The 83,029-nt window shown below is 39.9% G+C and carries 72 protein-coding genes (1 of these 72 running past the window's edge); 26 read left to right on the top strand and 46 right to left on the bottom strand.

Going from position 1 to position 83,029, the window contains the following annotated elements; genetic code table 11:
• Positions 1–705 precede the first annotated feature (705 nt).
• The 11 genes from KXJ59_RS01485 to KXJ59_RS01435 all read right to left on the bottom strand — a co-directional run bounded on the left by KXJ59_RS01485 (position 706) and on the right by KXJ59_RS01435 (position 13,423).
• A complete protein-coding gene (locus KXJ59_RS01485; RefSeq protein ID WP_295200349.1) occupies positions 706–1,110 on the bottom strand; it encodes a hypothetical protein in 405 nt (134 codons plus the stop codon).
• Positions 1,111–1,660: 550 nt separating this feature from the next.
• Positions 1,661–2,800 carry an efflux RND transporter periplasmic adaptor subunit gene (locus tag KXJ59_RS01480; protein WP_295200347.1) on the bottom strand — a complete coding sequence of 380 codons (1,140 nt, stop codon included), beginning with the start codon at positions 2,798–2,800 and terminating at the stop codon, positions 1,661–1,663.
• A gap of 7 nt (positions 2,801–2,807) precedes the next feature.
• Entirely contained in the window at positions 2,808–7,163 is a 4,356-nt protein-coding gene (locus KXJ59_RS01475; protein ID WP_295200346.1) for a CusA/CzcA family heavy metal efflux RND transporter, read from the bottom strand.
• 111 nt (positions 7,164–7,274) lie between these two features.
• On the bottom strand, positions 7,275–7,688 hold the full coding sequence (locus KXJ59_RS01470; RefSeq protein ID WP_295200344.1) for a hypothetical protein: 414 nt from the start codon (positions 7,686–7,688) through the stop codon (positions 7,275–7,277).
• Between the two features lie 18 nt (positions 7,689–7,706).
• Complete coding sequence (locus KXJ59_RS01465) at positions 7,707–8,519, bottom strand: hypothetical protein (RefSeq protein WP_295200342.1); 813 nt, start codon at positions 8,517–8,519, stop codon at positions 7,707–7,709.
• Positions 8,520–8,563: 44 nt separating this feature from the next.
• The gene (locus KXJ59_RS01460) at positions 8,564–9,073 is read right to left on the bottom strand and encodes a heavy metal-associated domain-containing protein (RefSeq protein WP_295200341.1); all 510 of its coding nucleotides are present in this window, start codon (positions 9,071–9,073) and stop codon (positions 8,564–8,566) included.
• A gap of 71 nt (positions 9,074–9,144) precedes the next feature.
• Positions 9,145–9,609, bottom strand: a complete 465-nt coding sequence (locus KXJ59_RS01455) for a hypothetical protein (protein WP_295200339.1) — start codon at positions 9,607–9,609, stop codon at positions 9,145–9,147.
• A gap of 107 nt (positions 9,610–9,716) precedes the next feature.
• On the bottom strand, positions 9,717–10,109 hold the full coding sequence (locus KXJ59_RS01450) for a hypothetical protein (protein WP_295200337.1): 393 nt from the start codon (positions 10,107–10,109) through the stop codon (positions 9,717–9,719).
• A gap of 56 nt (positions 10,110–10,165) precedes the next feature.
• A complete protein-coding gene (locus KXJ59_RS01445) occupies positions 10,166–12,199 on the bottom strand; it encodes a putative porin (RefSeq protein ID WP_295200334.1) in 2,034 nt (677 codons plus the stop codon).
• Between the two features lie 68 nt (positions 12,200–12,267).
• Positions 12,268–13,077 carry a purine-nucleoside phosphorylase gene (locus KXJ59_RS01440; RefSeq protein ID WP_295200331.1) on the bottom strand — a complete coding sequence of 270 codons (810 nt, stop codon included), beginning with the start codon at positions 13,075–13,077 and terminating at the stop codon, positions 12,268–12,270.
• A 142-nt stretch (positions 13,078–13,219) separates the two neighbouring features.
• Positions 13,220–13,423: a cold shock domain-containing protein gene (locus KXJ59_RS01435; protein WP_133474974.1), complete on the bottom strand. Its 204-nt coding sequence runs from the start codon at positions 13,421–13,423 to the stop codon at positions 13,220–13,222.
• A gap of 229 nt (positions 13,424–13,652) precedes the next feature.
• On the opposite strand from KXJ59_RS01435, the gene KXJ59_RS01430 reads away from it, so the two are divergent.
• Positions 13,653–15,476: a PDZ domain-containing protein gene (locus KXJ59_RS01430; protein ID WP_295200328.1), complete on the top strand. Its 1,824-nt coding sequence runs from the start codon at positions 13,653–13,655 to the stop codon at positions 15,474–15,476.
• A gap of 34 nt (positions 15,477–15,510) precedes the next feature.
• Positions 15,511–16,026: a RidA family protein gene (locus tag KXJ59_RS01425; protein WP_295200325.1), complete on the top strand. Its 516-nt coding sequence runs from the start codon at positions 15,511–15,513 to the stop codon at positions 16,024–16,026.
• Position 16,027: 1 nt separating this feature from the next.
• On the opposite strand, the gene KXJ59_RS01420 is transcribed toward KXJ59_RS01425, so the two are convergent.
• Positions 16,028–17,245, bottom strand: coding sequence for a TCR/Tet family MFS transporter (locus tag KXJ59_RS01420; RefSeq protein ID WP_295200323.1), 1,218 nt, complete (start codon positions 17,243–17,245; stop codon positions 16,028–16,030).
• A gap of 147 nt (positions 17,246–17,392) precedes the next feature.
• A complete protein-coding gene (locus KXJ59_RS01415; RefSeq protein ID WP_295200321.1) occupies positions 17,393–18,277 on the bottom strand; it encodes a DUF4382 domain-containing protein in 885 nt (294 codons plus the stop codon).
• 367 nt (positions 18,278–18,644) lie between these two features.
• Here KXJ59_RS01415 and KXJ59_RS01410 point away from each other — a divergent pair, with 367 nt between their 5' ends.
• Together KXJ59_RS01410 and KXJ59_RS01405 are read left to right on the top strand one after the other, a co-directional pair.
• A complete protein-coding gene (locus KXJ59_RS01410; protein WP_295200319.1) occupies positions 18,645–19,943 on the top strand; it encodes a M20/M25/M40 family metallo-hydrolase in 1,299 nt (432 codons plus the stop codon).
• 11 nt (positions 19,944–19,954) lie between these two features.
• The gene (locus KXJ59_RS01405; protein ID WP_295200317.1) at positions 19,955–20,722 is read left to right on the top strand and encodes an NIPSNAP family protein; all 768 of its coding nucleotides are present in this window, start codon (positions 19,955–19,957) and stop codon (positions 20,720–20,722) included.
• Between the two features lie 42 nt (positions 20,723–20,764).
• Here KXJ59_RS01405 and KXJ59_RS01400 read toward each other — a convergent pair whose 3' ends face one another.
• The 4 genes from KXJ59_RS01400 to clpB all read right to left on the bottom strand — a co-directional run bounded on the left by KXJ59_RS01400 (position 20,765) and on the right by clpB (position 25,217).
• Positions 20,765–21,322, bottom strand: a complete 558-nt coding sequence (locus KXJ59_RS01400) for a hypothetical protein (RefSeq protein ID WP_295200316.1) — start codon at positions 21,320–21,322, stop codon at positions 20,765–20,767.
• Between the two features lie 63 nt (positions 21,323–21,385).
• Positions 21,386–21,961: a TetR/AcrR family transcriptional regulator gene (locus KXJ59_RS01395; protein WP_295200314.1), complete on the bottom strand. Its 576-nt coding sequence runs from the start codon at positions 21,959–21,961 to the stop codon at positions 21,386–21,388.
• A 51-nt stretch (positions 21,962–22,012) separates the two neighbouring features.
• Positions 22,013–22,531 (bottom strand): YdeI/OmpD-associated family protein, encoded by a 519-nt coding sequence (locus KXJ59_RS01390; protein WP_295200313.1) that lies wholly within the window; start codon positions 22,529–22,531, stop codon positions 22,013–22,015.
• An 82-nt stretch (positions 22,532–22,613) separates the two neighbouring features.
• Positions 22,614–25,217 (bottom strand): ATP-dependent chaperone ClpB, encoded by a 2,604-nt coding sequence (gene clpB / locus KXJ59_RS01385; RefSeq protein WP_295200311.1) that lies wholly within the window; start codon positions 25,215–25,217, stop codon positions 22,614–22,616.
• Positions 25,218–25,374: 157 nt separating this feature from the next.
• Here clpB and KXJ59_RS01380 point away from each other — a divergent pair, with 157 nt between their 5' ends.
• The gene (locus tag KXJ59_RS01380; RefSeq protein ID WP_295200308.1) at positions 25,375–26,403 is read left to right on the top strand and encodes a serine hydrolase domain-containing protein; all 1,029 of its coding nucleotides are present in this window, start codon (positions 25,375–25,377) and stop codon (positions 26,401–26,403) included.
• A gap of 20 nt (positions 26,404–26,423) precedes the next feature.
• On the opposite strand, the gene KXJ59_RS01375 is transcribed toward KXJ59_RS01380, so the two are convergent.
• The 3 genes from KXJ59_RS01375 to KXJ59_RS01365 are packed head-to-tail and all read right to left on the bottom strand — an operon-like array spanning position 26,424 to position 32,362.
• Positions 26,424–28,319, bottom strand: a complete 1,896-nt coding sequence (locus KXJ59_RS01375; protein ID WP_295200306.1) for a DUF3857 domain-containing protein — start codon at positions 28,317–28,319, stop codon at positions 26,424–26,426.
• Between the two features lie 6 nt (positions 28,320–28,325).
• Positions 28,326–30,341 (bottom strand): transglutaminase domain-containing protein, encoded by a 2,016-nt coding sequence (locus tag KXJ59_RS01370; RefSeq protein ID WP_295200304.1) that lies wholly within the window; start codon positions 30,339–30,341, stop codon positions 28,326–28,328.
• An 11-nt stretch (positions 30,342–30,352) separates the two neighbouring features.
• On the bottom strand, positions 30,353–32,362 hold the full coding sequence (locus KXJ59_RS01365) for a DUF3857 domain-containing protein (RefSeq protein ID WP_295200301.1): 2,010 nt from the start codon (positions 32,360–32,362) through the stop codon (positions 30,353–30,355).
• A gap of 194 nt (positions 32,363–32,556) precedes the next feature.
• Here KXJ59_RS01365 and queG point away from each other — a divergent pair, with 194 nt between their 5' ends.
• Both queG and KXJ59_RS01355 read left to right on the top strand, forming a co-directional pair.
• A complete protein-coding gene (queG, locus tag KXJ59_RS01360) occupies positions 32,557–33,477 on the top strand; it encodes a tRNA epoxyqueuosine(34) reductase QueG (protein WP_295200299.1) in 921 nt (306 codons plus the stop codon).
• The gene (locus KXJ59_RS01355; protein WP_295200296.1) at positions 33,458–33,949 is read left to right on the top strand and encodes a YdeI/OmpD-associated family protein; all 492 of its coding nucleotides are present in this window, start codon (positions 33,458–33,460) and stop codon (positions 33,947–33,949) included. The genes queG and KXJ59_RS01355 overlap by 20 nt, the downstream gene beginning before the upstream one ends.
• A 5-nt stretch (positions 33,950–33,954) precedes the next feature.
• On the opposite strand, the gene KXJ59_RS01350 is transcribed toward KXJ59_RS01355, so the two are convergent.
• The 4 genes from KXJ59_RS01350 to KXJ59_RS01335 are packed head-to-tail and all read right to left on the bottom strand — an operon-like array spanning position 33,955 to position 37,903.
• Positions 33,955–34,542, bottom strand: a complete 588-nt coding sequence (locus tag KXJ59_RS01350; RefSeq protein WP_295200295.1) for a hypothetical protein — start codon at positions 34,540–34,542, stop codon at positions 33,955–33,957.
• A gap of 23 nt (positions 34,543–34,565) precedes the next feature.
• Complete coding sequence (locus KXJ59_RS01345) at positions 34,566–35,825, bottom strand: hypothetical protein (RefSeq protein ID WP_295200292.1); 1,260 nt, start codon at positions 35,823–35,825, stop codon at positions 34,566–34,568.
• Positions 35,826–35,880: 55 nt separating this feature from the next.
• Positions 35,881–37,353 carry a hypothetical protein gene (locus KXJ59_RS01340; protein ID WP_295200289.1) on the bottom strand — a complete coding sequence of 491 codons (1,473 nt, stop codon included), beginning with the start codon at positions 37,351–37,353 and terminating at the stop codon, positions 35,881–35,883.
• The gene (locus KXJ59_RS01335; RefSeq protein WP_295200288.1) at positions 37,343–37,903 is read right to left on the bottom strand and encodes a sigma-70 family RNA polymerase sigma factor; all 561 of its coding nucleotides are present in this window, start codon (positions 37,901–37,903) and stop codon (positions 37,343–37,345) included. The genes KXJ59_RS01340 and KXJ59_RS01335 overlap by 11 nt, the downstream gene beginning before the upstream one ends.
• A gap of 119 nt (positions 37,904–38,022) precedes the next feature.
• Between KXJ59_RS01335 and bioA the strand changes: the two genes are divergently transcribed.
• From bioA to KXJ59_RS01320, 3 genes are all read left to right on the top strand, one after another.
• On the top strand, positions 38,023–39,294 hold the full coding sequence (gene bioA / locus KXJ59_RS01330; protein WP_295200286.1) for an adenosylmethionine--8-amino-7-oxononanoate transaminase: 1,272 nt from the start codon (positions 38,023–38,025) through the stop codon (positions 39,292–39,294).
• Positions 39,295–39,459: 165 nt separating this feature from the next.
• Positions 39,460–39,951 carry a hypothetical protein gene (locus KXJ59_RS01325; protein ID WP_295200284.1) on the top strand — a complete coding sequence of 164 codons (492 nt, stop codon included), beginning with the start codon at positions 39,460–39,462 and terminating at the stop codon, positions 39,949–39,951.
• Between the two features lie 59 nt (positions 39,952–40,010).
• On the top strand, positions 40,011–41,564 hold the full coding sequence (locus KXJ59_RS01320) for a hypothetical protein (protein ID WP_295200281.1): 1,554 nt from the start codon (positions 40,011–40,013) through the stop codon (positions 41,562–41,564).
• Between the two features lie 3 nt (positions 41,565–41,567).
• On the opposite strand, the gene KXJ59_RS01315 is transcribed toward KXJ59_RS01320, so the two are convergent.
• Both KXJ59_RS01315 and KXJ59_RS01310 read right to left on the bottom strand, forming a co-directional pair.
• Positions 41,568–42,812, bottom strand: coding sequence for a carboxypeptidase-like regulatory domain-containing protein (locus KXJ59_RS01315; protein WP_295200279.1), 1,245 nt, complete (start codon positions 42,810–42,812; stop codon positions 41,568–41,570).
• Between the two features lie 83 nt (positions 42,813–42,895).
• Positions 42,896–44,215, bottom strand: a complete 1,320-nt coding sequence (locus KXJ59_RS01310) for an aspartate kinase (protein ID WP_295200276.1) — start codon at positions 44,213–44,215, stop codon at positions 42,896–42,898.
• Positions 44,216–44,472: 257 nt separating this feature from the next.
• On the opposite strand from KXJ59_RS01310, the gene KXJ59_RS01305 reads away from it, so the two are divergent.
• Positions 44,473–45,378: a hypothetical protein gene (locus KXJ59_RS01305; RefSeq protein ID WP_295200274.1), complete on the top strand. Its 906-nt coding sequence runs from the start codon at positions 44,473–44,475 to the stop codon at positions 45,376–45,378.
• A 4-nt stretch (positions 45,379–45,382) separates the two neighbouring features.
• On the opposite strand, the gene KXJ59_RS01300 is transcribed toward KXJ59_RS01305, so the two are convergent.
• From KXJ59_RS01300 to ssb, 6 genes are all read right to left on the bottom strand, one after another.
• Positions 45,383–46,459, bottom strand: coding sequence for an Ldh family oxidoreductase (locus KXJ59_RS01300; protein ID WP_295200271.1), 1,077 nt, complete (start codon positions 46,457–46,459; stop codon positions 45,383–45,385).
• A gap of 68 nt (positions 46,460–46,527) precedes the next feature.
• Positions 46,528–47,196 (bottom strand): response regulator transcription factor, encoded by a 669-nt coding sequence (locus tag KXJ59_RS01295; protein ID WP_295200269.1) that lies wholly within the window; start codon positions 47,194–47,196, stop codon positions 46,528–46,530.
• A gap of 1 nt (position 47,197) precedes the next feature.
• The gene (locus tag KXJ59_RS01290) at positions 47,198–47,950 is read right to left on the bottom strand and encodes an ATP-binding protein (RefSeq protein WP_295200267.1); all 753 of its coding nucleotides are present in this window, start codon (positions 47,948–47,950) and stop codon (positions 47,198–47,200) included.
• Complete coding sequence (locus tag KXJ59_RS01285) at positions 47,911–48,525, bottom strand: hypothetical protein (RefSeq protein WP_295200265.1); 615 nt, start codon at positions 48,523–48,525, stop codon at positions 47,911–47,913. The genes KXJ59_RS01290 and KXJ59_RS01285 overlap by 40 nt, the downstream gene beginning before the upstream one ends.
• A 48-nt stretch (positions 48,526–48,573) precedes the next feature.
• Positions 48,574–48,870, bottom strand: coding sequence for a hypothetical protein (locus KXJ59_RS01280; protein ID WP_295200263.1), 297 nt, complete (start codon positions 48,868–48,870; stop codon positions 48,574–48,576).
• 256 nt (positions 48,871–49,126) lie between these two features.
• Positions 49,127–49,582 carry a single-stranded DNA-binding protein gene (gene ssb, locus KXJ59_RS01275; RefSeq protein WP_295200261.1) on the bottom strand — a complete coding sequence of 152 codons (456 nt, stop codon included), beginning with the start codon at positions 49,580–49,582 and terminating at the stop codon, positions 49,127–49,129.
• Between the two features lie 146 nt (positions 49,583–49,728).
• Here ssb and KXJ59_RS01270 point away from each other — a divergent pair, with 146 nt between their 5' ends.
• Both KXJ59_RS01270 and mnmA read left to right on the top strand, forming a co-directional pair.
• On the top strand, positions 49,729–50,169 hold the full coding sequence (locus KXJ59_RS01270) for an aspartyl protease family protein (RefSeq protein ID WP_295200259.1): 441 nt from the start codon (positions 49,729–49,731) through the stop codon (positions 50,167–50,169).
• Positions 50,170–50,266: 97 nt separating this feature from the next.
• Complete coding sequence (gene mnmA / locus KXJ59_RS01265) at positions 50,267–51,376, top strand: tRNA 2-thiouridine(34) synthase MnmA (protein WP_295200257.1); 1,110 nt, start codon at positions 50,267–50,269, stop codon at positions 51,374–51,376.
• 4 nt (positions 51,377–51,380) lie between these two features.
• Here mnmA and KXJ59_RS01260 read toward each other — a convergent pair whose 3' ends face one another.
• The 3 genes from KXJ59_RS01260 to KXJ59_RS01250 form a co-directional block, all read right to left on the bottom strand.
• Positions 51,381–52,586 carry a methyltransferase domain-containing protein gene (locus KXJ59_RS01260; protein ID WP_295200255.1) on the bottom strand — a complete coding sequence of 402 codons (1,206 nt, stop codon included), beginning with the start codon at positions 52,584–52,586 and terminating at the stop codon, positions 51,381–51,383.
• A 73-nt stretch (positions 52,587–52,659) separates the two neighbouring features.
• The gene (odhB, locus tag KXJ59_RS01255; protein ID WP_295200253.1) at positions 52,660–53,877 is read right to left on the bottom strand and encodes a 2-oxoglutarate dehydrogenase complex dihydrolipoyllysine-residue succinyltransferase; all 1,218 of its coding nucleotides are present in this window, start codon (positions 53,875–53,877) and stop codon (positions 52,660–52,662) included.
• A 46-nt stretch (positions 53,878–53,923) separates the two neighbouring features.
• Positions 53,924–56,671 (bottom strand): 2-oxoglutarate dehydrogenase E1 component, encoded by a 2,748-nt coding sequence (locus KXJ59_RS01250; protein ID WP_295200250.1) that lies wholly within the window; start codon positions 56,669–56,671, stop codon positions 53,924–53,926.
• 284 nt (positions 56,672–56,955) lie between these two features.
• Between KXJ59_RS01250 and rpsT the strand changes: the two genes are divergently transcribed.
• Positions 56,956–57,210: a 30S ribosomal protein S20 gene (gene rpsT, locus KXJ59_RS01245; RefSeq protein WP_295200249.1), complete on the top strand. Its 255-nt coding sequence runs from the start codon at positions 56,956–56,958 to the stop codon at positions 57,208–57,210.
• Between the two features lie 60 nt (positions 57,211–57,270).
• Here the strand turns inward: rpsT and KXJ59_RS01240 are convergent, their stop codons facing one another.
• Both KXJ59_RS01240 and KXJ59_RS01235 read right to left on the bottom strand, forming a co-directional pair.
• Positions 57,271–58,650, bottom strand: coding sequence for a HAMP domain-containing sensor histidine kinase (locus KXJ59_RS01240; RefSeq protein WP_295200248.1), 1,380 nt, complete (start codon positions 58,648–58,650; stop codon positions 57,271–57,273).
• Between the two features lie 12 nt (positions 58,651–58,662).
• Positions 58,663–59,343: a response regulator transcription factor gene (locus KXJ59_RS01235; RefSeq protein ID WP_295200247.1), complete on the bottom strand. Its 681-nt coding sequence runs from the start codon at positions 59,341–59,343 to the stop codon at positions 58,663–58,665.
• A 30-nt stretch (positions 59,344–59,373) separates the two neighbouring features.
• On the opposite strand from KXJ59_RS01235, the gene KXJ59_RS01230 reads away from it, so the two are divergent.
• On the top strand, positions 59,374–61,098 hold the full coding sequence (locus tag KXJ59_RS01230; RefSeq protein WP_295200246.1) for a M14 family metallopeptidase: 1,725 nt from the start codon (positions 59,374–59,376) through the stop codon (positions 61,096–61,098).
• A 77-nt stretch (positions 61,099–61,175) separates the two neighbouring features.
• On the opposite strand, the gene KXJ59_RS01225 is transcribed toward KXJ59_RS01230, so the two are convergent.
• Both KXJ59_RS01225 and KXJ59_RS01220 read right to left on the bottom strand, forming a co-directional pair.
• Positions 61,176–62,372, bottom strand: coding sequence for an MFS transporter (locus KXJ59_RS01225; protein ID WP_295200245.1), 1,197 nt, complete (start codon positions 62,370–62,372; stop codon positions 61,176–61,178).
• A gap of 96 nt (positions 62,373–62,468) precedes the next feature.
• Positions 62,469–63,191, bottom strand: a complete 723-nt coding sequence (locus tag KXJ59_RS01220; RefSeq protein ID WP_295200244.1) for a head GIN domain-containing protein — start codon at positions 63,189–63,191, stop codon at positions 62,469–62,471.
• Positions 63,192–63,310: 119 nt separating this feature from the next.
• Between KXJ59_RS01220 and guaA the strand changes: the two genes are divergently transcribed.
• The 6 genes from guaA (at position 63,311) to KXJ59_RS01195 (ending at position 70,359) form a co-directional block, all read left to right on the top strand.
• Entirely contained in the window at positions 63,311–64,846 is a 1,536-nt protein-coding gene (guaA, locus tag KXJ59_RS01215) for a glutamine-hydrolyzing GMP synthase (RefSeq protein WP_295200243.1), read from the top strand.
• A gap of 7 nt (positions 64,847–64,853) precedes the next feature.
• On the top strand, positions 64,854–66,035 hold the full coding sequence (locus KXJ59_RS01210) for a hypothetical protein (RefSeq protein ID WP_295200242.1): 1,182 nt from the start codon (positions 64,854–64,856) through the stop codon (positions 66,033–66,035).
• Positions 66,036–66,070: 35 nt separating this feature from the next.
• Entirely contained in the window at positions 66,071–66,223 is a 153-nt protein-coding gene (locus KXJ59_RS15965) for a DUF2256 domain-containing protein (RefSeq protein WP_363265447.1), read from the top strand.
• Positions 66,224–66,309: 86 nt separating this feature from the next.
• On the top strand, positions 66,310–68,775 hold the full coding sequence (locus KXJ59_RS01205; RefSeq protein WP_295200241.1) for a ligase-associated DNA damage response DEXH box helicase: 2,466 nt from the start codon (positions 66,310–66,312) through the stop codon (positions 68,773–68,775).
• A gap of 34 nt (positions 68,776–68,809) precedes the next feature.
• Positions 68,810–69,463, top strand: a complete 654-nt coding sequence (gene pdeM / locus KXJ59_RS01200) for a ligase-associated DNA damage response endonuclease PdeM (RefSeq protein WP_295200238.1) — start codon at positions 68,810–68,812, stop codon at positions 69,461–69,463.
• The gene (locus KXJ59_RS01195) at positions 69,460–70,359 is read left to right on the top strand and encodes a histone deacetylase (RefSeq protein WP_295200235.1); all 900 of its coding nucleotides are present in this window, start codon (positions 69,460–69,462) and stop codon (positions 70,357–70,359) included. The genes pdeM and KXJ59_RS01195 overlap by 4 nt, the downstream gene beginning before the upstream one ends.
• A gap of 50 nt (positions 70,360–70,409) precedes the next feature.
• Here KXJ59_RS01195 and KXJ59_RS01190 read toward each other — a convergent pair whose 3' ends face one another.
• The gene (locus KXJ59_RS01190; RefSeq protein ID WP_295200234.1) at positions 70,410–72,872 is read right to left on the bottom strand and encodes a DUF5916 domain-containing protein; all 2,463 of its coding nucleotides are present in this window, start codon (positions 72,870–72,872) and stop codon (positions 70,410–70,412) included.
• 108 nt (positions 72,873–72,980) lie between these two features.
• On the bottom strand, positions 72,981–73,736 hold the full coding sequence (locus KXJ59_RS01185) for a LexA family transcriptional regulator (protein ID WP_295200232.1): 756 nt from the start codon (positions 73,734–73,736) through the stop codon (positions 72,981–72,983).
• 133 nt (positions 73,737–73,869) lie between these two features.
• On the opposite strand from KXJ59_RS01185, the gene surE reads away from it, so the two are divergent.
• Both surE and KXJ59_RS01175 read left to right on the top strand, forming a co-directional pair.
• Positions 73,870–74,658, top strand: coding sequence for a 5'/3'-nucleotidase SurE (gene surE, locus KXJ59_RS01180; RefSeq protein ID WP_295200230.1), 789 nt, complete (start codon positions 73,870–73,872; stop codon positions 74,656–74,658).
• On the top strand, positions 74,658–74,951 hold the full coding sequence (locus KXJ59_RS01175) for a hypothetical protein (protein ID WP_295200227.1): 294 nt from the start codon (positions 74,658–74,660) through the stop codon (positions 74,949–74,951). Before surE ends, KXJ59_RS01175 begins: the two co-directional genes overlap by 1 nt.
• A gap of 60 nt (positions 74,952–75,011) precedes the next feature.
• Here KXJ59_RS01175 and KXJ59_RS01170 read toward each other — a convergent pair whose 3' ends face one another.
• A complete protein-coding gene (locus KXJ59_RS01170; RefSeq protein WP_295200225.1) occupies positions 75,012–77,912 on the bottom strand; it encodes a M56/M15 family metallopeptidase in 2,901 nt (966 codons plus the stop codon).
• Between the two features lie 4 nt (positions 77,913–77,916).
• Positions 77,917–78,279: a BlaI/MecI/CopY family transcriptional regulator gene (locus KXJ59_RS01165; protein ID WP_295200223.1), complete on the bottom strand. Its 363-nt coding sequence runs from the start codon at positions 78,277–78,279 to the stop codon at positions 77,917–77,919.
• Positions 78,280–78,491: 212 nt separating this feature from the next.
• On the opposite strand from KXJ59_RS01165, the gene lpxB reads away from it, so the two are divergent.
• The gene (lpxB, locus tag KXJ59_RS01160) at positions 78,492–79,613 is read left to right on the top strand and encodes a lipid-A-disaccharide synthase (protein ID WP_295200221.1); all 1,122 of its coding nucleotides are present in this window, start codon (positions 78,492–78,494) and stop codon (positions 79,611–79,613) included.
• 5 nt (positions 79,614–79,618) lie between these two features.
• Here the strand turns inward: lpxB and KXJ59_RS01155 are convergent, their stop codons facing one another.
• From KXJ59_RS01155 to metX, 3 genes are read right to left on the bottom strand one after another with little or no spacing between them, the layout of a single operon-like run.
• The gene (locus KXJ59_RS01155; protein ID WP_295200219.1) at positions 79,619–80,179 is read right to left on the bottom strand and encodes a hypothetical protein; all 561 of its coding nucleotides are present in this window, start codon (positions 80,177–80,179) and stop codon (positions 79,619–79,621) included.
• A gap of 37 nt (positions 80,180–80,216) precedes the next feature.
• Positions 80,217–80,393 (bottom strand): DUF6728 family protein, encoded by a 177-nt coding sequence (locus KXJ59_RS01150; RefSeq protein WP_295200217.1) that lies wholly within the window; start codon positions 80,391–80,393, stop codon positions 80,217–80,219.
• A gap of 27 nt (positions 80,394–80,420) precedes the next feature.
• A complete protein-coding gene (gene metX, locus KXJ59_RS01145; protein ID WP_295200214.1) occupies positions 80,421–81,464 on the bottom strand; it encodes a homoserine O-acetyltransferase in 1,044 nt (347 codons plus the stop codon).
• A 97-nt stretch (positions 81,465–81,561) separates the two neighbouring features.
• On the opposite strand from metX, the gene KXJ59_RS01140 reads away from it, so the two are divergent.
• Both KXJ59_RS01140 and KXJ59_RS01135 read left to right on the top strand, forming a co-directional pair.
• On the top strand, positions 81,562–82,725 hold the full coding sequence (locus KXJ59_RS01140; RefSeq protein ID WP_295200213.1) for an aminotransferase class I/II-fold pyridoxal phosphate-dependent enzyme: 1,164 nt from the start codon (positions 81,562–81,564) through the stop codon (positions 82,723–82,725).
• A gap of 72 nt (positions 82,726–82,797) precedes the next feature.
• Positions 82,798–83,029: the beginning of a hypothetical protein gene (locus KXJ59_RS01135; RefSeq protein ID WP_295200212.1), read on the top strand. It continues 425 nt past the right edge of the window; only the first 232 of its 657 coding nucleotides appear in the window; its start codon is at positions 82,798–82,800; the stop codon falls past the right edge of the window.

The raw sequence follows: 83,029 nt of genomic DNA, 5'->3' as shown, positions 1-83,029 counted from the left end.
ACTAATCCCCGCCATCGTCAACCCAAATGGATAATAATGCGTCTCTTCCAACAATGGCCCCCTACTATGTACGAGCTGTAAATTATCAAAGAACACATCCAGATTAGTCTGGTTACTTACGTACACATAAAGATAACCATTCCTGTTTATGTTTACTGAGCGTGCATGTGTTTTCAGTACTTCCGCATCTACTTTTATTACACGGGAATAAATTCCCGTGCTGGGATTTTTTGTTTCGTTTCTTTGTGTAGCTTATACTTTTATCTCTTTACTGATTTCTGCAATGGCTTTACAAGTACAATAATCCCCAGTTCTAATTTTTCAGCTACTCGCCTTACAAACTTCTTCCCGCTATATTATGCGGAACGTATCATTGTACAAATCTAAATTGTGCCTGATAGCTAAATCCGCTAATTCGCTTGTGTATTATGGGCTTGCTCCAACAGCATTGTGGGGGGGGGTCCTTTGTACTACTCCTACTTTCATGGTTACCCTCATCCTGTCCAGTATATCTATTCTTACACCTCACGTAATTCAATGAGCAGATCTTCTGTTTCACCTGCCCCAGCGGCATCACAGGGATAAATAAAACAATTTGTGTTTTCTGTATTCAATTTTATAACATGAGTTTTGAGCATAAAAAAAAACCAACCCAGTTTTTATGGAGTGGTTTTCTTTAAATAAATTATGAGTTAAATGAAAAAGTTATCGCAAAATTTTTTTAAATCTGTATCTCTCCCCCCCTTCTTCTTGATTTACCCACAAAAAAAGATACCATCTTGTCCCTTCTTCAAATTGCCCTTCTCGTGATAAAGGAATATAAAATGACATATCATTGGATATTAATTTAATTTGCCACCTTCCCTGCTCACTTAAAGTCCATTTCCCTTCACTACTAAATTTGTCTCCATATTCTTTTTTTACATATGAAGGAAGTACGAAGGTCGGTAAATTATTAGCTGTAAAATATCCATCAGTTTTTAACACCAAACAAACTGTCGAATCACTTCCGTACCACTTTCCACAAATGTCTTTTTGAGTTGGCACCTTCTCAGAGCACCCATAGAACAAAATATGTACCCAAGAAAAAAATAAAATATGTGATTTCATTATTGTCATTTTATTACTTCCATTTTACAACTTCAGTCCATTGAATTTTTTGTTCTGTCTTAGACATTGGTCCAACTTGTGTCATATCATTTAATGCCCTTCCAATTGTATTTTGATATGCTGGATAATATCCAAGAACAGGTGGTCTAAAAGCTGATTGAATTGTTGATGAATTGTATGCGCTAAATACGACTATTGCAGTTCCATTCATTCTCCGCAGAGTTTACTTTTTTTGCACGTTTTCCGCAGATGTCTCTCGTAGAGGACGCTGCGGCCGTTCACACTGAAGCAAGTTAATAATTACTCATTAAGCACAAATATTCAATAACGAATTAGTAAACCCAAAAGTAAATGATACACCCGAACTGTGTAACGAGCAGAGTCCTCTCCGAAAGACATTTGCGACAAACTACTTTTGGGTTCAATACTCTGCGAAGAAGGAACACACAGCGTAATCTCCGTTATCTTTCGTTCTCTGCGGTGAACTTATACAATTTATTCACCGCAGAAACCAAGTAGGTATTAAGTTTACACAAGATATTTTGCAACACTACTCCTCTTCTGTTTTGTTTTTCAATTTTCCCAATAAGCTATACGCATTTTTTAATGCAAGCTTTTGTTCCTTCCAGTTGATGGATGTACTACCCTTCAATTCCACTCTTCCATTCTGTACAATACCTGTTTCTACCTCAGTCATCTCAAAACCGGAGCTGTCTTTTGCAAGAAAAACATACTGCTTACCCTCATATCTTACCACGGCAGACTCGGGAACTGACCATACTTTTTTGTTATCGAGTTCAAAACTGCCATTTAAAAACATACCGGGCAATAATTCATGATTGGCATTTTCAAAATGACAATGTACCAGTCCACCTCTGTTTTCATCTACATTTCTTGTTACCAGTATTACATCTACTTCATACTTTTTTCCTGGCTTATCGGCTAATGATACCTGTGCTTTCATCCCTTTTTTGATCAGCATAATATCTTTCTCAAAAACAGTAAGGGCAGCATGAATATCATCCGGGTCTACCAGCTCAAACAAAACATCAGCGGGGTTTACGTATTTGCCGATGTTTACATTTACTTTGGTTACAAAGCCATGTATCGGCGACCGCAGGCTGATGGTTCTTGAAATATTATTGACCGTTAATTTATCCGGATCAATTCCCACAATACGTAATTTTTCTTCCAGTGATTTAATCAATACCTGTTGCGTTTTATAATCGGCTATTGCCTGCTGATATATTTTTTTACTGGTGGCATCCTGACTGCTTAATTCTTTTTGCCTGTCAAGATCAGTTGACAGAAAATCCATTCTGGCTTTTGCCATCAGGTAATCCTGTTGTAACTGTACATAACTCTGGTCCTCAAGTGTGGCAATTACTTCTCCTTTTTTTACTCCCATACCCGGTAACAGGTGTGAGCTTTTCAAATATCCACCCAGGGGGAAACTCACAGATACCATGCTTTGAGGGGGTACATCAACCACCCCGTTTACTTTTACAGAAGCACTCATGATGGTTTCAGCAGCTGTACCAATTTCAATACCGCCATTTCTTAGCTGCACTGCAGTTAAGCTTACACTTTTTTCATCAGTATTGCTTTCAGCTGGCTGGTTTGATTCCTGTTCCTTTGTTCCGCAGGCCAATGCAACTGATAAAAAGAATATTATTATATATGGTCGCATAATGTATTTATTGATTGTTTTGTAATAAGTATTCCAGTTCTATTTCATTGAGCTGCTGTTCTCTTTTCGCTGTTGCATATTGTACCTGAATGGCTAATGCCTGTGTTACTAATGCACCCCATTCAATATAATTGATCTGTCCATTTTTATACTGCAGCCCTGCGGTTTGTATGATGGTATTCGATTGGGGTATAGCACTATTCTTAAAATATTCAATACTTGCAATTAATTTTTCTCTGTTCTGCAGGTATTGTACCAACCGTGTTCGCAACTGAATGACTGCCATATCTGCTTCTGCTTTGGTAACATCTTCCTGAATGGTTGCAGCTTCAATTTTTGCTTTTCGCGATTTATTAAAAAAAGGAACCGACATACCCAATGTTACAGAAGAGAAACGGTTACCCGCATCAAAAAAACGCTCCGATCTGTTCTTATAGGTCATCCAGCCTATAAGCGACTGGTTATTATAACCAACCAGCCATTCAGGTTTCAGCCTGCTTTTTTCAAGTTCCGTCTCCGATTTCGCCCTTGCTGTTTGTGCTTCATATAGCTTAAGCTCAGGATGTTGATTTAATAAAGCAGTATCGTATAACTGTTGCTGTGCCGTTAATTCATCTATTGGCTCAATCCGTATCTCTTCCTGTATCAATAATGCCAGTTCTGACTGAACAGCTTTTATATCAGACTGATTGGCCAACAGCCATTGTTTATTTTGCATTACATGGTTGTCGATGGTTGTTTTTTCCAGCAAATTTGATTCTCCTTTTTCATACCGCAACTGCGCCATTTTCTGGTAACTGCTGTATATGCTATCTGTTCTTTCAAAGATTTTTTTTCTGGCAAAGAAGAACTGAAGTTCGAGATATAATTGGGCAACCATTTTTTTCAGCTGTGCTTTCTGAATAAAACTATGTGCATTGGCAGTTGCCAGGTAGCTGTTCAGCACAGATTCCTGTTTCCGGTATAAGCTGCCAGACTGCAGGGTTTGTGTTACAGATATACGGCTGTCGAAATTGAAACTGTTATAATTACCCAGTTCTGTCAATATCTGTGTTTTGGGAATTTCACGTGCCGTTCCTTTTAAAACCGTAAAATACTTCTCCTGCAACTGGTTTACTTTAATTACCTGTGCCTGCGTGGTGGCCAGTTCTGTTACTTCTTTAAGTTTCATCTGACGAACAGGCTGTGCAAATAATATCGATCCCGACAGCAGGCAGATGAGTAGTAATAATGTTTTCATAGACCCAGTTGGTTTTCTTTTTTCAAAAAGAAGGTATAGTATGGGTAAAACAAACAGCGTAAGTAATGTGGCTGATAATAAACCGCCTATTACCACTGTTGCCAATGGTCTTTGTACTTCTGCACCTGCTCCGTTACTGAGTGCCATTGGTAAAAAACCAAATGATGCAACAGCTGCTGTCATTAATACAGGGCGTAGTCTGGTTTCAGTTGCCTGCAAAATGATTGACTTTAAATCTTCCATGCCTTCCTCACGCAGACGATTCATTTCTGTAATCAATACAATACCATTTAATACAGCCACGCCAAACAGAGCGATAAAACCAATGCCTGCTGAAATACTAAAAGGCATATCCCTTAACCACAAAGCAAATACACCTCCGATTGCAGATAATGGAATAGCGGAGAATATAAGTAAACAATACTTGAATTTTTTAAACGCAAAGAATAACATCACAAAAATGAGCAGTAGTGCTGCCGGCACAGCAATGGTCAAGCGTTTGGTGGCTTCCTGCAGGTTTTCAAACTGTCCACCATAAGTTATAAAATAGCCCGTGGGTAATTGTACCTGTTTGCCTATTTTTTCCTGTAATTCTTCTACAATAGACTGCACATCCCTGCCTCGCACATTAAAGCCAATGGTAATTCTGCGTTGTGCATCTTCTCGCTGTATCTGGTAAGGGCCATCCTGTATACCAACAGTGGCCAGCAGATTCAATGGTACCTGTTGTCCGTTAGGTAATCCAACCAACAGGTTTTCTATATCATCAGACTGATTTCTTTGCTCTTTATCCAAACGAATCACCAAATCAAAACGTCTGTCGTTTTCAAATACCTGTCCGGTAATACTTCCTGCATAAGCAGCCTGAATGGTTTGATTAATAGATTCAATACTTGCCCCATACCTTGCAATCGATTCACGATTGTAGGTAATAACCATTTGTGGAATACCAGTTACCGTTTCTACAAAAAGATCCCTGGCTCCATCAACTGTACCGATTACGGTTCCTACTTTTGTTGCGTAGGCGGCAAGACTGTCAAGATCATCTCCAAATATTTTGCAAACCACATCCTGTCTGGCGCCTGTCATCAGTTCATTAAAACGCATTTGCACAGGAAACTGAAAACCGGTTGTTACCCCGGGAACGGCCTGCACCTTTTCTCCCATTTTTTCTGCGAGCTCATCAAAAGTTTTACCTGAAGTCCACTCTTTCTTATCTTTCAAAACAATGATCATATCGGCAGACTCAATGGGCATTGGGTCTGTAGGAATTTCACTTGACCCCACTTTTGTTACAATCTTCTCTACTTCCGGAAATTCTTTCAATATAATTTTAACTGCTTTCTGACTCTCCTGCAAAGTGGTACTTATAGAAGATCCTGTGAGTACCCTTGTTTCTACAGCAAAATCGCCCTCTTCCAGTTTGGGAATAAACTCTCCACCCAATGTATTCATCACTATAAGTGCAGCGGCAAATAAAATAACCGATCCAGAAATAATCCATACAGGTGCAGCTATTGCTTTTTTGAGCAGTGGTGCATACCAGGATTGCAGTTTTTTCATCATCCGGTCTGAAATATTTTCTTTGTGCCCTCTTTTCCTGCTCAGGAAGAAAGCACTCATCATGGGTACATAGGTTACCGATAAAAGAAAAGCTCCAAGAATAGCAAAAGATACGGTCTGTGCCATCGGCTTGAACATTTTTCCTTCAATTCCTTCCAGTGAAAGAATGGGCAGGTATACAATCAGTATGATGATCTGGCCAAATACCGCAGCATTCATCATTTTACCACTCGACTCTTCCACTGTGCTATTCATCTGTTCGCGGGTGAGCTTTGTACCAATTGCTATACCATTCTGCTTCGACATTTTATGCATGACTGCCTCCACAATAATAACGGCTCCGTCTACCAACAAACCAAAGTCAAGCGCACCAAGGCTCATCAGGTTTCCACTTACACCAAATGCATTCATCATAATAATGGCAAATAACATAGACAAGGGTATCACTGTTGCCACAATAAACCCTGCCCTGATATTTCCCAAAAACAATACCAGTACAAAAACAACAATCAATGCCCCTTCCAGCAAATTGGTTTCTACTGTTCCAATGGCATTGTTCACCATTTTGGTTCTGTCGAGAAAAGGATCAATTATAACACCCTCGGGTAATGTTTTTTCAATCTGCCTGATCTTGTTTTTGATATTACGTATGACCTTATTACTGTTCTCCCCTTTCAGCATCATTACCACAGCCCCGGCCACTTCTCCATCGTTATTATAAGCCAATGCACCATAACGTGTGGCACTTCCTATTTTTACTTCTGCGAGGTCGCGAACTAAAATGGGTATACCGTTTACCTTTTTTACAACAATACTTCCTATGTCTTCAATACTTTTGGCCAACCCATCTGTTCTGATAAACAATACTGTTGGTCCTTTCTCAATGTAGGCCCCTCCTGTATTCTGGTTATTTTCCTGCAATGCCTTGTAAACATCGCCGATGGTTACCTGCAGACTTCTGAGTTTATCGGTTTTTACAGCTACTTCATACTGTTTCAGTTCGCCACCAAAACTGCTTACATCGGCAATACCTTCTGTTGATAGTAATTGTTTTCTTACTACCCAATCCTGTATGGTTCTCAATTCAGCCATACTGTATTTTCCTTCGTATCCGGGTTTAGGTCTTATTACGTATTGAAATATTTCACCCAAACCCGTGGTAACGGGCCCCAGTTCCGGGTTACCCATACCCTGTGGTATCTGCTGCCGCACCTGTGCAAGCCGTTCATTGATCTGTGTACGTGCCCAGTAAACATCTGTTGATTCATTAAAAACAATGGTTACAAGACTTAGTCCAAAACGGGAAAAACTTCTTTGTTCCACAATACCCGGCACATTTCGCGTAGCCTGTTCAATGGGTACTGTTATAAATCGTTCAACATCAGGTGCACCCAGATTGGGGGCATTGGTGATCACCAATACCTGGTTATTGGTGATATCAGGAACAGCATCAATTGGCAGACGCGTTGTTTCTATAATGCCCACAATGACAAGTGCCAGCACCATCAGCCCCACAATCAGTTTATTCCTGATGGAAAAATGAATAATTGCATTTAACATGCGTACATGAATTTTTCTCTGATAATTAAGATACACGAACTCACTGTTCTTCCGGTCTGAAATCGGTGAACAGTAGTTACAAAGTGCAGCAGCTTACTGATACACTAAAAACTATACAAACCGTGGAGGCTGGAAAATGTCTTCCAGAGAGATAGAAAATGGTGTTGCATCGTTCAACAGGGTAAATTCCTGTTGTACATCATAAGCAAACACTTCATTGATCTGTATTTTCTGAGGAGGAAGATTATTGAATGCAATCATGCAGCAATCATTCATGGTTTTGAAAGGCAATTGCATGTCGCGGAGGTTATCGGCATCATTATCATCATGCCCCATATAATGCATATGCAGAAACTGAACCAGTGTTACGGATGCATTACCAGCCTTATGCTCATAATAATGTTGTACCAATACAGGCAGTTTAAGCAACTGACTGGCTTCAGTAGCTCCAAAGAGGTACACGACTACTAATGATATGGCTACCAGTTTTCGCACCCGATAAAGGTACAGAATTCTGGCAGCCATTATTACTGAAATTTCAGGCTATTTAAGGGCATTCAGAAACACCCATTCAAAACTCAGCAGCCAGCTTTTCTCAGCCATCCGATGCATATTGCCTCCTAACTGAAAACGATAGCCCATATTCAGTTTGGCCTGGCTGTTGAAAATGAGTTGCGCAGCAGGAGCCAGATCAACAAAATAGCGTTGTTTGTCATAGGTCCGTTGTCCCAATAATTCTACATATAGATTCAGATTCGTCTGGTTATAGCTGGTATATTTCTTTGGCAATACGAGGTAACCAGCAGACAATGAATAATTAAATGCCTGGTATGGCACTGCTTTCGGACCGGGTAGTGAACGTCCTTTTTGCAATGATTCTGTAAGACTTAATGTGGTAGAAACGGCGAGCTTATGAAGCAGTTGTGTTGCAATTATCCCAGCCTGCACACCACTCTGATCACCTTCCAGACTTAACTCATCAAACATCGACACATTTCTGCTATGTGATGCTTCTGCAAAAGCAGCCATCCGAAAATGACTATACATACCATCAATAGTAAGGAAGCGATATTTTGCATAAGTCCTCACACTTTCAAAACGCTGAGAGGAGCTGTACATATCAGAAAATGTAACAGCACCATGTACCATCAGGTTTTTATTCATACCAAACATCAATTCCGATGTATGTCTACTCTCAGTTCTGCCCGACATGGCGCTACGAAGCCATTTGCCTGTTTGCTTTACACTGATTGATTTTGACGGCATATTACTGGCCGGTTCAGAAAAAACGTATAACTCCTGACCGCTTGCAAACAATGTTACAAGCAATGCAGTAATAAGAAAATTGATTTTCATAACACAGTTTAAATACTTAAATACAAAACATCACCTTGCCTTTATTACAAGACAGCATGGTAAACACGTTTACCATCAGTAAAACCTGTTTCGTAAGCTTTACCGGCTGTTAATTTGTATTTTTTAAACTGTTGTGCAGACACAAAACTTTTATCAATCAATGTAAAAGTTTTTTCGCCAGTAAGTGTTTGATCAGCTGCATTGATGAACTGTAATGTCTGGTTACCCAATTCCACTTTCGCACCTTTTTGTACTTTAACCCCATTAAAATTAGAAGTCACTTTTAACTGATCTACTGAAAAGCCTGCATCAATAACCGCCTTACTCAATGCATCGAAATTAACAGGCGTTCCTTCTTTAAAAAATACTTCATAGGTTGACTGCTGTATATCTACCTGTATTTTTTCAACAAAAGGAACATCCGATAAAGATTTGAATACCGCTTTTGAACACATAGCACAGGTAAGTCCACTGGCTCTCAGGTTGGCTTTTTTAACCTGCGCATTTGCCATCAGGCCAATGCTTAAGAATAATACTATAAGAAAATTTTTCATGATTATTTATTGAATGATAAAATGTGTTACCGCTGAAAATAATTCAGCAGTAACACAAAAAATATATTTACTCATTTGGTTTTAGTGCAGCAGTCTTTTGCATCTTTTGCACACTTATCGGTACAGCAGTCCTTAGAAGCGGTACAATCTTTTGAGCTGCAACAATCTTTATCGTGTTTTACAGCAACCGTTGCCTTACGATCGTATTTACAGCACTCGTGAAGATTGTTATAGGCTTCATCTTTTGCTGTGAGGTCTTTGGTATCATATCCTGCATCGGCTACCTTTTGTTGTATTTTGGTACCACTGGTTTTAGATGAAGCATATTTTACTTTCAGGATTTTAGTATCCTCGTTCCAGATAGCAACACTGGCTCCGCCAGCTTTAGCTGCTTTTTCAATGGTAGATTTACACATACCACAGTTACCCCATACTTTGATCTCCTCTGATTTTAAAGCTGCAGGTTTTGTTTGTGCAAAAGCGATTATGCTGAAGAAAGAAAATAAAACGCTTAAATAGATAGATTGTGTTTTCATGACAATATGTTTTGATTGATTTAATGAATCTGCTAATGCCTTCAGGCATAGAAATAAATAGATTGTATTGATGAGTTGTCAATACAATTCATTAACCCTGTTGGGTATCAGATTCTGAAAACACAATTGAGAAGATAGGTATCCTTTCTGGATAGTAAAGGCGGGCCATGAATATCAGCATATACTTTGGCCGACTCATTGAGGTCTGTAAGGTCGAATACACTAATGAGTTTTGGAAGCAGGGTAACCGGCGACTGGAAATCGAAGAAAGCATAGGTAGCTTTGTGGTTATCTTCCAGCTTAACCATTTTAATCTCTGTTTTGCAGCAGCCTTTACTCGAAGTTTCCTTCAATGACATACCGCAAACACAGGTTTCTGTACTGTTATGACTTAGATCAACACTGCTGATCTTCCCCATACAATAATGAATACTCATCACCAGTCCACTGCTGATGACAAAATATATAATTGCAATAAGGGAAGTAAGTACCCGCTTCATAACAGTACAAAATTAACAAAGACAATCAATAATCGGGCAAAAAAACTGTTAAGGCTTTAATTTACAAAATTCCACCATATACCTACCCTTGTCCATAAGCTCGTATTGGGATAGAGAGCTGATACCATATTGGGTTTACTAAACTCAAAACCCTTACTGGTATTCAGTGAGTTAAGGTTTTCAATGCGTATAAACCCTTTAAAACTCTTGATTCGGAAATGAAGAAAAAGATTGATATCGGGACGATTTCGAAGGGTTTCAGTGTTTTGGTAGAAATACTTGCCCAGGAATGGGGAATATCCGTCTGCTTTATAAGCAGTATGATACCTGAGTTCCAGACCGGTTGACAAAAAGAGGTTGACAAAGAAATTACCTTCAAAAGCAATCCGGTTACGTGTAAGTATCAGTGGCAGGTTTACCGGTGGCTGACCTGTTGTTTGTTGAACATCTACTTCCGTGTACCAGTTCCAGTAACGTGATAACCTGATTTTTTTTTCTGCCCTGATATGTATCACATTAAACAGTGTTGCTTCCTGTCTGGCATGGAAGAAACTATCGAAATACATGTAGTTACTGATGGCGTAATAGGAGCCTGAAAGTATCAGTCCGTTTCGTGGATTCTCATAACTGGCAAACAGACGTATGCTGTTTTCCTTGTTAAAGTTTGTCCTGTTATTAATGGGAAAGCGGCTCAAAGGATCAAAGATGAATGAAGGCGATCTGTTTACATTATGAAAACCAATATTCAGGTAACCTGCTTTTTTACCGAGTAATCGCTTCATCCCTATAAACGCTTCATAGTCGCCGGCATTCAATCCATTCAAATACAATTCACCCCTTGCTTCAATATCCCATATCTGGTTACGGGTGCGGTTTCTGTATTCACCCAAGGCATAAATATTATAGAAATTTTTTCTGATCACACTATCAAATCTTCCTCCAAGATTTTGTAATGCGATACCTGCTTTAATAAACTGACTCTGGTTGTTTTTATCGGGGAAAGTGAGTATACTGAACTGGTTGGTGATATCATTCCATCGGTCCTGGTAGCCGATATTTACTGCATCGCGCACGGTTCGGTTGAAATATTGTTTGTATTGAAGTGAATCAACCGACTCATCATAAAACCTAAAATTATTACCCGTAAAACGCAATGTATGCTCTAACCTGAAGCGTGGATAGAATATTTTGTACGCGGTTGAATCGGTGATGATAGAATCTTTTTTCCCAAAATCATAGAAATGCCTGAACAACAGAACAGTTTCTTTGTACACATTGCCTGTTGTAACAGTTGTATTAAAAGGGTTCCGACGGGCAACTCCTGCCCGCCCCAACCTTGTTTCAAGCTCATAGGGATCATTGAGTCTCAGGCTGTCTAACAATTTCACATCCACCAGACCACCATTTTCAGAAGATGCCGCTTTATTGGATAAATAAATCAGGTTAAATCCGTACTTACGATTGGGCGAACGATAATGTGTTGTAAACCTGAAATTATTGTGACTGGCATTCTGGTTTTTTATTGGTCCCGGTGCATTACTAAAACGGTATTCAATGGTAAAATTGAAATTATCTTTTTTGTTTTGAGTATGCAGAAAACTAATCAGTTGCTCTGCTTTACTGCCCAGCAAATAAGATAATTCTGTATAAGGTCTGGTAGTCTGGTATAAACGTGTGTTTGTGGTAGTAAAGCGGTATACATCATAAGCATGGAAACCAGCATCGAAACCTGGTTTCATGAATGGATCGAATATAAGCGACTGTGCGGCGGTTCCATAATTACCCAAACTATGAAAACGATAAGGCATTGGAAAACGCATATAAAAATCATTGATGGATGAATCGATGGTACGCAAACGGGTCGAATCGTAATAACGGTAGAAAATCGTAATCGAATCGGCGAGGCTGTTTCTTGTTTTCAAAGAATCATTACCGGTATTTCTCCTGATGGGCCGTCCCTGAGCATCGGTGGTAATGCCCGACTGCTGACCACTGGTATTACGTGTACGAAAATTACCGGTCTGTGCATGCAGACAGAGTCCCATAACTATCAGCACAACCGTTAAGATCAGGTTCTTTGTTACACGCATGTTATTGAATGTACTGCAAAATAAGATGAATGCCCATTTGCAGGAAGTTAAAACTGGGGTAATCCGGTTTAAAGTGTTTTGATGAGTTCGGTAAATAAGAGTGTCAGCTTGGGCTCTGCGTCATGTGCAGCCTGTAAAACTTCTGCATGGGTTATTACATTTTCTTCCTCACGGATACCCAGGTCGGTAATTACGCTCATGGCAAATACTTTCATGCCGCTATGAACGGCACTGATGGTTTCCTGTACGGTACTCATACCCACCGCATCACCACCCAATACTTTAATGAGTTTATACTCAGCTCTTGTTTCAAAAGTAGGTCCGGTAACGCCTGTATAAACGCCCTGGTGTAGCGCAATCTTGTGTTCGGCTGCAATAGATATTACTTTATTGATCAGGTTTTTATCATAAGGCTCACTCATATCAGGAAAACGTGTTCCGATAGCTTCTTCATTTTTACCCAATAAAGGATTTACAATAAAGAAACTGATATGGTCATTGATGATCATCAGGTCCCCAACTTTAAATGCGGGGTTTACTCCACCTGCAGCATTGGATAATAATAATGTCTCCACCCCCAGCATACGCATAACCCTTACCGGATAAGCTACCTGTTGTGCAGTGTAACCTTCATAAAAATGAAACCGACCTCCCATCACCCATACCTTTTTACCACCTAACTGGCCATAAATCAGTTTGCCCTTATGTCCTTCCACCGTACTTACCGGAAAATGAGGTATATCATTATAGGCAATCTCAAATTCAGTTACAATTTCATTGGCCAGGTTTCCCAAACCACTACCCAGAATAATTCCAATACTGGCTTCTCCGGTTACTTTCGCTTTTATAAAGTCTGTAGTTTCTTGCAATTGCTTCATTACTGTCGACATCAATTTCAGGTTTAGGCTGCAAATATAACCTATACAACAGCCTGATTGATAAATATGGGTAAGAACAGGGCATAAAAAAACCATCCCGATATAATCGGGATGGTTCGGAAAAGTTAAGAGGTATGACTGATTAGTTGATACGCTTAACGTTAACGGCGTTAGGGCCTTTACGACCTTCCTGCACGTCGAAAACTACTTTATCGTTTGCTTCGATCTGATCAATCAGACCGTTAGCGTGTACGAAAGTTTCCTGGCTAGAGTTTTCATGCTTAATAAAACCAAAACCTTTTTCCTCATTGAAGAACTTTACAGTTCCCTGAATTTGTGTGTTCATTTGTAAAATTGTAATTATAAATAAGGCTGCAAAGATACATGGAAATAAGTCCCTGACCAACTTATTCAGACAATAACCGATTATCTTTCATTATACCAGATGGGTTTCCGAAGAATAAACTCTTAAAAATCAGGGCATAAGGCCTTCCAACCGCTCATCCTTCTCTTTTCAGAATGATCTGTTAAATCGGGTCAGTCATTTATCTTAGCATACACACAATAAAATCATCATGTTACAAAGATCCGGTTACCTGCTTGGCTTTTTATTCATTTGCGCATTTACATATGCACAAAAAATTTCTTACAAAGTATCATTCCCTAATGCTGTTCACCATGAAGCAATCATTAGTATTACAGCCACTGGCATCCAGAATAAACCCGCTGTATTCAGAATGAGCCGCTCTTCTCCGGGCAGGTATGCCACACATGAGTTTGGCAAAAATGTATACGATGTAAAAGCCACAGATAAAAACGGTAAATCAATTGCAATCAATCGTGTTGACGGAGATATATATGAGGTACCTGCTCATTCCGGAACCGTAACTGTTACTTACACCCTTTTTGCCAATCATGCAGATGGAACATATGCAGGAATTGATCCGGAAAGTATTCATTTCAATATGCCTGCTGTATTTATGTGGATCAAAGGATACGATAAAGCACCCATAGAAATTAGTTTCGATCTGCCTAAAGAGAATAAAGGCATTATTGCAACACAGTTATTTCCTACCAGCCAATCCAACACTTTCACTGCACCAGGTTTACAATATTTTATGGACAGCCCTACAAAAATCGGCGACCTGATTATTCGTGAATGGCAGGTAAATAACCCGGATGGAAAAAAATATACCATCAGAATTGCTCTCGAAGCCGATGCAACTGCACAACAGGCTGATGAGTTAATGGAAAAAACCAAAAAGATCGTTGCAGAAGCAAAAGCAGTGTTTGGAGAATTTCCCAATTACGAAACGGGCACTTATACTTTTATCATGAGTGCCAACCCTTATGTTCAGGGTGATGGTATGGAACATCGGAACTCTACCATGATCTCCTCTCCCAGTTCAACTTTTAATCCCAACTTCTTATCAGGTGTTACTTCTCATGAATTTTTTCACAACTGGAATGTGGAAAGAATCAGACCCAAAACACTGGAACCCTTCAATTTTGAGAAAAGCAATATGAGTCATGAACTCTGGTTTGCAGAGGGATTTACCCAGTACTATGGTAATTTGTTATTGGCCCGTGCAGGACTTATTACCCCGCAGGCATTTATGAGTACGGCAGGCAGTCTGGCCAATACGAAATCGAATAGTCCCGGCGCCGTATATTATTCCCCGGTAGATGCCAGCAACCATGCTGTTTTTGTGGACGCATCTGTTTCCATCGATAAAAACAATTACAGCAATATGTTTACTTCTTATTATACATATGGTGCTGCAATCGCTCTTGCACTTGATCTTGAACTTCAGACAAAAACCAGTCAATCACTGGATGATTTTATGAAAGCCATGTGGTTAACACATGGAAAAACTGAAATACCTTATACTATTTCATCCATGCAAAAAACGCTGGCAGGTATTACCAATGCTGGATTTGCTGAACAGTTTTTCAAAAAATATATCACCGGGCATGAAGCCATTGACTATACATCACTTTTTGCAAAAGCAGGCTATGAACTAAAGAAAACCAATGAGGGAAAAGTAAATATTGGATTAAACGCCCGTGCAAATGAACAGGGTAAGCTGCTGGTAGTAAGTGCTACCAACAGGGGCTCTGCTGCATATGAAGCTGGTTTAGATGCCGGCGATGAAATATTACAGTTCGATCAAACTACTGTTAAAACAACTGCTGATATTACTAATTTTCTTTTGCAGAAGAAACCCGGTGAAACAGTTACCGTATCCTATAAACACCGTGGAAAAGAAAAAACAGCTACGATGACATTAAAAGAAAACAGCAGCTTAAGCATTAATGATATCGGGAATAACGGCCAGACGATCACTGAATCAATGAAAAAAATCAGGAACAGCTGGTTCAAATCAAAAGCAGAATAAGATAATTCATTTATTGACCAATAACTATTTGCACATGAGAGTATTATTTGCATTGGCGATGTTGCTATCTGTTAGCAGTATGTATGCCCAGACGCCGGAAGAAAAATTAAAGTCGCTGAATATTGTTTTACCAGCGCCTTCATCACCGGTAGCCAACTATGTAAAATTTGTGAGAACCGGCAACCTTGTTTTTCTGTCGGGTCATGGTCCATCCAAAGCAGATGGCAGTTATATAACAGGTAAACTGGGGCGCGACTTATCGATAGAAGAAGGTTATGCAGCAGCCAGACAAACAGGGATCAGCTTATTAGCCACTTTAAAAGCAGCAGTAGGTGATCTGTCAAAAGTAAAACGCATTGTAAAAGTATTGGGTATGGTGAATGGTACAGATAGTTTTATTGATCAGCCCAAAGTTATCAATGGCTTTTCAGACCTGATGGTGGCGGTATTTGGCGATAAGGGTAAACATGCCCGCAGTGCAGTTGGCATGGCTTCACTCCCAATGAATATGGCTGTTGAAATTGAAATGGTAGTAGAAATAGAAGACTGATTTATTTTTTTCCCGAATGCAATGCTCTGTATGCGTAATAGGTGCTGGCAATCATTAATAACGCGCCTAAAAAGAATGCAGCACCTGGAAAATAAACAGGAGCTTCTTCTTTGGTGAAATAAGCAAAGAGCTTCGTCATCAGCAGGGGACCGATGACAGATGTGGCACTCATCAAACTGGTTAACGCACCCTGTAATTCACCCTGTTCATTAGGTGGTACATGACCCGAAATGATAGACTGTAAAGCCGGGCCTGCAATTCCACCCAGACAATAGGGAATAAGAAATACAAACATCATCCAGCCCTGCGTAGCAAAAGCAAACAATAAAAGTCCCAATGCATATAAACCCAGACCTACATAAATACTTTTTTCATTACCGATTTTGGGATTTACAATACGAACCAAGCCTCCTTGTACCCCTCCAACCAAAAGACCTACAATACCTAATGAAATACCAATCATTTTAGGGCTCCAGTTGAATCGTTCTATATTAAAAAAACTCCAGATGCTTTGTACCGAATGTCCGGCGATATAAATCAGAATCATTGAAATAATTAAACCTGATACAGCAGGATATTTTTTTAGCTGGAGCAATGAACCAAGAGGGTTTGCCCTCCGCCATTCGAATGCTCGTCTGTGTTCCTTGTCTAACGATTCAGGTAATACAAAATAGCCATATGCACAGTTAAGCAGAGCCAGTCCTGCTGCCACAAAAAAAGGAACCCTGGGGCCAAGTTCTCCAAGAAGTCCTCCAATCATAGGGCCGAGAATAAAACCCAATCCAAAAGCTGCACCAATCATTCCGAAATTCTGAGCGCGGTTTTCATTGGTGCTTATATCTGCTATATAAGCCGATGCGGTAGTAAAGCTGGCACCTGTAATGCCTGCAATAATTCTTCCCAGAAATAACCAGCCGATGGTGGGCGCGAATGAAAGAAATAAATAGTCGATACCAAAACCCAGTAAAGAGAATAGCAATACAGGACGGCGGCCATATTTATCGCTGAGGTTTCCTAACACAGGAGCAAAAACAAATTGGGTAATAGCATATGCGAAAGTGAGCCATCCTGCATACTGCGACGCTTTGCTGATATCAGAAGTGTGCAATAGTTCTTCTATCAGTTTGGGCATTACCGGTATAATTAATCCCAGACCGGTAATATCAATTAAAAGGGTAATGAATATAAATCCGATAGCGGCTTTCCGGTTCTTGATCATAGCAGTTTCTGTGGTTATAGATGCAAATTCGCCGTTTTATTGCAAACAACGGAATAATATACAAATAATCACTGCTCTTAAAGAACTGTAGTAAAACAAAAGGAGGGGCCTAAACCCCTCCTCAACCCTTGCTCTTGAAAAACCCTACTATTTTTTCAGTTCAATTACGCCCACATTGGTGTTTTTAGGCGCCTGAACCACGATATTATTGATGGTTGTATCCTTGTAATTATTCGATGCATTAACATACAGTGAATAAGTGCCGTTTTTCAGACCACGCATTTTGAATTCTCCGTTTTTATTCGGCAATGCATAAGCAGTATCGGTGGCATTAAACAATGTAAGCACCGCTTTAGCATCCTGTGGTTTCACTTTACCAGAAACACTGGCAGTAGATTTTTCTACAAAGAAGTGGAATACAGGCTTCAGGTAAAACTTATTATTGTTTACAATTACAATCGATCTGCTTACATCAAAATCAAGCCATAAACGGATTTTGTTGGGCAGGAATTCTTCTGTTTCATGACCCTTCAACTTGATCAGGATATAATTCGGCTTATTATCAGGCCAGTACAACGGATATGTTACACTGTCTTTTACCACCGAATTATTCGTGCCGATTTCAATCCTGATTAAACGAATAGCTCCTTTCGGAATTTCTGTTGAAGCCAGTAATGTATCTACCCCATTCCTCAGGTTCAGGATATCATATACACCTGCATTAATGTTTAGATTGGTCCATACAAGACCAGAATCTTTTCTGTTACCCAGCGTAGAGCCAATATAAGCTCCCAGCCTGTCCCAGTTACAGGTATCGTTTTTACGGGTGTCTTTGGTAGTATCAACCAATACCTGAACGGCTTTGATTTCCACAAAGACCTTATCAAAAAAACCAGGACCATCAGTCATATAAAGGCTGAGGTTTTGTTTACCCGCCGGAATTTGTGCCGAATCGGTTTTCTTACAGGATGTTATGGCCAATGCTGTGGCGAAAAACATCATTACTCCGAGAAATACTTGTTTTGTTTTCATGTGTGCTTGATTTTAGCGTAGCATTTTTTTCATTGGCTTTTATCCTGTTTTTTATTTAGAGCCAAAAAGAATGCCAGTTGTGTACTAAGGTTTTGTTAAAGGATATTTTTCTCTGCGAAACCTCTGTGACTGCATATTCTCTGCGGTGATTATTCCTCACCGCAGAGAACATGAGAAAAGAAGTCTGCGCAGAGTTGTTATTGTTAGACATACTATTGTAATACTGTTTGCACAGTCAGATCATCTCATTTTTGTTGGCATTTCCCCGATCTGGGGCATTGCAGAAACAATAGCAGTAGTTGGATCAATCTATCTTATTGATGGATAGGCAAATCTTGCTTAACTTGGTTGCCATCAAACCGAATTCATGAAAAAGATACCGGCACTTGTTCTTGCGTTGCTTCTCTTTACTAAAATTTTTTCCCAATCGCTCAGCGATACTGAAAAAAAGATCATTGACTGGGTAAAAAAACATACTACAGAGGCTGAAAAGCTGCTGGAAGAAGCCGTAAATATCAACAGTGGTACATTTAATATAGCCGGTGTTAAAAAAACAGGTGAAGTATTTGCCCGTGAACTGCAAAAAGCGGGTCTTAACACAGAATGGGTATCATTACCCGATTCATTAAAAAGGGCAGGACACCTCGTTGCCAGCAGAAAAGGAAACAAGGGTAAAAAAATATTTATTATAGGTCATCTCGATACGGTTTTTGAACCCGATATGGCAGCAGGACCTTTCACCAGAATCAATGATTCAACCGCCACCGGACAGGGTGTAACTGACATGAAAGGTGGAGATGTAGTAGTAGTGATGGCACTACAGGCTCTTCACTCGATGAATCTTTTAAAAGACGCATCAGTAGTTGTTTATTTTACCGGTGATGAAGAAGAATCGGGTAAACCAACCAGCGTAAGCAGAAAAGATTTTATTGAAAGAGCCAGAACATGCGACCTGGCACTGGCTTTTGAAACCGCACAGGGTATGAATACCATTGCTATCGGACGCCGTGGTTTCAGCAGCTGGAAATTAGATGTAACCGCAAAAACGGGTCATTCAGCGGGGATATTCGGACAAGGTTCGGGATATGGGGCTATTTATGAAACAGCACGTATTCTGAATCGATTCAGGGAAGAATTAGGCAATGAAAAACACCTCACCTTTAATCCCGGCATCATTGCCGGTGGATCTGAAATGGATTATGATGATGAAAAAATGCGGGCACTTGTTTCAGGAAAAACAAATATCATCTCACCATCAGTTGTAGTGGAAGGTGATCTTCGTTTCCTCACCGAAAAACAAAGAGAAACAGCCCGACAAAAAATGACGGCAATTGTTGCCAGTCAGAACCTCAATGGCAGCAGTGCAAAAATTTCATTTACAGATGGCATACCTGCCATGGAACCCACAAAAGGAAATGATTCCCTGCGTTTGTGGGTGGATAGGGTTTCAAGAGATATGGGATTAGGACCTGCCAATGCCGGGGACCCCGGATCAAGGGGTGCAGGAGATATTTCATATGTGGCAAAATATATAGATTGTATTGACGGACTGGGTGCTTCTGGCAGAGGTGCACATGCAGTTGGCGAAACCATTAACCTGAAACAATTACCATTACTGATTCAACGCGCAGCTTTACTTATTTACAGGCTTACACAAAGCGAATAAAACAAACACCTATGCAAAAAATTATTTGTGCAGTATTTCTGTTATTATCAGCAAACCTGTTTGCCCAAGATAACAGGGAATTTTATCTCATCAGATTATATCATTTTGATGAAGCTACACAACAAAAAACCACTGAAGAGTATTTAGAAAAAGCCTGGTTACCGGCCATGCACCGAAAAGGCATTAAACAGATTGGTGTATTTACACCCACAGGAAATGATACAGCCGTTAAAAAGAAACTCTATCTCTTCATCCCGCTTTCTTCGTTAAACGATGTGTACAGACTGGATGATGAACTTTTGAAAGACCAGCAATATTTGTCGGCGGGTGCAACTTATATTCAAACAACCCATGACAAGCCTTCATATAATCGCATCGAAACCTTTCTTCTCAGGGCTTTTTCCGATATGCCTAAAATGGAAAAACCGGTTTTATCAGGCCCTGTTACAGACCGGGTATATGAACTCAGGAGTTATGAAGGGGCTACAGAAAAGTTATACCGGAAAAAAGTAGAGATGTTTAACAAAGGTGGTGAGATCAAACTATTTAAACGCCTTACTTTTAATGCTGTATTTTATGGGGAAGTATTAACCGGTGGCAGGATGCCCAATCTGATGTATATGACCAGTTTCGATAATATGGATGAACGCAATAAACACTGGAAAAATTTTGTAGAGGCACCTGAATGGAAAAGATTATCAGCACTACCCGAATACCAGCATACAGTGAGCAAACTCGATATTATTTTATTGCATCCAAGAACTTATTCTGATCTTTAAAACAAGCCCCGGTTTTCCGGGGCTTGTTTTCTTTATACCAGTTTATAAACAGCTATTGTACTGCTCCACCACTTTAGTAATCAGTGTATAGTTTAACTGACCTGATTTAATATCAGACTGAACACTTACACAATCAGCACACACATTGCTGATAACTGCTGCAAAATTCTTTTTGTTAACCAGGTTGAATTTGCTGTCCGATTTTACCTGCAAATAATAATCACCCGATTTACCTTCTGCAGTTGCAAGCACCACAGGTTCTGCACCATTATAAATTGTTTTACCACTGTTGTCAGTTACACGAATAAATAATGTGGCTTTACTGCCAGTTGATACTTCTTTGTAAAAATCATTTGCATAAGAAACATATTTCACCCCATTGATGGTAAATCCACTGATATCAGAGGGTGAATACATTTTTTTTGATCCCGTAGACCCGGTAAAGAGAATATTTCCTTTTTTCTGCATCTGGTCTTTAATAACACCTTCGAGTGTTTCGTTGGCTGATGTAATAATGGTTCCTTTTGTTTCTGTCTGGGCAGATACGAGCAGGGTTGACAAACCCAGCAGTGCGATGATGAATGTGAATGCTTTTTTCATGGTTTTGATTTTAGATGTCTGATTTTTACTTACTAATAAGTAAGTTTTATAGGTAAAAAAATTTTATCCTCCTTTGAGTTGACGAATGATCGCTTTTTTTATTGTATCATAATCTTTTTTTCCTGTAATACGTGCCAGTTGAACACCTGCAGCTAGGTTCGTCATCAGCAGCAGGGTTTGTGTCTTCGGGGTTTCCGGAAACACAAATTCGCCTGACTTCTTACCGGCAGCGAGTGTTTGCTCAACCAATTTCAATACCAGTGTCACCAATTGCTTTACTTTTTCCTTTACAGAAACCGGGAGTGTATTATAGTCAGATGCTATAGACCCAATGATGCAGATACTGTTTGCATCTACCAGACAGGAATAACGTTCAATAAATTTTTCCAGCGTAACCGTTGCAGACGCTCCAACTGCTCGTAGTTGCTTATCGAGTGAATTATATAAGTCGATATACTGATCAATAATCTCTGATAACAAATCCTCTTTTCCGCGGAAATGATAATGAATGGCAGCATTCCGAACCTGTAACTTTTCAGCTATGTCTGCGTAACTAAATGCATTATAACCATGACTTTTGATCAGGGCAGTTCCTATGCGTACAATTTCTTCTTTGGTATCGGTATTTCTTGCAGTCACGGGTTAAAATTAAGGATTACTTACTAAATAGTAAGTTTTTATTATGCAGGCTCAGAAACCTTTTCCCTTTTTTGCCTTATGTGCTCTTATCATATCCACAAAATTCTGTCGAAGTAACAGTGCATCAATTGTTTGTGCAATTCGCTTGGCCTGGGCCATTTCATTTTTTACCCCTTCAATCCATTTAATAAAATAATTCCGCTGTGAGAGTGTCAGTTGCCGAAAAAAATCCATGGCCTGAGGTTCATCATCAAGACATTCCTTCAAAGCCGGGGGTAGCTGGGGCGGTGTTTTATCAACGGCAATTGAAACCTCCACCAATGCACCTTTCTTTTTGCGTATCCCCTTTCGCATTGTGGCATTTACAGGCAGCATAAAAGATCCGTCGCCCATCGGCATGAGCGCTACGCCTTTAATAACAAAAGCATCCAGCTTTCCTTTTACGCGAAAAGTTTTACGCGAACCGGGTTGCAATTGCTCAGCTATATCCTGAGGTACCTGTATATAGGTCCAGCCGGTTTTATCTCCCTTTTCACCAAACTGCTGTAATATGGTTTCGAATTTTATCATTCATCCTCAAAATACTTATTTGCAGGCATCCGAACACAAAAAAGCCCCTAAAGAAGGGGCTTTTTACATATACTGACCGGTATCAGTCCTCATTACGAAATACAACAACACCATCAAATGCATCAATCAACACTTTTTTGGTTTTATCAATCTCACCGGCCAATATTTTCTTACTGAGTGTATTCACAATTTGTTTCTGTATCAGGCGTTTTAATGGTCTTGCCCCCATTTGAGGATCATATCCCTGTTCACTGAGGAATTCAAGTAAATATTCGCTGAATTCGAGCTGTATTCCAGCGTCAGCAACCATTTTCTTTAACCCATCCAACTGAATCTTTACAATTCCCATAATCTGCTTCCTGAGCAGCGGGCTGAACATGATAATTTCATCTACCCTGTTCAGGAACTCAGGTCTGATGGTATGACGCAGCAGCTCCATCACTTCTGTTTTTGCTTTTTCGGTAGCTGCGGTTATATTCTGATCATTTATATTTTCGAATGCATCCTGTATCAGGTGACTTCCTATATTACTTGTCATGATGATGATAGTATTCTTAAAATTCACCGTCCTTCCTTTGTTATCGGTAAGGTGACCATCATCGAGTACCTGTAACAGAATATTCCAGACATCCGGGTGAGCTTTTTCAATTTCATCGAGTAGCACCACACTGTATGGTTTTCTACGAACAGCCTCTGTTAATTGCCCGCCTTCATCATAACCTACATAACCCGGAGGAGCACCTACCAATCTTGAAACGGTATGTTTTTCCTGGTATTCACTCATGTCGATTCTGGTCATCAGGTGTTCATCATCGAACAGGTATTCTGCCAGGGCTTTGGCCAGTTCTGTTTTACCCACACCGGTTGTACCAAGAAAAATAAATGAGCCAATCGGTTTTCTCGGATCCTGTAAACCCGCCCTGCTTCTTCGTACTGCATCGGCTACTGCAGAGATGGCTTCTTCCTGCCCAACTACTCTCTGATGTAATTCATCTTCGAGGTTTAATAATTTTTCTCTTTCGCCCTGCATCATTTTACTCACAGGAATACCAGTTGCTTTGGCTACATTTTCAGCAATATCTTCTGCATCTACTTCTTCTTTCATCAGCCGGCGGCTTTGTTCACTTAACTGGTTGAGCTGTTCCGTAAAACTGGTTATCTGTGCTTCCTGTTCTTTTATTTTACCATACCTGATTTCGGCCACTTTTCCATAATCACCATTTCTTTCTGCCTGCTCAGCTTCCAGTTTCAGTGATTCAATGGCAGCTTTGGCCTGTTGTATTTTTTCTACTATTTCTTTTTCATTTCTCCACTTGGCTTTCAGTGTATCGCGTTGTACACTCAGATTACTGATTTCGATATTCAGTTCCCGCAGTTTTTCTTCATCATCTTCACGCTTGATCGCTTCCCTTTCAATTTCAAGTTGTCTGATCTGACGTTCAAGTGTATCCAGTTCTTCCGGCATTGAATTCATTTCAAGACGGAGTTTTGCGGCACTTTCATCAATCAGGTCAATGGCTTTATCAGGCAGAAACCGATCAGTGATATAACGGTTCGAGAGCTCTACAGCAGCTATTATGGCTTCATCTTTAATACGAACATGGTGGTGGGTTTCATATCGGTCTTTTAACCCTCTCAAAATAGAAATGGCATCTTCAATACCAGGTTCTTCAATCATCACTTTCTGGAAACGACGTTCCAGTGCCTTATCCTTTTCAAAATATTTCTGGTACTCATTTAAAGTGGTAGCACCAATTGCTCTCAGTTCTCCTCTTGCCAATGCAGGCTTCAAAATATTTGCCGCATCCATAGCACCTTCTCCACCACCTGCTCCCACCAATGTGTGAATTTCATCGATAAATAAAATGATTTCACCCTCACTTGAAGCTACTTCTTTCACTACCCCTTTTAATCTTTCTTCAAATTCACCCTTGTATTTTGCTCCTGCAATCAATTGCCCCATGTCAAGTGTAAAAATGGTTTTTGATTTCAGGTTCTCCGGAACATCACCATTGATGATACGCATAGCCAGTCCTTCTGCTATGGCAGTTTTACCAACACCGGGTTCACCTACAAGAATCGGATTGTTTTTACTTCTTCTTGAAAGGATATGTAATGTTCTGCGAATTTCTTCATCCCGGCCAATTACAGGATCCAGCTTTCCCTCACGGGCCGCTTCATTCAGGTTACGGGCATACTTGTTTAACACATTGAATTGTGTTTCCTGTGTCTGCGACTTAATGGTATCACCTTTTCTCAAATCTTTGATGGCTGCTGTCAATCCTTTTTCCGTTAATCCTGCATCTTTTAATGTTTTAGCTGTTGCATCATTTATTTGCAGTAATGCCAGCATAAAATGTTCAGGGCTGATGAATTCATCTCCAAAATTTTTCAGGCTTGCATTGGCTTTAAGGAAAACTGTATTGAGATCGCGACTCACAGACTGTGCGGGTTCGCCCCCCTGATTACGGGGTAATTTAACCAATGCTTCTTCCAATTTACTTTCAAGTAAAGGAATGGCTACATTGTTCTTTTTAAGTAAAAAAATAATCGGACTTTCTTTGTCTGAAAGCAAGGCTTTTAAAAGGTGTTCCGTTTCAATGGCTGGGTTATTAGCATTAAAGGCCAGCTGTTGAGCTGATTGAATGGTTTCCTGCGCCTTTATGGTATAATTATTTAAATTCATACTCTTTGTACTTTGTTTTAACGAGTGCTTATAAAAACTTCTGTGCAGATTTGCACCTGAAGTCATAATTTGTATGCAAAAACTATTCTAAGACGATAAACGGGTAATAAAACCGGAAAAGCCTGAAATTATGTCTGTAAAATTCAAAATAACCTGTATGAAAGTCAGTCTGACTCTTGTTTTCCTGTTATTCTTTCAGTCCGTTTTTGCCCAATATGATTTCAGTGCCATAGATAAGAGGCTCGAAGCAGAAAAAAAACAACTGGAAGGACATATAGTGGCCTTGATTTATAAAGATGGTAAACTGATTTATCAAAAAGCTATTGGTACTGATTTCAATGCCAAATCTCAGGCACCTATTGCGAGTGCCAGTCAGTGGTTAACCGCAGCATTGGTAATGACTTTTGTTGATCAGGGTAAATTATCGTTGGATGATAAGGTTAGCAGGTATATTCCTGTTCTCACAAAATATTCGAAGGGTTATATCACCATACGTGATTGCCTTGCACATTTAACAGGTATTGAATCTGAACCTATCCGCAGTTTAAAGGAGCAACTCAACAGAAAAAAATATACCAATCTTGAGGAAGAGATTACAGATATTGTTTCTACGAGAGAAATTGTTTCAAACCCGGGTTTACAATTCCGTTATGATAATATTGGATTGAATTTAGCTGCCAGGGTGTTGGAAGTAATTACAAAAAGAGGTTTTGAACAGATCATGGCTGAACGTATCACCCGCCCACTGCAAATGCGGAATACCAGTTTCAGTAATTTCAATGCGGTAAATCCATCAGGCGGTGCACAATCTTCTGCGGGTGATTATATGACTTTTCTGACGATGATACTGAATAAGGGCATTTATAATGGAAAAAGAATTTTAAGTGAGAAAGCCATTGAACAAATGGAAACAGCAGCTACTACCAGTGACATGATTAAATATTCACCTAAAGCCACGCAGGGTTTTCAGTATGGTTTTGGGCAATGGATCATGAGTACAGATGAAACCGGCAAAGGCACTGTTTTTACTTCCCCTGGTTTATTTGGTACATGGCCCATGATTGACCGTTGCAGAAATTATGCCTGTATTTTCTTTACAGAAGGCAAACTGAATGAAGAAAGAAGGGAATTATTTCTTCACCTGAAAGAACTAATCGATGACGTTATTCCTTCGACCTGTAAATAATTTTATTGCAGGATACAGGATCATTCTTTTTTTACGAATACCACACGGCCATTATCGGCTTTTCTGATTGCATCAAAATACTTTGCTATTTCAGTGTATGACGCAGGGGGTAATGTTTTTTTCACCCGTTTGTTACTGCGGATCATTTCAATATTATTACCCGCTATTGAAAAATTTATTGCGTATTCGCCAAAATCATTTTTCAGCTGTACCGGTTTAGGAATACTTTCTACAGTATAACCATCAGGTATGGTAATGATTACTGTGTCTATATCTGCATAATTGGCTGTTAACACAACAGGATATTTTCTGGCTACTGTTTCGGGTAAGCGTGTTCCATACTTATTGAACAAATTGGGTTGAATAAAAAGTCTTTTCCCGGAAACAGATGTAAAGCCTGGAGACTCAATATTCAGTTCTTCATATACACGCGGCACCCCTTGTTTTTCCTGTTTATATACAGAATTCAATACTTTATAGGTTGGCAAACTGATTACCCTGTTGAGGTAATTTTTTCTTTGTTCTTCTGTTGCCTCGTGAATCAGTTGGAGCTGCAGTTCCTGCTGCTCACCTGTAAACAATGTTTTTACCAATGCTTTCAGGTTACCTTCCTTATCAATAGAAGCTTCTACTTTTCGTATTTGCTGATTATCGCTGCTGCTATATGTTCTGGTTGAAACAACATGCCCCCCTTCTTCATTAATCACCAGTGCTTTTCTGTTACCCGTAAAGGAACCCATAAAACCGGGAGCTACTGTCTGGCTGGTACATTCTAACCAAATGGTATCTTTCCCATTGGGAACGCAGGCTATTGCATGATTGAAATTAGGAGAAGGAAATTCTTCTACCAGGCTTCTGGCTCCTTCACCCGCGTTAATCAATACATAATGTGCCCTGATACCCGCTTCTTTTAAAATACTAACCATGTAATTTGACAATGCCTTACAGTCGCCATACTTATTAGTGGCCACATATTTGGCATCGAATGGCTGCCAGCTTCCTATTCCGAGTTGTATGCTGATATAACGGGTATTTTTCTGCAGGTATTCATACAAGGCTGCAACTTTTTCACTTGTTGTATTGTACTTACCTGCAATTTCTTTTATGGCTTGTTTCACCTGCTCAGGTAATTCCCCCCTTCCTGCATTAAGTTGATTGATGAATTGGCCAAATGTTTTCCATGTGGCCATATTTCCTTTGTATTCTCCAATTTCAAATTCAGTAGGCGCAATATAAACCGTTGGAGTAATATCTCTCCAGGCTGGTCTTAATACTTCATCAATAATTGCTTTATAGCCTTTTATATCCCATACATAGGTTTTGTTTTTTGCCTGGGTGATAAGTGGCTCACCCTGATAACTGAATTGTCTGTAACGCAATACATACTCATTGGGGACTTCTACAGAAAACCGACTGAACTGTACAGCCATTTTCTCATCTTCTACGGGCGTCCATTTAGGCAGGAAAAAGATGCCATCATATACCTGTTCATCTTCAAATTCAACGGTATAGGGATAGGTTTTGTGGTAAAAAGAAAAACTTTTAGAACGCAAGTCAGTTAATAAACTCGCGTCATCACCAACGCTCATGTCTGCAATATCTTTTCTCTTGATACTCCGAACCAGTTTTCCTTCCGCATCAAATAATTTCCCACTGATATCGCTGAGTGATATCAGTTTTGTATATCCGTTCATATAACCTGCGTAGTCGTCACCATTTTCATTAAGAATGGTGATGGCATACTTATGTTTCACCAAAGCCTTTGAGGTAGACCTGATGGTTACCGATACTTCTTCTATCCGTTTTATTACGTCTGCATTTTCTTTTAATGAGTCGGGTATTAATGAGACCGCATACTCCTGCCCTGAACTTTTAAGGGCAAACAAAAGCAGGATGACAGAGAGGTATTTAGGCATACAATTTTAATTTTTCTTGAATACAATCTGTTCTGCATGTTTTTTTACAATAAAACCAAAGAAATTCCTCAGTACTTCATAATCTTCCGGGGCGAATAATGCTTTTTTGAAAAAAAGTTTACTCCTGAGCATTATATTGTCGCCCTGTTTTGCAATAATGTATTCAAAACTTCCTTCGTTGTCATTGAAGTTTACCCTCGCACTTTTAGGCATTTCTTCCACCCTATAGCCTTTAGGAATTTCCATCGTAAGCAAGTAAGTTTCGTTAAGGCAGAAAGGCATTTCTACAGGATAAAGACGCTCTGCAGATACAAATAAATTTTTTTCATACCCTTCCTTCAACATTGGATTAAAGTAGATAATATCTTCATCGCCGTCACCCATATCGGCTTTAATATCATACTTTACGGTAAGCGGGAAATCGTATATTTTAAACGAATCAATACTGAGGTTCTCAAAAGAAAAACCCTGAGGATAACCCTCTGTAATTTCTTTCATTATTTCCTCATTTTTCTTCCCCAGGAATTTATCCCGAAAACTCATGCTTGTAAATTTTCCATTCATTCCATAATACCCACCTTTCATTTTTCCCTGTGTGTCATTGGTAAGCTGTACGCTGATAATGTCAACATTTGAAATTGAATCGGCATCTAAGGTTACAAGAGCCGGCATCCGGTCGATAATTCTTGCAGACCGGTTATAACAGTCAGTTGGCAGGTCGCCAAACCCGATTTTTGGTCGCGAGGCATCGAGTAAAAACACCTGTCCAGCCAATTCTACCCTTGCAATCACATAATTATATTGATTTAATAGGGCCACTGTTTCATTTACAATACCATTGTCGCGTGTACTCAATAAAACCGGTACTGCATAATATCCTGCTTTCTTAAGCATTGCAGTCAATAACATATTTATGTCTGCAACATTTCCTGTTTTCGACTGATATGTTTTTTTGAGTGGTTGCGACAACCATCTGGCATCGTAATCTGAGCAGGTATAATTATCGCGGATAAATTCAAATATTTTTTTTGTTGTAGCTACATCATCTCCCAGTGTCATAAGCCGTTTCACTTCGTCTTTCAGCCAGCCATTATCATCATAGATTTCCTTTGAAAAATCCGGATCCTTCATTAAGTCACTTGCTGTACTGTACCAGTCTTTAACAACATATGAAACATTCGTTTCCGAATACTTGATAGCCCTTAACTGGAAATGTATACGACTGATATGATTGCTTGCTGTTGAGATAAAAGATTCCGCTTTAAATGCAGGTATATCTTTTATAGCCCAGGTATTAGTGGTTGCTTCACCCGAGAGCGTTAATACATCAGATGACATTCCTGCATTTGAGGATGGGATGCGTATGGTATAGGTTTTGAATTTCTTTGAGCCCTGGTTTATCGTATATGGCAGGTAACCATAACTTGTGGTCAGGTAATCAAAAATAAAAGGAATTGATACTGTGTACTCGCTCCACAAGACTGGATAATTGTCCTGGAAAGTCCATGATTTGAGCCTGCTGTAATAAGGTGATTTAACAGCATATTCATACTCAATAATGCATCCCTCTTTAATATCAGGCAAAGTGAATTTTCGTATCGACAACTCGCTATTCACTTTTTCAGTCAGAACATCATCCTTATTTAATTTCTTTTCTACCAACTGTCCATTTTCAATGAAAAAAGTTGATGCCTGGAGGTCTGTAAGACGCTCTGTAGAAATCGTATTTCCACCCGAATAGAGTTGAATTGAAACAGTGGCTTCATCAAAAGCAGTTCGTTTACGAATCAGCACTCTTTTATGATGTTTAAACACAAGCGAAAAGTCGCCATTATTATTTCCTTCAAAATCGGTACTGGCTATATCCGACAATACAATTGCGGCATCGCCAGAATCTACTACCGGGGAAGTGATTGCGAAATCTTTAGATTCAATTTTCCCGAATTTTATATTTGGTCGATTTTGCGCTGAAACATAAGTTGTCAAAATGTTAAGCAGTATAATTATAGCAATTTGTTTCATATAAAATAGTTTTATTCACTCTTTTTAAAAACTAGTTGTTCTCCATTTTTCTTTACGATATTCATAAAAAAAGTGCGTAAGGCGTTGTACTCAGTTTTTTGAAATATTATTCTCGATGCATTTATCAAATTTGAAATAGCGACACTTTGGCTATCTTTCCTTGTTGTGTATTCATATCTGATATCATTCCCATTCATATTTAATTTAGAAGAGGAAGGAACCTCCTCAATTTTATATCCTTTAGGAATAGCGATTTCTATTTGATATTCTTCTTTAAATTTATATGGTAGTTCAACAGAGTAATTTCTTTGGGTTGAAATAAACGGATTTTTGGTCCATTCATTTAGTAAAATTGGGTTAAAATAGAGAACTGACGCATCTGGATCTGTTGTATAATTCATTTCTATATGAAGCTGCAATGGCTTTTCAAATTGATCTAATGAGTCAAATGAGAAAGATAATAATTTAAAATCCGATGGGGTGTTTGTAAGAATTTGTCTTACTATTTCTTCTTCTTTACCGGAAGTTATTTTGTTACGGAGTTGGAAACTTTCAATCTTACCATATACTATTTTGATAGTTGCTCTCATGCTTCTGTCATCATTGGCAATTTTTATATTGGTATATTTATTTTCTTGCAATAAATCGGGAGATAAAACTACCGGCAAAGCAGTATTATCAATTATTCTCCCCATTCCATTATAACAGTAGACGGGTATATCTCCAAATCCAAGTTTTTTATGCGCTCCATCGAGAATATAATATTGCCCATTAATTCTAACGCGACAAAGAGTATAGTTAAACTGCGCTGGTAATGCGTAATTTTGATTTACGAATCCATTTTCTCGTGTACTTACAATAAACGGGGTGCTTTGCAAGCCTGCCTTTCGAAGCATTGCCACAAGTAGCATGTTTAGATCTGCGGCCGTTCCTGTCTTTGTTTCAAATGTTTTTTTAAGTGATTGCGAAAGCCACTTTGAATCAAAATCAGTACAAACAAATCTGTCTCGTATAAATTCATAGATACTCCTACTGGCCTCTAATTCACCTTGTTTATTCATTTTTCCGACAATTTCATTCAGCCAATTATTATCTTCTTCTAATTGAGCACCAAAATCTGGATCTTTTAGTAAATCTTTTGCTGTCTCACTCCAGTCTTTTATTACTTTAGTTGTGCTTGTAGCAGAATAATTAATACTTTTTAATTGAAATTGAATTCGCTTAATATGATTTAAATTAGAATATACAAATGGCTCTGCTAAAAACGGGGGTGCATCTTTGACTGCCCAAACATTCACAAGAGCCTCCCCCGAAACTGTAAATACGTTATTATCCTGCATCTTACTAATAGGATCACGTATCGTATATGTCTTTGGCACATATGATAATTCATTTACTGTATAATCAAGATAGCCGTAAGTTGAACTGATATAATCAAAAAGTGGGGGGATAACGACTTTGTATTCGCTCCAAAGCGTTGGATATTCAGATTGAAAATTCCATGACCGAAGTCTGTTATAAAACGGCGATTTAACTTTATACCTAAATTCAATTATACAACCTTCTTTTATATTTGGAAAAGTAAATTTTCTCAAAACTCTTTCTCTGTTTACTTTTTCCTGGATCACAGCATCCTTTTTCCCCTTAGTTTCACTAATCCTACCATTCTCCCTGGTATAAGTATACGCTTCAAAATCTTCTAATTTTTCTGTTGAAGAAGAATTCTCACCATTATACAGTGATATAAAAATCGTAGCTGCATCAAAACCAAGTCGATTTTTAATTAAAATGCGCTTATGATGCTTAAATACAAGTGTGAAATTACCATTCCCATTACCTTCAAATTCAGAAACTCCAACATCTGATAATACAATAGCTGGAGTACTAGTATCAGATGTAGTTGATTGAATATCAAATTCCGTAAGATTAACTTTCCCAAATTGTGTATATTGTCTTGCTTGTCCGAAGGATCTGTTAACCAATAAGCAGGTCAATAAAACCACATAGAAATATATGCGCATAAAGAAGAAATTTGTAAAAATTTTACAAATGAAAAGAGGCTTAGCAAGGGGGGGGCTAATATCCTATTTATTAATTTCTAAGCTGAAAAATACTTCTCTTTATATCTCAAAAATACTTTCTTAAAATTAATTTTATCAGCGCTCTAAAATATATAAATATTTGATACCAGAAACAGATCCCCCAAAAAAAATTAATGACTATTAAACAACTGGCATATAAACTGGGTTTCGACTATTGTGGCATTGCAAAAGCTGTTCCATTGGATGAAGATGCACGCAGGCTTGAAAAATGGCTGCTCCAAAACCACCATGGAAATATGCAATACATGGAAAATCATTTTGAGCTGAGGATAGACCCTGCCAAACTTGTTCCCGGCGCTAAATCTGTTATTACCGTTTTAAAAAATTATTACCCTTCCGAAAAGCAGTCTTCTGATGCACCACGCATTTCAAAATACGCCTGGGGCAAAGATTACCATGAGGTAATCCGTGCACAACTAAAAGAATTACTTGATGAATTAAGAAAAACATATGGTGATATACATGGAAGGGGGTTTGTTGATTCTGCACCGGTACTTGAAAGAAGCTGGGCTACACGAAGCGGGGCTGGCTGGATTGGCAAAAATGGCAACCTCATTACTAAAAACAGTGGCTCCTTCTTTTTCATTGCCACACTCATTGTAGATATTGAACTTCCCTACGATGATCCTTTTGCCAAAGATTTTTGCGGCACCTGCAGAAAATGTATCGATGCCTGCCCTACTGATGCTATTCTCGACAATAAAACAATTGATGGTAGTAAATGCATCAGCTATTTTACCATCGAATTAAAAGATGCACTTATTCCTGCTGAAATGAAAGGCAGGTTTGAGAACTGGATGTTTGGCTGCGATACCTGTCAGGATGTTTGTCCGTGGAACCGTTTCAGTAAACCACATCATGAAACCGATTTTAATCCTTTACCAGCCATTCTTAACCTGGGTACCAGAGAATGGGAGGCTTTATCTGAAGATACTTTCAAACAACTCTTTAAACATTCACCGCTGAAAAGAAGTAAATTCAGTGGTATTCAGCGTAACCTTCGTTTCTTACAGCATGAAAGCAATGCTCAATAAAAAAATTTTACTTGAAAAATTTCCGGGTAAGGGAGGCTGGACTTTTGCGCGGATTCCTGAAATAAAACAGGAAAAGAGTAACCCTTTTGGTTGGGTAAAAGTAAAAGGAACCATTGACGGGTATGAAATCAACCAGTATAAGTTAATGCCAATGGGCAATGGTCAATTATTTCTACCGGTTAAAGCCAGTATCAGAAAAATCATACAGAAAGAGGCAGGAGATTATATAATGGTCACATTGCATCCCGATAATGACCCTGTAATTACACCCGATGAGCTACTGGATTGTTTGACTGATGAACCAAAAGCGTATCAGCAGTTTTTACGATTTAGTGAAGGACAGCAAAAAGAATATATTGACTGGATATATGCCGCAAAAAAAGAATCAACCCGGATTGAACGCATGGCTAAAACTATTGCCAATATTTCAAATGGGCTGACTCTTACCAAAACTAAAACTGAACCCTCGTAAATATATTACCAAAGGCTAAACCCTGCTTTTAATGATAATCTTCGGAATGTATAGTCTGCTTTTCGTTCTGTCGGGTTTCCAACTGGCATTGGCCAACCCCATATCCAGTCTAAACGTTCATCATATCTTTCACTGAATGTTTTTATAGAATATCCCAGGCTTACTGAAAGATTTTTTTGTTTTCCCAATTGAATATCGTAGCCCACACCAAGGTCTGTATACCAGCCCATTTCAAACTTGCTTTTTGTATTTCCGCCCTGTATAAAGAAAATTCTATACTGATTTTCCAGCGGCCATGGAATATTGTAACCAATATTGGCAAATGCAAATGCTTTTTTATTACCTCCAAAATAGTTTCTGAGGTCTGCAAAAACAGGCACTGATCTTACTTTATAATAATCAAGCCCTGTTCCCATTCCGATTCTCCAGTTTTTTGACAGGATACCTCCAACTACCTGAAACTGAAAACTGTTTGCCTGATCTCCACTCAGCATACCCAACTGTGGCATGAGGTATGATTTGCTTTTTCCAGGAGATTGTGCATTTATCTGCGTACAAACAAATACAATAAGTATTAAAAATATATTTTTCATTGCTTGTTCTTACTTGTGATTGATCAATTTTGAGCCACCTGCATTTTACTGATGACTTTTGCATTAACAAGGTCATGGTAATCGATCAGGTAAATTCCGTCTTTAGCCACCACAATGGCGTAGCCCTGATAGGCAATTACATCATTGGCCTCAAAACCACCGATGGTTTTAATAAGGGTTATATTTGAAACATCTGCTGCGTTAAATAATTTCAAGCCTTCAGTTCCATCACAAATAAACAATGTTGATCCGTCTTTTGACAAGCCTTTGGGAGATTGTAAAGGGTAGGTTTTTACGAGTTGAGGAGAGGTAAGGCTTTTTACATTTACTACATCCAGTTGGTTACTGAACCCACCGCAAAAACTGCCTCCTTTTAAAGTTACATAAGCATAATCGCCATCAGCAATTACCGGATCGCAGGCTCTTACATGTACAAACTGTCCAAGCGGCTGGGGATTATCGGGGTTATTGGTATTGTAGATATACATACCCGCCTGCCCACCAATAAAGAGGTTATTCCTATACGGGAAAAGTGTTTCAATTCCACCCTGGTTCAGGTCTACTTTCTTTACATAGACGGGTTCATCGGCTTTTGTAACATTGAACACTTTAAGGTCATCATGGCTAACGGTATATAACCTGCTTTGTTGCAATCCAAAACGTGCAGTTGAACCTGCAATACCTGTTGCTGCAGTACCGGCAAAGCTGCCTCCTGTTGAGGCACGAAAGGAGGACCACATCATCAAACCCCTTGCATCAAATTCAAAATTTCCGGATACACCACCACTCATTCTTCTGCTGATAACAGTGTCTACTTTTACCCATTTTTGGATGACTTTACCTGTATCGGCTGTATATGCTCCATAATACCTGTGTGGGAACACACCATTCAGGAATTGTTTTACGCTTATATTTTTGGGATCACTGATATCAATTGTTACAAGGTCTGTGTAACAATCTGCGTACAGGTTATTACCATTGATCGCCAGGTCTGCGCATCCGGGGATATAAATAAATGCAATTTTCTGCGGATTGGAAATATCTGACAGGTCAATAACATGGATTCCTTTATCAATATCGTTGAGAAACAGGTAGTTTCCCATCAACACAATTTTGCCCGGGTTGGTAATAGACGTTGAAGGCGAGTTTTTTATCCCTGCTTTAACTTCATCCTTTGTCTGGTAAACAGGGCGGTAAAAACTGTATGATTCTTTTACCGTGTCTTTCATACAGGCAACAAAGAAAATGGGTAGCGCCAGTAAGCAGTAGCGTAGTGTTTTCATACAAATGGTTTAATACCGGTTTGACTCTGCACTACCTAACAACGTTGCATGGCTCCTATTTTCTTTTATCCAGCAGAAAAGACAGGCGTATTGATGGTCTGAAAAGATGTTGACTTACACCAGGTTGTTTCGACAAATTACTCAGCATATACTGCATCTGCGGGCCCAGGTATATTTTTTTGGATTTACCCAGTCCAAAGTCAAGCCCGCCTGATACATCTACCTGAAATGAACGCAATAAAGACCTGTTCTCAAACAGATAAGCTCCTGCATTAAATGAACCCAAATGAAGTCCATTACTTCCCAATAAAGCATTTACACCAATCCCCCCATACCATTGCATCTCAATTTTCTTAAACCAGTTTAGTGAATGATAATACCGGATTCCAAGTTGAATAAAATGATAGTAAGAAGTATAGGAAGCACTGTCTTTTACAGCATAGTATTCATTTCCATCATTAGTGGTATTTACATTATTGAATTGTATCGTACCGGTATTGAGATTACCTACTCCGGTTCTGGTAGTATATAGATGGTAACCTGCAGTAAGTCCAAGTGCATGCTGTTCTTTTTTCCCAAGTTTTCTTACTACTTCAATCGAAGAACCAAATGAAAATGCATCTCTTACTACAGGCTTAAATCCTGGGGCATTACTTCCTGTTCCCGGCGATCCTGTAATGGGGGCGGAAGCACCGGAAAAAGCATTATCATATGCACGGGTATTCGTTTGTTCAAGTAGTGAACGAATGGAATTCCTGATACCGCTGGTTCCGGCATTAAAGCCTATTCGCCATTGCCATTTATTGGCTTTTACGGTTTTCTTATTTGTAACCGCAGAATCAGACAAAACAGGCTTTACGGGTTCTGTTTCCTGTGTTATGGTGACTGTATCTTTTTTTTCGGCCTGTATTCCGGTAAATGAAGTAGTATCTGTCTTTTCAGGTTTTTTATCCGCTACCGGGTCTTTCAGTAATGCCAGATCAACCGTATTTGTATTTACTACAGTAGCAGATGGCAATACTTCTTTTTCATTCTTCAAGATATCCTGTGTTAGCGTCTGTACAGCTGCCTTTGGTTTTTTGTTCAACTGAACAACTGTATTGCCATAAGATGGCCGGTTAAGATTTGCCTGTTTTATTGAAGCAGCAGTAAGCGGAATTTTATTTGATGATATGTTTTTAGTGGCCGCTTGCGGATTATCGCTATGAGAATCTTCTATTGTTTTTATTTCAGTAGCAAGCGTGATACTGTCCTTTTGGATCAAAGGTGTTTCCTGAACAGGTATACTTATGTTTTTTTGTACCTGATTTTTATTGCTTAATTCCTTTCTGCCGGATTGTTCCTGTATCAACCACCAGAAACCAGTACCCGACAATCCTGCCAAAAGGAATACCATCCATAAAACCCATCTGCGTTTACGTTCTTTTTTTAAACTGGCAGCCACAGATTCCCATACTGCTGCATTGGGTTTCATGCGCAAGTCAGAAAGTTCTTCCCGAACCTGTTGTTCAAAAGACTTATCGGACATAACGATCTTTTTTTCCGTTTACAGAATGTTTTTCCAGCCAGCTGATGAGTAATGCCCTTGCGCGGGCGTATTGCGATCGGCTGGTTCCTTCACTGATCCCGAGTATTTTTGCAATTTCTACATGGGTATACCCTTCTACTGCATGCAGGTTGAATATGGCCTGGTATCCGGCAGGTAATTGCCTGATCAGATTCAATAAATCCTTCATGTGCAGCTGAATATCGGGCTGATGATTATCTACCGGGTGTAATTGTGTATCCTCAAAACCCAGGTCTAACTGGTAACGGGGCTTTCGTTTCAGGTAATTGATGGCTGTATTTACCATAATTCGCCTGATCCATGCACCCAGATCGCCCTCCGACCGGTACTGGTGAAGGTTCTGGAACACTTTTATAAAGCCCTGCTGTAATACTTCCTCGGCATCATGCATGCTTTTTGTATACCGATAACAGGTACTGAGCATCTGCTCCGCATAGGAGTCATACAACTGCTTTTGGGCAGCCGGATGTTGTTTCAGACAGTCTTTTACCAATCTTTGTTCGTCTTGCATGCAGTGAATTCAATGTTTTGACACATTCTGTTGTCCTGACGTTGCATCATTTTTAAAACTGCGCAAAACTACCTCCACGACAGGTCCTTCTGCTACCGTTTACATATTACATTTGCCGTATGAGTATTACCAGTAAGGACCAGCAATATATATGGCACCCTTTTACCCGTCAAAAAGATATGGCAGCTCCTCTAGCAATCGTTAAAGGCAAGGGCACTTTATTATTCGATGAAAAAGGGAACAGTTATATTGATGCAATCAGTAGCTGGTGGGTAAATCTTCATGGGCATGGTCATCCTTATATTGCTGAAAAAATTTATCACCAGGCGCTGGAACTGGAGCAGGTAATTTTTGCCGGTTTTACGCACCGGCCTGCTGTTGAGCTGGCTGAACGTTTACTACCCATATTGCCCGGGTCATTTGCCAGGATATTTTACAGTGATAACGGATCAACTTCTACTGAAGTGGCGCTTAAGATGTCTATCCAATACTGGTGGAACAGAGGAGAAAAGCACCGGAATAAAATTATTGCTTTTAAAAACAGTTATCATGGCGACACTTTTGGTGCCATGAGTGTAAGTGACCGAAGCGTTTTCACACTGGCTTTTCATGAATATTTGTTTGATGTGGTTTTCCTTGATACTCCTACTGAAGCTAATATTAGCAGCCTTAAAAATATTATGCTAGCGCATGCACCTGATACTGCTGCATTTATCTATGAGCCACTGGTGCAGGGTGCAGGCGGAATGAATATGTATGATCCTTATTTGCTCAATGAGTTATTAAGCACGGCTCAGTTGACTAATATTATTTGTATTGCGGATGAGGTAATGACTGGTTTTGGACGCACAGGTAAACTATTTGCCAGCGAATACATGCCCAACAAACCCGATATTATTTGCCTGAGTAAAGGATTAACCGGTGGAACCATGGCCCTCGGTGTAACAGCCTGTAGCCACAGGATTTATCAGGCTTATGTAGATGATGATGCATTAAAAACTTTTTTTCATGGTCATTCATTTACCGCTAATCCACTAGCCTGCACTGCTGCACTGGCCAGTCTTGATTTGCTGGAAAAAGAAGATTGCCAATCACAGATAGCATGGCTGGGCACCTCTAATCTGCAAATGGCAGATACCCTGAAAAAAAGCAGCCTTCCTGTTAAAGATATTCGTTGTCTGGGTACCATACTGGCTTTTGAAATAAATGAAGGCAAGAAAGAATACCTGAATCAAATTGGGTCTATTGTCACCAGCAAAGCAATGGAGCAGGGGGTTTACATACGCCCTCTTGGAAATACCGTTTACCTGATGCCGCCCTATTGCATGACGCCTGATGAATTAGCTAAAACATATCAATGTATTATACATATACTACATGAGATTGGTTAACTAATTGTGTTTACCGGATAAAACACCCTGATAAATCACCAATAATGAGTAGCTGAACAGCCTGCGGAATGAATAATTTTGTATTTAAAGGCAGTAAATAACGTTATTTGTATTTTCCAACTTTTGATGTTGGATATATATTATTCAGGATAAAATCCAAATCGCATGAAGTATTTTTTTTATGGTTTTTTATTTATTTTTTTTGCTACCCAGGTAATCGCTCAAACCCCTACACTTACCAAAGGTGAAACCATTTCGTATCTCGATAAAAAAATCAAAGAAGCCATTGGGCATAGCTGGACTAACAATAATGGTTCTATTGGGAAAATATCGTCAGCTACCGTAATTCAAACCACTAGAGGAGTAAAAATTGAATTTAAGGTCGACTATCAACGTACTTATAGCTATGAATTCAACCCTAAATTAATTAGTTCTATCGGGGATCATACGAATGGAACCTCTTCTCCGGTTAATGAGATTTATATTAATTTGAAAGGGAATGTGTGCATTTATTATAATAATGGGCAAACCAGCAGTGTTGCATATTCCAATTTTCCGTATCTGAAAGCAGACCCGGACAATTTTCAAAAAATCTCTAAAGCATTTAACCACTTAAAAGCTTTATTAGCCGCAGAAGATGATCCTTTCGGACAGTAAGTAAAGGACTGTTTTACTTAATAGCCGGCTTAAAATTTCAATCACCACAAACTTCCTCTATGTCTATATTTCGCACCTTAACTACTGCCATTTTACTGAATATTTTTTTGTGTGTTTCTGTATCTGCACAAACGAGTGGCAGTGGTGATGTATCGGCTATTGAAAGCAAGGCGAATCTGATTGAACAGAATAAATTACGGATTGAACAATACAAAATTCAGCTGCTTTCTCTAGACAGTGCTTTCAAAGCACGTTTAAAGATAATGCAGGCCGAACTGGCAGCGCTTATAAAGGAACGCGATGCCTTAATTGACGATATGAAAAAGGGCGCCAAATGCAGCCAGTGTGGTAAATACAAATCTGAATTTGAAAAACAGGGTATTGACTTCGTAAAACACCTTGGTGAAGTAAAAGGTTATGCAGTGCCTGCCACCACCCCGGAGTTGGAAGCCACCCGCCAAAAATACAACGAACGAATTGCCTTAAAGAGGGTACAGATACAGAACTATGAAAAAACAGATAACGGCAAAATAGCCAAACAGAAACAGATAACGGATCTGGAAACCGCCAATCAAACATATTGCAAAGACATTACTGCGCTAAGTAAATCCTATGATACAAAAGTATTCGCTGAAGCAAAAGCTAAACATAAAATGTGGGCACAGGAATTGATGAACTATGTAGCAGATATTTTGATTGCAGAAGATAAAGCATCAATTTATAAAGCCAGGGTCATTCGCTTTGAAAATGAGTTTCGGAAAGCTTCCGACTCTGTCAGGAATGCTGTTAAAGAAAAAACAGAAGCTGAACAGCAGAAGAAAAATGAAAAAGTAAAAATTAATGAAACGAATATTTATACCCTGAAACAACAGCAGGAAGAATACATAGATCCACTGGAAGAAAAACTAACCACCTTAAAAAGTGAAAAAATAAAAGTAGATCAGCAGTTACGAGCGCTTAACCTTAAAGACAGTATTAAGCAGGTTTTAAAAATACAGCAAACAGGATTGGTTAGAGATATTGTTGCTATTGAAAAAGACATCCTCACTTATAAAACCAATACAAAAAATAAAATAACGGCACTAGAGAAAGAGAACCAGCAACTGAAGAAAGAAGTCTGGGATCTCACCGTTAACCTTTCCAAAGTACAGGAAGCTGAAGTAGCTAAACTCAAACCTGTTTACGATCGAAAAAAAGCTGATGCCAATCTTGCCGCTTCAAAGAGTATGACAGATGCGAGTACTGCCAGATCTGTTTATAGCAGTAACATAAATGATTACAGAACCAAGCAGCAGGATTATTATAACCTGATCGACAAAGAAATGTACCGGATGCTTACAGCCTCTCAAAAAGTTTCCTGTAGTATTTACAATGAAATCAGGGGAAAAGTAAGCAGCGACTGGAATCAGGTTATTGGTTGTGTTCAGAATGTGGCAGCTTCTGCCAAGCCTTATGGCACTAATGTTTTCAATTCTTATTGTGAAACTACTTTCTCCGATGGAAGTATGTTATCGGGATATAAAAGTTTCCTGCGGGGATTGAGTCCTGAAGATGAAGCTGCCGTAAAAGCCACGAGTAATGCAACCTGGTTTGAGTTATTGAAGAAACAATAATAATTATTGTTTCTTTCGTGGGGGCGGTTTATAATCATAGGGTAACATAGTTGCCAGTTTTTCCCACCACCCCCAGTAGCCGGATGAGATCATATCAATACCCTCATAGTAACTCCCGTTGGCCAATACAGCGATTGTTTTTTTTCGTGGCAAAAATATTTCGGAAACAACAGCCGATTTGGCTTGCACCGATAATCGGTTCGCTTGCAGGTATTCGTCTGGCACTTGCTTATACAAGTAAATTACCTGTAAATGGTCATCAAAAAATAAACCAGCGGTAAAACTGTCTATTGCAAAAGCAATACTATCACCCGGTAAAAGTTTATCAATAAGTACATTCATTTTTTCAGGCTGGCTCATCACTTTCCGGTAATAGGCGGCCGTGTCCATATTCCCTTCTCCCAGTATGCTGTCATTTACTACAATCCTGCCATTGGAATTGCTGTAAGCGCGTTTATTAAAAACCGTTCTTACTCTTTTCTTTTCTTCTTCACTTATTTTGATCAGCTTTCTCACTTCAAAACCTTCCTGCAGCAGTTTATTTCTGAATAAGGATCGCATAAAATGCATGAGTGATCCATAATAGGCATCTGCTCTATTGTCTTCCCATCTTTGCTGCAGACGTCTTCTTCCGGTTTCCATTTCTTCAAACAAAGGATATCCCTGGAAATAAAAAATACGGGTACTGTAGTTGTATTCAAATGTTTTGAGATCGTATTTCAATGTATATCCCAATGCACGGTTTTCGAGTACAATAGGCTCATCGGCAAAAGCACGTAATATGTTTTCTTTTTTATTAAAGCGGAAGCGTACTGTTTTTGGATTCATGAGTTTACAGTCTTTCGCCAATGCAGATGTACCAATAAAATTATCGAGGAAAAACTGCCCATATTTTTCCCAGCCATTTTTTTCATATGGCTCTACAATTACTTCTTCCAGTATATTAATTCTTGGTTTGAGGTTTATTTCTATTGTAAGTGGTAACTGGGCATACTGAATAGTGGTTACATACGATTCGTAGCCAATACAAGATACCACTACATCATACCTTCCGGGTGGGAAATGCTCAAGTGTAAATAAACCTTCTGCATTGGTAACCGTTCCGATGGAAGTGTTACTCAAAAATACATTGGCAAGGTGAATGGGTTGTCTGGTATCGGCAGCCAGTACTTTTCCTTTCAGGGTATGCTGTGCTACCGCTGTTTGTGTTACGAAACAAAACAGAAATAAAAGATATACTATTCTCATGCCCTGCTTTAAAACAACAATTTCAATGAAAAAAGCCATCCGAAAAAACGGATGGCTCAAATATTAACCTCATTTAACATTGATTACAGACCAAATAGTCCACTGTTCAATAGTTGTAATGTTTTGGTTTTATGTTCACTGGGTACCAGTAAGGAAATATTGTGTGGGCTTCCTCCATAACTTACCATGGTTACCGGAATTTCCTGAATGGCATTAAACAGTTTCTGTAATACCAGTTCTGTTTGTGCAATTTCATTACCCACGATCGATACAATAGTTTGGTTTTTCTCCACTTCTACTGTTCCAAATGGTTCCAATTCTTTTACAATACCCGCCAAGGCCTCATCGGTATCAATAGTAACAGACACTGCCACTTCTGAAGTCGTGATCATATCGATAGATGTCCGGTATTTTTCAAATACTTCAAACACTTTACGCAGAAATCCATATGCCAGTAACATACGGCTGCTTTTTATTTTGATCGCAATGATACCATCTTTGGCGGCTACTGCTTTTACGCCAACACTACCTGCTTCTTTGGTAATAACTGTTCCGGCTGCTTCCGGTTGCATGGTGTTGAGTAATTTTACGGGCACATTTTCCTGTTGTGCCGGCCAGATACAGGTAGGGTGCAATATTTTTGCACCGAAATAAGCGAGCTCGGCAGCTTCATCGAAACTCAATTGTTCAATAGCCACTGTTTTGTTTACAATTCGTGGATCATTATTGTGCATTCCGTCGATATCTGTCCAGATTTCACAAACAGATCCATTAATAGCTGCCGCTACTAATGATGCAGTATAGTCGCTTCCTCCACGCTTCAGGTTATCTACCTCACCCCTTGCATTACGACAGATATACCCCTGTGTAATAAATAATTTCTTGTTTGCATGCTGTTGCAGAATCTGGTTGAGCTTGGCTTTTATTACGCTGAGCTGGGGCTCTTCATTCGTATCAATCGTCATGAATTCCAACGCAGGTAATAACATATGGTCTATTCCCTGCTCTTCAAGGTAACAGCAGAAGAGTTTGGTACTCATCAATTCACCCTGTGCCAGGATATCTTTATTCAATGCTTCACTAAAAGAAATACGTAGAATAATATTCAGGAATTCAAAATGCTCTGATACCACTGCATTGGCTTTTGTACGCAGGCTTTCTGTTTTAACAAGTTCAAGTACAAAACTGCGGTAATGTGCTTCAAGCTGATCAATCTTCTGTTTGGCAGCTTCTCTATTCCCTTCTGATAAACTATTGCTGATGTCGACCAGTGCATTGGTGGTTCCACTAAGTGCACTCAATACCACGATTTTGGATTCGTCATCTTTTGTGATCAACTGCGACACCTGACGCATACGTTCCGGCTTGCCAACACTGGTGCCGCCAAACTTCATTACTTTCATAATTCCCCCTCCCCGTTTTAAATGGTTGTTAAATGAGGTGCAAAGGTAACTGAAGGTGTGTAAAATGCAGCAGGATTTTAAAGAACGATTGTTAGTCTATACGCCCTTTCCAACTGAGCCAATATTGAATGAACTTTGGCACTGCTTACCACTTCATTTCTGTTCATACAGCCCGTTATTTATTTATTGAAAATGCTGATTTAATAATGCTGAAAAATCGATTGTGTTTTTTATATTAGCAAATTATTGAATACACTATGAGAAAGTTAATAACCCTGTTTGCCTGTATTTCCATTTATTATACAGCTTTTACACAGGAAGTAAGAGTGTACACAGAATCTGATGGAAAAGGAGGGGTAAGGCTTATGGCTGAAAAGAAAAGACCTGGTTCAGTTACCATTGAAGTTAACTTTTCGGAGCTCAGTGGTTACCGATTATCAGGTAGCAACCCACTTGTACAAACTGTAAACTCGCCTGTGAGTAATATCGGAACCTTATCGAGAGAAGCTACAGGATTTAATTTCAATTACAGGTACAGTTATAAAACCTATACAGGTAAAAACATGTCGAAAGCAGATACGCTTTACCCCTACCTCATGCCGGTTAAGCATGGTAATCCTGTACTCACTTCCGGATCTTATCATATTGGAGAAGTGGTAGGAAAAAAGTCAAATAATTATTATGCAATAGGCTTCAGTTTCCCGATTGATGATACTGTTTTTGCAACAAGGACAGGCACTATCATTGCCACTACAATGGCAGAAACAGAACGTGGCGATCAGGAATTATACAATGAAAAGGCAAGAGGAAATATTAATATTGAACATGAAGATGGAACTGTTGCGCGTTATAATTTTATTCATCCGGTTAAAACTTTGGTTGAACCCGGCGACTTTGTTATTCCTGGTCAGCCGCTTGCTGTATTTTCAGGCAATAAGAATACCAATACATTGCTTTTCAGCGTATCTTATCTCGACCTGAAGTATACTGATGATCTTGGCAGTCATTATAAAGCCTTGCGTCCCAGGTTTTACATTGATGCCAGTCAGACAGATTTATTATTGCCGGGCAAGAATTACACCTCAATTCATCCTTATGAAATCATCACAAAAGAATTGAGCAGCAAACAAAAAAAGAAACTGGGTTTATCGCCCAAACAATAAGTGGTCAGTATTGTATGCCGAAGCGGTCACCGACTGTTTTGAGATCGGCGGCTACTGATGCCACAATGGGGATTCCTTTTACTTTTCTTTCCAATTCATATTCCCTTTCAGGGTCTCCCGGTATCAATACACGTTCATGTCCCGGTGCAGGTGTTGCGTTCCTGAATCTTTTGATCCAGTTGTCCATATGCTGTTTAAATTCTTCAGCAGGACGAAATGCATCGACCCGCATGGCTCCAAAAAAATGACCTAATCCTTTTCCCGGCATATTTTCTGGCATAGGTACATAAGCCGGGAACGGTGGCGCCCATGGACCATAACTACCCCCGCTTAAAACGGCGGAGAAAATATCGACAACAGCACCCAGTGCATACCCCTTATGGCTGCCGTGCTCTCTGTCGCTACCGAGGGGCAATAAAGCGCCTTCTTTCTTCAGGATATTTGCATCGGTTGATGGATTACCTTCTTTATCCTGTACCCATCCCAACGGAGCTTCTCCATTTTTCCTTTGCAATATTTCCAGTTTCCCATTTGCTGCGGTTGTGGTTGCCATGTCTGCTACAAAAGCCGGCTCCTCACCAGCTGGTATGGCAACAGCAATAGGGTTGGTACCTAACATTCTTTCAATTGAAAAAGTAGGGGCCACCAAAGCACTGGCGTTGGTCATGGCCATGCCAATCATATCGTGTTGTAATGCCATCATAGCATGGTACCCTGCAATACCAAAGTGATTGGTATTGCGAACACTTACCCAACCGGTGCCCACTTTTTTTGCCTTTTCGATGGCTACCTGCATGGCATAGGGTGCTACTACGAGTCCGAGACCTGCATCGCCGTCTACAACAGCAGTTGAGGGTGTTTCATGAACAATCTTTATATCGGGTGTGGTATTAATACGTTGTACTTCCCATAAACGAACATAACCACTTAACCTGGCCACACCATGACTATCTATTCCCCTGAGGTCGGCAGAAAGTAAAACGGTAGTAGCAGTAGTAGCATCTGTATCTGAACATCCCATAGCTTTAAACACAGCATAAGTAAACTGGTAAAGCGATTCATAAGAAAATAGTTGATCCATATACGCAAGGTACAAAACTGTTTTAAAGCGGTAGTAACAGCCTATTTGATTGGCCGGAGCTGAAATAATTAATCTCCTAAATGATATAACCCGTTTTTCAGGGCATATATGGCAATACCGGCAGTAGTTTTGACATTCATTTTTTCAAGGATCTTGGTACGATGACCTTCTACTGTTCTTGGGCTCATAAAAAGTGTATCGCCGATTTCTTTACTTGTTTTCTCTTCACAAATGAGTTTGATAATTTCTCTTTCTTTTTCGGAGAATAGTTTGGGGCTGGAGAGATGATAGGGATTAAAATCGCTCCTGGCAATTAACCGGATCAGCCGGCTGGAAGTTGTTTTACAGTAATAGGGGTTTCCGGCATAAACCATCCTGATGGCTTCTGTAATTTCACCACGTTCTGCATTTTTCACTATGTATCCCATGGCGCCTGCTTCCAGTGCATCCGTTACCATGGTGTCGCTGTCGAATGTAGATAAAGCGATGATCTTTGCGTCTCTTTTCAGTTGTACAATTTCCCTGATAGCAGATACACCATCCAGTTCCGGCATCCGCAAATCGGTTAACACAATATCCGGATGAAATTCTTTGTACAAATGCAATAGTTGTTTTCCATTAGAGGCGTCTCCAACTACCTTAATTAACGGATCTTTGCTTAATAGCATGAACAGTCCGTCGCGATAAATATCATGATCGTCAGCAATGACTACGGTTATTTGCAGAGTCTGTTCCATTTTATGATTGAGGGATGCTGAAATGATAACTGGTACCCTTCCCCGGTGCGGTTTCAAGATAAACTTTCCCTTTTAGTATTTCAGAACGCCGGAGAATATTTTGTAAACCAAGTCCTTTTTTTTGATCCATTGCTTCCTGCTGGTTAAAACCAGATCCATTGTCGGTTATATCCAGACAGTATTGTTTCTTTTCCTCGTATAATCTGATGTGAATCTGAGTTGCATTTGCATGTTTTATTGCATTATTCAACACCTCCTGAAATAAGCGATAAATATGTATTTCTTTTTCTTTACTCACGGAAACATCCTTTAGTTGATGCTCAAGAGAAAAATGAATTTGTGTTGCAGATGAAAGTAAATCGATCATTTCCTGAACGGCTCTTATCAATCCTTTGGATTGAAGGGTATAAGGCATGATGTTGTTTGAAATTTCTCTCAAACGTTTGGCGGTATGATCGATATGCCCGGTGGTTTTACCGATGATCAACAGGTCATTTTTATCGGTGGTATCCAGCAGGTGAAGATTCATTTTAATAGCTGAGAGCAAGGGGCCGATATCGTCGTGTAAATCGGAGGCTATTCTTGCCCTTTCCGTTTCAAGAAGTTCTACCTCCATCCTTAACTGTTCGTTGTAGAGCTTTACTCTTTTTCTGTGTTGCCGGACAATGGTTACCAGGAAGAATAAAAGAATCAGCCCGATGATGGAAGCAGTAATCAGTACCGTAAAGTAAATTCTTTCCTCGCTGGAATGCATAAGATTGCCAATGTATAAATCAAATGTGCGAAAAAATTCACAATTATCATGATAAGGAATACCTGCCGCATGAATTCATTACTCATTTCGGCCTGAAAAAAGAACATACTCTCAATAAAAACGCGAAAACTGTAATAAACAATACTGATGGAGCTTACCATAAATATGGCATTTTTCCATAAGCTGCCATGATCTGAAAAAAGGATTTTGTTGGTCTGATTAATAGAGCAAAGAATAAGTACCAGAGAATAATAGATTCTGTAAATTGAAGTAGTAATAGTAATACTGCTGAATATGAAGTTGTCATAGACCCAGATAAATAAACCAAGTACAAATAAAGTAACAAAAAGTAGTGCATTTTTATGTGAGCTCCAGCGATAAAACATCCATAAAAAAACAGGAAACTCAACCAATACATAACAATTTGCATACACAGCAGAATGTTGGCCAGATGCAATCACCAATTCAATAATCATCTGTCCCAAAAAAGCAACACAAATGAATACCGCAAAAGGCAGAAATAGCTGATCAATATTTTTTCTGCGGATATAAAGAAATACCAACGAAATGAACATTATAACTAAGGTGGTATAAGAAATAATTATCTTCAAAACACTTCTTCTTTATTTATTCAAAATTGAGTCGGAAGGACAATAAGGTGGGCATCTGTTTCCATCTTCGAGTAATAACCCTTCAGTTATATCCTCCCCATTTTTATTTACACCAACTAAAATAGCATGAATGGTTGCATCTGTTTTCTTTCCATAATAAATACGTAATGCTGTACATCCGGATTGCGATAATAATGTATTAACACTTTCTATCTCAAAAGTTTCTGACAAAGGCATACCCTCAGGTATTGATGATCTATACAGGTTTGTCATTGCAACAGCCTGTTCCAAAGAAATAGCATGATTCATATAAATTGGTTATTCAGTATTAAAAACAGGAACGGGCTGATCCCCCCATGAACCAACCCGCCCAAATATCAGTTAGTTTTTCGAAATCCTACTTTACTACCTGACCTGTTTTCAAGAAGCAGTTGAATAACCATTTCTTTGAACAGCAATGATATAGCGATTGGCAAAAAAAATATTACGTAGAACTACGCATTTTGATACGTAGTTCTACGTAATATTTGTAATAACAGACTAATTATTAATATGTTATACCTTTTTAGAAGGGTAAATCATCCATAGGCTCGGTTAACTCATTGGGTGAGTTTACTGCAGGCTGGTTAGTATACGCAGGGCTTGGGGCGGGAGTTGAATTACCATAATTACCAGGTGATTGCTGTGAACCTCCTCCTTCATTACCTTTTGTGCCTATTAACTGAATACTCAATACCCGCAGGGTCAGCGTGGCGCCATTACGCCCATCCTGGGTAGTATAAGTTCTTACATCCGGATTGCCTTCCACATATACCTGTGTACCTTTTTTCAGGTAGGGAACAACCCCGGTACGGTCAGTCCAGTAAGAACAATCAACCCAAACGGTACGGTCTTTTTGCGTACCCTGTGCATCTTTATATCGCTCGGTATGAGCCACGGTAAAATTAATGACATTCTTACCGTTCACATTGTTCAGAACGGCATCCTTGCCTAAATTCCCGATCACTAATAATTTTATCATAACAAACAGTTTCGGTAAATATCGGGAAAATGATGGTACCCGGTTACCGTATTTCCCGCAAATTTTTGAAGGTTGTTTAATGATCAGCAGATTTTGGTTTAACAACAGTTTTGTTTTTGAATGGCTACCTATAAATTGTATGAGTTATGCAGGGATTACAATTTACCATACCTACTTTACAGGATCACGGCCCGATCATTGAAGCCGAGATTCATACCGATGAAGATACTTTTCTTCACGTAAAAAATTTAAAGGGCTTCCACACTTATATTACTACCCGTTTACTGATTGATACGGGTTCGAATATATCAGGGCTTGATAAAACAATCATTCAGCGACTCAAGCTCAATCAATATCGTGACGATGCTACGGTTGATGGCGCAGGTGGCCGGTATGAATTGAAATTATTCAGGGGCATTCTATACCTCCCGATTTTCCGCGAAAAAGCATTGCCCATCGACCTGGTAGAAGGTGATTACAGTAATGCACCCTACGACGGTATCATTGGCCGCGATGTACTCAGGTATTGCAGTTTTGTATATGATGGCTGGAGCCATACTTTCAAGCTGATGGCTGTTGATGTCTGATTTTTCGCTTTTCGAAAGCCTTGCCTTACCCCATTACTGTGCTAAAGATGCCATTTAGCCGGGTTATTCGTATTTTTGCAGACTAATAATTTCAGTAATGAGCCGTAAAGGAAAAGTGTTGGTGGCAATGAGTGGCGGTATAGACAGTACCGTTACGGCACTCATGTTACACCATGAAGGGTATGAAGTAGTAGGTATTACCATGAAAACCTGGGATTATGCCAGCAGCGGTACCAGTTCAAAAGAAACAGGCTGTTGTAATATTGATTCATTCAATGATGCCAGACAGGCAGCAGTACATCATGGGTTTCCCCATTTTATTTTAGATATCAGGGAAGAATTTGGTGGCTTTGTGATCGAGAACTTTGTAGAAGAATACCTCGCAGGCCGCACACCCAATCCATGTGTTATGTGTAATACCCATATCAAATGGCGCGCCCTGCTAAAAAGAGCCAATGCACTGAACTGCGATTTTATTGCTACCGGTCACTATGCAGAAGTGAGAAAGCATGAGAATGGACGATATGTTATCAGTAAAGGTTTAGATGAACTAAAAGACCAGAGTTATGTGCTATGGGGACTTGATCAGGAATTGCTGAGCCGTACCATGATGCCTCTGGGTAAATACCACAAGAAAGATATCCGCCAAATGGCGATGGATATGGGTTATCCTGAACTGGCCAAAAAAAGTGAGAGCTACGAAATTTGTTTTGTACCCGACAATGATTACCGTGGTTTCCTGAAAAGAAATGTGGATGGACTGGAACAAAAAGTAAACGGTGGCTGGTTTGTTGATAAAAGCGGCAATAAACTTGGCCGCCATAAAGGTTATCCTTTCTATACCATCGGACAAAGAAAAGGGTTGGATATAGCATTGGGCAAGCCTGCTTATGTAACAGCTATTGACCCCGACACCAATACGGTAGTCCTGGGTGAAGAAACTGATCTTGAACAAAACGACATGCTGGTTGGAAAAATCAACTGGATGAAATATGATGGCATTACTGATGGTATGGAAGCCATTACACGCATCCGCTATAAAGACCGTGGAGCACTCTCTAACTTATATACCAGTGAGAATGGCATACGTGCACATTTTTATGAAAATGTAAAGAGCATTGCTCCAGGTCAGAGTGCCGTTTTTTATGAAGGCAATGATGTAATCGGAGGTGGTATTATTCAACGTGGTGAATTATTACCAGTGTAAAATATTACGATTTCCTCTTTAGCAACGCTACAAACATAGTGTCTGATTTCTGATGATAGCCCTTCAATAATTCCAGTTTCACCAGTTCCAGCGATTTATTTTCTGCTAACAGCAGGTTCACAATATCTTCATTCTCTCTTTTGAAAAGCGAGCAGGTGATATACATTAAATAACCACCCGGTTTAACGGTACTGATAATATTTTGACTGATCTTTTTCTGCAACGCCGTAAAAAGGGTGATCTTATCTGTTCCAAAAAAAGAAAGCTGTTCCGGTGTTCTAGACCATGTTCCGCTGCCGGTACAGGGTGCATCACAAATCACCAAATCAAAGGCATTTTCAGTGGGCTGAAAGGTTGATGTTGATAAATCTGCCTGGAAAGCATTGTACTGTGTAAGTTTTGCTTTTTCAAACCTGGCCTGAAGATTATGAAGGATACTATTACGTGCATCAGAAACAGTAAGATCAATATTTCCCAATGTATCTTTTACCAGTATCGATTTACCACCACTGGCGGCACAACAATCCCATACCTTTATAGGCGATGATAAAATATCGGCGGGGAAAAAACGACCAATCCGTTGCGAATTCAGGTCCTGAATAACTGCTTCTTCATCAATATTCAATACTGTATCCAATTTGGTGCCATTGGCCATGGCAAGGCTTGCCTTTTCAATTTCTGTAAAGTGAATTTCGGCAATCTTCAGTTTTTGTTTTACCTGTTCTTCTTTACCCGGACGAAGCCGTATAAAAAGATCTGGCTGCGTAAACTGAGCATAACATAATTCGGCAAGATCAATTCCTGCACTCATTTCTTCCTTCCATGGATATATATGCTGGATACTGAATACCGGGTATTGTTGTTCAACGTAGGCCACTCTTTCTACCAAATCATCGCTCCAGTTTTTTATCCAGTCTGGTTTATATAAACCGTTCCAATAACCGGGCATTTTCTCTGCAAAAAAAAGTGCTATACGCAAACGTTCTTTTACCGTTAACTCTTTTAACGCATGCCCAAGCCGGTAGTAACTGTAACAGAGATGAGCTATATATTTCCTGTCTTTGGCCCCGTGTTTTTTTTCAACAGCGAAATATTGTTTAAGATAATGAACGAGAGGTGTTGTTCCATTATACCCTTGTATCAGGGCAATAGCAGTATTAAAATATGACTGGAATCGCATCATGGGGTTCAGTTCATCACATTGGATCATGTTTTATCATAGATTAGCCACCAGATAAAACATAGCCCTATCAAGTTACAGTAATTTCTTTAAAATTGAATGCTCAGACCTCGAGTAAGGTCTTTACAGGATCCTTCCCAAACAGAAGCAGTTCAGGGTTTTCCAGCAACTCTTTTACGCGTACAAGAAAACTTACACTTTCTCTGCCGTCGATGATGCGGTGATCGTAGCTAAGTGCCAGATACATCATCGGGCGAATTACCACCTGGCCATTGATAGCCATTGGTCTTTCCTGTATTTTATGCATGCCTAAAATGGCACTTTGAGGAATATTGATGATCGGCGTGCTCATGAGGCTGCCAAATACACCGCCATTAGTAATGGTAAAAGTTCCACCCTGTAATTCATCAGCGGTTAATTTACTGTCTCTTGCCTTACCTGCCAGCTCTACTACTTTTTTCTCTACATCGGCCATGCTCAGGCTCTCCACATTTCTCATTACCGGTACTGTAAGTCCACGAGGCGTACTCACGGCAATACTAATATCTGCATAATCATGATATATCAACTGATCGCCATCAATGTATGCATTTACAGAGGGCCATTCTCCCAATGCAATGGCACAGGCTTTGGCGAAAAAGCTCATGAAGCCCAGATTTACGCCATGTATTTCCTTGAATTTATCTTTATATTGTTTACGCACATCCATAATACGGGTCATGTCCACTTCATTAAAAGTGGTTAACATAGCCGTTGTATTTTTTGCTTCTACCAGGCGTTTGCTGATGGTTTTACGCAGGTTACTCATTTTCTCCTGGCGTACATTCCTGCTAAACAATTCTCCACCCGGAGCCAGTGATTTTTTACCTGGATTGGATAATGCTTCCAGTACATCGTGTTTTACTATTTTACCACCAGCTCCGGTGGCCTTTATAGAACTGGGATCTACTTTTTTATCGGCAATAATGGCTGATGCCACCGGTGTTGCTTTTACATCATTTGATACAGATGTTACAGGTGCTTCATTTTTAGCAACTGGTGCTGCAGCAGGTGCTTCTTTGGCAACAGGCTGGCCTTCCGGCTTAGCAGCCGTTTCATCAATTTTAGCGAGTACATCACCAATATTCAATGTATCTCCCTCTTTACCAACGGTCGTTAAAATACCTGCCTGTTCTGCATTTACTTCAAAAGTGGCTTTTTCACTTTCAAGTTCTGCAATCACTTCATCGCGCTCTACCCACTCACCGTCTTTTTTGGTCCATTTCAACAATGTTACTTCGTTAATGGACTCTCCTACTGTTGGTACTTTTATCTCGATCATCGGAATTACCTGTTTATGATTATAAATTCAAATCTTCTTTTTATCATTAGATACCGAAAGCTGTGCTGATAATTTCAGCTTGCTCCGCAGCATGTACTTTAGCATAACCCGTTGCAGTGGCAGCGCTGGCATTTCTGCTGATGACACCAAAGTTTATGCTCTTCAGGTTCATTTGCAGGAAAGAAGCGGCACCCATATTCAATGGTTCTTCCTGTACCCAGAACCAGGTTGCTTTATTGTACTTTTTATGCAGGACCTCGAGTTGTTTATGGGGCAATGGATACAGTTGCTCCAATCGAACCACAGCCACATCCTGCCTATTTTCTTTTTGTTGCTGATCTGCCAGTTCAAAATAAATTTTACCACTACACAGTAATACTTTTTTAACCTGTGCTGCATCATTTACAAAACTGTCATCAATCAATTCTTTAAATCCGCCATTGGTGAAGTCATTGACAGAACTGTATGTGCCGGGATTTCTCAGGTTGGCTTTTGGTGAGAAATTAATCATGGGTTTACGGAAATTCCAGCTTAACTGGCGACGCAATGCATGGAAGAGATTGGCAGCCGTGGTAATATTGGTTATCACCATGTTCAGCTCTGCACACATCTGAAGAAAGCGTTCGAGACGGGCACTGCTATGCTCCGGCCCCTGTCCTTCATAACCATGTGGTAACAACATCACAACCCCATTCTGGCGTTGCCATTTTTGCTCCCCTGCTGCTATAAACTGATCAATCATCGTTTGTGCTCCATTACAGAAATCACCAAACTGCGCTTCCCATATTACCAGTGCATTAGGATTCGCCATGGCATAACCATATTCAAACCCAAGAACACCATATTCACTTAACAAAGAGTTATAAATGCGGAATTTTTCCTGGTTTTCCTGGAAATGATTCAGTCGATTATATTCTACGTTTGTGTTTTCATCACGCAGAATAGCGTGACGATGACTGAATGTACCACGTTTCACATCCTGGCCGCTCATGCGTACAATATTTCCTTCTACCAGTATGGAGCCATAAGCCAGTAATTCTGCAGTGGCCCAGTCTATCTTTTGTTCTGTTTCAAGCAGTTTAATTTTATCCTGCAATAATTTCTCCACCTTTTTCAGTGGTTTGAAATCAGCCGGCCATTGCATGAGGTTGTTGAATAAACGTTTTACTTCTGTTTCTGCAATAGCTGTTATGGGCGAATGATCAAAACTTTCTTCTGTGGCTTTACCCAAGCTTTTCCAAACCAGTTCAGGTTGCTGGTATTTATACGGTAAAGGATTTTGTTTCACTTCATCCAGACGTTCCTGCAAATCGGCCCAGAATTTTTTCTCCATTTCCTTTGCCAGTTGCTGCGCATCGGATTCTCCGTTTTGCATGAGGAACTGTGTATAGATTTCGCGGGGATTCTGGTGTTTATCGATCAGCGCATACAATTGTGGCTGTGTATACTTTGGATCATCGCCTTCATTGTGACCGTGTTTACGGTAACAAACCATATCAATGAAAATATCTGAATTAAATTCCTGACGGTAGCGGGTGGCAATCTCGGCACATTTCACTACTGCTTCTGCATCATCTCCATTTACATGTAATACAGGCGCCTGAACCATGGCCGCAATAGAAGTACAATAATCTGCACTGCGTGCATCATCAAAATCAGTGGTAAAACCAATCTGGTTATTAATTACAAAGTGAATGGTTCCGCCGGTATAATAACCCAGCAGGTTACTCATTTGTAATACTTCATACACCACACCCTGTCCGGCTACTGATGCATCGCCGTGAATGAGTATCGGTAAAATTTTATCGAAATCGCTTTTATATAAAACATCTGCTTTTGCTCTTGCAAAACCAACCACTACAGGATCAACCGCTTCAAGATGCGATGGGTTGGGCATGAGTTTAAGGTGAATGGTTTTGTTATCTGCCGTCTGTATTTCACTGCCATACCCCATATGGTATTTCACATCGCCACTACCCATTGTTTGATCCATAACCGCCGTTCCTTCAAATTCACTGAATATCTGCTCATAGGTTTTACCCATAATATTGGCCAGTATATTCAATCTCCCTCTGTGTGCCATACCAATTACCACTTCCTGCACTTCGTTATTTGCAGCTGTATTGATGATGGTATCAAGTGCAGCAATGGTTGTTTCACCACCTTCGAGTGAAAACCTTTTCTGACCGATATATTTGGTATGTAGAAATTTTTCGAACATCACCCCCTGGTTCAGTTTTTCGAGGATGCGTTTTTTCTTATCAAGTGAAAGCGGCTGTGTAAACTGCCTTTCCATTTCATTGGTAAGCCAGTCAATTTTTTTCTGATCGCTGATGTATTTGAATTCAATACCCACGTTCGAAGCATAACAACTTTCGAGATGAGTGAGTATATTTTTTAAAGTAGTGGCTCCCAAACCAATCAGGTTACCTGCCTGGTAAGTTGTATTCATGTCTGCCTCAGACAACCCAAAAAAAGACAGATCAAGATTGGCACCCCTGTCTTTTCTGGCACGGATCGGGTTGGTTTTGGCGAGTAAATGCCCCTTGTTCCTGTAACCTAGAATCAACCTGTATACCCTGATCTCCTTCATCCAATCAATTCCATCAGCAGCCACTACGGCCTGTGTGTTTGAACCAGTTACCGGTCCTGATCCATTGGCTACTGCAAAATCAAATCCCTCAAAAAACTTCTTCATGTCGGGATCAATGGCTTCAGGGTTCTGAACAAATTCCTGGTAAAGACTCTCAATAAAAGCTGGATGTGAGTTTGTGATATACGAAAAATCCTTCATGAGTAGATATTATACGTCCAATTTTAAATTACAGGTTGGCAAATATCGGTCATTGAAGGGAGAAAAAATGCCTAATTTTTGACCAATTTGGGTGGAAAGAGTCCGGAAGACGGAAAGTCCGAAAGTCAGAAAGATTTGGGTAAAAAGCCGGTTATCTTCGCTAAAAAACTGATTCCTTGGATCTCCCGGACTTTCTGACTTCCGGACTTTCGGACTTTTTTTAATAAAAAATTTCCCTGTTTGGGTTCCAGTCCTTACCTTTGCCGTCCTGAAAAAAACAGAAAATGGCAAATCATTCAGCTACCAAGAAAGATGTGAGACAAGCTGCTAAGCGTCGCGATCGTAACCGTTATTATGGTAAAACAACCCGTAACGCTATCCGTGAACTGAAAGCCGGTGCAGATACCAAGGCTTATACAGAGCAGTTACCTGACGTTCTTTCTATGATCGACAAGTTGGCTAAACGTGGTATTATCCACAAAAACAAAGCGGCTAACCTGAAGAGCAAACTGGCTAAGAAAGCAAGCGCAACCGCTTAATCCTTAACGGATTTTCAGCATAAATAGTTAACCAGCCCCTGGGCTGGTTTTTTTATGGCCCTATACCGTTATTGCTTTGGGTAATATTACTGTAAACCGGTTTACCTGATTGGGCATAGGCGAATATACCAGCGACCCTTTGTGCATATTCAGTATACGCTGAACAATGGTAAGACCCAGCCCCGCACCTGTTGTTTTTTTCTGCCGCGCATATTCTCCCCTGAAAAACGGCATCATGATTTTTTCCCTTTCCGTTTCATTCAAATGTTCACCTCTGGTATCAACATGCACCAGCACTTTGTTTTCAGTTATTTCCAATAATATCTCCACCTTCTTGTTCGTAGAATAATAGTACCCGTTGCGTATCAGGTTACTGAACATTGATTTAAGCAGGGCTTCATTTCCCCTGATGCTCAGGTCATCATCAGAAGACGGCGTATTAAGGAAAACCAGTGATATCCCGAGATCCGGGAACATTTTTACATTGATACTGATTTTATCATATAAAATTTCATCCACCCTGCAAATAGGCCAGGTGTGGTCAAAACCCTGTTGTTCAAACTGCGAAATAAGTAACAGTGAATTGGTGAGTTCAATCATTCTTTCCTGATCCTGTTTTAATGACCCGAGCACAATTCGGTATTCCTCTTCAGAAAGTCTGTTGGCCAGTGCCGACTCGGTATGCGACAACATGGTAGCAAGTGGGGTTCTGAGTTCATGTGAAGCATGATGAACAAAACTTCTTTGAAACTCAAATGTCTGCTCCAGTCGTTCCAACATGGCATTGAAATTTCTTGCCACCAGGTTCACTTCTGTAAAAGCTGCATTTTCCGGAATACGTTTCCTCAGATCTACTTCCGAAGTGGTTTCCATTTGCTTACTTAAAGCCAGCAATGGTTGAGACACCTGGTTACTAAACAAGAAAGAGATGAAAGTGCTGATCAGCAATGCCACAGCAAATACAATCAATAAAATCAGTTTCAGGTTTTGTAACCGTTTTAACCCTGATTCATCGATTCCCGATATTACCATTTGTATTTTCTCGAGAGGTAAATACAGTCCTATATATTGGCGATCACCTGAAGCTTCGGTATGGTCTGCTGCTATATTTATTTTTTGAAATATGGTACTGAAGCGGGTACTATCAGTTGTTTCAGGAATTGAAAAAAGCATATGCCGGTTTGAATCGAGGATCAGCATCTCTTCTCCGGAAATAATACTGCTGTGTACTTCACGAATTATTTCCAGTGACTTGCCCTGGTCTTCATTTCCCAGTTTTGATAAAAGCCGATACACTTCCAGTCCTTCAGATCTCATCCTGCTGTAAAAATCCTGTTGCCGGTAATTTGCGTATAAAAAATAAATACTGACAAAACAAATCAGCAGGATTACTGCAACAGCAGAAGTAAACCGCAACGCAAATCGGAGTTTAAAACTCATCCCAGGTTTAATTTATTTGATGTAATAACCAAATCCGGGTTTTGTATGAATCAGTTTCTGTTCAAATGGTTTATCAATCTTGTTGCGGAGGAAACTGATATATACTTCAATGGTATTGGTACCTGTATCAAAACTCAGGTCCCATACTTTTTCCAGTATTTCCTGTTTGGAGATTACCCTGTCACGGTTACGCGCCAATAAAGTAAGCAGGGTAAATTCTTTTGCTGTCAGGTTAATTTGAAGTTCACCACGTGTTACCGATTTATTTCTCATATCGATTGTAAGATCATCCACCACAATTTTCTCGTCTTCTGCAGGTTTATCTGTTCTTTTAAGCAATGCCTTTACCCGGGCAAATAATTCTTCAAAGTGAAAAGGTTTTACCATGTAGTCGTCGGCACCCAGATCAAAAGCTTCTACTTTATCCTGTATCTGTCCAATTGCCGTTAACATAACAATGGGTACGGTTTTATTGGCTGCCCTGAATTCTTTACACAATTCCAGTCCGCTTTTATAAGGCAGATTTACATCTAGTAAAATGATGGAATAGGTTTTCGACCTGAAAAAGATTTCAGCTTCTTTTCCATCAACAGCCAGATCTACCAGGTATCCCTGCCGCTTTAATTCGTCCCGTACTATCTGGCCAAGTTTGGCTTCATCCTCTACCAGTAATATACTATGCGGGTTTTCCATTACTTTGAATAAATTTTCAACTTGAAAGTAATGAAAAAAATACTGCTTCTCCTACAAGTATTCCTGACTACCACATTATTTGCCCAGAAATGGCAAACTGTTTTTGAAAAAACGGCTGGTAAAGAAACCGTTACGTACGAGCAATGCATACGTTATTATAAAGAACTGGATGCAGCATTTCCGAGTATCAGGATCAAAGAATTTGGATTAACTGATGCCGGTTACCCGTTACATCTTGTTCTATTCAGTACCGACGGAAAACATGATCCTTTACAGTGGCATAAGGAGAATAAAGTTGTTATTATGATCAACAACGGCATTCACCCCGGCGAACCAGATGGCATTGATGCCAGCATGATGCTGCTCCGTGACCTTGTTACCGGAAAACTCAAAGCCCCCGACAATGTGGTACTTGGTATTATTCCAGTGTACAATATTGGTGGAAGTTTAAACAGAACCAGTTTTTCCAGGGTAAACCAGGAAGGGCCTGTGAGTTATGGTTTCAGGGGCAATGCACAAAACCTGGACCTGAACCGGGATTTTATTAAAAGCGACAGCCGTGAGGCCAAAGAATTTGCCCGCATTTTTCAATTCCTGAATCCCGATATATTGGTAGACAATCATGTAAGTGATGGTGCAGACTACCAGCATACCATGACCCTGCTTACTTCTCAACATAGTAAACTTGGTTCTGTATTGGGAGACTACCTGCATGATGTATTTGAACCTTCTTTGTACAAAGGGATGGAACAAAAAAACTGGCCGCTGGTTCCTTATGTGAGTTTTGAAGGGGGTAATCCTGAAAGAAACTGGGTAGCTTTTTATGATCCTCCACGCTATAGCAGCGGTTATGCTACTTTATTTCAAACAATGGCATTTATGCCTGAAACACATATGCTAAAACCTTTTGAGCAAAGGGTTAAAAGTACTTATTCACTGATGCAAACATTCCTGGAAGAAGCTACCAAACAGGCTGCTGCCATTAAATCAACAAGGCAAAAAGCTATTGAGACTATTCGTTTCCAGCAGGAATTTCCGCTTACTTACCGCGTTGATACATCTCGTTACGATATGGTACGTTTTCTGGGGTATGCATCTGCACAAAAAACCAGCGATGTTACCGGTATGAACAGGATGTATTATGACCGGACTAAACCCTATACCAAAGAGATCAAATATTTCAATTATTTCAGGGGAGAACAGTTTGTTCAAAAACCAAAAGCCTATATTATTCCACAAGGCTGGCATGAGGTGATAGAATTATTAAGTATCAATAAAGTAAATATGCAGCGGTTAAAAAATGATACACTTATTGAAGTTGAGGTAACTAAAATAAGTGAGTACAGGACAGCTACCCGCTCATTTGAAAAACATTACCGACAATCAGGTGTAAAACTGAGTACCGATATGCAAAAAATACAGTTCAGGAAAGGAGATTATTTATTTTATACGGGCCAGTCAGCAGATCGTTTCCTTTTCGAAACACTGGAGCCCGGTGCTGATGACAGTTATTTTTCCTGGAATTTTTTTGATGCCATTCTGCAACAGAAAGAAGGTTATAGCAATTATCGTTGGGAAGATGTAGCAGCAGCATACCTTAAAGAACATCCCGAACTCAGGGCTGAACTGGATGCAAAGAAAAAAGCAGATGAAAAATTTGCTGCCAATGCAAGCGCTCAACTGGATTTTGTATATAAAAACTCACCCTATTACGAACCTGCACATATGCGGTACCCAGTGTTTAAGTTGAGATGAGTGATGAGGTTTGGGTCCATGGTTGATGGTCCATAGTCCATAGTAAAAATATCTGCTTTACTATGGACTATGGACCATTAACTATCTACCTTCTCATACTGCAACAATTTCCTCGCGATAAATACGGAGAACAATACAATTGCAATACTGAGATAACCTACCCAGGAATAATGAACTATGGTGTGATCGGGTTTACTGATTACAATGGCCCCTGCAATCAGCGATGCAATACCTGAAAACAACTGTTGAATAGAGCCATTAAAACTCATAAAACTTCCACGTTGTTCTGCAGGTACTACATTACTGATGATGGCCTGTGCGGGAATACCTCTTCCGGTACTTAATACAAACCAGATACCCGTTACCATCAATACATAGTAATATTTGATAGCTGGCATATTGGTAATCAGAAAAATAGGAATAAGCGATACCAATGCAAAAACGATAAAAGTGTTATGCTTACCATATTTGTCTGCCAGTTTCCCAATAAATGGAGAAGTGAAAAAAGTAGCAAGCCCACCCACCATATAAATCATGTTACGCTGCGTATCCGTAAACCCAACATTGAATTCCATATATGGATTGAGGAAAGGAATAATCAGAAAATGCCCAAGCATTAATGCACCCGATAAACCAAGTGCTACCAGTTGTTTGCGGCTACTGATCACATTCTTCAGCATCAGCATGGGTTTAATTCTTACACCATGAATATGATCAGACATTGGTGGTAAGTATCGACTCAATAACAATATAATGATAATGCCAAGACCCCCTATCGCTAAAAATGGTGTATGCCAGCCCATCCATCCGGCCATGTATAATGCCGCGGGTACTCCCACAATAGATGCCAGCGAAAAAGCGGAGAATAAAATACCCATCGCCTGTCCTCTTTTCTCATAAGGAAAACTATCAGCCACAATACTCAGAACCTGAGCTCCTATCAGCCCGCCAAATAATCCCGCTGTAATTCTTGCAGCAAGTAATAAAGTATAAGTTGGGGCGATACCACAGCAGATGGTGCCAATTACAAAACCGATATACCCGAATAACAATACTTTTTTACGGTCATACCCATCCACAAAAAAGGCAGCCGCAAATCCGGAGGCGGCCGCACTGATACTATATGAAGCTACTATGACGCTAAATTGTCCGGGCGTAATCTTGAAATAAGGCATCAGGAAATTACCCAGTGGCATCATCACCATAAAATCGAGGATATGCGTAAAGTTTACACTGGCCAACAAAATCAACAAAATCCTTTCTTTCCAATTCATATAATCGTCTTTAGATCGAATAACAAAAAATTTAAGGGAGTAAGTTTAATAACCACAAATAAAAAAGGTAACCCAGTCGAGTTACCTGATGATATTTTATTCTTCCAGACGTTTGACTTCTCCGCTCCCGCTTATTTTTTGCGAAACAGTGGCTGCTCCCTTATAGTAGACCGACCCAACACCACGAATGGTAACATCAAGGTTAGTGTCTGCAAATACTTTTACATCACCACTACCTGCAATTTTCACTGAGGCATTTTCGGCTTTCAGGGTCTCGGCATTACAGTCGCCCACTCCATTGATCTGTATTTTAGCATTCCTGGTCTCGCCGCTCAATACCAGAGAGCCACTGCCGCTTATTTCTGCTTCCAGCTCAGGGGTATTGAGATCTAATTTTAAATCGCCCACACCCGATACACGCAGTTTCAGGCGATCGGAACCAGTGAATTTATTAGTGCCGGAAATATTTCCTGAACCCGATAAAGTGAGTTGTTCCAGTCTGTCGGTGGTAATATATATTTTGAGTCTTTCGCTGTTGATAAAACGAATATTGTTCCTCATTTTAATCACCAATACATCATCATCCATTTCGGTAATAATATATTGTTGCAAGTTCTCGTCTGCCTCCACTCTTACCTCGGTACCATTACCCTGGGTAAGTTCCACATCCATAAAACCTGAAAGTCTGATTCGGTGCGCATTCAGTCCTTTACGTTCTTCCACGGATATGATACCATTGCCTTTTACGCTTTCTGAATCAATAAAAATGCAGGATCCGGCCATTACCAGGATGGCAAATATCACCAATAAGGTTCTCATATGATTGTTTTAAGACCCCGAAAATATTGAAAAGCCCATGCAATTCAGCACCATTCCTAAGGATTTTATAACCACTGATACCACTTGAACGCCTCCAAAAATTCATTTACCTTCGCGCCATGACAGAAAAAATCCTCATTCTTGATTTTGGCAGCCAGTATACCCAGTTGATTGCCCGCGCCGTTCGCGAAGCCAACGTTTATTGCGAAATCATCCCTTTTCACAAGGCTTTTACCTATGAAGAAGGATTAAAAGGCATTATCCTGAGCGGATCGCCTTTCAGTGTAAATGAGGAAAATGCCCCGAATGTTGATATAGCAGCCATGATCGGTAAAGTACCGGTACTGGGTGTTTGTTATGGCGCACAACTGACTGCTAAAAATTTCGGTGGCCGGGTAGATAAATCGAACAAAAGAGAATATGGAAGAGCCAGAATGGAAGTGTTGAAAGAAGATCAGCTACTGAAAGGTGTTTCCACAGGCTCGCAGGTTTGGATGAGCCATAGCGATTCAATTGTTTCCTTGCCTGAGGGATTTGTAATTACCGCCATTACAGAAAGCATCCCCATCGCTGCATTCAAAAAAACAACTACCGATACCTTTCCTTTATATGGCATCCAGTTTCATCCTGAAGTATATCATTCAACAGAAGGAAAAAAAATTATCAGAAATTTCCTCGTTAATATATGTAGTTGCAATCAGGACTGGACACCCGCTTCCTTTGTTCATGAAACAGTGGAAGAGTTGAAAAAACAAATTGGCGATCATCATGTAATTATGGCGCTTAGTGGCGGTGTAGACAGTACGGTAGCTGCCACATTAATCAGCAAAGCCATTGGCAACAGGTTACATGGCATATTTGTAGACAATGGTGTACTGAGAAAAGATGAATTTCAACAGGTACTGGATACCTATAAAACCATCGGTCTTAATGTTACAGGTATAGATGCCAGACAACTTTTTTATAATGAGTTTAAAGACAAAACAGATCCGGAAGCAAAACGAAAAGTAATCGGTCGTCTGTTTATTGATGTATTTCAGGAAGAAGCTAAAAAAGTAGCCGGTGTAAAGTTCCTCGGACAAGGCACTATCTACCCCGATGTAATTGAAAGCGTAAGTGTTCATGGTCCTTCACAAACCATCAAATCGCATCATAATGTGGGTGGGTTACCAGATACCATGCACCTCGACCTTGTTGAACCGCTTCGTTATTTATTTAAAGATGAAGTAAGAAAAGTAGGGCTTGAAATGGGTATTCCGGCAGATATGATTAACCGTCACCCTTTCCCCGGACCTGGTTTGGCCATCCGGATATTGGGAGAAGTAACCGAAGAAAAAGTAGCCTTATTACAGGCAGCAGATGATATCTATATCAAAGCGTTGAAATCACATAATCTATATACACAGGTATGGCAGGCCGGTGCCATTTTATTACCGGTAAAAAGTGTGGGTGTAATGGGCGATGAACGTACTTATGAATTTACAGTTGCATTAAGAGCCGTTACTTCTGTTGATGGGATGACTGCAGACTGGGCCCATCTGCCTTATGAATTTCTGGCACATGTGTCGAATGAGATTATTAATAATGTTAGGGGTATTAACAGGGTTGTTTACGACATCAGCAGTAAACCACCTGCTACTATCGAGTGGGAATAGTTGTAAAATGCGAAGTCATATAAAAATCATATTATCCTTTCTGCTGTTCATCTGCCTGATGAATAATACTCATTCGCAAACTACTGAAAGGGTATACAAGATTGCGGTATTTGCACCTGTGTACGTAGATTCTGCATTTACTCCCGACGGTACTTATCGTTTAGGTAGCCAGATATTACCAAGGTATATGATGCCCGGACTTGATTTTTACAACGGTATCATGCTTGCGGTTGATTCTCTCAGTAAAGAACAGGCGCCAGTTGAAGTGGTGTTTTATGACACCAGGTCTGCCAAAGGAAATATAAGTTATGCTTTAACCGATACTACACTGCGTGAGGTTTCACTTATAATTGCGTCGTTTAACAACCGGGCAGAAATAAAACCACTAGCCGATTTTGCATTGGAACATGAGATACCATTGATCTCACACACCTATCCAAATGATGGCGGGATTAGTGAAAACCCCTATTTTATTCTTATTAATCCCACACTAAAAACACACCTGGAAGGCATCTATCGGTATTTGCAACGTGTATACCCTACAAGTAATATCAGCATGTTCAGGAGAAAAGGTGGTGTAGAAGACCTCATACAATCAACATTCAGCGATATCAGCCGTACAACCTCTGGTGTACCCCTGAGAATAAAAACAGTGGAACTAACAGACAGTTTTACAACCAGCCAGGTAATTAGCTATCTCGACAGTACCCGGCAAAATATTATCATCTGCGGATCCCTGAATGAAACTTTTGGGGCCAATCTCGTAAAATCACTCAGTGAATCGAGAAAATACAGGAGCATTGCAATGGGTATGCCTACATGGGATGCCTTAAGAGGAGTAGACAGAAATATTGAAATCATCTACACCACTCCCTATCATTTTATCAGAACAGATAAACTGGGGCTTGATATTACTAATGCCTACAGAAATAAATTCTCAGGTAGACCCAGCGATATGGTCTTTAAAGGTTTTGAAGCCATGTATCGTTTTACCAGGCTACTTGTGAAACATGAGGGTAAACTGATATCCAATATCAACGATAAAAGTGTAAAACTCTTTAATGATTTCGATATTCAGCCGGTAAGACCCTATAGCAGTAATGCCGGAGCCGTTGACTATCTTGAGAATAAAAAACTGTACTATATCCGAAAAATGGATGGTCAGATACGTTCAGTCAGCCAGCAATAATTCAACAATCAGTTTATTTTTTTGTTAGTGATGCCGTGAAATCATTCAAGGGCAATAAAAAAAGTCTACCCTCTAAAGTCTGTGTAACCTGTAATCGGCCATTTAGCTGGCGGAAGAAATGGGAAAAAGTATGGGCTGAATTAAAATATTGCTCCGAGCGGTGTAAAAAAAATAAAAATAACCAGTAAGCCCGCTTTTCTAATAAAGCAATATCAAAAGCCATCTGAAATGAATATTTTAGATGATTCTAATTACAGCCCCATTTGTCTGGTAAATGAAAAGCAAAATAACAGAAGGACAATTCGTCATTGAACAATGGCTTTCGGGTAAAGGTTTTTCACCTTTTGCTTTTCAGTTAGAAGCATGGAACCAGATTCAAAAAGGAGATAGCGGTTTAATCAATGCACCTACAGGTTGTGGCAAAACATTTTCCATTTTTCTTGGAAGTATTATTCAGTTTATCAATGATCATCCACACGATTACCGTTCCAGAAAAAATAATGGTCTACAATTGTTATGGGTAACTCCTTTGAGGGCTTTGGCAAAAGATATCGGCAGGGCCATGGAAGAAGTAATTGCAGCATTGAATATGTCATGGCGAATAGGTATTCGTAACGGGGATACAGATACAGCTGAAAGGCAGAAACAGAAAAGAAATATGCCCGAAGTGCTGATTATTACGCCTGAGAGTCTGCATTTATTGCTGGCACAGAAAGGTTATCCTGAGCTGTTTAACTGTTTACGAATTGTTGCTGTTGATGAATGGCATGAACTGTTGGGAGGTAAAAGAGGTGTACTGGTTGAGTTGGCCATATCGCGTCTGGCAGGTATAGCTAAAATAAATAATCGTCCGCTGTCTGTGTGGGGCATCAGCGCTACAATTGGCAATCTCGAAGAAGCCAAAGAAGTATTGCTGTCTCCTATCCGGCAAAATGGCGTAATCATCCGTGCACAGATCGATAAACAAATCGAAATAAAATCGATCATACCAGATGAAATTGAAAAATATCCCTGGGCCGGACACCTTGGCATCAAGCTTGCAGAAAAAATTATCCCCATCATTGAAGCAAGTAATACCACGCTGATCTTTATCAACACAAGAGGAATGACAGAAACATGGTACCAGACCATTCTATCGATTGCTCCTCACCTGGCTGGCGCCATTGCGTTACATCATGGAAGTATTGAACAAGAGCTCAGGCAATGGGTAGAAGATGCATTACATACACAAAAATTAAAAGCTGTAGTTTGTACCGCAAGTCTTGATCTGGGTGTTGACTTTCGCCCGGTTGATACTGTTATACAGGTAGGTTCTCCCAAAGGGGTTGCACGTTTTTTACAACGGGCTGGCAGAAGTGGTCACCAACCCGGCGAGATGAGCCGTATTTATTTTCTGCCGACTCATTCATTGGAACTGGTAGAAGCCGTTGCTTTAAAAACTGCGATAGAAAAAAATGTAATCGAAAAACGAGAACCTGTTTTGCTTGCTTATGACGTGCTTTTGCAATATTTATGTACGCTTGCCATCAGTGAGGGATTCCGTGCAGACGAAATGTTGAAAGAAATTAAAGACACACATTGTTTTGCTGACATGCAGGACCAGGAATGGCAGGATGTATTACTGCATATTACACAGGGCGGCACTGCACTGCAACAATACGATGAATACAGAAAAGTAGAGATCAAAGATGGCATCTATAAAATTACCAACAGGAGAATTGCCATGCGGCATCGTATGCATATCGGTACCATCGTAAGTGATGCGATGCTGAAAGTGAAACTCATGAATGGAAAATTTATTGGTGTTATTGAAGAATGGTTTATCAGCAGGCTCGAACCAGGTTCTGTTTTTACGCTTGCCGGGCGCAACCTGGAGTTGATTGGCATTAAAGAAATGACTGTAACGGTGAAACCTTCTTCATCTAAAAAGTCAATTGTGCCAAGCTGGATGGGAGGGCGAATGCCTTTAACGGCTAACCTCGGCCTTATGCTTCGAAAGACTTTTGACCACGCACTTGGTAAAAAAACCAAAGAACCTGAATTATTGGCACTAACGCCTCTGTTTGAACTCCAGAAATCACTATCACATATTCCCAAAGAAAATGAGTTGCTTATAGAGCATATAGAAACAAAAGACGGGTTTCATGTATTTGTTTACCCTTTTGAAGGAAGACTTGTTCACGAAGCGATGGCAGCTTTGCTCGCCTGGCGAATGAGCAAAATATTACCCATTACCTTTTCATTTGTAATGAACGACTATGGTTTTGAATTACTAAGCGATCAGCCTATTCCTTTAGACGACAGTAATGTTACCGAATTATTCAGTACTGAGAATTTACTGAACGATATTACACAAAGTGTGAACTCAATGGAAATGGCTAAAAGAAAATTCAGGGATATCTCAGTAATCGGGGGCCTCGTGTTCCAGGGTTATCCGGGTGAACAAAAGAAAGCCAGACACCTGCAATCCTCAGCTTCTCTGCTCTTCAAGGTATTCAGTGACTATGAACCCAATAATCTCTTACTCAGGCAGGCTTACCAGGAAGTATTTGATCAACAGATGGAAGAAGTAAGATTAAGAAATACCTTAACAAGAATTATTAATGGTAAAATTGTTATCCGGTTTCCAAATCGGTTAACCCCTTTTTGTTTCCCAATTAAAGTAGACAGTATGCGTGAAAATATGTCGTCGGAACAACTGGAAGACAGGGTACGAAGAATGCAACAACAACTTCTCTGAACATTGACGCTTGTATCTTTATCTTTGGCTTTTTATGACAGCACCTGTTTTACATTGCATCAGGGATCATCATTTCTGGCTTTCGCCGGAAAGGGTATTATACTGGGAAGAAGAAAAAACCCTGATCTTATCTGATCTACATTTTGGGAAAACAGGACACTTCAGAAAGAGTGGTATTGCTGTTCCTCAATCGATCTACCAGCAGGATCTCCAGCGACTGTTTCACCAGATCAGTTTTTTTAACCCCGAAAAAATATTAATCGTAGGCGATTTTTTTCACAGCATTGAAAATAAAGAGATGGATTTTTTCCTGAAATGGAGAAACGATCTGTCTGCCCTACCCATGATCTTGGTAAAAGGAAACCATGATATCCTGCAAAAAGAATGGTATCGTAATGCGTCTGTAGATATCGTTGAACAATTTCAATTAAACTCATTCCTATTTATACACGATAATACAGGCACTACTCAGTCAGAAGATGTTTTTGTTTTTTCCGGTCATCTTCATCCCGGCTGTATAATCAGGGGTGCGGGTAAACAGTCACTCCGTTTCCCCTGTTTCTATTTTACAGAACAGCAAGCCATTTTACCTGCATTTAGTCATTTTTCAGGCCTTACAATTGTGCAAGCGAAAAAAAATGATCATGTATTTGCCATCGTGAACCAGTCAATCATCAAAATTCAATGATCCGGATCGCTTATCACCCTATCTATGCGCATCCTTTACCCGAAGGTCATCGTTTCCCAATGCTTAAGTATGAGCTGATACCGGGCCAGTTATTACATGAGGGCATGATTACCGAAAAAAATTTATTTACACCCTCCGTTTGTGATCATGAAACAATTTTGTTGACCCATGATAAAGAATACCTTGACAAACTGCTCCATCAAACATTAACTGCATCTGAACAACGAAAAATCGGATTCCCCCAATCACCAGAACTTACAGAAAGGGAGCTTATTATTACACAGGGCACTATTGATTGCTGCTCTTATGCTTTTGAGTATGGTGTGGCCTTAAATGTAGCAGGTGGCACCCACCATGCTTTTGCAGACAGGGGTGAAGGTTTTTGTTTATTGAATGATATGGCCGTTGCTGCCAATTATTTATTGGCTCAACAAAAAGTAAAGAAAATATTAATCATCGACCTTGATGTTCACCAGGGAAACGGCACTGCCAAATTATTTGAAAACAATAATTCAGTATTTACATTCAGCATGCATGGTGCACATAATTATCCCTTTCATAAAGAACAGTCCGATCTTGATCTTCCTTTAAAAGACGGCACTACCGGCACTGAATATCTTTCTCTTTTGAAAGAAACATTACCGCATCTTATTAAAACCGTACAACCCGATTTTGCTTTCTATCTCTCCGGCGTGGATATACTTGAAACAGACAAATTTGGAAAACTGAAAGTTACACTTGATGAATGCAGGCAACGTGATGAATTTGTTTTTCAAACACTTCGAACAAATAATATTCCTGTTACTGTTGCGATGGGTGGTGGCTACTCTCCCGATGTACGAACCATTGTAGAAGCTCACTGTAATACGTTTCGATTGGCTGCTACCTTGTATTAATTTCTCTGCGAAATCTAAATCTTGCCCGGGGTTTAAATCCCGGCCAAGATTTAGATTTCTTTTCTTCTTTTTTGCAGGCTCAGGTAATCAATAAAATAGATGAGGCGGAAAGTAATTTCATTTCCATGAGGTTGCTGAAATACCTGTCTGAGATTACCCATATAATTTTTATGAGAAGTTCCTGATATAGGAAAATCAGCTCCCAACCAGTTTTTCCAGCCAATGATAAACCGGCTTCCATATTTAAAATCCCAGGTATAAAACATGTCCAGGTTGAAGGCATTAAAGTTCTGATCCTTACCACTCACATAAGGCTTTGGAATCAACCAGCCTTCGGGAGAGACATCAAAGAAACTCTGGTAAATAACTTTACTCCAGTAATGACGGCCACGAAGCGTAAGATTCATTCTTGGGGTAAAATTGTAAATACCATTGATAAGCGTAGTAAAATTGGTAATTTTTCTACGCCCTGCAATTGGTTCTCCATTTGAATCGCGATAAGCATAACCAAATTGTCCGTTATCTATATCGCGACGCAGTTCCATATCCAGACTGAAATGCTCATTAAACCTGTATCGCTGTCCGATAGTGGTTACTATATATGGGTCGTTCGGTATCGGTGACTCTGCAAAACCAAGATTGAAGCGGATAAAATATCTTTTCCTGCTATCGCTGCTTCCACTGGCGCTCGTAAACCAGTAAGGTGTTTTACGAATCATACGTCCGGGTGTACGCAAATCAAAATAATCACGTTGCCAGTCGGGTTGCCAGTTAAAATTGATACTCAGGTCCCAGAAATTTTTGAAGAACCAGAAAGCACGGGCCTGTATCATAAAATTGGAGTAGGCAAATGGCTTATAGAGATAAGTAGGTGTAAGTGTTAAGCTGTAATTGTAGCTGAGAAATTTTTTCGTCGGTGTAAACTGGTTATAACTAAGCCTGGCCACTGTAGTTACTTCATTGGGAGCGAGTAAAAATCCAAGGTCGTTAGCATCATACCGATCCGATTCAACCACATTCTGAAACAGGTATTGTACTTTACCGCTCACTTTTGCGTAAGACAATACATGCGTAAACCCGTTATAATTATCTTTCCCCGTAATATGACTGTACCTTCCACTCCATTTAAAATTGTGGCGGTTATTTTTATCAAATAAACTTATATCGGCAGAACTTACATTGGCATTTCTGCTTCCTCCGCTCCTCCATACATTCGTATTGGTAAAAGTAAGAGAGGAGCGATTGGCCAATGCCTGATCGAGTACAATAATATTATAGTTGGTTAGGGGTTCTGTTTCTATTTGTGTTTGTATGCCTGTTATTTTATCTTCCACCACTGCATGCATGGGTGCCGCCAGTGCATTAAATACACCAATACCCAGTTTCTTTTTATTTCTCCCTGAAAATTTTGATGCATTATATAACTGCGTTATACCCGGGTTTGAAATCAATGCCAGATTAGGGTTGCTATTTACCATATTCCGAACCGAATTATAACCACCGGGTGTGCTGCCTACCCTTCTTGAATAAAATAATCCGGCTTTATTAAACAGTTCTATTCCCTCAGTAAAAAAGGGTCTGTTTTCCTGGAACTGTACTTCAAAAGGTGACAGGTTTAATACCACATTGTCTGAAATTACCTGACCGAAATCTGGTATCAGTGTAGCATCGAGTGTAAAACTTTCATTGATTCCATATTTAACATCCATACCACCATTACGGAGGAAGTCTGTTTTCTTTTCTCCTGTTGCATAGGGCACAACCCTTGTACCTGCAGTAACATAGGGGAGAAAAGAAAGACGGAGCGGTGGCAGGATATTTTTAATCCCTTTTATATTACCGAACTGGTTTACAAAACCATTCTGATTAGGATCTACTTTGTTCCAGAATGAACTCTCATTGTTTCGCCTGCTGTATCGTTGAAAATTTATACCCCATTCCTGTATATCTTTTTTTGAGAAGCGCAGGGCTGAATAGGGAATTTTCATTTCAACCGACCATCCGTCTTCCTGCATCTGAACCCGGCTCTCCCAAACCGCATCCCATGTATAATCGGATGGCGGACCAAATTGTGAGTTCAGATTGGGGAGTAAGCGGCCATCTGACTGTACATTTCTTGACGTAACAAGAAACTGAAAACCATTCTGGTCATCATTATAAGTATCAAAGAATACACTGAAATAATCTATGTCATTTCTTTGTTCACCATCTCTGGAGGTAAGCTGCTTACGGATCAGTTTGGGGTCATCATACAAATAGGCCCCTACATAAATAGCCTGGTCATTATATAAAACACGCACCATTGAACGTTGACTGGCTGGTACACCGAATTGCGGGCTATTGAGGATAAAACTATCAGCAGCAACAGCTTCTTTCCAGGCAGCTTCATCTAACTGACCATCAATTTTAATAGCACTGTTGATTTTTAATGCAGACAGGCTTCTTTCCTGTGCCTGGGTATGGGTAATAAAAAAGCAGCCAATAATAGCAAGCAGTGTATATATAGCATTCATGGTGGCGCAAAAATAGTGGAATGGCCTTCTCTGACTGGCAAAATTGTACCAGCGGCGTTATAAAAAACTGCCTGCCGATTGAATCTGGCAGGCAGTTTTAGTATCGAATCAGTTCAATTTTTTCTTTAGTGTACTCACCTGCTCCTGGAGGTTATTTACCATACCTGCCAGTTGATTTACATCCCAACGGGGTCCGGCATTCGCCTTTTGAAGAATATATACCGCTTTCCATACTTCCAGCACATCTTCCGAGCTTACATTATATGGTTCATATTGCGGATTATCGCTGATAAGTGTGATTTTATTTTTCAGGCGATTATTTTTCATAATACGCTTGTATACTACCCCTTCACTTCTCGATAATACCACATAAGTATTGCTATTCTTTACATCTTCGAGGTCTTCTACTTTCTCACCAACAATAACGCTGCCACTGGGTGTAGGTAACATACTGTCGCCCACAATTTCAAAAGCACGGTATTGGCCGGGCGACAACATAGGCAGGGTAAATGTATTCAGTTCGTCTACGAATTCAGGATCAGCATAACCTGTCAGGTAACCGGCAGCGGCTTTTATGGGTACAAAACTCACTTCTGCCACTGTTACTTCCATTTTTAACTGGCGGCGCTTTTCCAGGTATGAACCTCCTGTTTTAGCTGCAGTGAGGTCTTTCAATAGAAACTCTTCCATACTCAGTTTAAAAATCTGGCAGATCTGTTTTACCACTTCCAGTCTTGGTTCGGCACGCTCTTCTTCATAGGCACCTACCAATGATCTTTTGATCTTGAGCTTGTTGGCAAACTCTTCCTGCGTCCAGCCACGAAGCTTGCGCAGGTAGCGTAAATTCTTTCCGGCATTTGACATAGCTAACTGATTTAGTTGCAAAATACTAATTTTTTTAGTTTTACCAAAATTATTTTCCCCTCCCCAAAGCCCTCCCTTCAGGGAGGGGTTGGGGGAGGGTAGCGATGTCGGGGAGGGTTAGTATCTTGCACCTATGTCTAAAACAAGTAAAAAGAAAGAACCCGTTATTCTTGTTACCAATGATGACGGGATCAATGCACCGGGTATACGTGCATTGGTGGAAGCCGTGAAAGGGCTGGGTAAAGTGGTGGTGGTGGCTCCTGATAAACCACAGAGCGGAATGGGACATGCCATTACCATTGGTCAATTATTACGTCTGCAGAAATCGAATGTATTTGAAGGAGTGGAAGCCTATAGTTGTAGCGGTACTCCGGTTGATTGTGTGAAAATTGCAGTAGATAAAATATTACACCGCAAGCCCGACTTATGCGTGAGTGGTGTAAATCATGGTGCCAATCACTCCATCAATGTAATTTATTCGGGTACCATGTCGGCCGCACTCGAAGCATCTATTGAAAGTATTCCCAGCATTGGTTTCAGTTTACTCGATCTTAGTATTGATGCCGATTTTAGCGCCGCGGGTAAATATGCCAGAGTTATTGTCCAGAAATTATTGAGTGGTAAAAGCCTCGACAAACATTTATGTCTGAATGTAAATATTCCGGCTGTTCAGGAAAAGCTGATCAAGGGAATTAAAATATGCAGACAGGCTTATGCCAAATATGAAGAAGAGTTTGATGAAAGAAAAGATCCGCATGGTAAAAAATATTACTGGCTCACAGGCGAGTTTGTAAATTTCGACAAAGGAAAAGATACCGATGTATGGGCCCTCAAAAATAATTATGTAAGCGTGGTGCCTGTTCAGTTTGACCTTACCAATTACAAACTGAAACAGCAACTCGAAACCAAATGGAAATTCTGATGCTTAAAAAGGATAATCTCCGACTGGGTCTGATACTTGGGTTCTTGTCGCCTGTACTTGGCTTCTTTATCTACTATCTGGTAAAGTTCAGGTTATTCAGTTTTCAGGAATTTTTACACATCATCCGGTCAAACCCTTCTATGCTAACGGGTATTATCAGCCTTTCGTTAATTACCAATGCTGTGGTATTCACGATTTATATTAATCAACAGAAAGATAAAACAGCAAGGGGTATTTTTATTGCTACCTGTATTTATGCATTGATAGCGCTGTCTTTTAAATGGTTTGTATGATTTTTTAGCCACAGATTCACAGATGATGTAAGAAGCAATCTGTGAATCTGTGGCTAAAATTTATGCATGATTAAATGTGATACTTAGTTTGTGCTCTGCCTTAACTGGCTTTCCTTTATTGATAGCAGGTTTCCAGTTAGGCCCTTTTTCAATTATTCGAACTGCTTCTTCCCTTGTACCGTAGCCCGGATTATTTGATCTAACATTACTGATCTTTCCATTTTCATCCACTACAAAATTCAGAACAACGGTGTACTTTCCGGGAGGGCCACCTTTTTTCTTGACAAGATTAGCATCCAGGTTTCTTTCAAGATATTTTGCCCAGGCAGCTAATCCCCCGGGGAAAGAAGGTGGAATTTGCGGATCAACATAAACAGTTTCAAGAACAACATCTTTTACCTGCTCTTTTTGTACTGGTTCATCACTTTCATCAGAAATAACAAACGTAACTTTTTTCTCTATTAGCGAAGCTACAGCCTTTTGTTTATAGAGTGCTGGGCGCCAGTTCGGACCTTTGGTAATAATTCTTACTACTTCAGCAGCAGTACCAAAACCAGGATCTTGTTTTACTTTCACATCTTTGATAATCCCAGTTGGCTCAACTACGAAAGTTACTTTTACTACATAAGTACCCGGACCAGCCCCTTTCTCAACCGGTATATCTCTATTCAGGTTTTTTACCAGGTATTTTTGCCAAGCGAGTTCCCCTCCCGGAAAATCGGCTGGATATTCAACCTGCATTGATAATACAGCTGGTTTAGTATTTTTTATACCCTTTATTCCAGAATAATAATTCTCTGCATCCTTAACTATTTTATCAACGCCGTTTTCACCTGCAAATTTTTTCGCAAACGCACTTCTTTTAACAGGATCTTTCAGGTCATATCCTTCAACCGTCGGCAGATCATTATGTAAATACAATACTTTTATTTCATTAATTATTGGTCGATCATTTACTACCGTAATTATGTAATTAACAGGTTCTTTACGTTCTGTATTATCTTCATTATGCGCTTTAACGTTTACTGCCTGCTTGGTAGTAATCAACACCACTCCCTTCACATCTTCATCGGTGAATATTTTTAATGCTGCCGGATCTTTAATGATATTAATCTTTTGGATTGTATTAGGTTCTAAATCATTCAACTGATTATAGCTTATTTTCTCGCCATTCAGGAAATATAATAAGCCATCCATCGACTGGTATTGTTCAGGGAATTTGAAATAGGGATTTCCCTCCAGTTTTATCGATTGAATATTACCTGCTTTATCATTCATCACTACTGCCGTTTTTGCACCGAACTCAAATGAAGGATTTGTTTTGCTTGACGGTTCCCCGTTTGTATCAGCTGTTTTTCCTTCAACAGCTGCCAGGTATTGTTCAATACCATGTAAAATAGCCATGGCTATTTTTGCCTGGTATGCTTCGCTTTTAAGGAGTAAAGCCTCGTCCTTATTGGTCATATAGCCTGCTTCCAATAATACCGAAGGGCACTTAATTGTTTGCAAAACATAGATACCCTTATTCCTGCTTTTTATTCCCTGAAATGAAGTGCCTGCCTGGGTTAGAAAATTACCCATCCAGTTGGCCAGCTGATAACTTTTATTGTAATCAAAGGTTTTTGTTTTATCAGCCAGGTAAATTTCAGTTCCTTTTGCGGGATTACTCACTGGAGCTTCCCCTTTTCTGCGAACAGTTGCTGCGCTGTTCATGTGTAGTGAGATAAACAAATCGGGAGACAAAGCGTTTGTTTTTTCTGCTACCTGCACCACTGTGTGAAATTCATCTGCATTTCGGGTCAGAACAATCTCTAACTGCGGATTTGTATTTTTCTCTTTCAGCATTTTTGCCAATTGAAGTGTTAGTGCAGATTCTGTTGTTCCATCAACAGCTCTTGCCCCAACATCTTCTCCACCATGACCCGGATTGATAACGATACGATAGGTTTTACTGAGTTTCATCGGGGCCAAATCTTCGAGATCAATATCTTTTATAGTAACGCCCGATTGTTGTGATGTATTTACATCGTTAATTACACTTTCCAGTACATTTTTGACAGAAATAGGATGTTTAGCCCTGTATTCTTTGTTACGAAAGGCAAACAATACGATTACAACCGCCAGCAAGGGTAATATAACCAGACGACGGATATAACTGAATCTTGGGTTTTTATGATTGGTTAACATTTGCAACCTCCTTTTTATGGGTGAAAAAAAGAACGGGTGCGTTAGCTCGAAATGATGTTTCGGATAAACTGCCGTTAACAGCATTTGCGCCAATGCAGCCGTGTCACCATCCTGTACCGCTTTTTTATCTGCAATGAATTCATGAATCATGTCCATTTCTTTTTTGAGTAACCAGAAAAATGGATTGAGCCATCCGGGAATCAACATAACCTGAATCAGCAGTTTATCAACAGAGTGTTTCTGTTGTACATGCGTCAGCTCATGTTGAAGGATCTGTTTACCCGATGCGCTTCGGATATCGATCTCTTCATTCCAGAAAATATACCGGAAAAAGGAAAAGGGCGTCCCCTTTGCCTGGGTGATGATAAGGAATACCTCTCCTACTTTTTTACAGGAATGTGTTTTGAGTAACTGATAAATCCTGTAAAAAGCACTGATTAAAGCAGCCAGTAAACAGGTGGCCACCAATACATAAACAACACTCATAATTCTCTCCATGCTCCAGTGAAAGCCTTTGCTGCCAATCACTGCTTCTATCTCGGAATTATTATCGGCCACTACCGATAAAAAACGAATTACCTGTTGCTGGTTCGCATATGCAGTTACCCATTGAATTTTAATCAGCGGAACTGTCCACGAAAACAAAGCCACGGCCAGCAGGTAAAAACGATTATACTGATGAAACTTTTTGTTTCGCAAAGCGATCCAGTAATACCCCATCATAATGGCACTACAAAGTATCACCTGCAGAAAATAATAAGCAGTACTCAGCATGCGTTTATTTTTTGGCGTTTTTAATTTCCTGTAACAATAATTCCAGCTCACGCACACTGATATCTTTCTGTTTTACCATAAAAGTCACTGCTTCACTGAACGATCCTTCAAAATAGCCCTCTACCAGGTTGCGGATACTGCTCGATGAATATTCTTCTTTTGATACCAGGGGATAATAACGGTGCATCCTTCCAATTGGTGTAATACCCACAAATCCTTTGTCTACCAATATTTTTAAAATAGTGGCCACTGTATTGGAATGTGGCTTGGGTTCAGGCTGCTGTTCGAGTATGTCTTTTAAAAATGCTTCACCCAGTTTCCAGATGCTGTGCATGATCTGTTCTTCGGCTTTTGTTAATGGCTTCATGGGGGGATGATTTAAACTCAGAACAAACCTAAAACTAATTTTTTAGTTTTACAACTATTTTTTTAGTTATTCTGAAAAAAAGTTCGCTATTCTCTTGAAAGCGTTTGGATGGGTGTATTTTGCGGGGGATTTTTAGTGAGTAGTCGGTAGTGAATAGTGAGTGGAATACTCCTTGCTATTCACTACTGACTACTCATTACTCACCATTCACTATGAAATACTACCTCATATCAGGTGAAGCCAGCGGTGACCTGCACGGCAGCAACCTTATTAAAGCATTGAAACAACAGGACCCTGAAGCGGATATACGCTGCTGGGGTGGCGATTTAATGGAAGCTGCAGGTGGTACACTGGTTAAACACTTCCGCGATCTGGCTTTTATGGGTTTTGCCGAAGTAGTGAAAAATTTACCTGTCATTCTTCGCAATATCAGATACTGCAAAGCTGATATACAAAACTGGCAACCCAATGTTTTAGTGTTAATTGATTATCCCGGATTTAACCTGCGTATCGCTGAATGGGCCAAAAAGCAAGGATTTAAAGTAGCTTATTATATTTCACCCCAGGTTTGGGCCTGGAAAGAAAACAGGGTGAAGAAAATGAAACAATGCATCGATAAAATGCTTTGCATACTTCCCTTTGAAAAAGATTATTACAAAACCAAATGGAACTGGAATGTAGAATATGTTGGTCATCCACTGGTAGAAGTGATAGACAGGAAAATAAAAGAATCAGGCAACAAGAAACAAGAAGCAGGTGATCATCATAAAGCCATTATTGCGTTACTACCAGGCAGCCGTAAGCAGGAGATCAGTAAAAAATTACCCATTATGCTGAGCGTGGCTCCGCTTTTTCCGGATTACCATTTTGTGGTGGCCAAAGCACCGGGTCTGGATGATGCATTTTATCAGCCTTTTTTAGCATCAGCACCCAATGTAAGCAGTGTGAGTAACCAGACTTATGAGCTTCTGATGCAGTCTGATGCAGCATTGGTAACAAGCGGAACCGCTACTTTGGAAACAGCACTTTTGAAAGTGCCTGAGATCGTGTGTTACAAAGGAAGTAATATCAGCTACCAGATTGCCAAACGATTAATCAGTATAAAATATATTTCATTAGTCAACCTGATCATGGATAAACTGGTGGTGAAGGAACTGATACAACAGGAACTGAATACAAAGAACCTGGTACACGAGTTACATCTTATTCTGGAGAATAAACAACACCGGCAACAAATAATGTCTGATTATGCTGTTTTATGGGAGCGTTTATCGGAGAGTGGAAACGCATCTTCTTTAGCGGCGCAACAGGTGATCAGCCTGATAAAAAAATAGAACGTTTATTTCAACGCAATGAGAATACTGTTTCGGTCATAGGCTTTTAACCGATTCAACATTTCTTCGATCTGCCTGTACCATTTATTGATTTTCATATTATCACGCATATTCGATACATCTGCATCAAATGCATCATCCATCCGGTGTCTGGCCACATTTACAGAATCGCCCAGTCTTTTCACTTCTGTTTCAAACCCTGTATAGGAGAGATGCCGGGTATATAGTATTTCAATGAATACTCTTTTATGTAGCTCCGCAATATTAAAATGAACCTGCTCGTGTTTCAATAGAAGCGGGTCCCGGGTATGTTTGGTCCAGGAAGTTTTTTTGAGAAAAAGGGTTGCGAAATCAAATTTTGCAAAAGAGCGCTGCATGGATACCTGATACCTTATTTCTGCATGTGTAAGCGCTGTATAATGTGATTGCTGATCTGGCACCCCTTTATAATCCATCCAATTCAACGTTCGTTCAGGTTGCCATAACAATGTATCTGCTACCTGTGCATGAACAGAATGCATACAAACAGCACAAAGTAAAACGACAATAGATACCCCGATTTTCATCTATGTAATTTATGCAAATACATAGAGGGGACAAATTTTATCGGAACATGGGTAGTATCACCAGTTTAAAAATAATAATCAGTAACGCTGCCATAAACATGATCAACGAAATGCGGTTCATGCCATGCATATATTTCATCCACTGTGTACGTGGCTGATCGGGGTCTTTCTTTTTAATGTAGAGGTATTCTGCTAATTGTCTGAGGATGCCCATAAAAATCCATTTATACAAAAATAACAGTTATCCGCCAGTTTGGTTCTGTTCAAGCCAGGGTCCCAGGTGCCGGGTAATCTGCCTGGTTTCAATAATAAACCCATCATGCCCATAGGTTGACCCTATTTCTATCAGTGTAGCATTAGGCAGGTGTTCCTGCATAAACCGCTGTTCGTCTAAAGGACAGAGAATATCACTGTCAATACCAATAATTAATACGGGTTGCTGTACCAGGTTCAGTGTTTCAATCAGATTACCTCCCCTTCCCCGCCCAAGGTGGTGACTGTCCATCGATTTGGTAAGTAACCAGTATGAATAGGCATTGAAGCGGTTCACCAGTTTTTCTCCCTGATAGTTTATATAAGAAGCGGCGCGAAAATCATCGATTTTCTCCGGATCAGGATCGGTTTGTGCCTGTTGAAAAATTCCATAATTCCGATAGGTGAGCATGCCAATGGCGCGTGCCGCTTTTAAACCTTTAGCACCGGCTTTCTCATTTGCATCTTTCCAGCTATCGTCTGCTTCAATGGCCAATCTTTGTGCAGTATGTACCGCAACTCCCCAGGCACTCTCCGATGGCGATGTAGCAATTAAAAATAAACGTTGAATAACGAAAGGTTCCATGAGCGCCCATTCGAGTGCCTGGTAACCGCCCATACTTCCACCCATCAGTAAACTGATTTTTTTGATACCCAGATGTTCGCGCAGCAGTATATGTGCCTGTACCATATCGCGAATGGTGATATTGGGGAAGGTTGAAAAATAGGGTGTGTCTGTTATCGGGTTCTTGCTTAACGGGCCCGTTGTACCATAACAGGACCCCAGTATATTGGCACAAACAATAAAATAATCATCAGGATTAATCAGTGAATCCTCTCCTATCAACCCTTTCCACCAATCGGCACAATCTGCACTGGCTGTTAATGCATGGCAAACCCAAACCACTTTCGATTCGCTTCCTTTCCACTCACCATAGGTATGATAAGCAATGGTGAGGGCGGGCAGCGACAAACCCGATTCTAATGCAAACACCTGTTTGTATTCAAAATATTTCAACTGATTATTCCTCATTTCAACAGCAAAATAAGGGCAGGAGTGAATTACATTTGTAAAAATCTTTGAAAAGGCAAATCAGCCATCAGGGATTCGACATCTTCAAATCTTCATCATGTCCGATAAAATTACCCGTGCCATCCGTACCCAGGTCAACAGAACCAGTGAAATGGAACATTCTTCCCCTCTGTTCCTTACCAGCAGTTTTTGTTTTGAGGATGCAGAATCGATGCGTGCGGCCTTTGCAGATGAAACAGATGACAATATTTACAGCCGTTTCAGCAATCCGAATGTGCAGGAATTTGTAGACAGGGTATGTGAGCTGGAGGGTGCTGAAGCCGGTTATGCCACTGCTTCGGGAATGAGCGCCGTTTTTGGTTCTTTTATGGCGTTGATGAAACAGGGCGATCACCTGTTGTCCTGCAATTCCATATTTGGCAGTACCCATACCGTCATTTCCAAATACCTGCCGAAATATGGCATTGAATATTCGTATGTACCTGCAACAGCAGACGCTGCTGCCTGGGAAACTGCTATTCAACCCAATACCAAAATGATTTACCTGGAAACACCTACCAATCCGGGGCTTGATTTGCTGGATCTGGAGATGATTGGAAAACTGTCTCGAAAACATGGTATTATCCTGAACGTCGACAATTGTTTTGCCACACCTGTTAACCAGCAACCCATTGAATACGGCGCCGATCTGGTGGTGCATTCTGCTACCAAATGGCTTGACGGACAGGGCCGGGTATTGGGTGGTGTGGTGGTAGGAAAAAAAGAACTTATTAAAGATATTTACCTGTTCTGCAGAAGTACAGGGCCTGCTTTATCTCCTTTTAATGCTTGGGTACTGAGCAAAAGCCTTGAGACCCTCGATGTAAGAATGGAACGGCATGCAGCCAACGCCTTGCATATAGCTTCGGCACTGGAAGGACATGCTGCTATTAGTTGGCTGAAATACCCATACCTAAAATCGCATCCGCAGTTCACCATTGCACAAAAACAGATGCAAAACGGAGGTGGCATTGTATGTTTTGAATTAAAGGGAGGATTGGAAGCTGGCAGGAATTTTTTGAATAAACTGAAAATGCTTTCTCTTACCGCCAACCTCGGAGATACGAGAAGTATTGCCTCGCACCCTGCAAGCACCACGCATGCCAAACTTACAGAAGAGGAAAGACAAGCCGTTAATATTACACCCGGACTTATCCGTATTTCTGTAGGACTGGAGCATAAAGATGATATACTGGCGGATATCTTACAGGCACTGCTTTAACCAGCTTCTAATCTTCGTCTGTATTTCGTATTCAAATCCTGAATATCTTTAAGGATTCTGTAATCTCATTGCATGCGGTTGTATAAACGATCCATTTTTTTATTGGCGATTCTTATTATTTCTCTTCAGCTAAGGGCTCAGGAGAGTTCGTCGTCGGCATCGCTGATCAGGGATATTTACAGTAATTGGTTTAATGACCGCCCCTTTGCTTACCAGGAATGTGATACTTTTTTTTATTCAGACAGGGTAGATACCAATATTATCAATAAAGTAAAACAGGCTTTTTTATCAGACAAAGAATTCA

The sequence above is a fragment of the Sediminibacterium sp. genome (genome assembly GCF_019264485.1).
In the GTDB taxonomy this organism is placed as follows: Bacteria; Bacteroidota; Bacteroidia; order Chitinophagales; family Chitinophagaceae; genus Sediminibacterium.
The sequence above is the reverse complement of the archived record's forward strand: the minus strand, read 5'-3'. Positions and strand labels throughout refer to the sequence as shown.

What these genes read in the sequence shown, in the direction of transcription:
- ssb (WP_295200261.1), bottom strand. Translation starts at nt 49,582, where the DNA reads ATGATAAAATTATTAGTGATCGGGAATTTAGGCAAGGATGCCGTTCTG.
- KXJ59_RS01235 (WP_295200247.1), bottom strand. Translation starts at nt 59,343, where the DNA reads ATGGAAAACCCGCATAGTATATTACTGGTAGAGGATGAAGCCAAACTT.
- lpxB (WP_295200221.1), top strand. Translation starts at nt 78,492, where the DNA reads ATGAAATACTACCTCATATCAGGTGAAGCCAGCGGTGACCTGCACGGC.
- KXJ59_RS01225 (WP_295200245.1), bottom strand. Translation starts at nt 62,372, where the DNA reads ATGAATTGGAAAGAAAGGATTTTGTTGATTTTGTTGGCCAGTGTAAAC.
- KXJ59_RS01335 (WP_295200288.1), bottom strand. Translation starts at nt 37,903, where the DNA reads ATGCAAGACGAACAAAGATTGGTAAAAGACTGTCTGAAACAACATCCG.
- KXJ59_RS01285 (WP_295200265.1), bottom strand. Translation starts at nt 48,525, where the DNA reads ATGTTCATTTCGTTGGTATTTCTTTATATCCGCAGAAAAAATATTGAT.
- KXJ59_RS01295 (WP_295200269.1), bottom strand. Translation starts at nt 47,196, where the DNA reads ATGGAACAGACTCTGCAAATAACCGTAGTCATTGCTGACGATCATGAT.
- KXJ59_RS01370 (WP_295200304.1), bottom strand. Translation starts at nt 30,341, where the DNA reads ATGAAACAAATTGCTATAATTATACTGCTTAACATTTTGACAACTTAT.
- KXJ59_RS01420 (WP_295200323.1), bottom strand. Translation starts at nt 17,245, where the DNA reads ATGATCAAGAACCGGAAAGCCGCTATCGGATTTATATTCATTACCCTT.
- KXJ59_RS01140 (WP_295200213.1), top strand. Translation starts at nt 81,562, where the DNA reads ATGTCCGATAAAATTACCCGTGCCATCCGTACCCAGGTCAACAGAACC.
- KXJ59_RS01380 (WP_295200308.1), top strand. Translation starts at nt 25,375, where the DNA reads ATGAAAGTCAGTCTGACTCTTGTTTTCCTGTTATTCTTTCAGTCCGTT.
- KXJ59_RS01430 (WP_295200328.1), top strand. Translation starts at nt 13,653, where the DNA reads ATGTTACAAAGATCCGGTTACCTGCTTGGCTTTTTATTCATTTGCGCA.
- bioA (WP_295200286.1), top strand. Translation starts at nt 38,023, where the DNA reads ATGAGTATTACCAGTAAGGACCAGCAATATATATGGCACCCTTTTACC.
- KXJ59_RS01210 (WP_295200242.1), top strand. Translation starts at nt 64,854, where the DNA reads ATGCGAAGTCATATAAAAATCATATTATCCTTTCTGCTGTTCATCTGC.
- KXJ59_RS01345 (WP_295200292.1), bottom strand. Translation starts at nt 35,825, where the DNA reads ATGAAAACACTACGCTACTGCTTACTGGCGCTACCCATTTTCTTTGTT.
- KXJ59_RS01440 (WP_295200331.1), bottom strand. Translation starts at nt 13,077, where the DNA reads ATGAAGCAATTGCAAGAAACTACAGACTTTATAAAAGCGAAAGTAACC.
- KXJ59_RS01250 (WP_295200250.1), bottom strand. Translation starts at nt 56,671, where the DNA reads ATGAAGGATTTTTCGTATATCACAAACTCACATCCAGCTTTTATTGAG.
- KXJ59_RS01305 (WP_295200274.1), top strand. Translation starts at nt 44,473, where the DNA reads ATGAGAAAGTTAATAACCCTGTTTGCCTGTATTTCCATTTATTATACA.
- KXJ59_RS01195 (WP_295200235.1), top strand. Translation starts at nt 69,460, where the DNA reads ATGATCCGGATCGCTTATCACCCTATCTATGCGCATCCTTTACCCGAA.
- KXJ59_RS01435 (WP_133474974.1), bottom strand. Translation starts at nt 13,423, where the DNA reads ATGAACACACAAATTCAGGGAACTGTAAAGTTCTTCAATGAGGAAAAA.
- KXJ59_RS01205 (WP_295200241.1), top strand. Translation starts at nt 66,310, where the DNA reads ATGAAAAGCAAAATAACAGAAGGACAATTCGTCATTGAACAATGGCTT.
- KXJ59_RS01375 (WP_295200306.1), bottom strand. Translation starts at nt 28,319, where the DNA reads ATGCCTAAATACCTCTCTGTCATCCTGCTTTTGTTTGCCCTTAAAAGT.
- KXJ59_RS01185 (WP_295200232.1), bottom strand. Translation starts at nt 73,736, where the DNA reads ATGTCAAATGCCGGAAAGAATTTACGCTACCTGCGCAAGCTTCGTGGC.
- KXJ59_RS01155 (WP_295200219.1), bottom strand. Translation starts at nt 80,179, where the DNA reads ATGAAAATCGGGGTATCTATTGTCGTTTTACTTTGTGCTGTTTGTATG.
- KXJ59_RS01470 (WP_295200344.1), bottom strand. Translation starts at nt 7,688, where the DNA reads ATGGCTGCCAGAATTCTGTACCTTTATCGGGTGCGAAAACTGGTAGCC.
- KXJ59_RS01300 (WP_295200271.1), bottom strand. Translation starts at nt 46,459, where the DNA reads ATGGATCAACTATTTTCTTATGAATCGCTTTACCAGTTTACTTATGCT.
- clpB (WP_295200311.1), bottom strand. Translation starts at nt 25,217, where the DNA reads ATGAATTTAAATAATTATACCATAAAGGCGCAGGAAACCATTCAATCA.
- KXJ59_RS01480 (WP_295200347.1), bottom strand. Translation starts at nt 2,800, where the DNA reads ATGCGACCATATATAATAATATTCTTTTTATCAGTTGCATTGGCCTGC.
- KXJ59_RS01240 (WP_295200248.1), bottom strand. Translation starts at nt 58,650, where the DNA reads ATGAGTTTTAAACTCCGATTTGCGTTGCGGTTTACTTCTGCTGTTGCA.
- KXJ59_RS01485 (WP_295200349.1), bottom strand. Translation starts at nt 1,110, where the DNA reads ATGAAATCACATATTTTATTTTTTTCTTGGGTACATATTTTGTTCTAT.
- guaA (WP_295200243.1), top strand. Translation starts at nt 63,311, where the DNA reads ATGACAGAAAAAATCCTCATTCTTGATTTTGGCAGCCAGTATACCCAG.
- KXJ59_RS01310 (WP_295200276.1), bottom strand. Translation starts at nt 44,215, where the DNA reads ATGAAAGTAATGAAGTTTGGCGGCACCAGTGTTGGCAAGCCGGAACGT.
- KXJ59_RS01465 (WP_295200342.1), bottom strand. Translation starts at nt 8,519, where the DNA reads ATGAAAATCAATTTTCTTATTACTGCATTGCTTGTAACATTGTTTGCA.
- KXJ59_RS01450 (WP_295200337.1), bottom strand. Translation starts at nt 10,109, where the DNA reads ATGAAGCGGGTACTTACTTCCCTTATTGCAATTATATATTTTGTCATC.
- queG (WP_295200299.1), top strand. Translation starts at nt 32,557, where the DNA reads ATGACTATTAAACAACTGGCATATAAACTGGGTTTCGACTATTGTGGC.
- KXJ59_RS01475 (WP_295200346.1), bottom strand. Translation starts at nt 7,163, where the DNA reads ATGTTAAATGCAATTATTCATTTTTCCATCAGGAATAAACTGATTGTG.
- KXJ59_RS01400 (WP_295200316.1), bottom strand. Translation starts at nt 21,322, where the DNA reads ATGAAAAAAGCATTCACATTCATCATCGCACTGCTGGGTTTGTCAACC.
- KXJ59_RS01355 (WP_295200296.1), top strand. Translation starts at nt 33,458, where the DNA reads ATGAAAGCAATGCTCAATAAAAAAATTTTACTTGAAAAATTTCCGGGT.
- surE (WP_295200230.1), top strand. Translation starts at nt 73,870, where the DNA reads ATGTCTAAAACAAGTAAAAAGAAAGAACCCGTTATTCTTGTTACCAAT.
- pdeM (WP_295200238.1), top strand. Translation starts at nt 68,810, where the DNA reads ATGACAGCACCTGTTTTACATTGCATCAGGGATCATCATTTCTGGCTT.
- KXJ59_RS01280 (WP_295200263.1), bottom strand. Translation starts at nt 48,870, where the DNA reads ATGAATCATGCTATTTCTTTGGAACAGGCTGTTGCAATGACAAACCTG.
- KXJ59_RS01405 (WP_295200317.1), top strand. Translation starts at nt 19,955, where the DNA reads ATGCAAAAAATTATTTGTGCAGTATTTCTGTTATTATCAGCAAACCTG.
- KXJ59_RS01190 (WP_295200234.1), bottom strand. Translation starts at nt 72,872, where the DNA reads ATGAATGCTATATATACACTGCTTGCTATTATTGGCTGCTTTTTTATT.
- KXJ59_RS01290 (WP_295200267.1), bottom strand. Translation starts at nt 47,950, where the DNA reads ATGCATTCCAGCGAGGAAAGAATTTACTTTACGGTACTGATTACTGCT.
- KXJ59_RS01425 (WP_295200325.1), top strand. Translation starts at nt 15,511, where the DNA reads ATGAGAGTATTATTTGCATTGGCGATGTTGCTATCTGTTAGCAGTATG.
- KXJ59_RS01455 (WP_295200339.1), bottom strand. Translation starts at nt 9,609, where the DNA reads ATGAAAACACAATCTATCTATTTAAGCGTTTTATTTTCTTTCTTCAGC.
- KXJ59_RS01460 (WP_295200341.1), bottom strand. Translation starts at nt 9,073, where the DNA reads ATGAAAAATTTTCTTATAGTATTATTCTTAAGCATTGGCCTGATGGCA.
- metX (WP_295200214.1), bottom strand. Translation starts at nt 81,464, where the DNA reads ATGAGGAATAATCAGTTGAAATATTTTGAATACAAACAGGTGTTTGCA.
- rpsT (WP_295200249.1), top strand. Translation starts at nt 56,956, where the DNA reads ATGGCAAATCATTCAGCTACCAAGAAAGATGTGAGACAAGCTGCTAAG.
- KXJ59_RS01220 (WP_295200244.1), bottom strand. Translation starts at nt 63,191, where the DNA reads ATGAGAACCTTATTGGTGATATTTGCCATCCTGGTAATGGCCGGATCC.
- KXJ59_RS01175 (WP_295200227.1), top strand. Translation starts at nt 74,658, where the DNA reads ATGCTTAAAAAGGATAATCTCCGACTGGGTCTGATACTTGGGTTCTTG.
- KXJ59_RS01230 (WP_295200246.1), top strand. Translation starts at nt 59,374, where the DNA reads ATGAAAAAAATACTGCTTCTCCTACAAGTATTCCTGACTACCACATTA.
- KXJ59_RS01340 (WP_295200289.1), bottom strand. Translation starts at nt 37,353, where the DNA reads ATGTCCGATAAGTCTTTTGAACAACAGGTTCGGGAAGAACTTTCTGAC.
- mnmA (WP_295200257.1), top strand. Translation starts at nt 50,267, where the DNA reads ATGAGCCGTAAAGGAAAAGTGTTGGTGGCAATGAGTGGCGGTATAGAC.
- KXJ59_RS01165 (WP_295200223.1), bottom strand. Translation starts at nt 78,279, where the DNA reads ATGAAGCCATTAACAAAAGCCGAAGAACAGATCATGCACAGCATCTGG.
- KXJ59_RS01350 (WP_295200295.1), bottom strand. Translation starts at nt 34,542, where the DNA reads ATGAAAAATATATTTTTAATACTTATTGTATTTGTTTGTACGCAGATA.
- KXJ59_RS01320 (WP_295200281.1), top strand. Translation starts at nt 40,011, where the DNA reads ATGTCTATATTTCGCACCTTAACTACTGCCATTTTACTGAATATTTTT.
- KXJ59_RS01170 (WP_295200225.1), bottom strand. Translation starts at nt 77,912, where the DNA reads ATGCTGAGTACTGCTTATTATTTTCTGCAGGTGATACTTTGTAGTGCC.
- KXJ59_RS01150 (WP_295200217.1), bottom strand. Translation starts at nt 80,393, where the DNA reads ATGGGCATCCTCAGACAATTAGCAGAATACCTCTACATTAAAAAGAAA.
- KXJ59_RS01415 (WP_295200321.1), bottom strand. Translation starts at nt 18,277, where the DNA reads ATGAAAACAAAACAAGTATTTCTCGGAGTAATGATGTTTTTCGCCACA.
- KXJ59_RS01365 (WP_295200301.1), bottom strand. Translation starts at nt 32,362, where the DNA reads ATGCGCATATATTTCTATGTGGTTTTATTGACCTGCTTATTGGTTAAC.
- KXJ59_RS01315 (WP_295200279.1), bottom strand. Translation starts at nt 42,812, where the DNA reads ATGAGAATAGTATATCTTTTATTTCTGTTTTGTTTCGTAACACAAACA.
- KXJ59_RS01270 (WP_295200259.1), top strand. Translation starts at nt 49,729, where the DNA reads ATGCAGGGATTACAATTTACCATACCTACTTTACAGGATCACGGCCCG.
- KXJ59_RS01260 (WP_295200255.1), bottom strand. Translation starts at nt 52,586, where the DNA reads ATGATCCAATGTGATGAACTGAACCCCATGATGCGATTCCAGTCATAT.
- KXJ59_RS01445 (WP_295200334.1), bottom strand. Translation starts at nt 12,199, where the DNA reads ATGCGTGTAACAAAGAACCTGATCTTAACGGTTGTGCTGATAGTTATG.
- KXJ59_RS01410 (WP_295200319.1), top strand. Translation starts at nt 18,645, where the DNA reads ATGAAAAAGATACCGGCACTTGTTCTTGCGTTGCTTCTCTTTACTAAA.
- KXJ59_RS01325 (WP_295200284.1), top strand. Translation starts at nt 39,460, where the DNA reads ATGAAGTATTTTTTTTATGGTTTTTTATTTATTTTTTTTGCTACCCAG.
- odhB (WP_295200253.1), bottom strand. Translation starts at nt 53,877, where the DNA reads ATGATCGAGATAAAAGTACCAACAGTAGGAGAGTCCATTAACGAAGTA.
- KXJ59_RS01390 (WP_295200313.1), bottom strand. Translation starts at nt 22,531, where the DNA reads ATGATAAAATTCGAAACCATATTACAGCAGTTTGGTGAAAAGGGAGAT.